This window comes from Bradyrhizobium sp. B025 (assembly GCF_042257955.1).
In the GTDB taxonomy this organism is placed as follows: Bacteria; Pseudomonadota; Alphaproteobacteria; order Rhizobiales; family Xanthobacteraceae; genus Bradyrhizobium; species Bradyrhizobium diazoefficiens.
The window spans coordinates 5,776,662-5,888,679 of sequence record NZ_CP170150.1; the positions used below are offsets into that span (position 1 = coordinate 5,776,662).

Genomic DNA, 112,018 nt, shown 5'->3' on the forward strand with positions numbered 1-112,018 from the left:
TAGAGCAACGTGTTGTCGAGCCCAACATGCTCCAGGGTCGATATGCTTACGATGGTATCGAAAGCGCCGTCCTTGAACTCGGTTCCGCGAAAGTCGCCGAACACGTAGGAGTAGCCGCGGTACCAATAGCATTTCTTCTCGGGCGCCAACGTCATCAACGTCAGTTTCGCGTCCCGCACCGGCGCGCGATCCAGGACATAGTCGTGGTTCAACGTAGAACCCGCATCGAGCATCCGTCCCAGCGAACTCATGCGGTTCAGACGATCGAACACCCACGGGAATTCGACGGCCCGTTCGTCGACGCCGACCCCGAAACCATCGGGAAGAGGCCGCCGCGCCTGAACCGCTTTGCCATCGATCGCGTCGGTGATGACTCGCCTCTTCGTTGTATAATACCCGGCTGACCACGGCGGCCGGCCACGCAGCAGATAGAGCGGGACGGCGCAAGCATCCAGCACCTCCTTCATCCTGAAGATCAGTCCATCGACGTGCATGCATGGTCCTCAAATCGATTCCACCAGCTCGTTGAAGAGCAACCACTGGCGCCTCTTGCTGTAACGGTCTTCGACTTCCTGGCGTCCCCGGTCTGCCACCGACTTCATGCGCCCCCAGTCGGCGAGAGCTCTTTCGATCGCCTCGACGCACTCGCCGGGAGTTGCGTAGGTCAGAATGCTTTTATTCGGATCCATCCCCTCGGGATAGTTCCCGCTATCCGAAAGTAATAACGCACCACATCCCATGGCTTCGAAGCAACGCATATTTCCCCTGTCTTGGCCCGCCATGTCGATGGCGCCGTTCAGCGCGATCTTGGCCGACCCCAACAGTTCGTAGAGTTCGAGACCGAACGCAGGGCCATGGGCAATCTGCGCGATCGTCCTCGGGCGTCGGTGCTTGCCGAGCGGCAGCCATGTTCCGACCGTGCTTTCTGCAAGTCGCGTCAGCCGGGATGCGTCCAGCCGGAAGACGACGCGAACCTTGCCCGCCAGCTTCGCGACTTCCTCCAGGACCCTGGCTCGCGCCCGGTGGTGGCGAGAGTACCCGCCGACGAACAGCACGTCGATCTGCCGGTCTCCATGACCGTACTCGGCCATCAGGGGATCGACCGCGGGAAAGAACAGTTCAGCGCGACAGCCAGCCTTGCGCCAGGCTTCCAGAATGGACGGAAAGTTCCCAAGTACGGCACCATAGGCGCCGAAATCGGCTCCGCCCGACGGAGCGGCTCTCCAGCACAACGTCTTCTTGACGGAGCCGGGAAGCCTGCGAACGAACGCGCTGGGATAGCGCACGGGATCCATATTGTAGAAGACATCTGCTCGATGATGCTCGATCTGTGCGAGCAGGATGTCTTCCAGACTCGTGTTCGCGGGCAGCCCGCTTTGACGCGCCCATTGCCGCTGCAAGACTTCATCGTCGCCGTTGGTGAAGAACGCGTCGGGATCGCCCGTCAAGACCGGTTCGAGAAAATGGAGCGCGCCGAACCGGTCGGCGAGGAAGACGCTGCGGCGGGCTGCGAACTCGTCCTTTCCCCGCGCCAGTTGATCGAGGCGCGCAACATAGGATGGGTAAAGCCCGCTGTTCTGAAACAAGCGCATTTAATGTTCCGCAATCTCACAAAGTCCGCTCGCATCCCTTGCGAACCGACTTGACGGCATGAGGGTTAGTGGCATCTCACGACACTGACAAGCAGCCGGTCTGCGGCCCCAGCCGGCCTCACCGTAACGCCGCTTGCCGGCTCGTGCCACCGTCACTGCGCGGCCGCGTCAAATGCAGGCTGGCGGCACGGATCACGGCCACCAGGATCGGCAGGCCCATCCCACCGGTGACCAGGGACGTCGGAAGTGCGGAGATCATCAGATTGTAGATGCCCAGAAATGAAGCCGCAAGGATCGCGAGCGCGAGCGCAGTCTTTCCCTCTTTCAGGAAGGTCAAGTCGATCCATCTGCAAAGCACACCCACCACCAGGGCGTAGGCACCCACGCCGTAATACGAGAAGTCGGTCCATGCATCCGCGATGAACATTGCGGTGGTGTGCGTGCCGGCGCCGGTCGACCGCCAGAGATCCGAAACGAGGTCGTAGGACGGCTGCCACTTCCAGCCGACGATCGCCGCGAGCACGCGCAAATTGCCTCCCCACATGTGATCCAGCCGCCAAGGGATCGCGCCCCAGTACTCCATCAATGCGGCATTCGAGAAATCGAAAGCGCGGTAGTAGAAGAATTCGAACGCTTCGCTCGGCTGCATGCCCGGAATTGCGATCATGAAGATCGGGATGAAGATCAGGAATGCGGCGCCGACCCCGAGAAGGCATACGCGCCAATCGAGATTGTTGCGGAACAGAAGATAACCGACCAACAGCAATTGCAGGATGAACAGCACGATCGGCGCCTTGTTGAGCGTCTCGAGCTTGCCCAGTATCGTCGCGGCCAGAAGCAGCGCGGTGACCGCGCCCAGCATCCACGAGCGCCGCCCCCAGGCGACCAGGCCAGCCCAAACGATGATCATGGGCGCGACGGTGCCCGTCACCAGATTGAACAGGTAGACCCGGCTTCCGCCATTCTGCTGACGATAGACGATCTTGGCAAACTCGTCGCCCGGCACCGAGAGGTAGCCGAGCAGGATCTGCAGGTGATGCTCCCGGTATGAGACCCAGAGCATGAAAGCCGCCAGCAGGAAACCGATGGCCAGGAGCCACATTTCCCCCGAAGGAGCCCTGGCCAAGGGCTGATGGCTCCAGTTCTTCAGTCCATCGCGCGTGCTCTTGACTGCAGCCGGCATGAGCCGATTGACCAGCTCGATCCCGGCAGTCACCGCGACAAACATCAAAGCGATCGAGAGATTCAAGGCGACCGTGATTTCCGGAAAATGCACGGACTGCGAGATCTGCTTGTCCACCGCCGAGATCGGCAGGTGGAACAGCATGTAGAGCAGATAGGCGGGGCCATAGACAAGGAGCAGGAAGCTGATCAGCATCGTCGATGCCGAGACGAATCTGTCGCACCGGAAGATCAGGTAGGCCGCCGCACCGATCATCGCCAGCGCCGCAAGCGCATAGCTCGCAACAACCATCATCGCCTCCCTGCCCGCAGTTTTTTGAGAGAATGATTCAGCCGATACAGCAAGGCGTTGTTTGCAAAGCTCTCGTGCAGAACCGGCGGCAAGGCGACGAGCCTTTCCAGCTCGCTCACCGTTATTCCCAGCTTCTTGGCGACAAAGCGCTTGTCGCGAGCAGCCTGCTCCTTCGTGACCAGGGGCTGCTCCAGCTGCGCCAGCGCCTCGTCGCGCGTCATCTGCCCGGCCACGATCAGCGCGGAATAGTGAAGCCGCCGCTTGTCGAAGGAATAGCGGGTCGGCAGGTAGATCTCCTGGTAGAATTTCGTGAAGCGGCTCTCCTGATGCTTGCTGCCGTAGTCGACAAAGCCGTATTCATCCATCAGCAGACGCTTTGCCGCTTCCTTGTCATAGGGAAGGTAGTTCAGGGGCTTGAGGATCTGAACCTGCCCGCGGGCGCGCACCAGCCACAGATATTGGAGCGTTCCCATGAGAGGAAACGTCCGTAGCGGGGCCGTTCCATGCGCCTTATGAATGGCCCGAACGTTGCGTCCGTCCATGGCGGGGTACCCGCCATCAGGGACGTGGATGCTCTCGCTGCTGAAGTTGACGCCGTTCATGAAGTAGCGCTGACCGTACCGGTGAGCGAGCCTGTAGAGGGTGGAAAAGAATGCGTGGTCTTGCGGCGTGTCCTGATTGAGCACGGAGGCGCGCAGATACGCCAGTTGCAGATCGCGCATTTCCTCCCATTCAACTACATAGGTGTAGAGATCGATGTCGAGTTGCCTAACAATTTTCTCGATGTTGCGGACGGCCGCTTCCGTATTCCAGCCGCCGTCGACATGAACGGCGAGCATCCGCAGATTGAGCTCACGCTTGAGAAAATGGGCGAGATAGGCGCTGTCCACGCCGCCGCTCAGCCCGATCAAGACATCGTAGGGCTTGCCTGCCATCTCCTGCTTGATGCTTTCGACCGCTTTCTCGAACCTGGCGCGCCCCTCCTTGGTCGGCCACCACTCATGCGGCTTGCGTGCGATGGCATCCCGACAGCAGACGCATTGGCCCGTTTCATCGAACGTCACGCCGGGATTGTTGTTGTCCATCACGCAGATCGAACAGACCTGATATTGTTGGTTACTCTGCAGCATCAGCCCCCTCTCGCAGGTTCGCCCGCATCTGCTCGATATCGTCCGCAGAAGGATACGTGATGAGGACCGCCCTCAGGCGTCCATAAAAGACGAAAGCGCTGCCGGAGGCCACCGCCGACGCGCCAGCGCCGAGTCCCTCGGCCAAATGCCGCAGCTCGCCCGCACCTCCCAACGCCATCAGGGGGAGTTCGACGGCGCTGGACACATCCGAGATGAGCGCAAGATCATAGCCGCTGCGCTCGCCATCGCGATCGATGTTTTGCAGGAGGATTTCGCCGGCGCCGGCGGCTTCAGCCATCTGCGCCAGCTTGATCGGGTCGAGATCGGTCACAACACGACCTCGGTCGATCGCGGTCCGCCATCCTTCCTGCGTGCGCTTGCAATCGACACAAACCGTCACGGCCTGGGATCCGAATTCGTCGGCAATTGCCCGGATCACGCGCGTCTCCGTACCGGCGCGACCAAGCACCACCTTCTCGACTCCGGCCGCGAAAATTGGGGACACATCCGAAACCGACGTCACGCCGCCGCCGTAGCTCAACGGCATGAAACACTCGCTCGCAAGCTCGCGGATGAATCCCACATCCGGCCGCCTTTGCTCGACCGTGGCGTTGATGTCGAGCACGCAGATCTCGTCGACCTCCTTTTCGTTGAAGATGCGAATGACGTTGAAGGGATCGCCGACATAGACCGGCTCGCCGAAACGGCGCGTCTTGACGAGGCGGCGGCGGCTATCGAGCAGCAGAACCGGAACGACTCGGGGTCTCATCCTGCGGCTCTCTCGACGAAATTGCGGAGCAGTGCCATGCCGAACCGATGACTCTTTTCGGGATGGAATTGCACACCGTAGATATTGTCGTGTTGCACCGAGCAGACGACCGGTTGATCGAACTGGTAGGTCGCAGCCACGTCACCGGCATGCTCACATTCCATGCGATAGCTGTGGGTGAAGTAGAAGCGGAATTGGCCGTCACCGGCAAACAGCTTGGCGTTCGGCACAGCCTCGATGTCCGCCCACCCCATGAACGGCACCTTGAGCTTGAGAGCGGAATCCGGCCGCATCCGAACCGAGGCCGCCGGAATCCAGCCCAGTCCTGCCGAGGTGCCCTCCTCACTGCCGCGGCCCAGCAGTTGCATCCCAAGGCAGACACCCAGCAACGGAGTCTTTTTGACAAGGGCCGCGGTCTCCAGCGCGGGAATGAGATTGGAATCGCGCAGCCTCTGCATGGCGGCGTCGAATGCGCCGACTCCGGGCAGCAACAGGTGACTGGCTTCGAGGATGACCGAGGACTGATCGGTAATGCGCGCCTCGTAACCGATGAACTCGAACATGTTCACGAGGGCGCCGGGATTCCCCACTCCGTAATCAACGATGGTAATCATCGCAATTCCCTCCTTGCCATCAATAGCGCGAAGGCACTTATCATACCAGCCAACAGGACGCCCAACGCAATCACCGCAACTGGTTCGAGAAAGCGCGCAAGCACGGCAAGGACGGCAAAGACCGCCGCGCCGAGGACGGCGGCGACAGCAAAGGATTTCACCAGTCCCGCGGTGGGCCAATCCGCCGCGCCATAGCAAATCCAGAGGACCGCAAGATAGCCAAGAGTCAACGCAACGCTTTGCAGGGCCACGGCCTCCGGCAGCGAGCGCCCGGAAGCAAGCACGGCCCAAAGACAACCGACCGAACTGATCGCGGCGACGGCTTCGAGCTTGAGGTTGAGGTCTTGGCGACCGATCGAATCGAGAAGCCGGTCCATCCAGTTCGTCATCATGAAAAGCGATGCAGGCAACACGAGGATTGCCGAGAGCCCGCCGACACCCTGCCATCGGGGCCCGAGCACAATCGCGAATAGCGTTTCGCCGCCGAACACCAGGAGGGCCATCCACGGACTACTGACAACGAGCAGCCACCGCATGATCCGGTCGATTGCCGGTCCTTGCGCGGCAAGCCCTTCGGTCGCTGCGCGATGAAAGAACACCGGCCTCAAGGCCGCGCTCGTGAATGCGGACGGAAGGTGCGTCAATCTCCAGGCCTGGCTGTAAAGGCCGACCTGTGCGGCCGTCCCGAATGCGCCCGCGACGAAGATCGGCGCGCGCTCGCGCAGCAAGGAGAGCACCGTGAAAGGCAACGAGAACTGCAGGAAGCGACTGTTCGACGCCAGGGCGGCGATCATTGCGCGCATATTCGCCGGCCGCAGGGGCGCCCCGGCCGAGCGCCGCACGCTGCGAGCATAGAAAAGCGTCGCGGCCGCTTGTCCGACGACGCTCCCGATCACCAGCCAGACCCCGTCGCCACTCAGAGCGCCGCCGAGCTGGACGAGATTGGCGACGATCGCGTTCACCACGGCCCCCGTCGAGATCTGGGCAAACGCGCCTTCGCGCATCAACCAGGCCTGGCATGCGACCCCGAGCCCGACCAGAGCAAGCCAGCCCCACCCCAGTGCCGCAGGCAGCGGCCCGACGCCGAACTGCCGGAGAGACCCCAAGGAGAAGACGAGGAGGAAACCAAGCACCAGTGCCGCCGCGCAAACGACGCATATGATCGCAAAAAAGAGATTGCTTGCGGCCGCGGAGTCGCGCTCGATCACCAGGCCGAGGTCAAAGCGAAAGGAAAGCAGCGAGCCCGCGGTGACCGCCGCCGCCTGGATAGCCGCCCAAATGCCGAAATCGGCGGGCGCGTAGAGGCGGAACAGCACTGGTAGAAGCGCGATCGCAAACGCCTGCGACGCGAGGGGACCGAATCCCGCCGCGATCAAGGATCGGCCGAGGCGATTGGACGATCTAGGACTGGCCAAACTTCGCAACCAGATCAATGACAGCGGTTTGCTGTTCGGGTGTGATCTCGGCGAACATTGGCAGCGAGAGAATGCGGCTTTGATGACGATGCGCGTTCGGGAACTGCTCCGGCCGCAAGTGCAGGCGTTCGTAGCTCTGAAGAAACGGCAGAGCAGTCGGATAATTGACCGCGGTCTGGACCCCGTTCGCGTTCAGGTGCCGGGCCAGTTCATCGCGGCGGGGATGCTGGATCGTATACAGGTGATAGACGTGCTCTCGCGCGGCCGCGACATAGGGAACGATTAGGTCCTCGATCTGGTTCAGACCGGCATCATAGATCGCGGCGGCCGCCCTGCGCGCCTTGGTCCAGTCCGAGAGGTGCCGCAGCTTCGCCGACAAGATCGCGGCCTGCAGGCCGTCCAGCCGGCTGTTGATTCCCTCGATCTCATGCCGATGCTTCGTGAGTCCGCCGTGCCGCGCGATCTTGGCCATGCGGCCCGCAAGTGCGGCATCGTTGGTCACGATGGCGCCGGCGTCCCCCATCGCGCCAAGATTCTTGCCGGGATAGAATGAGAACGTCGCGACGTCACCGAAAGTGCCGACCTGCTGCCCCCCGTATCGTGCCAAATGGGCTTGCGCGCAGTCCTCCAGAACCCAAAGCTTATGCTTGCGGGCGATGGCCATGATGGCGTCCATATCCGCGGGCTGCCCGTAGAGGTGAACCGGAATAATACCGACGGTCCGCGCCGTGATCGCGCTTTCGATCGCAGCCGGATCAATCGTGAAAGTGCGCGCGTCGGTATCGCAGAAAACCACGTCGGCGCCGCTATGGGTGATCATGGCCGACGTGCTGATCCACGAATGCGCGGTGGTGATGACTTCGGCTCCGGCCGTGACGCCGAGAGCCCGCATCGCGATGTAGAGAGCGTCGGTTCCGTTTGCGCAGGAAACACAGTGGCTTACACCGATCGCTTCCGCGAACTCCTGCTCGAAGGCATCCACATAGGGCCCACGGATGAATGCGCTGTCGCGGATGACCGAAGCGATCGCCTGGTCGATCTCGTCCTTGATGGTCTGATATTGAAGATTGAGATCCGCAAACGGTACGTTCATAGCGCCCCCTCGGCACACCTATCTGTTCTATTTCCGGACGAGCCTTCGGGCGGGGTTTCCCACATAAAAGCCGGGCTCAGTGATATCGCGGGTCACGACGGCGCCGGCTCCAACGACCACGTCGTCGCAAATCCGGACGGGAAGGATCGTGGCGTTCGAACCGATCGAAACGCGATCGCCGACAACCGTCGTGCGCCAAAGCTCCTTGTCGCCTCGGGCGGGCCCGCCGGTCGAGAACGTGTCGTTGATGAAAACGGCTCCATGCCCGATGAAGCAGTCTTCGCCGATGGTCACCAGTTCGCAGACAAAGGCGTGCGACTGCACGCGCGTCCTGGCCCCGACCCTGGCCGTCTTCTGGATTTCCGTGAACGGCCCAATGAAGCAATCATCCCCGATGTCGCAGCCATAGAGATTGCACGGCTGGACGATCTTGACCCGCAATCCGAACGTCACGTCACGGACGTCGACCTCGTTGATGGTTGGCAAGTTCATGGTCTCTCGCCCAGCCGGCACCGCTTCGGATTGAAGTGGAGCTCGACTTCCTTGCCGGTCTCGATCGATTCGTAGAGAGCCGAGATGAGCTCGAGGCTCTTGCGCCCTTCGAGCCCATCGACCAGTGCCGGGCTGTGGTTGCGCAAGCAATCGACGACATGCTCGTAATAGGCCTGATGCCCGAATCCGTACACGTTGGGAGGATTAACCGAAAAGTTTTCGATCACATCCGCGTCGGAAGGCAGTGCGTCACGAAATTGCCAATGCCGGATCTTGTTGACCGCGAAGCCGGCAATTTCCACTGTGCCCTTTTCGCCCAGGATAGAGAGCGAACCTTCCAGATCCTTTGGCCGCACGGCCGTCGTAGCCTCGATGATTCCCAGCGCGCCGTTGCGAAATCTCAAAGTCGCGACGGAGGTATCCTCCGCCTCGATGTTCACGAGCGCCGTGGCGGCTCGGGCATGCACGCTCACGACGTCGCCGAAGAACCATTCGAGCATATCGACGTGATGGCTGGCCTGATTGGCAAGGACTCCGCCGTCGTAAGCCCAGGTTCCACGCCATTTGTCCTGATCGTAATAGGACTGGTCCCGACACCATCGCACACGTACGGTGCCGAGGATCAACTTGCCGAACCGGCCGGTCAGCAACGCCTCGCGGGCCTTCACCACCGGGACGTTGAAGCGGTTCTGCTTCACCACGAACAGCTTCACGCCGGCGGCATCGCAGGCCTGGATCATCCCGTCGGCGTCCGCAAGCCGCAGGGCCATCGGCTTTTCGACGATGACATGCTTTCCCGCCTTCGCAGTGTCCATCGCATGCACCGCATGCAATCCGCTCGGCGTCAGAACGGAAACAACATCCACGTCCGCCCGAGCGAGGAAATCCGCGATGTTGTGAAACCCGGGAACCGCATACCCGCTGGCGAATTGATTTGCACGCTCGGGGAGTTCGTCACAAACGGCAGCCAGCACCGCACCCTCGATGTGCCCACCGCCCAGCAAATCGGCGTGACGCTTGGCTATGCGCCCACAGCCAAGCAGGCCAACTCTAATCATGCCTGCAAGATCCCCGGTCAATTGACGGAAGCTGACCTCGATTGGACGCCCACGCCCGATCGATGCGCTTTTATTATCAGCATCTTGTCCGCGAGCGCAAGGGAACTGACCGATTCCCTCTGACGAATTTTTCTCAACTTGGTCAGGCACTTAAGATGCATGTACACGCAGCAACTCGCCACAACGAGAGCACTGGCCCGCGGCTTGACGCGCTTTAGCGAAGGGCGCATTAGCCTGAGAATCGGCTCCCACGACACGCCTCAAGCTTTTCGATCGTGGCATATCCTGCTCGGACGCATCTCCTTGCTCAAAGACCCTAGCTCTCAAAGCGCTCTTGCGCGGTCGGATATCCGCATTGCCGAGATCGACGGCCTCAGAGGCATCGCCGTTCTCCTTGTCTTAGTCTGGCATTTCATCGGAGCCGTGCTTCCACCGACGACTGGCCTTTCGAAGATCATAGGCGCATTGTTCATCTTCGGCCGCACCGGCGTCGATCTGTTTTTTGTCTTGTCCGGATTTCTGATCATCGGAATACTGGCGGACCAGAAGGACTCCCCCAACTACTTCCGCGTCTTTTTCGCGCGGCGCGCTCTGAGGATCCTGCCTCCCTACGCGATGTTGCTCATTGCTTTTTGGGCACTGTCCGCACTCTTGGGCGAAACCTACTATTTCGGCAGCCAGATCCCGTGGTGGAGCTATGCGACTTTCACGCAAAACTGGTACATCATCAAATTGAACGGTTGGGGCCCGGGTGCGGCCTCTGTGACATGGTCGGTCGCGATTGAAGAGCAATTCTATATTGTCTTTCCTATCATCGTCTATCTGATCCCTCGGCAATATCTGTTTCCGCTGCTGATTTGTGTCGGGACTAGTTCGATTTCGGCCAGAGCGGCTTGCTTCATACTCTATCCGCAAAATGCCTTTGCACCTTACGTCGCGACCTGCCTGCGGCTGGACGGTCTTTGCGCCGGAGGTATGCTGGCCATAGCTTTTCGGGACGACCGTCTCCGGCAGAAATTGATTGCCTCTCGACCATTCTTGAGAAAGGCAAATATCGGTTTCGCGGCATTCATCCCATTCTTCCTGCTTGCCCTGCATTGGCGCCCCTGGGCCACGATGTACTACTGGGGTCACACGTATCTAACGGTTCTGTATTCACTGACTCTTGCGACGATATTGCTGGTTCCCAGCTCGAAATTCTGTGACCTGCTACGTGCCGGATCTTTGCGGGCGCTCGGCACGATATCGTACACGGTCTATTTGTTTCATCCGCTGTTCATCGGGTTGGCTTTCTCGGCGGTGGGAAAGAGAGAGGAACTGAGTTCGGTCTCCGATGCGATTCTGCTGGCGCTGGCGATGATGGTTACGCTCATATTTTCGAAGACATCCTACGTGTTCATCGAAAGCAAGCTGGTGGCATTCGGTCATCGGCTCAAGTATTCACGCGCGCTGGAACATCCCGTACGGCTGTCATCCGAGATTGCAAAGTCAAGAAAATCAGCATCGTAACCCCCTTGCTTCAACGAAGAGCTCAATGTCAGGAACTGCTACGAGTCGGTCGGTGGGTCTTCGACGAGAAGCTCCGGGCTATCGGCGCGAGCACAGCTATTGCGACGATGCCTTCGAGGACCGCACGGCGGAGATCTTGCGCGGCATTGCCGCCGATCCATAGGTGCGCATTATCATCAATGCTCGCAATTTCGTCCCCCGCTTGCGCAACACGATCTGCGGGGACGTTACAGGCCTTGCCGCAATCGAGCACGACTACACGAAGTCGAAATGTGACATCATTCAGAACATGAAGCCCATTTGATCGACATTCGGCTTCACCGAAAATCATCAGCGAATGATGAATTCAAGTTGATGGCCATCGGTGAGGTGAATGCCGTGCGGATCGAACGTAGCGTGCGTGACGTTTGCCTCATGCGTAATCGTGAACAGCTCGTCCAAAAGGGCGGACTGTTCATGCAATAAACGACCCGCCAGCTCTCGTAGAGTTTCAATCTCACCGGAATCTGGAGATGGCGAGCTTGGCGTTTCGGTAAAGGAGAAGTTTTCGGCAGCAGACGTTTGATCTGCAGAAGCCGCTGGAAGCCCTAAGACGCCATCTCCGTTCAGGTCCTGGTGAAAGCTCGTCTCCAGAGACTCCAGAGCCGTGCTGCTCCCGAGCACAATGCCGGTCGGATTGCCCACGTAATTGCCGGAATTGTCGGCATTCCAAACCGTGAAGTAACTGGTGCCCGGCTGCTTGAAGGCAATCTCATAGCCCGTCGCAGTCTGCTCGGCACCGATCAGCGTCCAAGGGTTGAACTGGCCAGAAACAACGGCCGAACCACCATATTTCAGCTGGAGGCCCGTGCCCCCGCCGACCGGATCGAGGAAATAGTTGTTACCGACCTGGACCAAACTGGTTGAGCCAAAAGCCTCGCTGACGGTGCCGGCCTGAGCTGGGATACCTGTGACGCCATCTCCATTCAGATCCTGATGAAAGCTCGTCTCGAGATTCTCCAGGGCCGTGTTGCTACCGAGCACGATCCCGGTCGGGTTGCCCAGATAATTTCCAGAGCTATCGGTATTCCAGACCGTGAAGTAGTTCGTGCCTGGCTGCTTGAAGGCGACTTCGTAGCCTGCCGCAGTCTGCTCGGCTCCAATAAGCGTCCAAGGATTAAATTGACCAGTAACGACGGCCGAACCACCATATTTCAATTGGGGGCCCGCGCCCCCGCCGACCGGATCGAGGAAATAGTTGTTACCGACCTGGACCAAACTGGTTGAGCCAAAAGCCTCGATGATAGTGCCGGCCTGAGCTGGGATACCTGTGACGCCATCTCCATTCAGATCCTGATGAAAGCTCGTCTCGAGATTCTCCAGGGCCGTGTCGCTACCGAGCACGATCCCGGTCGGGTTGCCCAGATAATTTCCAGAGCTATCGGTATTCCAGACCGTGAAGTAGTTCGTGCCTGGCTGCTTGAAGGCGACTTCGTAGCCTGCCGCAGTCTGCTCGGCTCCAATAAGCGTCCAAGGATTAAATTGACTAGTAACGACGGCCGAACCACCATATTTCAACTGGGGGCCCGTGCCCCCGCCGACCGGATCGAGGAAATAGTTGCCTCCTTGCATCACCAGGCTTGTCGTGCCAATTGCCTCGATCACGTCAGGTGCTATCAGGCTGATGAGCGCGGAGTCCGAAAGGGGACCATCGGCGAACTGGAAATTCTCGATGCCCGTCACCGTGTCTATGCCGTCGGGGGTACCGGAACGCTGATCAACCAGCGTAAAGGTCTGCGTCGCCGCATTGTATGAAATTGAGTAGTTGGCCCGGCTGCCCGAATACACCGCCGTGTCGGTGCCGGCTCCGCCGACGATGGTGTCGTTACCGCCGCCGCCGGTGATCGTGTCGTTGCCGGTGCCGCCGTTCAGCGTGTTGGCTATGGCGTTGCCGACGATGGTGTCGTTGCCGGACCCGCCGATGGCGTTGTCGATGTAGGAGCGCGCGTCATTGTTGTAGAGGTAGGCGTTGTAGACGTTGCCCGACGCGTAATGGCCGTTGCCGAGATTGGCGAGCTGCGTCGCAGAGAACAGCGATGACGCGCCAGGATTGAGGTTGATGCTCAGGTTGGTCGTGTAGTTCGACAGGTCGTAGGTATCGACGCCGCCACCGTCCCACACCGTTTCGTAGATGCGGTTGGCCGAGCCGCCGGCGCCGCCTCCCGGCGCCAGCTGCCCGACGCCGTTGATGAACTCCTGCCCAGTCGTCGGATTCCAAGTGTAGACCGTGCTGCCGCTCTGGGTCGTGTAGTTCGCGCCGTACATCGTCTGCAGCGCGAGGATATCGTTGGCCATATAGGTCTGCGGATATCCATACGACTCATTGGTGTAGCCGCTGGTCGTCGACGCACCGACATAGCTGCGATAGCTCATGACGGTGTATTCGCTGTCGTCATGCGCGCTCGGCACCGCGACGTTGGCGGGGCCACCCGTCTCCTGGCTGTGCTTGAGGCCGAGGGCATGGCCGAGCTCGTGCAGCGCCGTCGTGAAATAGTAGTTGCCGAGCTTGGCCAGCGAGTAGTTGTATTGGGTCCCGAACCAGATGTCGCCGCCGGACGCATAGTTGCCGGGGTAGTAGGCGTAGGAGGTCGGATTGGCCGCCGGGGACTGCGCGATCATGATGTCGGCGCTTCCAGTCCCGTTGTACTGGATCGTGGCGTTGGTGTAGCCGAGGATCAGCCCGATCGCGTAGTTGATCGCCGCCTGCATCTGAGTGGGCGCCGAGGCGAAACCCGACGAGGTCGGTTCGCTGCTGCCGCCGCTGTAAGGATTGGAGTAATCGCTAGGCGAATCCGGAAAGCTGTAACTGATCGTGCCGGTCCATTTATAGCCCGACAGCAGGCCGTCGATCTCGGCGTTGTTGGTGGCACTGATGGAAACCGAGGTAGCCAATGAACTCTCCGAAGCAATGCATCGCGCGATTCGCCGCGCAGGGGCATGATTCTAGCTAGAGAGTCATACGTTTGGTTTAATTTGGGCGTCGGGCCCTCAGTCGGGCCGTAACGCCGTGTTAGCCATCAACGTCCGTAATGATACGGAGCAGCGACGGCATTCAGTACCGCGCCTAGCGTGTTCCGTAAAGGAAACTATGAAACTGAGCCCATTTTCGGCCGGCCTGATTGGAGCCTTAATTGGAGCCTTGGCCATGCTCGCCGGGCCGGGCCGTCAGCCCATCGGAGAACAGCCAATCATGGCTTCGAAAGCCAATGCGGACGAAAGCAGCAAGGGGAACACCAAAGGGGGACGCGCCCCCTCCATGCCAATGGCCCGCGATCCTTCCGCCGCGGTGGCCGAGGAATTCGAGGCCGCCCGTCGGACGGGAACGCGGCAGGCGTTCGAGCTGTTCATAGCGCGCCACGGCGATGACCCGCTGGCCGAGCAGGCGCGTGCGGAGCTGAAACGCCTGTCGCGCTGATCCTTGCGCGGCGCGACCCGCTGCGTCAGGCCAGTCCCGGCCAGTCCTTGCATTTCGACAGGCGGCATCGGCGTCGCGGCCGTCTTGCCGCCTGACGTTTCGGCACTATGGTGGCTCCGCAATCTGTCCCGGAGCCTTTCAAGATGCCTTTTCCGCATGCCTCGGAAGCCCTGTCGCGCTTCACCGTGCTCGATCTGACGCGTGTCCGGTCCGGGCCCACCTGCGTGCGTCAGCTCGCGGACTGGGGCGCCAACGTCATCAAGATTGACGCACTGACCGAGGATGCCGGCGGCGAGCAGCCAGGCGGGCCGCGCCGGGGTTCCGACTTCCAGAATTTGCATCGCAACAAGCGGGCCATGACGTTGAACCTGAAGGACGAGCGCGGGCTCGCCGTGTTCAAGCGCCTCGCCGCCAAGGCCGACGTGGTGGTCGAGAATTTCCGTCCCGACGTGAAGAAGAAGCTCGGCATCGACTATGAAAGCCTCGCCGCGATCAATCCGCGGATCGTCTATGGCAGCATCTCCGGCTTCGGCCAGGACGGCCCCTATCACAAGCGGCCGGGCTTCGATCAGATTGCACAAGGCATGGGCGGGCTGATGTCGATCACCGGCGCACCGGGCGAAGGCCCGATGCGGGTCGGCATTCCCGTCGCCGACCTCACCGCGGGCCTGTTCTGCGCCATGGGCATCCTCACTGCGCTGCTCGAGCGCGAGGTCTCGGGCAAGGGCCAATGGGTGCAGACCTCGCTGCTGCAGGCCCAGATCTTCATGCTCGACTTCCAGGCCGCGCGCTGGCTGATGGAGAAGGAGGTCGCCAAGCAAGCCGGCAACAATCACCCGACCAGCATTCCGACCGGCGTGTTCAAGACCTCGGACGGGTACATCAATATCGCCACGACCGGCGGGCGGATCTGGGAGCGCTGTGCGCAGGCGATCGGCGCGCCGGAGCTCTACAATCATCCCGATTATGCGACGGCCCCCGCCCGCTCCAGGAATCGCGACGCGCTCAACGCCGAGATCGAGAAGCGTACCGTGACGAAGTCGACCGAGACCTGGGTCCGTGAGCTCAACGAGGCCGGCGTGCCCTGCGGGCCGATCTACGCCATCGACCAGATGTTCGAGGACGCGCAGGTCAAGCATCTCGGCATCGCGCAGGACGTGCCGAACGACGAGGGCCGGCCTATCCGCCTGGTCGGCCAGCCCGTGACGCTGTCGCGCACGCCGAGCAGGATGGTGGCGCGACCGCCGGAATTCGGCGAGCAGACCGACGAGGTGCTGAAGGAATTCGGCCTCAGTGCGGATGAGATCGCGGACCTGCATCAGCGCAAGGTGGTGTGAAAGAGCGGCAGCTCTCGCAGCCGCCTTTCCGATCCAGCTCGTCACGGCATCATGATCGGCCCGGCGCCGACGGGCTTGCGCAAGCGTCTAGATCTTGCGCAAACCGTCGAACCGCGTGTCGACATAGCGGCCAGCTGCATCGACAACCCGGCAAAGCTCTCCGCCGTCATGGTAGAGCAGAACGACCTTGGCGCCCGCTTCGAATTGCCCGGCCGGCGGCCCGCTCGGTAGACCGCGCGAGGCGTAGAACGGCTGCGATCTCGCCACCTCGTGGGTGAACTGATTGGGTGGCGGCGAGATCAGGCAGTCCGACGGGATCAATGACGACTCCGGCAGCACGATCGCTTCCGGTCGCTTCATGCCCTCCATGTTCCCTCATCCCTGAACTACGCAAGGCCTGGCGGTGCCTTAGCTTAGCAGTGCCCTGGCTTAGGAGTCCTGACTCAAGTGCCGAGGCTGTCCTCAGGCAACGTGATCGGAATCCGCCGGAGCACGATGCCTCTTGTGTTGTCGGCCTGCGCCGCAACTATTCCTGCTTCGGCCATATGGAGGTGATTGGGCAGGTGATACGGCTGAGCGGCGTCCATGTTCACTTGATAGCCGAGATCCTGCAGGCTAGCGATCGTCATCCGGCTCATCGGATTGCCGCCTTCATTGACGAAGCCGGTCATCATCTCCGCACCGAACACAGTGTCGCGCCAATGCGAGTCCACCGTCCCTTCACCGCCCGTGTTTTCGACCGGAACCGGCAATGACGTCGCGGAGCCGCGGAGCTTGCCGTATTCGTGCATAGCGTTGGCGCCGTGGAATGTCGGATTGTGCGTGCGGACCCCCTTCAACAATCTCTTGTTCGTCCAGATCGTTCCGATGCCGATCACGTGCCCCATCTCGTGCGTGATGACGTCGTTCAGGGTGCCGTCGGCTTCCATGGCGGCGAGATCGGCCGTGTCGAATTGCATGTCGCCTGTCGCAGGCAGAAACGCGGCGGCCCCGGCATTCTTCGGGCGCAGGCGGTCCGGCCCCGCCTGGCCGAGAACATTGCCGGGCCCGTCGATGTCGGTGCCTTGCGCCGTGATACGGAGATTGTTGATCCTTTCGCCGCCGACCGTGACGTCAGGCAAGTCTCCGACGATGGCGTGTGTCCACCGGTTCGCCGCAAGCTTGAAAGCGGCCTTTTGCTTATCAGTCAGTCCGCCCAGGAAGTGAACCTCGATCGTGTAGCCTCCGGCGGCTGCGGCCGCGACCGCGTGTGAAATCTCAGCACCTCTGCGAGCTCGATAGCGTTCAATAGCCATGACATTCTCCAAAAAAATGAGATCAATAAATTTCTATCTACGCTTGTATTTTGATCCTGATAAGCGTCGCTGACAAGTGAGAGAAAGCGTCATGGGGCCTGACGGTTTTCACCCAAAAGCACGAAAGCCCGGCGCGACTGCCGGGCTTTCGACTCGCAGGTGCTTCCTGCAAGGGCATCGCTCAGGTGCCGCTGAAGCGGTAGTTCAGGCCGAGGCGCAGGATGTTGTCGGTGACGTGCGAGCGATAGCCGACGACCAGCGGTGCACCGCTGAGTGCGATGACAGGCGTCGCAAGTGAGCCCGACACCGTGCCGAGATCGACATAAAGATACTCAAGCCTGGCGCTCCAATTGTCGGCGAAGGCACCTTCGACGCCGGCGCCCGCGCTCCAGCCGACCTTCATCGTGCTGCTGCCAAAGCTCGCGGCGACCGGCGTGAATGTGCCGCCGTCGGCGCCGGGGAAGCCGCCGACATTGATCGCGCTCACGCTGCCCGAGGTCGAGATGCGGCCATAAGCAAGACCGCCGGTGCCGTAGAGCAGCACGCGTGGCGTCACGGCAACGCCGAGCCGGCCGCGGACCGTGCCGAACCAGTCGAGCTTCTGGGTGAGGTTGAAGGCGACCGGCAGCGCTGGATCGAACGTGTTGTCGCCGCGATGGCCGGGCGTGCAGACGCCATCCTGCAAGCCTGCAGGCGCGCCGGCGCACAGCGCCGCAATGCTGCCCTTCTGGCCGCTGCCCTGGAAATCGGCCTCAAAGCCGACGAAAACCATCTCGCGCTGCCAGTTGTAGCCGATCTGTCCGCCGCCGCTGACGCCATTGCGATCGAACGTGCCGGCGCTCGAGCTGAGCAGCGCGCCGGCTCGGCTGTCGATGAAGTCCGCTGTCGTGGCTGAACGGCCCCATCCGTAGCCAACATTGATGCCGGCATAGAAGCCGCTCCAATTGTAGCCGGGATCGACCGCCATCGGCGGCGCCTTGGCGTAAACGTGCGGCACCGCCAGATCGGCGGCGAACGCGGACGGTGCGAGCAGCATGGCGGTCGCCGCAGCAGCCAGCAAAGTTCGTATCATCAATCTTCCCTCGAGACGTGGCGTTGCCTGTTCGCCTGCTCGAAAGATGCGCGGGCGATTCAGTGCCGCGACACTAGGGAAGAGCGCATCGCTCCGCGTCCTGCATTCGAAAGTCAATCATTCGAAGGACGCAAGTTACGAGGGCGGCGGCGCGAGGCACGCGCGAGCGATCTCGGCGATCTCGATAGCGCAGAAACGACAAAGCCCGGCGCGAGGCCGGGCTTTGCTTATGCTGACGCCTTCGTTGATCTCAGTACTTCGCAACCACCGGACCGCCGAATTTGTAGTTCACTCCGACCCGGAGAATGTTGTCGGTGATCCGCGAGCTGTAGTTGGTCGTCAACACGCCGCCGCCGAGCGCCCCAATCGCGGTGGTGAACGAATGGCTGGTGCGGCCGAGATCCATCCAGAGGTATTCGAGCTTGGCGGTCCAGTTGCCGCTGATGACGCCCTCGACGCCAGCACCGACAGTGTAGCCCACCCTGACGTCGGAGTTGGAGAACACAGCCGCAGCCGCACCGATGGTCTCCGTGGTCTTCACCTCTCCATAGGCCAGACCGCCCGTTCCATAGAACAGCACGGTCGGGGTCGCCAGGATGCCGACGCGACCACGGACGGTCCCGAACCAGCTCAGCTTCTGGTCAAGCGTGACAGGCACGGCCGGACCGGGGAACACGGCGATCACGCCGAACGTAGGCGTACAAACACCGGTGGGACAGGTGAAGACGCGGCTGCCCTTCTGATCGCTGCCCTGGATGTCGGCCTCGATGCCCCAGACCCAATTCTGCGTCTGCCAATTATAGCCGATCTGGCCGCCGCCGATGACGCCGTCCATGTTGGCGCGATCGCTGCTTGCAAACAGCACCGCACCCGCGGGCGTCGTCAAAGTGGAATCGTCTCGGGAGCGGCCCCAGCTGTAGCCGATGTTGCCGCCGATATAGAAGCCCGTCCAGTTGTAGACGGCGGCGACCATCGGCGGCGCCTTGACGTAGGGCTTTGCCGCAAGATCGGCCGCCAGTGCGCCCGTCGCGAACAGCGACATCGCCGCTGCCATTCCAATCACAATCCGCTTCATGGAAATTTCCCCTTCAGCACAATCTTGTGATCAACATATACCCGTCCCCCTGCCCAAAGGCTGTGCCGCGCCAGCAACATGCGGAAACAATCGAGCAGAGGTGGTAACGGTACCTGAACGCCACCACCCCATCTAAGCCATTGATCTGGAAAGAAGTTGGCGCACGGCGCTAACGCGATGTCGCCCTGGTCCGCTGTGTCAGTCCGACGCGGCCCAGCACCCCGTCGATGACAGGCCAGAACAGCAGCACGATCGCCAGCGTCGTGACGGAGCCGACCAGGCCGTTCGACCAGAACACCCCGAGGTTCCCGCCGGAGCCGATCATCGACAGGCGGAAGGCATCCTCGGCGCGGTTGCCGAGCACGAGGGCCAGCGTGAACGGCGCCAGTGGAATGCCGATCTTCTTGAAGACGTAACCGACGACGCCGAAGCCCAGCATCAGCCAGATGTCGAACATCGCGTTCTGGATCGCATAGGCGCCGATCGCGCAGGACACCACGATCATCGGCGCCACCGCCGCGAACGGCACGCGCAGGATCGAGGCGAAGACCGGGACCGTCGTCAGCACCAGTACGAGGCCGACGACATTGCCGAGATACATCGAGGCGATCAGGCCCCAGACGAAGTCCTTGTGCTCGACGAACAGCAGCGGGCCTGGATTGAGGCCCCACACCATCAAGCCGCCGAGCAGGATCGCCGCGGTGCCCGAGCCGGGAATGCCGAGCGCCAGCATCGGCAGCAGCGCCGAGGTGCCGGAGGCATGCGCCGCCGTCTCCGGCGCGAACACGCCCTCGATGCGGCCCTTGCCGAAGCTCTCGGGCTCCTTGGCGAAGCGCTTGGCGAGGTTGTAGCCCATGAAGGAGGCCGCGATCGCGCCGCCCGGCGTGATGCCGAGCCAGCAGCCGATGAAGGAGGAGCGCAGCAGCGTCACCCAGTATTTCGGCAGGTCCTTCCAGACCCCGAGCACGACGCGCAGCGAGATGCTGGCCGCATGTCCGCGCAGGGCGAGGCGCTCCTCCATCGTCAGCAGGATCTCGCTGATGCCGAACAGGCCGATGACAGCGACCAGGAAGTTGATGCCGCGAAGCAGGTCGGCCGAGCCGAAGGTCATGCGCAGATTGCCCGACACCGTGTCCATGCCGACGCCCGCGAGCAGCAGCCCCAGCGACATCGAGATGACAGTCTTGTGCTTGGCTTCGCGCCCGAGGCCGACAAAGGAGCAGAAGGTCAAGAGATAGACCGCGAAGAACTCGGGCGGGCCGAATTTCAGCGCAAAGGACGAGATCATCGGCGCGAGGAAGGTGATCAGGAGCACCGCGACCAGCGAGCCGACGAAGGAGGACGTGAACGCCGCCGTCAGCGCCTCCGCCGCCCTGCCCTGCTGGGCCATCGGATAGCCGTCGAAGGTGGTCGCGACCGACCAGGCTTCGCCAGGGATGTTGAACAGGATCGAGGTGATGGCGCCGCCGAACAGCGCGCCCCAATAGATGCAGGACAGCATCACGATCGCCGAGGTCGGGTCCATCGTGAAGGTGAGCGGCAGCAGGATGGCGACGCCGTTGGGGCCGCCGAGCCCCGGCAGCACGCCGACGAAGATGCCGAGCACCAGCCCGACCATCATCAGCACAAGCGTCTTCCAGGTGAGCAGGACGGCGAAGCCGTGAAGCAGGAGACCGAGAGCTTCCATCGCGATCCGTCCTAGCGCCCGAGGGCCGCTTCGAGCGGCCCTTTCGGCATGATGACGTCGAAGGCGACGTCGAAGGTGACGAACATGATCGCCGTGAACACGAAAGCGGTGAGCAGCGACTTCCACAGCGCGATCTTGCCGACGAGGCGCATGAAGCCCGCGATCAAAAGGAAGCTCGCGACGTAGAGGCCGAGGAACTGCGCGACGAGGCAGAACAGCAGCGTCGGCACGAACACCGCCATCACGCGGCGGGCCTGGGCGCGCGTGACGAAGCTGTCGGACGCCACACGCCGCGCCAGCAGCGCTGCAATCAGCCCGTAGAGACTGGCGCCGCCGAGAATGACGGACAGATAGAACGGGAAATAGCCCGGTTCGGGCCCTGTCGCATCCCAGGACGCGCCGGTGCGCCAATTGTCGTAGCCGAGCGTGACGGCGAGCGCGAGCAGAAGGAGGCAGACGACGATCTCGATCGTGCCGGAGGAGACGACAGAGGGCGAGTCGTCCTCGGGTGCGGTCGGATCGTCGACGACGATTTCGATATCGGTTTGGGACATGAGCGAACAACAAACGCTGCGGCCAATCCCCTCTCCCCGTTTGCGGGGGTGCGACGAGCTTCGCTCGCGCTGTGAGGGTTAGGGTGAATGGAAGTCTCCAAGGGGACGGCGAGAATTGAACTCGCGGAGAGTCCTCCTCACCCGGATCGCATCTTCGATGCCGTCCGACCTCTCCCCGCAAGCGGGGCGAGGTGAAGAAGACCGGCTACTTCGCGACGAATCCCGCTTCCGTCATCAGCGACTTGTTGATGGCATCGTCCTCCTCAAGGAATTGCACCATGTCCTTGCCGGTGAGGAAGATCGGCTTCAACGCCTGCTTCTCCAAATAGTCCTTGTACTCGGCGGTCTGCGTTACCTTGTGGAACAAATCGACGTAGAACGCCTGCTGCTCGGCTGTGACCTTGCCTGGCAGGAACATCGCCCGCAGCATCAGATACTGGACGTCGACGCCCTGCTCCTTGCAGGTCGGGATGTCGGCCCAGGAGTGCGTGTCCGTCACCTTGCTGGTGTAGGAGATGCGCTCCTTGTCGAACACGCAGAGCGGACGCACCTGGCCGGCTCGCCAGACCTCCAGATTCTCGGATGGATTGTTGACGTTGGCTTCGGTGTGGCTGCCGACGAGCTGGGTCGCGGCCTCACCGCCGGACTTGTAGGGCAGATAGGAGAACTTCGCGCCGGTCTTCTGCTCCAGGAACACGGTCAACACGTGATCCTCTCGCTTGGACCCAGTGCCGCCCATCTTGAACGGCGAGTTCGCAGCCTTCGCGGCGTCGATGAATTCCTTCACCGTCTTGGGCCCGGCGCTGTTGTCCCAAAGCACGAACTGGTCGAGCGCGATCACCGAGACCGGGGTCAGCTCGCGCCAGTTGAACGGAATCTTCGCCGACAGCGGCAGCATGTAGATGAGCGAATAGGCGATCAACACCTTGTTCGGATCGCCCTCGCTGGACTTCATGTACATCAGCGCTTCCGCACCCGAGGCGCCGCCCTTGAGCGAGACCACCATGGGCTGCTTCATCAGGTTGTTCTTCTGGATCGCGGCCTGCATCATCCGGGCCATCTGATCGGAGGCACCGCCCGCACCCGCGGCCACCACGATCTCGACGGGTTTGGTCGGCTCCCAGCCCGCAAAAGCTTGCGTGCCCCAAAGCGCGGCCATAAGTGCCATCGCGGTCTTCATTCGATGTTCCAAGAGCGTTTTCCCTAAGTTCTTGTTCAAATTGGTAATTTACGAACGGCCCGGTCGCCATTGTGGGGGTGAACACGGCCAAGTTCAAGCGACTCGGCAGCCCGATGAAGATAACTTTGGAATAAGATTCGAGCCGCTCCCGAGCTACATCTTGAACCACTATGCGCAGGAGGCACGAGACTATTGGGGGGCGTATTGAAGATAGGCACGCCAACTTCGGTGTTAACCTAAAAATCCTCTGCCATCATTGCAGCTGCACTATGGCACAACAGGGCTGGAACTATGCCGCGCCTTCTCTATGTCAACGAAAGATTTGGGCACGACGCTACAATAATTCTGGACAGCGGAGATGCATGTTGGATCTCGGTTGGTAAGAAAGGCGTCTTGATACGCTCTCACAAAAATAGCTTTTGGGGTGGATTGCTAGGAAGTCTGTTTGGTCCGAAGCTCTATGAGGAGCATGATGTCTATCTGGCGCTGCGCGTTGCCCTAGCTCTCAAGGCAACGTTCCGGCCGGTTTCGTTGATTGGATGCAAAGATGTGATGCTTAAAGCATTCTGCACTGCGGTCTGGCATTGCTCGTCGCCCGAGCAAGTTAAGACCGTTCTAAGCAATCCGGCGCTGCTCGAAGAGTAATATTGCTTGCCCTCAACCTGCTTCACAAGATTACATTTCTTCGCGCCCACCGAAGACGCTCAAGCGAAGCACTGCCGGTCGGCGATATGCGTCTAAGCAGCTCCCTGCTTGCGATTTTCGGTGCAACAATCGGCTGAGATATGCGTTTGAAAGCCCATTCGAACAACGATTACGAGCAGAGAAAGATGCGATGGAGAGCACGGTCGGGTGTGCCAGCCCGTGCCGCAGGCGGAATAGCGAGGGCGGCCGCGCTATCAGATAATGAGCGAAAAGAGATCGCCAAAAAGGCCGCGAAAGCGCGTTGGACGAAACGCGTGCCGCAGGCGACACACCAAGGCATTGTCCGATTTGGGGAGATCGAGATCGAGATCACAATTCTCGAAAGTGGACAGCAGGCAATCACTCAGAGGAGTTTTATGGTCGCGCTGGGCCGATCTCGAACAGCTCAGCGACGTCACGATCACAGAAGCCAAGCCAATCTACCCGCTTTTTTGACGGAGCAGAACCTTAAGCCGTTCATCGGAGAGCGGTTAGCCGTCGTAGCCAGGCAGATTGAATTCCGCACCCGACAAGGTGTGAGAGTTATCGGCTACGCAGCAGATTTCCTCTTCGAGGCCTGTAATGTCCTTGCACGTGCGCAAGGCGCCGGCGTACTCAAAGCAACTCAGCGCGATATTGCTGAGCGCGCTCGAATTATTGCAAAGGGACTGCAGCGTCATGACATGACGCGCCTCATTGGCCAAGCTACGGGTTATGAGGTCACTAGCATCTCATACGAGGTTGTAGCGGGAGAGAGCACCACGTTCAGTGGGAAGCGGTCGTACTAGACGATGACATTGGTTTACGATTTGCACGGACATGCGGGCAAGCCAGGACCAGCAGAAGGTGTTGCGTCAGCCCAGCACCTTCCGGACTAGCTTGGGTAACCAGTTGTGCAAGAGCGGGGGCGTGTGGCCAACGCCGAAGAGCCTTCTTTGCATTTCCTATTGAAGAAGCTGCGTCTTTCCCGACAAGCGAGCCGCCTCGACCGCGAGTTTTCAGAGCCTATCCGGCTCGCCGTTCTTAGGTGTCGAACGAGGCAAGAAGGAGGGAAACGACGGGTCGGCCGGACTGGGCATCGACAACGCATCCGTGGGTGCACTCGCAGGGGCCGAGCCGCGTCGCTGAAGCGCCAGAACCTCGCTGCGCGGCCCCTGTTTGAACGTCACCTCACGCGGCTGAACCTTCGTTAGGAACCAGCCGCCGAAGGATTCGCCCTGCCGGAGACGCACGACCTTCTGGTCGATGCGGTCGACCAGAATCGCGATGGCATCCCCCTCGCCCACCACGGCCCCCACGAGCAGCAGCGGTGGCAGAGCCTCGACCGGCTTGGGTGGCGACGGTGCCTGCACTTCTTCGACCGGAGCCGCAGCGACGGTGCGTGGCAACGGTCGACGCATCGCCGAGAAGATCGGGCGCTCATGGGTTGCAGTCAGCGTCGAAAGCGGCACCGACCACAGCGGATTGCCCCGAGGAAAGGGTTGGCTCGCAGCCCGCTGCGCAGGCCGCACGATCGGTCTGACCGCTCCGACATCGACAATTTCGGCGGAGGTTCCCACCAAGTCGTCGGCGAGGACATCAATGCGCGACGAGGTGGCAGCCATGGTCCCAAGCGTACCAAGAACCACGCATACCACGCTCAACCCTGTCGACCTCAGCCACCTGGACATCGCGGTTCCTCTGCGACCGGCCTCCGCAAACGGCGGCGGCAAGGCCATCGCTCAAAATTAGGCAGGTTATGCCCTGTCATCAACCCTGGTCAGACGCGCCGTGCGGATTCTCGGCTCGCCGACACCTTCGATGGCGAGTTCTCCGGCACCATCACCAGCTATCCAGGCAAGGGCGGGTTCAAATACAGCTGGTGAACTCAGGTATCTATCTCCCAAACGAAAACCATTCTCTCAGGTGTCCATAACTGTACCCTATAGGATACCTATCCTTGATGTGTAGAAGACTGACGAATTCGATCAATGGCTGGCCGCGCTCAGAGACATACATCGAACGGTCGCGAAGATCGCCATCCATGGGCAATGCAAACGACGTGAAGGCCGCGGGCGCGGGAGTCAGTGGGCTGCGCGTCGACTGTAGGCCGGGTTACCGCGTGTATTACAACCAAGTCGGTAACAGGATTGTGTTGATCCTTTGCGGCGGAGACAAGTCGACCCAGGACCGGGACATCAGACATGCCAAAGCGATTGCAGCCCAGCTCTAAGCAGAGCTTGAAGGTAAGAGTAACTAAGTTTGATGCAGGGGATTATCTGAAGACACCGATGGCGATTGCCGCATATCTCACTGAAGCCTTCGAGACAAATGACCACGCTTATATCTGTAACGCACTCGACACCGCAGCTCGCGCGAAGGGGATGGGTGACATCTCGAAAGCGACCGGCCTCTCTCGTAAGAGTCTCTACAAAACGTTCAAAGAGACCGCAAAACCTGAATTCGAGACCGTCCGCAAGGTAATGAACTCGCTCGGCGTCAAATTGGTAGCCGAGCCCATCGATGATCAGCAGAAAGTGGCTTGATCGCTCGCCCTACTTCCCCGCCTGCCACTGGCCGGAGACGCCCAGGATCACCCTGACACGGCCGCTGGGCGCATCGCCGAGCGCGGTGGTCTGCGGCACCTGGACGTCGAGCAGGTCGACGAACAGGAACGGCATGCCGGCCTCGAGATCGTAGAGCAGCTTCTGCAGCGCGGGCTGCTCTAGCTCGCAGCTCACAACGAGGCCGACGAAGCCGTCCTTCACCTGCGCGCCGGTGACGTCGACCTGCGAGGACTGCACCGAGCCGCCGACATTGCCGACGGCGGCGGCCACCCGCTGCAACAGATTGGCGCCCGCGACCGTCACGGTCGGCCCTTCCAGGAACGGCGTGCCGGGATGCTCGGCCGGCGACGTCGCGGCGTTCTTGGCGCCGTTCTTGCGGCCGCGCAGCTGATCGAGCAGGTCGGAGCTCTCTGCCAGCGCGTGGCGGTGAGCGATGACGTCGGCGATCGAGAGGCCGGCCATCAGCAACAGCCCGCCGGCGATGGCGATGTAGAGCGAGACCGCAACCAGCGGCGAGCCCGCAAGCGCCCGCGCCACGGCGTTTCCGCTCGCAACCTTGCTGCCCATGACACTGTTCATGGCGCGTTCCTCGGTTCGATCTGCGCCTCGATGTGGAAGCGCTCGCCGGGATCGGAGGGGCTGCGGGTCGTCGGGGCGTAGAAGGTCGCGCGGGTAAAATGCTGGGACTGCTCGATCAGCGGGATCAGCGACGGCGCATCGCGGGTAATGCCGCCGATCTGAATCTTGTTGCCGGCAACATGCAGCTCGGTGACATAGGTGTGATCGGGCAGCAGCCGGCTCAGCGACTCCAGCACGATCACGCTCGCCGCCGTCTCGTATTTGCGCCGCTCGAGCAGGGCGAGCGGCGAGCGCTCGCCGCCGTCACTGCCGCGCAGCGCGGCGCGGCGCTGGGTGATCTGCCGTTCGAGCTCGCTCTGCTGCGTGCTGAGGCTGCCGGCCAGATAGCTTGCCGCGACCGAGCCGGTCACCGCGGCGACCGCGGCAAGCGCCAGAACGGCTTGCAGCGTGCGGCTCAGCCGCACGGGATCGACGGCGCCGCGCGATTTCTGCTCGAACACCTTGATGCGCGGGCCATCGGCCGCCTCCGTCACGATCGCGATCGCCGAGGGATGGAAGCCCATGAGCGCCTCGACATAGCCCATCGCCAGCCGGCGCGGCGCCGCGGCGATCTCGGTGGTGATGCTCTCGCTGCCATGCGCCACCGGCGGACTGCACCCGAACACCGCCTCGGTGGCGCTCCACGGCGTCAGCCGGTCGATCTGGGCCCGCACGATGCCGTCGAGGAAATCGGCCGCGCGGGCCGGCAGCTCCAGCGGGCGAAACAGGAAGCGCGTCGGCTGCAGCACGATCTCGATGCGGCTGCCGCGGACGATCTGGGCGAGGTTGGCGCCCGCGAACTTGCCGTCCTCGAAGGTGAGCTCCTTAGGGGCGTTCTCCGACTTCGAGGCCTCCAGCGCGAACGCGCCGGTCCCGGTCTCGACCAGCCGCACCAGGCGCGGCGCCACCACCCGCTCCAGGGCGGCAACCATCGTGCCGGCCACGGTGCCGGTCCAGGCGTCGAGAATGCCGCGAAGGGAATTGAGCGAGCTCATCTCACAGAGGCTTTCCGGCAGAGCCGTCGAAGGCGTTGTGCCATGACAATACACGATAGGGCTCATCGCCGCTTTCGAGAAGCAGGATGACGATTTCGGCCGAGCTGCGGCGATGCGACGGCGCCTCGACGGCGACCGTCATCCGGTACGCCTTCGAGCCCTCGATCGTCGCATTGGCGCTGCCGGCGAGCCCGACCAGGGAGCGCGGGTCGACCTTGGGATCGGCGCGGTCGCGCAGCACCTGCTGCAGCGTCTCCGGCGTCATGCCGGGGAGCGCCGCTACCACCTGCGGCGCGGCATCGAGCACGTTCACGGTGCGCATGTTGCTGAACACGGTGACGAACGGCATCACGCGCTCCACCACGGCGGACGGAATGCCGCGCACCAGCCAGAGCTCGTCGCAGTGCGGAAACGGCGCGTGACGCGGCAAGTACGGTGCGCCTAGCGTGCGATAGTAGGAATCCTCCGGATTGTCCTGTCCGGACTCCGTCGACGAGCGCCAGGCCAGGATCCGGTCGGCATAGACGGGCGCATCGCTCGCGGAGACGCCGAGCGCGCTCATCAGGCCGGCGAGCATCGGCTTCGGCGCCATGTTGAGGTCGACGCGCGCAGCCTCCGAGCGGAACGTCACGCTCACCCGGCCGGCGCCGACCCGGGCATTGAAGGTGCCGCTGGTCGGACGCGCCGCTTCGTTCTGTGCCGTCAGCCGGTAGGCGGCGAGCTCGAGCCCGGCATTCACCAGCGCGTCGGCCTGCAGCCGGTCGGCGTTGACGGCGACCGTCACCGCGGTGTTGGTGACATAGGTCAGATAGATCAGCGCCAGCGCGGCCAGCGCCGCCAGCATCCAGAGCACCGCGACGACGATGAAGCCGCGGCCATCATCCAGCGTCGCATGGTCGGGCCTCGCGCCGCTCACAGCTGCTGCTCCTCTTTCGGCGGTTGTTGCGGCCGGGTTCCCGCCGCCACACAGGTCACCGGATTCTTGGCCCGCGCGCATTCGGCCGGTGCCGTGATGTGCGGGATCGCCGCGCCCGACACCGCCAGCACCTGCCCGCTGGCGCCGTCACGCACGGTGATGCGGATGCGGGCCGGCAGTTGCGGCTGGCCGCGCCAGGTCGGCTGCCACTGACCGTCCTGCCCGGCATAGGCGAAGCTGACGCGGAACGGTGCCCGAATCAGCACGACCTGGTCGACGAAGCGGATCTGTCCGTCCGTCGGCATCGGCTGGAACGGTGCGCGCTCACGCACCAGCGCGAGCCCCTGCGCGTCGGCCTTCTCGATCAAGCGGATGAATTCGAGCCCGGGACGCGCGCTCGGGCCGAGCGCGGTGCGCAGGAACGTCGCCGACAATTCGGCGCCCTCGAACAGCGGCGCCTTGGCATCGCCGTTGACCGTCATCTGCTCGGCGACCGACAGGTCGGCGATGATTCGGTCGAGCCCGGTCGCGAGCCGCTCGGCGCGCTGCACGCGGGCGATGCCGCGGTTCCAGTTCGGCAGCCATTGCGCCGTCACTGTCGCGAGTGTCGCCAGGATGACGGTCATCAGCAGCGTCGCGAGCAACACTTCGAGCAGGGTGAAGCCCGCCTCATCGGCGAGTGCGCGGCGCAGGCGCTTCATGGCCAGGCCTTCAATAGAGCCTTTGATAGAAAAGGCCTTCACTGCGACGCCCTCGGCACCAGCTTCACCGTCGTCACCTGGATCGCAGCGCCGTCGGCGCGCTGGAGGCGCAGATTGACGGCCATCGGCACGAAGCGATCGGTCTCGGGATTGCCGCCCGTCACGCTCATCGGCGCAACATCGACGCGCCAGCGGCTGCCGGCGAGTTCGCCACTCTGCCGCCCCGGTTTCAGCAAGGACCGCGCCGGCAGGTTCGTAAGCAGGGTCTCGGCCGTGCCGGCGAGCACGAGACGCTGGTCGATCGCACGCGTGCCCTTCACGGTCGTGGCGATGACCGAGCCGATCGTCCCGAGCACGACGGCGATGATCGCGAGTGCGACCAGCGCCTCGATCAGCGTGAAGCCGGCGGCATCAGAGCAGCTTCTGCGGGACAATCTCGACGCCTCCGGTCAGCCAGTTGACGCGCACCTCATAGCCCATGCCAGGCCGAGCCAACGCTATCGTTCCCCCGCACGACATGCCCGACGGAAAGAAGTCGATCGACCGCCCCGCTGCGCGATCGGCGCAACGCGAGGCCAGCATCGCCTGCATGACCACGTCGCCCGGCAGGCGGATGGTCCGCCCGGTGACGCCGGAACGGATCGCGCGCGCCTCCGCGTCGACCTGCGTCGTCACCCTGACCTGCCGACGCAGCGCCGCGCTGCGGTCGGCCTTCAGCAGCGCCGCGGTCTCGACCGCGTAGCTTTCCAGCCTCGCCCGGGTCGTCGAGCGCGGGATCGCCGGCAGGATGATCGCCGCGAGCAGGCCGATGATCGCGAGCACGCACAGTATCTCGATCAGCGCGAAGCCGCGCGCATCGCGGAGGGCTTCAGCGCGTGCCGCTGACAATGTCGGCTGCCGTTCCACTGCCGCCTTCCTGGCCGTCCGATCCGAGCGAAATGATCTCGTAGGGTGCGCTCGCGCCCGGCGAACGATAGACGTAGATGTGGCCCCACGGATCGCTCGGCACCACGCCGCCGCGCAAATAGGGCCCGTTCCAGCCAGACTGGTTGGTGTTGCGGGTCAGCGCAGCGAGGCCCTCATTGGACGTCGGATAGCGGCCTAGATCGAGAAAATAGAGATCGAGCGCGCTGGAAAAACTCTCGATCTGGATCTTCGCCGCCTTCGCCTTGGACTCGCTGAGATAGTTCAGCACGCGCGGGCCGACCAGCGCCATGATCATCCCGATGATGGTGATGACGACCAGCATCTCGACCAGGGTGAAGCCTGCTTCCCCTCGGCCGGCGCGCCGCCGACCGCGGCTTGCTGATGGATGTTTGGTCACTTCAAGCTTCTCCCGTTCCCTGCCTATCCGACAATCTGGCTCACCGACATCAGCGCCGTCATCACCGAGGTGATCAGGCCACCGACGACCAGCGAGATGGCGATGATCGCCGCCGGTCCCGCCATGCCGACGGCGCGGTCCAGCGTACGCTGCAACTTGGCCTCGTAGAATTCGGCGACCCGCCCGGACAGCATCGGCAATTGCCCGGTCTCGTCGCCGAGCCGGAGCATGCGCACCGCCATCGCCGGCAACGCCGCGGTCTCGGCCAGCGCATCGGAAAGTTTCGAGCCGTGGCGGACGCGGTCGGCGGCCTCGCTCCAGACCGTGGACGGGCCGGTCGTGGCCATCATGTCGATGAGGATGCGCAGCGTGGTGGTGAGAATGACGCCGCTGCCGAGCAGCAGGCCGAGATTACGGCAAAACAGCGCCGTGCGATACGCGCTCATGATGTTGCGGATCGCCGGCAGCCGCGTGATCGCATTGGTGATGCCGCGGCGGATACGCTCCTGCCGCAGCAGAAGCCATGTCGCGGCGATGACGGTCGCAAGGCCGGCCAGCACCACATCGGAATTGCCGCGCAGGAAGGTCGAGATGTTGAGGAAGACACCGACGACCGGATCGACCTTGGCACCGAAATCCTGCAACACGGATGCGAACTGCGGCAGCACGAAGGTGAGAAAGAACAGCAGCACGCAGCCGGCCGCGCCGAGCACGAACAAGGGATAGCGGATCGCATCCGACAGCCGGCGCCGCAAGGCCTCGCTGCGCGCGCGTTCCCCGGCCAGCACCTCCAGAACCTGATCGAGGGACCCCGAGGCCTCGCCGACCCGCACCAGCGCGATGTACATCGGCGGAAACAGCCCCTCATGCCGCGCCAGCGCCTCGGCAAAGCTCTCGCCCGAGACGACGCGGGAACAGATGTCGGCAACGACCGGCCGCAGCCGGCCGAAATCGGGATCGGCCGCGAGCAGCTCCAATCCGTCATTGATGCGGGCGCCGGCCCGCAACAGCAGCGCGAGGTCGCGGGTGAAGATGGTGACGTCTTCCGGCTTCGGCCTGTTGAACAGGCTGGTCACGCGGCCGGCCGCGCCGCCCTCCTCCGGCGTGACGTTGTCGACGAGGACGAGACCGAGCCGCTCGATCCGCTGCGCGACGTCGCTCGCCGCGGGCGCGGCGATGGCGCCGGAGACCAGTTCGCCGTTGGCGTTGAGCGCGCGGTAACGATAGTTCGGCATGGGCGTCAGCGCACCGTCGTGACGCGGAAGACCTCGGGCACGGTGGTGAGCCCGGCCCGGCATTTGGCCACCGCGTCCTCCAGCATCGTGGTCATGCCGCCCCGCATCGCGGCGGCGTCGATCGAATGGGAATCGGTCTGCGGTCCAACCAGCGCGCGCACCTCGTGGGACATTTCGAGGATCTCGAACACGCCGTTGCGGCCGCGATAGCCGGTGCCGCCGCAGCGCTCGCAGCCGCCGGCCTCATGCACCACCTCGCCGCATCTGAAGCCGATCACCGCAAGGCGCGGGTCCTTGGCAAGATCGGCCTCGGTCAATGCATGCGGCACCTTGCACCGGTCGCAAAGCATGCGCACCAGGCGCTGCGCCACCACCGCGCGCAGCGTCGACTTCAGCAGGAAGCCCTCGATGCCGAGATCGATCAGGCGCGGGACGGCGGCTGCCGCGGTCTCGGTGTGCAGCGTGGTCAGCACGAGATGACCGGTCAGCGCGGCATGGATCGCAATATGGGCGGTCTCGGCGTCGCGGACCTCGCCGACCATGATCACGTCGGGGTCCTGGCGCACGAAAGCGCGCATCGCCGAGGCGAAGGTCAGGCCGATCGACGGCTTGACCTGGGACTGATTGATGCCGGGAATCTCGTATTCGACGGGATCCTCGATGGTGAGAATCTTTCGCGTCGGCTCGTTCAGGATCGACAGCATGGTCGCAAGCGTCGTGGTCTTGCCGCTGCCGGTCGGGCCCGTCACGACGATCATGCCGTGCGGCATCGCTAGGAGCCGAGTCATCACGCTCTCGTCGCGTGCGGCGAGGCCAAGCTTGCTCATCTCCAGGAGGCCGCGGTCGCGTGGCAAGAGGCGGATGACGGCGCTCTCGCCGTGCTGCGTCGGCATGGTCGCGACGCGGACGTCGATCTCGCTGCGCCCGACGCGCACGCGCGCGGCGCCGTCCTGCGGCAGCCGCCGCTCTGCGATGTTGAGGCTGGCGAGAATCTTGATACGCGAGATCAACGCCTGCGGCGGAATGCCGTGTGGCGATGGCAGTGCGCGCAAGAGGCCGTCGACGCGCATGCGCACCGCAAGTCCGGCGCGGAACGGCTCGACATGGATGTCGCTCGCGCGCAAGTCCACCGCGCGCTCCAGGAGATCGTTGAGCGCGCGCACCACCGGCGCACCGCTGGCGAGATCGCGCAGGCTTTCGATGTCGTCGTCGGACTGCTGCTGCAATCGGACGCCTTCGTCCGCATTTGCTTCGGCGGCGCCGGTTCTTTGGTCGAGAGCTGTCGTAATATCTTCATATGACGCGACGACAATGCCGACCCGCGTGCCGAAGACAATCTCGGCGGCGCGGATGGCGGCGGCATCCAAAGGATCGGCAATCGCTATTCCATAAGTTCCGCTCGAAGAGCGGAATGGAAATATGGTCGATTCCCGCAGGAATCTATGTGAGAAGCCGTCGAGGCAAGGCGTGATTGACAGTAACTGCGGAAGACCCAGCCGCGGAAGTCGAAAATATTCCGAGACCTCGTCAGCAAATTCGGCTGACGAGAGGTCCATCTTCTCCCACAGCTCGCGGAGCGACCGACCAGATCCGGCATCTGTCGGACCAGCGAGGCGCGCAAGCGCGCGTGACGGTAGCGAGTGCTTTGCGAGAAGATGCTGTTTGAAGGTGTCGACCGCGACGTCTTGCATGACCTTCACCGCACCACGCTTGTTAGTAACACATCCATCCGGCCCGCTCACGACCATGGAGTCCACGATAGGTTTACTAGCAAGAAATGGCAGCGACGCAAATTTTGGCGCATACGATCCATGATGGATCAGACACATTTTTCGGCCACTCGAAGCGGCAGTCGTCATATTTTGTTCAAATTACTCCAGCCGCTCTTGCGCCTCCGCTCAGCGTTGCCTGGAGCGCTCATCCTGTTGTCGTCCGGTTTCTTGCTCGGTGCGTGCATCGTCACCGCCGATCAATCGATCGAAGCGGATCCAAAGGATCCGCGTGCCCAGGACATCGCCGACAAGATCCGCTCCCTCGATCTGCAGCCGCGGCAAGCTACGGACACGGGCGCGAGCGGCATTGCCCAGACGAAATCGTCCAAGCCCGCGATATACCTCAGCGATGGCACAACGCCGCAAGGCGGCACGCTGGCCGAGCGCGATGATGGCGGCGGCAGCGGCTATGACCTCAATTTCGAGAATGCGCCGGTCGCCACCGTGGCTAAGGTCGTTCTTGGCGATGTATTGAACGTCGGCTACACGATCGACCCGCGCGTGCAGGGGACCGTGACGCTGGCCTCTGTGCGCCCTGTCCCGAAGGCAGATGCGCTCTACGTGCTGGAGAACGCGCTACGCATGTCCGGCGTCGCGCTGGTCCGTGACCGCACCGGCTATCGGCTGCTCCCGGCGCCGGAAGCCGGCCCGGGCGGTGTCGATCGTTCGGTGAACGCCGCGGCAGGCCAGGGCGTCACGGTGGTGCCGCTGCGCTATGTCTCGGCGCAGAACATCTTCAAACTGCTCGACGCCTTCGGCGTGAAGGCTTCGACCATGCGTCCCGACAACGCCCGCAACACGCTGATCGTCAGCGGCAGCGGTAGCGATCGTGCGACCGCGGTCGACACCATCCTCTCCTTCGACGCCGACTGGATGCGCGGACAATCCGTCGGCATCTTCCCGGTGCGCAATTCCTCGCCGGAGCCGGTCATCATTGAGATCGAGAAGATCATGGATTCCGGTGAAGGCGGCATGAGCCAGAGCGTGATCAAGTTCCAACCGATCTCGCGGCTCAACTCGATCCTAGTGGTGAGCCAGAAGCCCGAATATCTTAAGCGCGCCCAGACGTGGATCGCGCGGCTCGATCGCTCCGACACCGACGGGGTGAACCTGAAGTCCTATCCGCTGCGCTACGGCAATTCCAAGCTGATCGTGGCGCTGCTGAATGAGATGCTGCTCAACCAGGGCTCGGCGAGCAGTTCGACGCTCGACAACGCGTCGAGCCAGATAGCGCCTGGCGCCGGGATGTCGACGACGTCCTCCAGCAATCCCGTGGCGTCGCTGAGCGCACTGCCGACTGCTGCCGCGGGTGCGGCAACGCCGGTCACCACGCCTGCGGGATCATCCTTCAGCGCCCGTCCCACGCCGGCCGCCGCCGCGACACCTGCGCAAGACAATGGCCTCGGCGGACCCGCGGGCGGCGGGGCCAAGCCCGGCCTCAACGGCATCCTCCAGAACGTGCGGATCACCGCCGACGTCACCAACAATGCCGTGCTCGTCTACGCCAACCAAGAGGCACAGCGCATCGTCGAGCAGACCATCCGGCAGATCGACCGGCCGCAGCGCCAGATCGCCATCGAGGCGACGATCGCCGAGGTGACGCTGAACGACCAGCTGAATTATGGCGTGCAATTCTTCCTGGCGAGCAAGCAGGGCTCGATCTCCAACACCATAACGGGCATCAGCAACAGCGCCACGATCGGCAGCAACACCGAGCCGGCCAGCAACCCGGTCAATGCCGCCGCCGGCGCCCTGCTCGGCCGCGCGCTGCCGGGCTTCAACTTCCTGATCGGCTCCGAAAACTCGCCGCGCGTCGTGCTCGACGCATTGCACGGCATCACCAACGTCAAGGTGCTGTCGAACCCGTCGCTGGTTGTGCTGGACAACCAGACCGCGACCTTGCAGGTCGGCGACCAGGTGCCGTTCTCGACGGGCACGGCGACCGTGCTGACCGCCAACAACACCGTGGTCAACACCATCGACTACAAGAACACCGGCATCATCCTGCGGGTGCTGCCGCGCGCCAACGCCAACGGCAACGTCGTGCTCGACATCGAGCAAGAGATATCGAGCGTGGCCGCCGGCAGTGCCAATTCGTTGACGCCGACGATCTCGCAGCGCCGGGTCAAGAGTTCGATCGCGGTGACGAGCGGGCAGACCGTGCTGCTCGCCGGCCTGATCAGCGAGACCGAGAACAGGCAGCGCCAGGGCCTGCCGATCCTGGATTCCATTCCCGGCATGGGCGATGCTTTCTCGCATCAGACCAACGCGCGCAACCGCACCGAGTTGATCCTGTTCATCCGCCCGACCGTGATCAAGGATGGCGTCGATGCGCACGTCATCGCCGAGGAGATGCGCAGCAAGATGAACGGCCGTATCGTCGGGACCAGCAATCCCGTGGTCACCGTGAGCCCGCCCGGGGCGGCGCGCTAGAGCATGATCCGGACCCGAAGGGCCGCGTTAGCGCAAAGTGCGCAGCGGTTTTACGGAAAGATCATGCCCAGAAAGCAACAACCGTGACAGACCGGATTGTGAACAACGGCACCGGCGCTCCGCTCGGACTCGGCATCGCCCTGCTGCTGGGGGTGTTCGCGAGCCTCGTCACCGCGCCGGGGGCGGAAGGGCTGTACGCTGCGTTTCTAGCTGCCCTGATGCTGGCGATCGCCGCGCACGATGCCCGCCACTATCTCATTCCGAACGAGCTGACGGGCACCGCTTTCGCGCTCGCCCTGCTCCGCGCCGGGGCGCCCGCGCCCGACATCGGCTTGGAGGCGCTGCTTTGGCCGCTCGGCCGTGCCGCCGCCGTGGCGCTGCCGCTGCTGCTGCTGATGGCGCTCTACCGCCGCTGGCGCGGCCGTGACGGGCTAGGGCTTGGCGACGTCAAGCTCGCCGCGGTGTGCGGTGCCTGGCTCGATCTTGTGACCGTGACCGCCGTCATCGAGCTTGCGGCGCTGCTCGCGATCACCGCCTATGTCGCCAATGCAGCATTGCGAAAGAAACCGCTGCGCGCCACCGCTTTTCTGCCGTTCGGATTGTTCCTGGCCCCGGCGATCTGGCTCGGTTGGCTGGGCGAAAGCTGGTACGCGAACTGGCTCGGCGGCTGGCCCGCCTAAGGCGCGGTTATCGCGGAAGGCCTCGTCATTCCGGCGCACGCCGTCTACTATGTATGGGGTTGTTTTCGCACTTTTTTGTATGGGGCACCGTTCGGGAGCGCGGACGGCCGGGCCTGCCTAGGCAGGCCGTCAGTGCTCGCGGCTCGGCGCCCATTCCAGCGCCCGCAGACGGGCCTCGGCGATCTCTCCGCGCGTCATCTTGGTAGTGACGGCATCGCGGATCCGGGCCCGCGCCTCGCGCGCGGGCGGAGGCGCTGCCGCCGTCGACAGGTTGAGCCATTTGGAGGCCTCGACGATGTCCTGCGGCACGCCAAAACCACGGTCGTAGAGCAGGCCCAGGGAATATTGGGCACGGCTGTCGCCCTGCTCAGCCGCGCGGCGGTACCACATCGCAGCTTCCGTATAGTTCTGCGGCACGCCACGCCCGGTCTCGAACAGGAAACCGAGATAGGTCTGCGCCGCCGCGTTCCCGCGCTCGGCGATCGGAATGAAGATGCGGGAGGCCGCAGCATAGTCCTGGCGCTGGAACGCGGAGACGCCCTGGCGAAGCGATTGGGCCTCGGCACCGGTAGCGCTCCCGAGAATCCAGCCAGCAAGAACGAGCAACGCTAGCGCGCGGCGAGGCGGCCGACCCCGGAGGTTCGCTGCCTGATCGGGCCCAACCTTCCTTATCATCCTGCCCTCCTGTCGACTACGGCAGCAGCTTAAGCCAGGGGCGTGACGGAATCCTAACGCCTTGGCATGCAACTGCCGTATCTCGCTTGTCACACACGCTTGCTGATCTTGACGGCGCCGGCTGGCGCGGCATGTCCACCGGCTCAGAGGACCTGGCGCGCGCTACCTGCCCTTCCAGACAGGCGCACGCTTGTTGAGGAAGGCGTCCATGCCTTCACGGAAATCCTCGCTCATATAGGCCTTGAGGATCAGGTCCTCGCCCTCTTCGCGCGACAGCGTGCGGCGGATGCGGCGCACCGCTTCCTTGGTTGCTTCGAGCGTGAGCGGCGCATGGCTGGCGACGAGCTTTGCGGTCTCGTCCGCGCGGCGCTGCAGCGTCTCGACGTCGGGCACGATCTCGTTGAGCAGGCCGAGCGCCAGCGCCTCCGGCGCCTCGACCAGGCGCGCCTTGAAGATCATATCCTTGGTGCGGGCGGGACCGACCAGCGCGACGACGCGGCTGATGTTCGACATCGACAGGCAATTGCCGAGCGTGCGCGCGATCGGGAATCCCATCCGCGTCGTCTCAGTGCCGATGCGGAGGTCGCAGCAGGCCGCAATGCCGGCGCCGCCGCCGGTGCAGGCGCCGGCGATCGCCGCGATCACGGGCACGCGGCACTGCTCCAGCGTGCCGAGCACGCGGTCGATCCGCGCCTCGTAGTCGAGCGCGTCCTGCGCGGTCTTGAACGCACGGAACTGCGAAATATCGGTGCCGGAGGCGAACGCCTTGTCGCCCGCGCCGGTCAGGATCAGCGCCTTGATCGAGCGGTCGGCGTTGATCTCCTGGCAGATCTCCGCCATGCGGTCATACATGGCGAAGGTCATGGCGTTGCGCGCCTGGGGGCGGTTGAAGGTGATCCGCGCGATGCCGTCCGTGACGGAGTAGAGCAGGTCTTCGTTGGTCGTCGCCGGTGCGTTCATCACGCGCTCACTTTCTAGGTTAGTTCAGGCCACCTGAGCCTTGGTCATCGGCACCACGTCGCGCCCCTTCAGGACGTCCATGGCCGCCAGCACGCCGCCGCTCCGGTGCGGGATCTTTGCAAGATCCAGGCCCATCTCGACGCCGGCGAGCGTACCCATCAGCATCAGGTCGTTGAAATGACCGATATGGCCGATGCGGAACACCTTACCCTTGACCTTGCTCAGGCCGGTGCCCAGCGACATGTCGAAGTTTTCCAGCACGACCTTGCGGAAGGCGTCGGCATCAAAGCCGTCGGGCACGCGCACGCCGGTCAGCGCCGGCGAATGCGCGGCGGGATCGACGCATTGCGTCTCGAGGCCCCAGACCTTGACGGCCGCGCGCGTCGCCGCGCTGTGGCGCTTGTGGCGGGTCCAGACGTTCTCCAGCCCCTCCTCCTCCAGCATCTTCACGGCTTCACGCAGGCCGTAGAGCAGATTGGTCGCCGGCGTATAGGGGAAGGTGCCGAGCTTGTTGAAGCTGATGACCTCCTGCCAATCCCAATAGGAACGCATGCCCGGATTGGCCTTGGCAATCGCGAGCGCCTTCTCCGAGACGGCGTTGAAGCCGAGGCCGGGCGGCAGCATCAGGCCCTTCTGCGAGCCGGCGACCGAGACGTCGATGCCCCAGGCATCGTGCTCGTATTCCATCGAGCCGAGGCCCGAGATCGTGTCGACCATCAGCAGCGCCGGATGCTTGACGCGGTCGAGCAGCTTGCGCACCTCCAGCGGCGGGGTCACGCAGCCGGTCGAGGTCTCGTTGTGGACGACACAGACCGCCTTGATGGTGTGCTGCTTGTCGGCGGCAAGGCGCGTCTCGATCTCGGCTAGATCGGCGCCATGGCGCCAGTCGCTCGGAATGAAGTCGACGTCGAGCTTGAACTTGTCGGCGATGCCGCGCCACAGCACGGCGAACTGGCCGGTCTCGCACATCAAAACCTTGTCGCCGGGCGAGAATACGTTGACCATGGCCGCTTCCCAGGCGCCGGTACCGGACGAGGGAAAGATGATCACGGGCTGCTTGGTGCGGAACACGCGCTGCATCGCGGCAAGCACGGCGAAGCCGAGCTCGGCGAACTCCGGACCGCGATGGTCCAGCGTCGGCATGTCCATCGCCCGCAGCACGCGGTCGGGCACGTTGGTCGGTCCTGGAATCTGTAAGAAATGCCTTCCAGTATGCACGGTCATAGGCGTCCTTCCCGGTCTAGCCTTATTTTGAAGGCCGCCGAATAGCACCATTTGACCGGCTTGTCCCCTCTCCAAAGGGCGACTCCCATGCATAAGCGTCGGGCCTCCGCCGGCCCTATTCCGCAGCCACCATCTTTCCGGCCGGCCCCCTGCCCTCGACCTCCGCGAATGGATGCTCCGGGTGCATCAGGAAGGCGGAAAAGCCGCCGAGCAGCAGCAGGCCCATCGACATCAGGAACGGCAGGTACCAGTTGCCGGTCGCGTCGATCACGAAGCCCGCGACCAGCGGCGAGACGATGGCGGCGAAGGCCGAGCCAGTGTTCATGATTCCCGACGCAGTGCCCGAATATTTCGGGGCGATGTCCATCGGGATCGACCACATCGGGCCGATCACCAGCTCGGCACAGAAGAAGCCGGCCGACAGGCACAGCGCCACCACGGTGATGTCGTGGACGAACAGGATCGGCAGCAGCGAGAGCAGCGCCCCCGCAAACCCTGTTACGGTGACGCTGAGCCGCGCCAGGCGGACATTGCCGGTGCGGTCGAGGATCTTGTCCGAGATCACGCCGCCGACGCTGTCGCCGACCACGCCGGCGAAGAAGACGCCGGAAGCGAACAGCGCCGAGTTCTTGATATCGAGATTGTAGTTGTTCTTGAAGAACAGCGGCAGCCAGTTGAGGTACAGCCACAGGCACCAGCCGTAGCAGAAGTAGGTGAGCGTCACCGGCCACATCCGCCCGAGCAGCGGGCCCCACGGCACGCGCGGCCGCTCGCCGGTCGGGCGCGGCGGCAGCGCCGCGAGCTCGGCCTCGGTGATGGAGGCGTGCTCCTTCGGCTCGTTGCGGAAGTACCAGACCCAGATCACGCCCCAGATGAGGCTGACGAAGCCGAGCACGACGAAGGCGCCGCGCCAGGTCAGCCAGAGGATCAGCAGCGCCACCACCGGCGGCGTCACGGCATTGCCGAGCCGGGCGAAGGAATGGGTCAGGCCTTGCGCAAAGCCGCGGCGGTTGGCCGGTGTCCAATATTGCATCGCGCGCGTTGCGGTGGGGAACGTCGCGCCCTCGCCGAAACCGAGCGCGAACCGCGCGACGAACAGCGCGGCGAGACCGGTGACGAAGCCGGTCATGATGGTGGCGACTGCCCAGATCATGCCGCACCAGAACAGCGTCTTGCGCGGCCCGAAATGATCGCCGACCCAGCCGCCGATAACCTGGAACAGCAGGTAAGGATAGGCGAAGGCCGAGAAGACGAGGCCGAGCTGGGTGTTCGACAGGCCCAGCTCCTTCTGGATCTCGCTCGCGGCCGTGCCGATGTTCACCCGGTCGACATAGGTGATGAAATACATCGCACAGAGCATCGCCAGCACGACATGCGTGGCCTTGAACCGAACCCCCATCTCACCCCTCCCGTATCGCTGTTGTTATGATTGCTGCCCGCCTGTCCCGCGCGACCTAAGTGCCGACCACTTTCAGATGCGGCGAGGCGTTGCCTTGCGGACGCTGCTCCAAGAGCTTCATCGCGACATCGACGCCACCGGAGCGATGCGGCACGCCGGCAACCGACAGGCCCATCTCGACGCCGGTGAGCGCGCCGAGCAGCGTCAGCGCATTGCATTCGCCGAGATGGCCGATGCGGAAGACTTTTCCGGCGACCTTCGACAGCCCGGAGCCGAGCGACATGTTGTAATTGTCGAGCACGACCTTTCGGAATTGATCGGCATCATGCCCCGGGGGCATCAGCACGGCCGTCAGCACCGGCGAGAATTCGGCCGGCTCCTGGCAGAGCACTTCGAGGCCCCAATGATTGACGGCGGCGCGCGTCGCGGCGGCAAGCCGCTGATGCCTGGCGAAGACGTTGGGAAGCCCCTCCTCGAGCAGCATCGCGATCGCCTCGCGCAGGCCGTAGAGCAGATTGGTGGCCGGCGTGTAGGGGAAGAAGCCCTTGGCATTGGGCTTGAGCATCTCCTCCCAGTCGAAATAGGAGCGCGGCATCTTGTTGGTCTTGGACGCCGCCAGCGCCTTCTCCGAGATCGCGTTGAAGCCGAGGCCGGGCGGCAGCATGAAACCCTTCTGCGAGCAGCTGACGCTGACATCGACCTTCCACTCGTCGTGGCGGTAGTCGACCGAACCGAGCGAGGAGATGGTGTCGACCATCAGCAGTGCGGGATGGCCCGTGCGGTCGATCGCGGCGCGGATCTCGGCGATGCGGCTGGTCGCGCCGGTTGAGGTCTCGTTGTGCACGACCATCACGGCCTTGATCGTGCGCGCCTTGTCCTCGGTGAGCTTGGCCTCGATCACCGCAGGATCGGCGCCGCGGCGCCAGTCGCCCGGCACGAAATCGACCTCGATGCCGAAGCGGCCGGCCATCTGCCGCCACAGGGTGGCGAAATGGCCGGTCTCGACCATTAGCACCTTGTCGCCCGGCGACAGCGTGTTGACGATCGCAGCCTCCCAGGCCCCGGTCCCCGACGAGGGGAAGATCACCACTGGACCCTTGGTCTGGAAAATCTTCTGGCTGCCTTCGAGCACGGTGCGGCCGAGCTCGCCGAACTCCGCGCTGCGGTGGTCGATCACGGGCATGTCCATGGCGCGCAGGACCCGCTCGGGGACCGGGCTCGGGCCCGGAATCTGAAGGAAATGGCGTCCCTGATGCATGAAAACCTCCCTATCAGCGGGTTATGGCCGGCTCTGCCGGCTATTTTGCATTCATTTTTTGTCCTTTCAATCGAAATTTGGTATTCGATTGTGGACGTCGACGCGACCAAACGGGCAAACTACTGTGCTGCAAATGAAATCCACGATTCCCGACACCGGGGTTCCGATCACCCCGCCCGCCGGCAACGGCAGCGACCGCCAAGAGGACCGCCAGGAGGCCTCGCTTCACGGCGAGATCCTGCTGCGGCTGCGCGACTACGTGGTCGAAGGCAACATTCCGGAAGGCGCGCGCGTTCCTGAGCGCCAGCTCTGCGAGATGCTCGGCATCTCCCGCACGCCGCTGCGCGAGGCCCTGAAGGTGCTCGCCGCGGAGGGCCTGATCGAGCTATTGCCCAACCGCGGCGCACGCGTGCGCCAGCTCAGCCAGCGCGACCTCGAAGAACTGTTTGACCTCATGGCGGGGCTGGAGAGCCTGGCCGGACGCCTCGCCTGCGAGGCCATTACGGATGCGGAGATCACCGCGATCGAGCAGCTGCATTACGAGATGTACGGCCACTATCTGCACCGCGACATGCACGGCTATTTTCAGACCAACCAGCGTATCCACGAAAGCATCGTCGCGGCCGCGCGCAACGAGACACTGAAGACCGCCTACGCCAATTTCGCCGGCCGCATTCGCCGCGTCCGCTACTCCGCCAATTTCGCCCGCAAGCGGCAGCGCTGGGCTGAAGCGATGCGCGAGCATGAGGCCATCCTCGACGCGCTGCGCCGGAGAGCCGCCAGCGAGCTCAGCGACATCCTGTTCCAGCACCTGCGCAACAAGCGGACGGCCGCGATCGAGCACCTGACCGAGCCCCAAGAGGGCGCACCGGCGGCGCCTTGAGGGCGGCCGGCTTGCTCATTTTGCATTCATAATATAATCGGTCTGGAACCATAATGAATAACTCAGCAAGGCCTAGGCCTCGCTGAGGCAGTCCGGGATCAGGGATGACAAACGCCTCCTCGCTCGAACGGCGCCTGCGGTCGGAATTGACCGGCGACATCCTGTTCGACGGCTTCAGCCGCGGCCGCTACGCCACTGACGCCTCGTTCTACCAGATCATGCCGGCCGGCGTGGTGGTCCCGAAGACCATGGACGAGGCGCTGCGGGCCTTGTCGATCGCCCGCGACGAAGGCCTGAAGGTCACCCCGCGCGGCGGCGGCACCTCGCAATGCGGCCAGACCGTCAATGACGGCCTGGTGGTCGATCTCTCCAAGCACCTGAACCGCATCCTCTCGCTCGACGTCGAGGGCCGCACCTGCGTGGTCGAGCCCGGCATCGTGCTCGACGACCTCAACCGGCAGCTCAAAAAGCACGGCCTGTGGTTTCCGGTCGACGTCTCCACGGCGTCCCGCGCCACCATCGGCGGCATGGCCGGCAACAATTCCTGCGGCGGCCGCTCGCTTCGTTACGGCACCATGCGCGACAACACGCTGTCGATGGAGGCGTCGCTCGCCGACGGCACGCTGAGCCGTTTCGGCGAGGTCTCGCGCGATCTCTCCGACGTCGAGGCCAGCGACAGCACCCGCGCGCTGTTTCGCGACATGCTCGATCTCGGCACGCGCGAGGCCGACGAGATCGCGGCACGCTTCCCAAAGGTGCAGCGCCGCGTCGGCGGTTACAATCTCGACGCCCTGGTGCCGCGCAACGCGCCGAACAACATGGCGCATCTCTTGGTCGGCTCGGAAGGCACCCTCGCCTTCACCACCAGGGTCGAGCTGAAGCTCTGGCCCGTGATCCGCAACAAGGCGCTCGGCGTCTGCCATTTCGGCAGTTTCTACGAAGCGATGGACGCGGCCCAGCACCTCGTCAAGCTCAAGCCGATCGCGGTCGAGCTGGTCGACCGCACCATGATCGCGCTCGGCCGCGACATCGCGATGTTCCGCCCGATCATCTCCGCCGCGATCAAGGGCGATCCGGATGCCGTACTGGTGGTCGAGTTCGCCGAAGAAGACCAGGCCGACAATCTGATGCGCCTCAAGCAGCTCAACGAGCTGATGGGCGATCTCGGCTTCGGCTGGAATAACGAGCCGCGCAAATGGGGCGGCGTGGTCGAGATCACCGAGCCGGCGCTGCAGAGCGGCATCGCCGATTTCCGTGCGGCCGGTCTCAACGTCATGATGTCGATGAAGCAGGAGGGCAAGCCGGTTTCCTTCGTCGAGGACTGCGCGGTACCGCTGCCGCATCTCGCCGACTACACGGCGCGGCTGAACGAGGTGTTTGCCAAGCACGGCACCAGCGGCACGATGTACGCGCACGCCTCCGAAGGCTGCCTGCATGTGCGCCCGGTCCTGAACCTGAAGCTGGAGAAGGACGTCAGGGCGATGCGCACCATCGCCGAAGAGGCCTTCGCGCTGGTGCGCGAGTACAAGGGCTCGCATTCCGGCGAGCATGGCGACGGCCTGGTGCGCTCCGAATTCCACGAGACCATGTTCGGCGAGCGTCTCGTCGCCGACTTCAGGGAGGTGAAGCAGCGCTTCGATCCCGCCGGTGTTCTCAATCCCGGCAAGATCGTCGATGCGCCCAAGATGGACGACCGCTCGCTGTTCCGCTTCAAGCCGGACTATCGCGTTGGCGAGCTGAAAACAAAGCTCGACTGGTCCGCTTATCCCGGCGCCGGCGGCGGCTTCCAGGGCGCGATCGAGATGTGCAACAACAACGGCGCCTGCCGCAAGCTCGAGGGCGGCGTGATGTGCCCGTCCTATCGTGCGACGCGCAACGAGAAGGACGTCACCCGCGGCCGCGCCAACACGCTGCGCCTTGCGATCTCCGGCCAGCTTGGCCCCGATGCGCTGTCCTCCGACGAGATGATGGAGACGCTGAAACTCTGCGTCTCCTGCAAGGCCTGCCGCCACGAATGCCCGACCGGCGTCGACATGGCCAAGATGAAGATCGAGGTGCTCGCCGCGCGCGCCACCAGCCACGGCCTGAGCTTGCGCGACCGCCTGGTCGGCTACCTCCCGCGCTATGCCGGCCTTGCGTCGCGCTTCGCGCCAATCGCGAATTTGCGCAACCGCAGTACGCTGCTGCGAAAGCTGTTCGAACGCTTTGCCGGCATCAGCGCGCGCCGGGCGCTGCCCGCCTTCCGCAGCGATGTGTTCGTGCCGCCGGCTGATAGCATCGGTCCTGAAGCCGGCCGCGAAGTCGTGCTGTTCGCCGATACTTTTAATCGCATCTATGAGCGCGAGAACCTCGATGCCGCGCTGCGCGTGCTCGCGGCCGGCGGTTATCGCGTGCATATGCCGAAGCCTGCGACCGGCAGCCGGCCGCAGTGCTGCGGCCGCACCTTCCTCTCGGCCGGCCTCGTCGACGAAGCCAAGGCCGAGCTTGACCGGCTGGTCTCCGCCTTCGCGCCTTTCGCCGCGCGCGGTGTGCCTATTGTCGGTCTGGAGCCGAGCTGCCTCCTGACGCTGCGCGACGAGCTCTCTTCGCTCCGCAAGGACAACGACGCCAAGGCCGTCGGCGCCCACGCCCTCACCTTCGAGGAGTTCCTGGTGCGTGAGGCCGAGGCTGGCCGGCTGCAACTGCCGCTCGGCAACGTTGCCGACAAGGCCATGGTGCACGGCCATTGCCATCAAAAATCCTTCGGCGCCTTCAAGCCGGTCGAGCAGGTGCTGCGCCTCGTCCCCGGCCTCAAGGTCGAGACCATCGAGTCCAGTTGCTGCGGCATGGCCGGCGCCTTCGGCTATGGCGCGGACACATACGATGCTTCGATCGTGATGGCCGAGCTGTCGCTGCTGCCCGCCGTGCGGCGCGCGGATCAAAATACGCTGGTCGTCGCCGACGGCACCTCGTGCCGCCACCAGATCCACGACGGCACGAAGCGCGAGGCGCTTCACGTCGCGCGCGTGCTGGCCATGAGCCTCGATCGCGCCCCCCCTTCAAACGCCACTCCCGCTACAAAGGAACCAAGCCATGGCTGAACTGACCCTCGACGTCGCCCGCAAGATTCTCGACGCCGCTTTCGCGAAGTCCACCGAGCTGAAGCTGAAGCCGCTGGTCGTCACCATCCTGGACGCCCGTGGCGTGCTTAAGCTCGCGGCGGCGCAGGACGGCACCAGCCTGATGCGCGCCGAGATCGCCCACGGCAAGGCCTATGGCGCGCTCGCGATGGGCATGGGCTCGCGCGCCCTGTTCCAGCGCGCGCAGGAGCAGGCCTATTTCATCGACGCCGTGAACACGATCGCCAAAGGCGCGCTGGTACCGGTCCCCGGCGGCGTGCTGATCCAGGACGGCACGACGCTGCTCGGCGCCGTCGGCGTGTCGGGCGACACCTCCGACAATGACGAAGCCTGCGCCATCGCCGGCATCCAGGCCGCAGGGCTGAAGGCCAACGCTGGATAGCGCTCGACCGCGACGAAGCGAAGCACAAGCGTACGTCGGTGCCACGGCGGGTGATGTCACCCGTTTGAAGCACGGAATGAGTAACAAGTTACCGCTCAGTTACAGGGCGACCCGGCCGCCTTCTACGCGCGCCAGTAAAGGCCGACCCTCTCCCAGAAATTCCACTCCTCGTGCGGGCCCACAATGTTGTTGTGGAGGTTTAGTCGCGCAACGAAGTCCTCGCCGCCATCTATACGGGATTTCGTGACCACCAAGTGCACGTCGCGATCCTCCGTCTTCACAGAGAGCTTGAAGCCATCCTCCTCCAGCTCTTTGACGACGTCGTACAGCCTCACTTTCATGGCAGGTTTCCTCGCGTTCGAGCGAACGTCGGCGACAGGGCTGAAAGGCTCAACAGGTTTTGGATTCACGCTGTCGTGAATCGCGCCAGCTGCACTTGAAATGTTCCCGCACGGTAACTTTTCGTCGCTGTCGGCTGCCAGCGCGGCTACCCAACGGGAGTGGCAGCTCGAATAACCCGGCCCATGCGTCGGCCAAGCATGCTCCCGGATCAGGAGCTGCGCGCTTCTTCACTCGTCCCACCCCATCGCCTCCGTGTTTAGGACCCTCGCACGATTTCGAAGTTGTCGTTCATCAGATTGACGAGACGCTTTTCACCTACGTCGGTGACCACTTCTTCAAAAATGTGCTTACCGTTGGCGCGGAACCTCTTGTCCATCGCGAATGGATGGTCGACGCCGTGGCGCTCCCGCAGCTTCCAGGCGACCTTCCGGATGGTCTGAGGGTTAAAGCCCGCTTCTCGGAAATGTCGAATGAAGGCGCTCTCGATGAGGTCGAGGAAGCCGAGAACCGTCTTTCCTCCGACGCGAGGGAGCTGGCGGAGTAGGATCGGGCTGGCGTCGCTGTTCCCATACCCCCTCAACCCGTAAACAAAATCGCTTGGCAAATGGTTAGCCGAGAGGCCATCTTCCATAGGCGTTTGGAGACGTAGCATGTACTTTCTTCAAGTGGTCCTGGTTGTTTTTCTGCTAGCCAGCGCTGGTACAGCCGTGTTCGCCAAGAGCGCGCCGCAGGACCCGACACCTAAATCGCAGTGCCTCGTTAATGCGTCTGAACTGCCGTCGGGAACGCCGCCGGTGATGTGTCCAACTCGCAGCTCGCCAGGAGGCTTTTGCGCCTGTCCCAAATTCTCGAAGGACGGCAACGTAGAAGGATACTACGCTGGTACGGCAAGATAGCCCCGCGACCTGAGCGAGAGCACAAGGGGGGCTTCAGTTGTTCGGCCTCCAGCCGTGTTCCTAACGTGGAATCGTCGCTGCGCTGGCGACGCTCGTCTACAATGCTATGCACGCGAGCGCCGCCGTTCGAAGTCGACGCGTCTTAGCGAGAGGGCGTCGTGTCTGTGTGACTGGTTTTAGCGGGGAGTTCTGCTAGCTGCGCCTGGATCTGCTGAATTAGCAGCTCCACATGATTCAGTCTGGCCGTGATTTCCGGCAGCACCGATCGCTGTTCTTGCGCGACGGTTTGAGACGACCGAGCGTTCCCTTGGATGTCCACTAATTGCGTGGTCGCACGTTCGAGATCAGTTTGAATCTTTTGCACTCGCGCTAGAGTCTCACTGGGGGCATCGCTGGAGGCTGCAATCGCCTGCGCGAGCCCTTCCAACTTAGATATTTTGCTACCTATTTGATCGTTGAATCGTTCGATTTTCTCGTCGAGTTGCTTTGTATAGATGGCCTGCGCGCTATAGAGCGATTTCATCAGCGCTCGTCTTTGAATCTCGGCGGCTCCGATGCTCACCAGATTGACGGCAACCAGCAAGAACAAGATTAGTCGAGAAGTCATCCAGCGCATGAACGTCCACCGAGTGCTGTTTTCACACTGCCAGGATGTACCAGAGCGCGCGGCGACACGATAGACGCGTGATGCGCATTGCTTGCTTAGCTTCTCTTTGCATACTTTAGAATCCAATTATGCCGAGTCGTTTCCGGGCGGGAGGAGCGATGTCGAAACGAGATCTGAAGGAGTTCCGGCGGCTGGAACGCATTTGTATGGCCGAGGCGGAATTCGCCAACATGGAACCTGAACGCCTTGGGCTGCTGAAGGTCGCGGATGATTGTCGGCGGGCGGCGGGCGAATTGGAATGTCGAGGATTGGACGCTCAAACTCTGAATCGCCAGTGCTGTCCGCTGGCACCCGGCCGTGAGAAGCCGGCAATCCAGAGAACCACTCATGACCATCGAAAGACCCATGTTTCCGTCCCGAGCGGAGTCCGTGGATTCGTTTTCGTCCCAACCCGCTATCGGACAGCGGGAAACGGAGAAACGCACCAGCGAGTCCCGCAAGCCCGCTGAGGGCCTACCGTCCAACATCATAGACTTCCGGAGCGCATCTGCGCGCCGTATCCCCGTGCCCACCGATCCCGCTGAGCCTCGAGTGACAGCCCATCAGCTCGCCGGCCGCAAGCGCAACCCGCTACGGCACTACTACAGTCGAATTGCTGGCGCCGTGACGATCGCCGGGAAGCTGCATCGGGGTGAAGCGCTCCGGTCCGAGGGCTGGATTGACGAGCTTAAGTGGCTCCGCGAAGGCGCCAAGGCCGCCCGGATCTTGGCCGACGAGCTCGACGTCATCGTCAGGCGAACGGAAGCTCCCGAGGCGGTGGAGAGTTTGCGATGGCCTACGAGCAGTACCCGCCAGAGCTCAAGAGCCTTGTATGTGAAGTGCTGGCACGTCTGGGGCCGCAGCAATGAAGCGCCGTCGCCGATCGCACCGAACCCGCAACCGGCAGCGGCTGGCCGCGCATGCCCGCAGACTGAGGCGATGAACACGAGGCCCGCCGGTTCACGCTGGCGGGCCGTGGGCTCGATTCAGCCCATGGCGGACTCAATCAAGCGCAATCTGTTCCGTGACTTCCGCTGATTGGCGCGCTACGCCGCCATGGAGTTTGACCTCCTTGATCGTCAAACTAACGATCACGGCTCCCAGAAGAATAAGCACCGGTTTAAGCTCGTCTCGGAGAAGCATGTAGATCAACGCCCCCCTAGCTTTCGCGTTCCGCCTCCTCGGCGAGACAGGAACCGGGACTCTTAGTTGGAACCCACGGCCTTTGCGACTATTCACGCTAGCGGGCCTTCTTACAGCGATCCCAAGAACCGCCAGATCAACAGCAGCACCACGATTACCAACATGGCGTAGATAGTCCTGCGGCCGATCCGGTTCATTCGAGAACCTCATATTCGAACGCCACGCCTTCGGGGTCGTTCTCCTTGAACCATTTTTCGGCCGCGTCCTGGTTGGCGAACACCTTGATGTGCTCTTTGTCGCCGACCTGTTTGCTCGTGTTGACGTAGACAAAGACCGTCCTCGGTGACCTCGTCTAACGGACACGGGATCGCGCGCCTGGCGACGAACAGACCGATCACGCGGGCGTGCGGCGCGCGCTCCAATATCATCTGCTTGACCGCCTTAAAATGCGAGCCGGTCGTGAGGACGTCGTCGAAAATGCCGACGATGCCGCGCAGGTTTGGCAGCTGATTTTCAGCGATTCTGTAGTTCTGCCGCAGCTCGGCCGGCGACTTCCTGTGTCCACCTTTGAAGGTGTCGGTCGAAGCGATCTGTTCGATGAGCTCACGGACGTCTGTCGGCGCCGGCGCGCGAATGCCTCGGCAGACCTGCACCATTCGGTCGTCGTAATTGGGATCGGTCTTGACCTTCGACGGCGGAATCGGCACCAGCGTTGCTTGCGTCAGCCATTCGGCATTCAAGACCTCAGATAGGTCGCGAGCACATCTGGCGATGGCCGGTGCCTTGTAGTGGTACAGCTATGAGCGCACCGCGTACCGGAAGCAGGGAGAGGACACCTACTCCCTCCTCTCGGACCCAGGCCCATGGTCGATGGCGATAAGCTTCCTTCTGCGGCTCGGCGAGCGGCTGCCAGCGAACACGCAGTCGCGGCAGGGGCACCATGCCGCCAACGTCCACATAGAGCGCCGGCCGCCTGAGCCGGAGCCGGCCCAGCCGCCGCGGCAGCCAGATCCGCCGCCTCGGAAACCCATCACGACATCTCACGGCTTCACCGTCGGAGAGCACGTCGTCTATCCGAGGCACCGCGTCGGCAAGCTGCTGGCGATCGAGCAACAGGAGATCGCCGGCGACAAGGTTGACCTGTTCGTCATCCACTTCAAGAATGACAACATGACCCTGCGTGTGCCGACCGACAAGATCGGGAACGTAGGCCTTCGGCGGCTTGCCGACGAACTCTAGGACGGCTCGCCCTGCGGGAATCGCACCGCAGAAGCATTCTTGGTGCCGCCCTTGATCAGCTCAAAAATGATGCCACCGATCATGGTCTCGACAATGCGACCGTCGTTGATACGGGCTACGATCTCGTCGCGCAGCCCGCTAATGTTTCCAACCGGTATCACCACATCATCGCCGATCAGCGCCACAGCCATCTCGGCGGCGATGTATGGAATCGCAAGCCGCGGGATCCGGACGACTATGTCGCCGTCTTCGATCGTCGCCATCAATGCTTCGTCTCCGCGCCCCCTCAAGCTGCCATCTCCGGTTCCATCGGCTTCAACAACTGCCAGGCCTAGAGCAGCGCGATCGCCTGCGCGAGCCCATTCGCCACCGCGCAGATCGCGCCGGCGTTCACCAGCCGGGCCATCATGACCCGCTGATCCTTCGAAACCCTGCCGCCCTTTGGCTTCTTCATCTCCAGGAAGAACACCTGCCGCGCATGGATGACGAAGATGTCCGGCACGCCCGCAGTGACGCCCTCCTCCTTCATCTCCGTGGCGACCTTCGGATGCCGCTTGCCGCCATTGCCGATCGCAAACGCGACCGCGCCGTCGACAAGGCGTGGCCAGATGTGATCCCGAAACAGCTCGACCTGAGCATCGTGCTCCTCGGTCTTCCTCTCACGCACGGGGCCGCTGGCCAGCAGGGCACGCAGCCCTGCCGACGGCTTCCAGCGTTTGGGGATCCTGCGGAGGCGAATGGTCACGGCTCCAGCTCAACTCCGCTTTCGATTTCGTCGCGTGCTTCCGGATCATTCATCAGCGGCAGTGTGGCGAGATACGACTTGATCGTGTTGAGCCGCACCGGCGCGAAACCGAGCACGTCAACACCAATGTCGCACGACTGGATATTGCCAGCCAGGCGTCCGTGGCTGTGGCCGTACAACATCAAGGCTCCCTTGCGGATGCGAGGCCAGGTGCGCATCGCATAGTGGCAAAGAACGACGTTCTGGGAATCAATCGACGCATAAGCGATGTCTCGCACGCTCTCCCATGGCAACGCGAGCGTCGCCGCGTCATCATGATTGCCTTTGATGAGATGCTTGCGGCCGTTCAGGCTCGCAAACAGCTGCGATAACTTGTCGGCCGGGTAGCGGTGCGCGAAATCGCCCAGATGGATGACGGTGTCGGTCGTCCGCACAGTGGCGTTCCACCTCTCAATCATCGTCCCGTCCATCTCGCGGACGCTAGCGAAGGGCCGGCGGCACATCTCAATGATGGCGCGGTGTCCAAAATGGGTGTCAGCGATCAGGAATGTAGACATACCACTAACTCTATAAGGACACAGAAACCTCAGATCAGCAGCGACATCTGGACCAAGGGATCGTCGAGGTGGCGCAGCTTGGACGGCTCTTCGTAGGTGACATCCGCCACACGGATCCAGCTCGTTCCGCAGACGCGCCGGCGCGCCACTAGGACGGGTTCGCCGACAGCAAGAACCTGGTGAACCACGATCTCAGCGTACGGGAAGTTCTTCTTGAAGGCGTCGTGCGCGGCGCTCTTTGCCGCGTTGAGCGTGCCTTCGACCTCGATGACACGGTGATCCGGATTGGTTGGATGATTATTGCGAGTGGTAGCCGTGAATTTCATGTTGCCTCTCTGAATCGAGCCTGGATTGAGCTCCTATCACCTTAAGCCCGGTAGCCGATTGGCGCCGGGCGTAAGGCTCTGCAGCTGCCGGATTCCGCGTCAGGCCAACCTCCTCCGCATCACTGCCGGCGCCTTCGGCTTCGGGAACTGCAGCGCGGCCTGCCGCGGCAGCCGCTGCACCTTACGCACGCCGGCGATCGGGTCTTTCTCGAAAATGTGGGCATAGATGCGACAGTCGTTGCTGCCAGCAAGCGCCATCACCTCGCGCGCGACCAATCCGAGCGCCCACGACTTGATCTCTGATGGTATCGCTTCCGTCGGTAGCGGCCGCTGCTCGTCGAAGGTCACGCAATCGCGTGCCCAGGTCCACACGACCGCGGCAATCCGCGCGCGGTCGGCCTCTCGCTCACGCAGATCGTCCTGCCATTTCTTTTGCCGGCGCTCGAGCAGATCGAAGTAAGCCTGCTGGTCGATAATAGTTGTCGTCGGCTTCACCGGCTTCGGCCCAAACCATCGGTTGAAGATTGCCAGCATCTCGTTCTCCTCACATTCCAAACGCCGGCCTCGGCCGCGGCTCCACATCAATCACGAGCGTTGGGTTGAATTCCGGGTTCTCACTCTTGTTGGGACCATCGGAGTAGCCACGCGGATTGCTCACCACTCTGGTCTCGCCGATCTGATAATCGCGATTCAGGTGCACGTGACCGTGCAGCCAGAGCTGTGGCGCCAGGTCGCCGTGCATCAGGTGCTCCATGTCAGCGCAATATAGCCATTGATGCATGACTTGTGCGGGATCCAGACTCCGCTTCGAGGGCGCGTGATGTGTCAGGCACACGGTGTCGCCATCGAATTCCTTCGCCAGCTCGGCCTCGAAAAACTGACGGGCCTCGCGATGCAACGACATCATCACACGCGGTGTGAGCCGATCGCGGCTCGTTCCGCCGCCGTAGCGAATTTCGCGGAAATCGTTGTGATAGTCGCGCTGCATGCGACCGAAGTTCTCGGTCCAGCCTTTCTGCGACAGCTCCATTGCGTTCTTGAGCGTCCATCCAGCCGGGAGCGCTGAAAAGTCAGCCCACAAGGTGCCACCGACGAAGCGCGCACCTTCGATCTCGACGGCCTCGTTCTGCAGCAAGATGATGCCGTGCTTCGCCGCAATCTCCCGCGCGCGATCAATCTGATCGGCGTAATGCGTGTGTTCTTCTCCGCTTCCCTGCAGACCCTTGTAAAAACAGTGATTGCCGGGCACGTAGATAAGCGGCCGCGGGAACGACCGCGCGACCCAATCGAGACCACTTGTCATCGGGTTGGTCACATCACCGAGCACAACAGTGACGTCGCACGCGACCTCAGGGACGTCATCCCAACGGTTATGCGGGTGGCCGATGTGCACGTCGGACAGGAGGCGAATGCGCATTACGCCACCACGCTCTGGCTGCCCGCCACGGCGAGATCCGGCTTGCCGGCGATCTGGCCGCCCATCCCGACGATGTCGGCATCAAGAGCGGCGCGGCCGCGCAACCGGAAGGTCACCGCCCGCAGTCGCCGCACGTCGTTCTGCGTGTCGGCAGCGATCTGCCCCCAGCGCTCTTCCTGCAGCGCCAGCATCAGCTCGAGCGGCTCGTCGAACGCTGGCAACTTCAGCGCGGCAGCGAGTGCTTCAATGCTGCCGCCGCGAGCCGGCCCGGACCAAAATGCCATCGTGTCCAGCACTCGGGTCGGGTCAAACGGCCGACTTCCGACGGGCCACCAAGCGGGCAGCTTCACGGAGTTGATGATGCAGCGCTGCCAGATGAACCTTACGAGCGAGCCATCCTGCACCACCAGTGCTGGCATCGCCTTTTCATCCGGATACAGCTTGAAGAGATCATCGGCGAACCCGGCCAGCACGTCCCGCTCACAGAACGTAGCGCCATTCTGACCGAGAACGCTGACCGTCGCGCAGTAGCCTGCCGACCACGCGATCGCCGCGAGCTGACCGATGCACGGATCGGTCGCCGACTTCACGTACGCTTCGATCCGCCGCACGTCCTGCTTGCGATTGAACTCGCGCATCTCGTGCACGGCGTCCTGGTGGCGGGCCTTTTTGGCAGCCTCGATCTTTTCATCGTCCTTCAGGTTCTTTGGGATATCGCGCACCTTTAACTCGACCTGATGGGGGTAGCGCGCCTTTTGCGCCCGCATGAAATCGTCCTTTGCCGCGGCCAAAGGCGGCGTCTGTTTCGCGGCCAAGAAGAGCAACATTCCAACGTCCTCCATCTGAATCTCTAGCGCGTTTAGGTTCTGTTAACACGCATTAATGTACACCGTCAATTCGCAAACCACAGGAGACACAGTGAGCGACTTCTCAACCAATCCTTACGCCTACGGCAACGCGACAGCAGCCATCGCGACCCTTGGTGCGACCGCCGCCTTTGCCGCGACACACGATGCGGTCAATCGCGCCATCATGATCGCGAGATTGAACAGCACGCGTCGGCAAGTCGCAAATCGAATTCGTCGCGATCGAGCTGAACGTCGCCAACTCGCACTCGATCTCGCTATCGCAAAGTGCGACGCCGCCCTCGCGCGATATCACCTTAAACGGCTCGCAGAGCAACTACGGCAAAGCCGCCGGCGCTGAAGCAAGGGTCCCAAGAATTCGGCTCCGAGCGACCGCCCCGCTCGGAGACTTTGGGGACACCATCGATAATCATATCGAAGTGCAGGTGCCCGTAAACCGCTTGTTTTCCGGCCTGAACGAGGCGATCAAGCTCCTCGATCGAGAGTAAAGCGAGCCAAGCGCGGATGCCAAGCTTAACATCCGGGAGCGGCAGCTCGGCGCCAGAAAACATCGCATCGGCGACCCAGGCCATGACCAAATTTGCTTCGGTCTCTTTCGCTGCCGCTGCTTCCTCGCTGCGTTCAAAGGGATCGAAGGGCAGTAAACCGAAATTTGCTGCCACGTCGTTCTCCACGAAATCCGGCAGCGGCTCGTAGATCGCCGGAAAGAATTGCATCAAGATCGCGTGCACGGGCACTAAGGCGATCTCCACCGTTTTATTTGCAGCCCAGAATACTGCGCGGCCGACAGCCGCCATGAGGTTTTTAAGCATTCTACGAATCCTTGCGGCTTGACACTTGTTACCAACTCGGCAACGATTAGTGTTGCATCATCAATCGTAATCAGTATCGCTGCATGTCGCAAACTCTGAAAGTCCCAGATTCTCTCGCCGGCCGGCTCGAGCTGGTGGGCCGCGCATTGCACGGCACGCGCTGGCAGCGACCGCTCGCTGCGGCGCTCGGGGTGAGCCACGTCGCGCTTTCCAGGTGGGTCCGCGGCGGCGGTACCAACATCGACGTGGACGCGGCGTTGTTCAAATTGTTGCGAGCCCGGGCGCGCGAGATCGATGCCGCCCTGCTCGCATTGCTCGATTTCTACAAGAAGCGTTGAAAGAGGCTCGGAACATGGCACGTTCAGATGCGTGGTCGCAGTTCGAACTGGATAAGGCGAAGGCGATGCACGCGCTCGGTACCTCGCCGGGTGAGATTGGCGCTGCGATCGGTCGCAGCAGGGGCGCAGTAGAGACGATGCTCCACCGTAAACTTCGCTTGCCCCGCGCGCCTTCCCAGCGCGCGCCTACCACGCGGACGATGACATGGGACCCCAACGCGATCCGCCGTCTCGGTGAGCTGGTGAACGCGGGGAAGCAGCTGGACGAGATTGCGGCCGCTTTCAACGCCACGCCCAGCGGTATCTCCACAGCTATCTCTAGGTTCGGGGTTAAGCCGGGTTCGACCCTGCGATCGTGCATGTGCTGCGGGAAGGCCTTCTTTTCGGCCGGGCGGCACAACCGGCTCTGCTCCACCTGCGGCACCGGCGAACTGGCCTGCGTGGCGTAGCCAGACAACGGAGAAAACAAATGGCCTCAGTTCAAGCCGTCCTAGACCTCTGGCAAGCCTGCGACCAGCACCGGATCTCGTTCCGCGAGATCGCGGATCTGTTCAGCAAGCACTTCTCTGCCGGAAACCTCGTCTCCGCCGATGATGCGACCGTCGCTAAGATGATCGGTCACATGGAACAGGTCGAGAGGGTGCGACGCGAGCTGCTCGCGGTAAAGCCGGCTGCGTCTGCCCAGCAGCGGCCGATGCGACAGCCGGTGGCTGACGAGACGATGGAGGTCGAGTCCGATCGTGGCGATGACGATGACAACGACCAGATCGATCTGTCCACGGACGCGGACCGCTATCCGCGGCCAAAGGGCGACGAAGCTGACGACTTCGACATCCACGACAACACCATTGGCTATGACCGCCCCGACGAGGACGTGGAGGAGGAAAACTTCCCCGAGCCGGACGATATCGCGCCGGTCGAGCCTGCCCCTGTGCGCGCACAGCCTCTCGCGGCGCCCCCAGCCGAGACAAGGCGGGCGGAGCCGATCGCCCCGGTAACACCGCCGGCCAGTGCGCCGGTCCAACCGCCTGCGGCCCCTCGGGCACCAGTGGTGCGACCCACGACTCCGCGGCCAGGGCTCGCGGCGCAGCCGCCGGCTGAGCGGAGGCCAGCGCCGCAATCCGTCGCGCCGGCGCGGCCGCCATCGGCACGGCTTCCGCGACGACGGCCGCCAGCAACTTCGGCGGCGCCAGCGAAGACGGATCAGCCGCCAGCGCATTCGCAGCAGTTGCCGCGCGAGCCCGCCGCAGAGATCTCGCCCAGCAGCGCGGGCAAAGGATTGAAGCCGCGCACCGACATGGGCTTCTTTCCGACGCTCATCGGGGAGTACGACCTCAGCCCGGAAGCAATCAAGAACGCCACCTGGGACAAGCCGGTTCCGATGCGCATTTCTTCGGAGACCATGAGCATGCCCGGACGAGAAGCGGCTGGGCCATCGCCGAGCGCGGCTCGTACGGCGAGCCCGCCTGCAGCTTCGGCGGAGGCTCCTCCGGCGAAACCTCATCTCAAGCCGATCCGCCGGCCGGCTTGGCTAGGGGTCATCGCGGAAGAAGATCCGCCAGACCACTTGTGAAGCCGGCCAGACGGAACTGCGCACGATCCGATGTCCGTCGTGGCTGCCGCCAAGACGAAGATTTTTCCACTCCTAACGCAAGGCAGAAATCGATGAAGCCGACGCCATTCGACCAGATCGATCAGCCTCTGCGCGGAGGTCCTGACCTTGCCGTTGTCAGAGACCCTTCGCGCGGGTCTTGCGCTCCGCGACGCCGGGTACGATGTCCCCAAGGTATCCGCGGATATCCACGCCTACGTCTTAAACTGGCTTTTGGCTCTCGTAGCTGAGCACGGCGCTACGTGGCGGGAGGTCGCTACCGGCGAGCTGGTCCGGGCCATCGACAAGGGTCGCGAGTTGGGAAACCACGATCACCTCGCGATCAAAACCCGCAAGATCCGGGCGCTAACCGCGATGAAGCTCGTCGCCGCAGACGAAGCTCGCTTGTCGACTATCGAGGAGCCCTGGGCCAGGGTACTCGAAGCGGCCGACTGGCGGGACCTGACCGACTACGTCGCAGGCACCTTCGTCTACGTCGCGGGCTACGCATATCAGTCGCCCGTCCTCTCAGTCGCCGTCGCGCGGCGCGTCGCCACGAGCTTTCGTACTGGTACAAGCCCCCCCCGGACGGACCGCTGTCGATGACCGTGGTGGGTTGGAAGCCAATCCCAGAAGATGGGATTTCCGTCTACGAGCGCGAGCGGTGGCTCTATAGCATGACTGATGCCGCCTATGTGCGGCCGCCTGAACCCGTCTACGAAGCAGGCGGCGCTGAGGTTCGGCTGTCGCCCGTGCCTCGCGAACTCCTGAGTGCGATGGCTGGCGGCGCCGTTCTACGTGAGAGATCATTCAGATGGACGGAATGGTCGCTTCAGCGGCCCGGATCGGCGCCCGCGCGGATCGGCGAGCGTGGTGTCAACGCCTTGCGCAAAGTCGCTTTCATCTGGCCGACTAACACGCTGCCATGAGTTTGAGTTTGACTGGACCATCACTGGCGCTGGCCTCGCTTGGCTGGAAGCCAACGGAGCCGCCAGGTTGTCGCGGTCCGCCTAACCGGTCGGTACACGTGCGCCGTACATGTGCGCATCTAAAATTTGCGCCCGGCATTACTGCGTATAAAAAGGAACATCTACCCGGCGTTTGGGAACACCTACTCGGGAAAAGCATTTTGAGACCGCCCTGCCCGCATTTAAGGGATTTGAGACGCGCGTAAGGATTTTGAGACGCCACACGTCTGTTTCTGCGATTTTGGTACGTCCGCCACGTTTTTGGTACGGCTCGAGAATTCGCAATCGCACAGTATTTCACTAGCACGATCGGAGATCAGATGGTCCTGTCCTTGGGTCTCGGCGGCTGATGCGCGGCCGCCGGCGCGATCTTCGGCGTCACCATCATCATGAACAGCTGACTGTAATGGTCGCTTCCAGCTTCATGCTCCTGAGGACGGCGCCGGTCGAAAAGCCGACCGACACCATGAAGGTCGCCAAGATGCAGGCCAAGGTCTTCGTCGTCGCTCCGTCCCCCTGCCTTTAATCCATACGCAGTGGCGTTCCGTGCGGCCATCCGGTGGCCAAATAGACCGGCCAAGCGATTGCGCGGGGGGCTAGCCCATGGGTGTCATTCGGCCTGCAATATTGCCCCCCTGAGCCGGGGGATCGGCGTCCAAAATTGGCTATGACGCAGTTTTGGTGCAGCTTTATTCTGCGCCGATTAGTCTGGCTTGAAGCAGATCGATTTTGCCACGGCCGTACATTTGGCGTCTGACGAGCTTGAGGCGCGTGATCTGCCCCTCAGTCTGTCCGTTGGATCAGGGCGAGGTGATCGCCGCGCGCCACGAGGATCCGTGAAACAAAATGCTGAGACAGAATATCGTGATCACTTCAGACGGACGATCACTTCCTACGATGAAAGAGCACTGGCAACGGTCATGATCGCGAAAGACCCGAGACTGATTGAAGCAAGCTTGTACGAATGCCGCCGAACTCTGAGCGGCATCAAGGAACCCAGAAGAACCCAGCCCATACCTGCGAATATCGACATGACCGCATAGGTGGCAATCCAAAGATAGGCTTGGATTGCAGCGTCAGCCGGTATCAGAACGACTCCGACTAACATCGCCTTTGGATTGACGATTGTCGTTATGAGAATTCTTAGGAATGACTCGACCGGAGTTTTATACTGAAGCTCAAATAGTGTTCTCCACAACCGCACAGCGGTATACATCAGCCAAAGAGAGGCAATTGCTTTAACCAGGAAAAACATAGCAGGATTAGCGCGTACATTTTGGGCGAAGACAACAAAGAACGAAATAGCAATCACGTAACCTATCGCCTCAGCAAAAGGCATAGAGATACTTCGGCGAACCCCCATGGCTGCGCCACATGTAGCGAGAACCGTGTTAGTCGGCCCAGGCGTCAATAGTATGATCAACGATGTGGCAACGAAAGCAAGAGTGACCATGGGAAATCGATGGAGATTTCATGTCAAAGGGATTTTGCATCGTGACGCTCGCCGCCTCCAGTTCTCCAAAGATTCGCTCTACTACCAGAAAGGAGGGCAAGATGCCCGAGTCCAAGTGCAACGACGCCGTGATCGGCGCACCTAACCCGCTTCAGCTCCAGTTTCCGCGACCGGACTGCCAAGTGCGTCGGCTCGCTTTCGCATCGCATGCATGACGGCGAGCAATCCCTGGACCAGAAATCGACTCTCAGACAATCCCGCTTCTGTGATCCCTCCTGGTGTCGCAATGCGATCTACTCCTCCGGAGTGGCCTATCGGGAAGTCGTGACCGGAAAGGGACAGGGCCGTAACGCTCTCCGCAACCCGCTGCCACTTCGGATTTTCCTGGCGGCTATCGAGAAACACGGCGATCGCGGTCCTAAGGGCAGTGCGGATTACGGTTGCGAAGGGTGAAGTAAGGATCGTCAGTTCGTTGTACTGTCGGTCATCCTGCACGGTGATTACCGAGCCGAGGGCGTTGAGAAAAGCAAGACCGTTACTCAGTGCTTGATTTGCGCCGCCGGGTTCGTAGGCAAAGAAAACGAACTCTGATCGGCCCGGAAGAATAATCGGCACGATCCGCACAAGCGTGCCATAGGGCAAGAGTGCAGCGAGCGCCTTGGGTGGCGTATCCGCGCCGGCCAACAAGACTACGCCGGAAAAGCTCTGGAAGGGCTTAGAGTGCACGCGGGCGATATCGGTCAGTGCCCAATTCGGGATGGCACAGAGCAAGATATCTTGATTCATCACCCGCGGGAGCGGTGCGCTGCTCAGCCCGGGATAATTGATGTCAACTGCGCATCCGTCCGCTTCCTCTCCAACTGCTTCAGTCCAAGCGAAGCGGCGGCTCCACACCGGGAGATGACGGCCCCAGATGTCTTCAACGCTGCGACCGATAGCTTGTCCGAGTCGGCCGGCACCAATTAGCCCGACTTGAAGATCGTGGACCATCCGAACCGCGCACACTTACCGCTTCAGAGAGACGCTGACAGACTCATCTGCACACGAGCCCGCCCCTCACCAACTGCAAACACAGGCTGACGATGACGTCAGTTTTGGAGCGCAAGGCCACTCACATGATCTTCGAGGAAGTGATAGCCATGACCTTCGTGGAAGTGTCCGACCACGGCATTACCCTTCTCGGAACCTATTCGTCCGCCGCGTCGCGAGGACTTCGCGGATCAAACAGCGTTCGGTCAGTACTTGACCGAGAACGCTTATAAACGCATCGAAGAAGAACATCTCGATCGATAACGATGCACGTTCCGAGATTCAGCAGGCGATCGGACGCTCCGCTGAGGCAGCCTTTCGGCCGCAGAAGGGCGAAATACGGAAAGGCGAAACCTTCGATGCACTTCCGATCGATCGTTCGCCGCGTCGTAGTGCTCCGAAACTTCAACACCTTCGTCGGCGTCCTGATCGTCGTCGCGTTAACGAGGGCAAACGGCTCACAAGGGAAGCCGTTGACCGGGTCCAAGGGTTCCTTTGCCCGCTCTACCCCCATCTGCACCGAGTGATGCTGCGGATTAGGGGGGCTCGTACATAGATCGTTTGCGGCGTTTGGACGCTCATGACATTGACCGGCACGCTTGAGGGATAGCCGCACCCGGCAAGACGTTTATGCCTTTTGCCGACTCCATGTCGTGTTCGGCTGGCGCATGCGTTGGAGCGGCAGGCACCCGGCACTGGCGCCGCAGTGGTAACGCCAGGCAATTCGGCGCCGCCAACCGTACCTGTCGAACCAGCCGCAGCGGCCTCGGCGGCCGCTCCGCAAGGACCGCCCGCTCCCTAGCGTTGGTGGCCGCAATTTAGATTAGATCCCGGCGGGCCGCAATTGACTGGCCTTAAGGCCGTTTCACCCATCGAGTTCCATTGGGTGTAGAGTTACAATGGGGACTTCGCGCCCGCGAATGTAGGCGTGATCGGTACGAACAATCGCCGCGTTCGGGCGACGGGAATACTTGGGAGCGGCCAGCCGCGCGTTCGATCATCGACCGCAGGACCGCCATGCAGCCTCGGTGGCTCACTTCTGGATCGGACATGAGAAGATTGATGACCGCCGGGGACCAGATCATCCAGCGCGACTGTCTCGACGTTCGTGGCACGGTTGAGGACCACCGTTCGCAGTGCCCGATCAACCGCCGCCACGCTCGGTTCGCCGCGCTCGAGCCGACGGGCTCGGGATTCGCGAGACCGCTCGGCTGTCGTGAGAGGCTGACGTTTGGCTGACGCGTCCATCCAATCGCTTTATCGGACGCGACAACGATGAGACTGGGCCGATCGTGGCATGTCACGCGGGGCTACCAACGATTACGTTAAAGCGTAACGGGCCGGTCTCTTTACGCTATATCGTAATCGCTACGCGCCGGCCGACCCGCCGGACTCGGAGTGAACCCGCCGGCGGAGGCGTCGGCACACGGCCAGAACCTCGCGCAGCGAATAGCCCTGATCGTGCAGGTCGACGAGCGCCGCGCCTATCACACCGCGCTCTTCAGGGGAAAGTTCCGACAGACGTGCGGAGGCGACCGCTCGCAACAGCGACATCGCGACGGTGACAGCCTCCGGCCGGCGCGCCTCGTCATTCTTCGCGCGCCATCTCGCGGTCCGGCGGCGGCTCTTGGCTCGGACCAACGCCTCTGGCTGTCGAACGCCTTTCCGGCGGCCGAGCACACCGGACCTGAACCAGGTCTCGGCGGTCTCCTGGTCGATCGATTCCACGCTCTGTGTGATAAGTGCTTTGCTCATGCCGCTACGGCTACCACCGCTGTCCGCAAGACCGAAGTGACGATGTTCGTATGCGTGTCGAGAACCGGTCGTCAATCACTCGGACAAAAGCCCGTGCTACAGCGCGAAGCTTCGGGCCACCAATCAATCATCATCGTCCGGGCCGTAGATGAACCCGTCGTCCATAACACCGGAGAACTCGCGTTCACGGCGCTCGTTGTACCGCTCCATCTGAGCGCTGGAGCGTTCCCATGCGTCCCACAGGTCCTCGTGGACATCGAAGTCATCTGCCTCATCGGCACTGACGGTGCGGGGAACATGCGAAACGATCCTGTCTTTCAGGCGCTCCTCGGTGCGCAGGCCTTCCCATGCTGTCGTATCACCATTGTACGATGCCAGCTTGTCGAGTAGCCGCTGCGCGGTCATCCGAGGCTTTCGGATCTTCCTTCTGTCGGTTGCCAACTCGTCGAGGGTCGGCTTCCAGGCTTTTCCACGCGCTCGGATCGCCATCGTAGGAAGCCAGCTTGTCGAGTGTCGGCTGTCCTGACACCCAAGGCTTCGGATCTCCGGTTTGTGTTCCGGCTCCCTCTCGTCGGTTGCCATCTCGTCGACGGTCGGCTTCCAGGCTTTTCCACGCGCTCGGATCGCCATCGTAGGAAGCCAGCTTGTCGAGCGTCGGCTGTCCTGACACCCAAGGCTTTCGGATCTCCGGTTTGTGTTCCGGCTCCCTCTCGTCGGTTGCCATCCCTCCGAGCGTCGGCTTCCAGCCGTTCGACATGGCTGGCCCATCTGCGTTGGGTTGGTTGTCCTGAAGGTGTTCTGGTTCGTTCCAGATATCCTGTTCCCCCTTCCCTACACCCAATTGTGGGTTCGTCGGCGCAGTGGTGGTGGGGGCGTGTTTGACGTCCGAAAGGATAGGTTCGATCCCCAAGGGTTCGTTCTCCGGTGTCGTGCGCGGAGCCTGTTCGGCGGCTCCCAACAACATGATAAATTGGCTCGACAGCTCGTGCTGTGCCTGCTGACGGCATTCGCGGGCATAGCGTGCAACCGTGTTTACGTGCCTGCCTGATGCGTTCGCGATGGCAACGTGGGTGGTCGGCAGCCCGTTCGCCAAAGCGTGCCTGTACGCCCCCAGGATTAGCTCACGCGAGGCGTCGACGCGAACCTCGCAGGTCCGCAGCTGCGAGATCTGCTGGCGCTCACGCACGTTGGCGGTCGGCGGGATGATCTCGGCGCAGGCTCCGCGGTCGATACCGGGGTCGTCGATCTTGTTGGGATCGAAATTCCAGGCAACGAACCGGGCGCGCGTGGTGATCGCCTTGAGGCAGCTTGTTTCCTCAGTGGAATTGCGCGCCTTGATGTCATCTGGAACCAGGCTGGCGGAGATGCGAGCGATCTCTTCTTCGAAGGTGTCGACATCAAAGACGTGCGACCGCGGGTCGTAGGCCGCGTTGCCACCAAGATAGAGCTCGCGCGCGACCTCGAAGACCGCCTTGTAGGCCCACGTCCAGAAGCGCTGGCTGTTCTGGCTGCTCAGTCCCGCGTTGGTCATCGCCTTGATCGACAGCAGGCGAGCCATGGACTCGCGGTCGAGCGTGCAGGACAAGCTCTCGCTCATCTCGCCCAGGTCTGGGAAGTGCGTGCCATTGGCGATCACGTAGTGGCAGTGCGGCGAGACCGGGTTCTTGAAATCACTGGGGTTGGCCATGCCGCCGAAGTCGGCGCCGAGGCCCTCGTGCTCGCCATGCTCGTTGAGGAACACCTCGTCGAGGCAGGCCACGGTCAGGCCGGTGACCACGCGATCGTACAGTATTTTCTGTTTCATACCGCCATCGGCAGCCCAGACGCACTTATCGGCCGGCAGGAGCCAGAGCAAATGCGGATTCAGCACCCAGCCCGGGAAGCGGTCGTCGAAGATCCAGACGACGAAGTGCGGCATGCACGGCAGCTTGCCCTCGTCGACGAGGAACTGGAGCTTGGCGAGCAGGATGTTGATGCTCTGGAAAGGCTTGTCAATGTCGACACGGATGAGCTGCAGCAGGTTCGAGGTGCTGGCATACACGCAGTCGTTGGCCGAGCGCTTGTTCGGGTAGACCCGGCGGTCATCCTTGCGGGGGCCGGTGAGCATGCGGGCACGCGTCTGGGCATTCTTGCGCCGGCGGCCATTCTCGGCCGGGATCGCCTGAATGATGCGCATCAGTAGCGGTTCGGCTTCCTCGTAGGTCTCGCCTTCGTCAGTGATCGTCGTGGCGCCACCAGTCTTATACCCCCTCTGGACGAAGCGGTTCTGGAAGTATTTGCCGCCGATCAGGCCGGCGGTCGCACTACCGGTCCTGAGGGCGATCTCGGCCGAGCCTTCAAACACGTAGCCTTCTTTAACGCGGGACTCTCCAGACTGGGTGGCGTTGTACGATCGCGGGCTCCACGGACAATCCCGGTATAGCGCAGTCTGATGCGCGATGTGGTCGTCCTTGTTGACCAAGTAGACCTGGCGCGGCGTCTTGCTCACCGGCAGATGGTCAATCATGCGCTGCAGGGCCTTCGAGCTCAGCGTACCCGCCTTGGTGCGGGCATCGATCTCGGCGGTCTGTTCCGGGGTGAGCTGGGCGAAGCGCTCTGCGAATGCGCTGCCGCAGGCGGCATAGGCCGCATCAAGCTCGGCGTCGCGCTCGGCCTTCGAGCGGGGCTTTGCCTTCTTGCGACGCTTTAGGCGAGCAGCGTTGCGCGCGGCCGAAACGGCACTTGCCTCAGCGAGATTGCGCTTCTCAGAATCCGGTAGAGCCGATCGACGCGCCGACGCGAGGTCATGCGCTTCAGACAGCGACGTGGCGTCAGCCACGTCAAGATCAATACATTCTGCCCTAGATTTCGCCGCCATTCGAGTCCTTGGTGCGCGGGGTTTTTCGCGCGTGGACTCGAATTAAGGTCGCCTACCTCGGCAAGCCGGAAGCTAAAACTTCAATGATGGCAGCTTGGCGCAGCTTTTCTCCGGAGGCGTCGCTCCGGACGTATGCCCTGTTTTAGCGGGTTTTCTCCGGTGTTGACGGTCCGGGAAACGAAGCTGTGGACAACGCGATCATCGCCCCGTCGGCTTCGCTTTCTTCCGGGGTCTCGTCGGCGCGTACCGACGCCTGGCGGCATCGAGTTCCTCGGGGCTGTCAATTCCGAGCGCGCTCAATTCCAACTCCTCGTTGAACTCCTCATGTTGTCCGCGTTGTTGCCATTCTTTCTCTACTCTTAGGCCTACCTCGAGCGGCTGGGACGGATGCGGAAGCTGATCGAGACGCCTCACCATGCTTCGTGTCCACTTTGCGTTAGGCACCCATCTACCGACCACATCGAGTTGCGCTTGCTCGTGAGTGTTCAAGTAGTCGACCAGGATGCGTTCGACGAACTGGCTCCTGGCCAAGCCGTACTCGCGGCTGCGCTGATCGAGAACACTCATCAGATCCGGGTGCACCCGCTGCGCGAGCCGAGACGTTCGAACATCGGCAGGATCTCCGAATGGCCGACCGAGTTTCTTTTTGATCTCTGCTTCCGTGCCTGCCACGACCGCCCGGCGAAGGTCGCCAAGCACGCCCTTTTGCTTCTTCTTAACCACGGCTGCACCCTCTCATTTCTTCAGCCATATTAATGGTGTACATTAATATCATGTCTAATGACCCAAAAATGAAGGATTGGCTTCGCCTCATTGAGGAAGACCGAGCCGAATGTACACCGCCAAATGGCAAGGATTCGCTTAACAAGTCAACGCCGCCAGCGCTGCTCCCGACCGACGTTTTGGTTCAGAAGGGCTGGCCTCAGGCTGCGGCCTGGGTCTGGAACCGTCTTCAGGGGATCGCGGGCCTCCAGCGTGATGACCTGGCGGCCGACTATTGGAGCGGCGAGAAAGGACGATGCAAGGCCGCGTGCAGCCAGCTCGCCGCGCGCCTCTTCAAGCTTGGCGAGGGAGAGGCGGCGATCTGCGCGCAAATGCTCGCCGTCGACGCTGGCGTTCCGCTTACCTTCGATGCTGTGCTGCCCCAGTTAGCCTATTGCGCTGAGAATATCTGGCCGGCCGCCACTGAGTCCGAGGAGAAGATGATCAAGGCTAAGCTGGCGACTTGGTGGTCTGCCGCAGACGGCGCTTTCGAGGATGACGGTCGCAGCATTTTCCTAATCGCTCACAATGAGTGGGTGGTTGCGGAAATGGAGCGCACTGCGCGCGATCGCATTAGTACGGTGGTCCCGCGCGCAGAACCGGCGGTCGCCAAGGACACGCCTTCGGACGAGCCAGGCCTCGTGGTGATGCCGAAGGCAAAAAGCTCGAAGTTGGCCTCAGCGGTCAAGGAGTACGAGGAGCTTATCGACGCTCGCCTTCCCCTAATCGTGGCCCGCGACCTTCAGCGCGTCCGAAAAGTGCTGCTGAGCGAATATCCGCACGCCACGTCCGCGATCGACCTCGTGTTGCGCGACCTGCGCGAAGGTCAGGCCGTGCACTGGAGGCCAATTCTTCTATCGGGCCCTGCGGGAACGGGTAAAACGCGCCTAGTTCGCCGCATATCCGATCTGTGCGGGCTATCCGTTTACAGGATCGATGGTTCGAGCTCGACCGACGCCGTCGGCTACGCTGGTACCCCAAAGGCTTGGTCGAACACCGTGCCATGCGCGCCAGCGCGAGCGATCTACCAGGCGCGGATTGGCAATCCGCTACTTCTGGTTGAAGAGGCCGACAAGGCCGGGACGTCCCAGCACAACGGACGCCTGGCGAACGCCATTTTGCCGTTCCTCGAGAAGGAGACATCGTCTCGCTACCGCGACGCCTCGCTCGATGCTGAACTCGATCTGAGCTGGGTCAACCATATCGCGACCTCTAATTCGGTGGAGGACCTGCCTGCGCCGCTCAAGGATCGGTTCCGCATTATCAAGGTGCCCTCGCCTCGCCTGATGGACCTTCCGATCCTGGCCGCCAACCTAGTGCGTGAGATCGCATCGGAGGCCGGCGAAGACGCTTTCACCCAGGCGCTCGCAACGGACGAACTCGACGTCATCGCGCGCGCATGGTCGCGAGCCGGCTTCTCTTTAAGAAAGTTGCAAGCGATCGTGTCCGCGACGCTCGAGGCCCGTGATCAGATGGCAGTGAGACACTGATGCTGAGCAATGAAGCGAGAGCGTCGAGCCTAAAATACGATGTCGTGCGCTATCTGCACGGCAAGATGCCGGAAGTGATCGAGCTGAAACAAGCGCCCTTGATCGACGAGTGGCTTGTCCACATCGACGACCGATCGGCAGGGATTGTTGGTCTCGTTGAGGGGAAACGGCATCGGACCACCAAGCTGATTTGGTTGGACCACAACTACAGGTGGGCCCTGACCGAGGACGCGTTCTACTGTCTTGGTAGGCCGAAAAGCAAAATTTCTGAGGACCTGTGATGTTCTTGCGCGAGACCTTTCCGATGATCTCTAATCCTGTTCCGCCCGAAGTCCTGGATCGATTGAGCGAGCGGCTCCAATCTGGCTGGCAACCTCGGCGCGATGAAATCGATATGCGGCTGCCGCAGTTCGAGTTCGCCCGCTGGGCCTTCCTGCCGGACCCAACCGGCCGAACCCTGCGACTGTCTGGCCGCTTGGTGGGGTCCGATCTCGAAGGTTGGACAACGCTGCTCGTGCGATGGATCGATCCTGATCTTCGGTGGGCGCTGTGCTCCGATGCGTTTTATTGGCTCTGAGCCCGCTTTGCTGCTCAACAAACAGGGCTTGGCGGCAGCCGCTTGTCGCAACCTGCCAACATCAGTTCGGTCAGCAGTCCTAAAACATGAGTCTCATCAACTACATACACTTCGAATGTTGGCAGGCTGCGACAGGATGTTCATTGCTCGAAAAGGGACGTCTATTGCTCGCACTACTGCTCAGCCCATGAGCAGTAGACGTTGCTTTAGTCGTCAGAAGTTGAGCTCCAAAAATTTTTCGAGATCAGTCTTTCGCCTTGCAGATCGAGATGCGCATCCTTGCGATTGCCAGTGCCGGTGGCGAACAGGGATAGCTGTCGGCCAGAGTTAGCCGTTCCTCTGTGGGTTACTGGTCCCTCATTTTTTGGATCCGCTGATGCCTGAGGTCCACCGCAAGCTGCAGGTGACGTTCTCGACGATTGAGATCAAGGCGATCCTGGTCGAGAAAGCCAGGGCCCTCGTTCTGTCGCGTCGTGAGCACAAGCACATCGAGCTCGAGATGGTCGAGCACGTCGAAGGCGAGGCAATCGTAACGTTGCTAGTCGGGGACAAGCCTAAGTGAAATCCGGCCAACACCCGTCCTCCTCGTGACGGCCAGTTCGATGCTGGCAGCCATCGGCCAGCAGGTGCGACGCGACCTCTTTCCAGAGCGAGCCCCCGTCGTAGCGCCGCAGCGCCTCCTCGCGCGCGATTTCGACGACGCGAAAACATTTCAGGCATTCGACGCGCAACACCGAGGCTTTGATCTCGGCGAGGGTCCTGCGGGCAAGCGGGAGACGGGTCTCGGCGCGCGGATCCGATAGCACCGCCGCCCACCACGCTTCCTCATCATCGACTTGCACGCGCTGCCGCTGCGCCTCTGCCAACCTTCTAGCGGTCTCTTCAGCCTTAACCTGTTTGGCTGTCGGAAACCTCCACTCCGCACATCGTCGCCCGGCCATGACCACTCCACGGTTGACGATAGAACAAATAGAGAACAGAATGGCTCGACGTCAACGGGGGTTGAGATGTTAGAGAGTGCGAAAGAAGACGAACAACCTCCGGACACTGCCGCGGAGTTGGACGCTGCTGTTGAGCACGCGATCGAGGCTTGTGGCGGCGACTTGCTGGCGACAATAAGGGCGCTGATCGTGGCCACCAGCATGCTCGAGGAGGAGTTGGCGGACGTTTATGCGCGAGCCTCGCACGCTACCTGAGAGGTCGACGCGCGAAGACGTCGAAGCCCACGAAGGGCAGCAAAGCTTGAAAAGCTTCCCATCACTGAGCACGATCGCACGGCTCTTTGAGGAGCAAAAATCGCGCTTCAGGGATTCCTTCCCCCTGCCTTCCCCCAGCGGATTTCTTCGCCTACGGGTCGATTGCTAAGTGCTTGAAAAAACTGGTCGGGGCAGCTGGATTCGAACCAACGACCTGCAGTACCCAAAACTGCAGGCAATCCTATCCACGATGCTCCATGGCCGCGATCGGATGGCCATGACGCAACTGACCCTGGAAGATCGCGCGCCAAGGCAGCAGCGTGCTGCGTGATGTTGTCCTTCAGGTGATCAAGGCCGTAAGGCTCGAGGATAACGGAGCCCTTCGGCTGGGGGCTGCTGCGCAGCAGCCCCGCAACTTGCTAAATTTGCTTCGAACTCGGCAGGGGACCGGTGGGCCAACGCCGAGCGTAGCCGTTGACCATTGTACAACTCCTCGACGAAAGCGCCGATCGCATTTTGGCATACTGCGCGTCTCGGCAGGTCTGGCCGTTCACCTCCTCTTGCTTGAGGGTCTTCATGAGGCTCTCCGCCTTCGCATTGTCGTAGGGGTTGCCGACCCGGCTCATGCTGGGCGCAATGTCGTGCTGCTGGGGGAGTTCGGTGCAGTCGCCGCAGGCATATTGGATGCCGCGATCAGAATGGTGGATCAGGCTGCCGGGCCTCGGCTGGCGCGCCGCCAGCGCCATGGAGAGCGGCGCGACCGCCAGACGCGCCACCAGATGCGTGTCCAAAGCCCGGCCGACCACGCGGCGGCTGAAGGCATCGAGCACGATGGCCAGATAGTGAACTCCTCCTGCAGGCGGATGTAGGTCCGGCGCCCCAGAGCTGGTCGAGGCCGTCAGGCACCATGCCGCGGGCCAGGTTCAGCACCACGCGCCAGGGGTGGCGCGCTAACAGGCTCGAATGGCCGCTGCCGCAAACACAGCAGATTATCCCTACTGCATCAAGCGGAGCACGCGTTTGTGGTTCGCCACAAAGCTCTCGCGGCGCAACTGTGCAATGATCCGCCGATAGCCGCAATGCCTATGGCAAGCGCCAGCCGCTGGATCGCGTCCCACGCGCCAGTCTCTTCCGCACGTCGGGCGGAAGCCGCCCAATGTCGGTAATAACGGCGCGGCTGACGCCGGCCAGTTGGCACATCCGTTCGACCGTCAGTTCACCTTGCCGCCGGGCCACCGTCATCGCCTGGATGACCGCGCAGACCCCGTTACGCCAGGCCCGGTGCTCGGCCGGCGTGCTTCCTTGATCCGCCACAAGGCTTGCCGGAAAAATCCACTTCAACCTGCGGCTGGCCGTCTTGCACTCGCGTTCGGCAATGCACTCCGGCGCACCAATCGGCAGACGCAACACCGCGCGCCCGCTCCTTCAGGTTCGGAGCAACGGCATCGCTTTTGCTTGGCCGATCGGCCGCAGCGCCCCGGCGACGCGCAAGAGATCGCCCATGCGTGGAGGTCCTTACGCAGCACATTCAGCTCCTGCGACAGAGCCCTTATGCATTCACTCGGCAGAATACGACGGACCGCATAAAGCTTGAATTCTCAGCTGAAAGCACGGGGAGATTTCTTGGGCATACGTTCTCCTCTAGAGAACTGTCTCAAATTTCCCGCGTCTCACGTTTGGGTACACTCCACAGGGCTCCAGGCCGCCGTCCCCGTTTTCAACAGCTGGGCACCGGAGGCCTCCGGACGAGCCAGACAGTCCGCGGTTGATGTTGTGCGAGACGGCATTCAAATTTGGAGCGCTAAGCAGATGTTACCGGCAATCGCCGGACATCATCGGAGAGTCGAGAGTCTTTTCCAGACAGCTCGACCGGCCCCAACATAGTGGAAATGAAGATGAAGATCAAAGTTGGTAAACAAGAGACGAAAGCAGAGCTCACTCGCGCGCTGGAAGCGGTGAACGGCCGAGCAATCAGCTTTACGATCACCAGTGAAACGGACGTTGCAGCCGCGGCGGTTCGTGCCGAGAAATATCTGGAAAAGTACGACATCCCCAGCCGTGACCGCCCTGGCGCGAAGCTTATTTTTCGGCCGGCAGGGCCGGCGGTAAACGCCTATCGCTTCCGGGCAATTTCGACCGAGATTGAGCTCACTCGTGGTGGCTCAGGCTGGTACTTGACTGGTGCTAAGCGCACCTCAGTATATCCGCGTGCAGGCGAGCGTTTCCTGGTTGCGATCACCGATAAGGCTTTGCGCAACGTCATCAAGCGTGTCCTGCTGGCATTCGGCAGCCATACTTTACCGCCTGCTGGCCCCGCGGGGGCGGCTAAGCTGCTCGAACTGAAAGATCACCTCTGAGGTCGAATCAGTGGGCGAGCCACGCAATCCGCTTCGTCTTATCTTCTACAGCTCGATCGGACTCGGGTTGGAAAGCTACTTCCCTGTCCAAGCAGGCTTGCGCTTTTCGGCGAACGCTTTCAACCCCTCCTTGGCGTCCTCGGTCATCGCGAGCAGCGCGATCTGGCTTTCGGTGTAGGCGATGCTCTCGTCGAACGACATCGCGGCGATGGCGCGCATGGCGTATTTGCCGCGGCGGATCGCGGTCGGGGACTTGTCGACGATGCGGCCGATCAGCCAGTCGACCTTGGCGTCGAGCTCGGCCGTGGGCACCACATAATTGAGGAGTCCCGCAGCCTGCGCGGCCTTCGCATCGAACGGTTCGCCCGTAAGCGCCCATTCGTTGACGAGCCGCCGCGGCGCGATCCTCTGCAACAGGCTCAGCACCTGCATCGGGAACACGCCGACCTTCACCTCGGGCAAGCCGAAGATGACGTGATCGGCCGCAATCGCCATGTCGGTCATGCAGAGCAGGCCCATGCCGCCGGCAATGCAGACGCCACTGAGGCGCGCAATCGCCGGCTTGGTCGCGTTCTGCGACAGGCGCAGCAGATCGGCATAGTCGACATTTGGCTTGGAATGATCCATCGCGAACGCCGCGCCGGAATTCTGCAAGTCCGCGCCCGCGCAGAACGCTTTGTCGCCCGCGCCCGTCAGCACGATGACGCGGACGTCCTTGTCCTCATGCGCGTCGCGATAGCCTTTGCTGATGCCGGCGATCACGTCGCCGTTCAGCGCGTTGCGCTTCTCCGGCCGGTTGATGGTGATCCAGAACGCCTGCCCGCGCTTCTCGGTGATGACGGCTGTGGTGTCGGTCATGGCACGCTCGCTTCCTTGCTCCCGTTTGCCGCCATTTGCGGCAGCTCGGGCGAGAGGTGCAAGCGCAAACTGCGGCGCGGCGCCGCTTTAGCGCCTCGACGCAATTTGCAGGGCGATCGAAGCGCGAGGCGCGCCTCAGGCCGCGGTCGCTTTCCTGATCCAGACCTTGTTGTCGTGGAAGGCAGCCCCGCCGATCGGCGCGATCGTATCCGCGCCGGTCAGCATGTTGATGCCGCGGCCACCGATATGGTTCTTGTTGGGATGAACGGACTCCGCGATCAGCACGCCGCGTCGCACGCCCTCGAACAGCGTCGCAGTCAGCGTGGTTTCCCCGCGAGCATTGCCGAGCGTGACGGCATCGCCATCGGCGATATCGAGCGCGGCGGCATCGAGCGGATGGATCATCACGCTCGCCTTGCCTTCGCGGGCCTGCGAGGACGGCGTCTCGTTGAAGGTCGTGTTGAGGAAGCTGCGTGAGGGGCTGGTGGCAAGCCGGAACGGATGGGCCTGGTCGGCATGCTCGATCACCGCCCAATGGTCCGGCAGATCAGGCATCTTGTCGAAATCGCCCATCGTCACGCCGAACGGCGGGTGCGCCCAATCCGCCCTGAAGTGGAATTTCTTGTCGGCATGGGCAAAGCCGTCGAGATAATGCGAGGTGCGGAAGTCCGGTTGCAGGTCGCGCCAGACATCCGCTTCGAGAGCACCGATGTCGCCGTGGTTGCTCAGCTTCAGCGTCGCGTCGATCAATTCGCGCGGCGCCATCTCGAAGCCCCGATGTTTTGCGCCAAGCCGCGGCGCCAGCGCCTGCAAGACCTCATGATTGGAGCGGCATTCGCCGGGCGGATCGATCAGCTTCGGCCCGACCGAGATGTGCTGGTGGCCGCCGCCGTAATAGAGATCGTCGTGCTCCATGAACATGGTCGCCGGCAGCACGATGTCGGCCATCTCAGCCGTCTCGGTCATGAACTGCTCGTGGACCGCGACGAACAGATCCTCGCGCGCAAAGCCCTGCCGAACCAGCGCCTGCTCCGGCGCCACCGTCATCGGATTGGTGTTCTGGATCAGCATCGCCTTGACCGGTCCCTTGCCGCGCAGGGCCTCGGCGTCACCGGTGAGGATGCGGCCGATCTTGGACTGGTCGAGCGCGCGAACGCTGTGGTCGACCGCATCGTGGGCTTCGATGATGGATTCGTTGAAGTGCCACAGCGCGTAATTGTTGAAGAAGGCGCCGCCGCCTTCATATTGCCAGGCGCCGGTCACCGCGGGAATGCAATTCGCCGCGTGCATCTGCACGGCGCCGTTGCGGCTGCGCGTAAAGCCGTAGCCATAGCGGAAGAACGTCCGCTTGGTCTCGCCGACCGCTTTCGCAAAAGCCTCGATCTCCGCAACCGGCACGCCGCAAATCGCGGACGCCCATTCCGGTGTGCGCGTCTTCAGATGCGCCTCGAGCTCGGCCGGGCAATCGGTGTACTTGTCCATGTAGGCGCGGTCGGCATAGCCGTCGCGGAACAGGACATGCATGACGCCGCAGGCGAAGGCGCCGTCGGTGCCCGGACGCAGGATGATCTTGATATCAGCCTGCTTCATGGTCTCGTTGTCGTAGATGTCGACCGCCGCAATCTTCGCGCCGCGCTCCTTGCGGGCACGCGAGGCGTGCGTCATCACGTTGACCTGGGTGTTGACGGGATTGGTGCCCCAGATCACCACAAGGTCGGACAGCGCCATCTCGCGCGGGTCGACACCGGCGATCTTGCCCGTGCCGATCGCAAATCCGATGCGTCCGACATTGGCGCAGATGGTCTGGTAGAAGCGCGAATATTTCTTCACATGCGTCAGGCGGTTGAGCCCGTCGCGCATCACAAGGCCCATCGTGCCGGCATAGTAATAGGGCCAGACCGATTCCGCGCCGAACTCGCGCTCCACCTGATTGAACCGATGCCCGATCTCGTCGAGCGCCTCGTCCCACGAGATCCGCGCAAACTGACCCGAGCCCTTCGCGCCCGTTCGACGCAGCGGATACATCAGCCGTTCGGGGTGATGGATGCGCTCGGCATAGCGGGCGACCTTGGCGCAGACGACGCCGGCCGTATAGGTCTGCTTTTTCGAACCGCGGACGCGGCCGATACTGCGGCCCTCGACCACCTCGACGTCGAGGGCACAGGCCGAGGGGCAATCATGTGGACAGGTCGAATGGCGGATTTCGATCTTGGCGTGCTGGTTCATGTCCCAGTTCGTAACACCAAAATACCTGTCAGCCGAGGGCATTTATCCGGCAGTGCCCATGCGATTTGCTCAAACCGCGCGCGCCGGCGGTTCCTGCCGCAAGCGCGAAATGCGGCCCAGTTACGCCGAAAAACGCCCGATATTCCCGGTCAGATCGGCCTTGTGAGGCGTCGACAGTCTGCCTTCCCTGCCGCTACAGTGCCGACCAACAAAAACGATATCAGGGAGGTGGGCATGACAGCCCGAAGCTTCATGCTTGCGCTGGCCGCCGGCCTGCTCGGCGCATTCGCCGCATCCTCCTCATCGGCACAGGACTATCCCACGCACGCGGTGCGGATCATCGTCCCCTTCGGCGCCGGCGGGCCGGCCGATGTGGCGGCCCGGCTGATCGGCAACGTCTTCCAGGAGAGCTTTAGCCAGCCCTTCGTGATCGAGAACCGCACCGGCGCGGGCGGCGTCATCGGCACGGTCGAAGCGGCAAAGTCGCCGGCCGACGGCTACACGCTGCTGATGATGTCCAACACCCAGACGGCGAATGAATCGCTTCTGACGGCGGACAAGCGCAAATACGAGCTGATGCGCGACCTCGCGCCGATCGCGCCGGTCAACTATTCCGACCTGGTGATCGTGGTGAATCCGCAAGTCCTGGTGAAGACGCTTGCCGAGTTCATCGCGCTCGCCAAATCGCAGCCGGGAAAGCTGAACTACGCCTCCTCCGGCCAGGGCACGCCGTATCACATGGCCGGCGAGCTGTTCAAAGCGATGGCCGGCATCGATGTCGTCCATGTCCCCTACCGCAACAGCGGCGAAGCGCGCAGCGGCGTGATCGGCGGGCAGGTGCAGATGATGATCGACGCGGTGCCGGCCATGGCACCGAACATCGCCGAAAACCAGGTTCGCCCGCTCGCCACCACAGGCAAGCAGCGCTCCGCGGTGCTGCCGAACGTGCCGGCCACGATGGAAGCCGGCGTTCCCGGCTATGAGGCGACGATCTGGCTCGGGCTGATGGCGCCGGCCGGCACGCCGAAGCCTGTCATCGACAAGCTCAACGCCGCCGTAAACGCAATGGTGAAGAGGCCGGACATCATAAAACTCTGGACCGAGCAAGGCGCCGTACCCATGTCCATGACACCGCTGGAATTCGAACAATTCCTGCGCGGCGACATCGAGAAATGGGCCGATGTCGTCAAGAAGTTCGACAAGTCCTGAGGCTGCACTGCTCATGCCCACCATTCAATTCCGGCTCAACGGCGCAGCGATCGCCGTGGACGCCGATCCGGACCAGATGCTGCTCGACGTGCTGCGTAGCCGGGTCGGCATCACCGGTCCACATTTCGGCTGTGGAGCCGGTGAGTGCGGCGCCTGTCATGTCATGGTCGACGACCGCGCGATGGCGTCCTGCGACATGCCGATGTGGTCGGTCGCGGATAAAGACGTGGTCACGCTGGAAGGCCTCGGCACGGCAGAGCGACCGCACCCGCTGCAACGCGCCTTTATCTCCGAACAGGCGATGCAATGCGGCTATTGCGTCTCGGGAATCCTGATCAGCGCAGCGGCGCTGCTGAAGCGAAATCCGTCGCCGACGGAGGCTGAGGTGAGAGCGGCGCTCGATCGCAATCTGTGCCGGTGCGGATCGCATAACCGCATGGTGCGTGCGGTATTGCGCGCAGCTTCGGAGATGGCCGCGTCATGAGCTCCCCTGCCCCGAAACTGCCGGTCAGCCTGGTGGCCAATCCAAGGCTGTCGTCGTGGGTGAGGTTCTCCGGCGAAGGCCGCATGGCGATCTCGCCCGGCAAGGTCGAGATCGGCCAGGGCATCGTCACGGCACTGGCGCAGATCGCCGCGGACGAGCTCGACGTCGATATCTCCAGGATCGAGATGATCCGCGCCTCGACGGCCACCAGCCCGAACGAAGGCGTCACCTCAGGCAGCCTGTCGATCCAGCAATCGGGCCGTGCGCTGCGCCACGTCTGTGCCGAGGTGCGCGAGCGTTTCCTGTTTGCGGCGTCTGAGCGTCTCGGTGTCGATGCAGCGTTGCTCGATGTCGATGATGGCACGATCTCGGGTCCCGGCAATGTCAGGACCAGCTATTGGGAGCTCGCGGGCGACGTCTCGCTCGACCACGATGCCACCGCGGGCGCGGCGGCGAAGAGCGCCGCCAAGCGCGCCATCGCCGGACATTCTGTGCAGCGTGTGGACATTCCAGACAAGGTGTTCGCCCAGCCGCGCTTCATTCACGACCAAGCGTTGCCTGGACTACTGCACGGACGCGTGCTGCGGCCGTGCATCTCGGGCGCCAAGCTGATTGCGCTGGACGAAGCAGCCGCACGCGCCGTCCCGGGCCTGGTCGCGATCGCCCGCGATGGCGGCTTTGCCGGCGTGGTCGCTGACGGGGAAGCGGCGGCGGAAGCCGCGCTGAAGGCCCTGCGCAAAGGCGCGACATGGTCGGCCGGCGAGCCGCTGCCCGATGAAGACGATCTCGCAGGCTTCCTGAAAAGCCAGCCGGTCGAAACCACAGTCATCGACACCCGGACGGCGACAACGCGCGTGCACGCCCGTACCCTCCGCCGGCAATACACCCGTCCCTACATCGCACATGCCTCGATCGCCCCCTCCTGCGCCATGGCGCGATGGGACGGTGATCGCGTCTACGTCTGGACGCACAGCCAGGGCGTCTACCTGCTGCGCGCCGATCTCGCCATCGTGCTCAAGCTGCCGGCCGAGAACATCGTGGTCGAGCACATGGAGGGCGCCGGCTGCTACGGACACAACGCCGCCGATGACGTCGCGCTCGATGCCGTGCTGCTGGCGAAAGCGGCCGGCGGCCGACCGGTCCGGGTCCAGTGGTCGCGCCACGACGAGATGTCCCATGCGCCGTTCGGTGCGGCGATGGCCATCGAGATCGAGGCCGATCTCGATGCGGACCATGAGATCGTCGACTGGCGCCATGCGATCTGGAGCAACGGCCACGCCGCGCGGCCGGGGCGTGCAGCGCAGCCCGCACTGCTCGCGGCAACCGAGATCGCGAACCCCTACCCGCGCATGATCTCGACCAATCCGCCGGCAACCAACGGCGGCGGCGGCGACCGCAACTCCGTTCCACTCTATGACCTGCCGGCCTGGACGATCACGAGCCATCGGCTGCTGACGATGCCGGTGCGCACCTCGGCGCTGCGGACGCTGGGCGGACAAGGCAATGTATTCGCCATCGAGTCCCTGCTCGACGAGATCGCCACCCTGCGCGGCGAGGACCCGATCGCATTCCGCCTGCGTCACCTCCGCGACGAACGGGCGCGCGATGTCATCCGCGCCGCGGCGCGGCGTGCCGCATGGAAGCCACAGAAGCAGGCCGGTATCGGTCACGGCGTCGGCTTTGCGCGCTACAAGAACACGGGTGCCTATTGCGCCGCGATTGCAGAGATCGAAGGTGCCGACGACATCCGCGTCAAGCGGTTGACGCTTTCGGTCGATGTCGGCGAGGCCATCAATCCGGACGGCGTCATCAACCAGATCGAGGGCGGCGCCATCCAGGCGACGAGCTGGGTATTAAAGGAGCGTGTTCGCTTCGACCGGTCACGCATCACCACGACTTCGTGGACGGATTATCCGATCCTGACTTTCAGCGAGGTGCCGGCGGTGGATGTCGAGATCATCCAGCGGCCGGAGATCGAGCCGGTCGGCGCCGGCGAAGCCGCCCACGGTCCGGTGACGGCGGCGATCGCGAATGCCGTGTTCGATTGCCTCGGCGTGCGCGTGCGCGACCTGCCGATCACGCGCGACAGGATCATCGCAGCCATGGAGCTTGCATCGTGACGACAGTGAACATCTTGAGCGGCGGCGCGGCGCAAGGCCTGGTGCGCGGCCTCACTGAGGCCTTCAAGGCGCAGACCGGCCTCGGTATCGATGGTGAATTCGGCGCGGTCGGCATCATGGCCGACAAGCTGCGTGCGGGCACGCCGGCTGATCTCGTCATCCTGACGGAGGCGCTGCTTGCGAAGCTCGCCGAAGAGAAACTCGCTGTCCCCTCCTCGATCGCGGATGTCGGCCGGGTCGAGACCGCACTGGCAGTTCGCGGCCGTGATCCCAGGGTGACGGCGAAGACCGAAGCCGATTTGCGCGATGTGTTGCGTTCCGCGGACGCCATCTACGTCCCTGATATCAAGGCGTCCACGGCGGGACAACACGTCGCAAAAGTGCTGGATCAGCTCGGCATCGCTTACGAGGTCGCCTCGCGCCTGAAGATCTATCCGAATGGCGCGACGGCGATGCGGGAGCTTGCGGCCTCCACCGCGACGCGACCGATCGGATGCACCCAGGCCACCGAGATCATCGCCACCGACGGCATCGCGCTGTCGGGATCATTGCCGCCGGGATGCGAGCTGGTGACGATGTACACGGCCGGCGTGGCTGCGCGGGCCACACATCCCAAAGAGGCCGCTGCGCTGATTGCGTTGCTGACCGGCGCAGATCACAGGGAGCTGCGCCAGCGCGCGGGCTTTGCCGGCTAGATGCGATCCCTATTTGTGCAGCTGAGTGAGGCCGGTCGGCGGGCCGTCGACGGCGGTCCAGCCGCCATCGACGAACAGCGTGCTGCCGCTGACATAGCTCGCGGCGTCCGAGGCGAGATAGGCCACGGCAGTGGCGACCTCGTCGGCACTGCTCCAGCGGTTGAACACGGTATGGCCGGCATAGAGATTATAGATGTCGGGGCGCTGCTTGAACGGGCCCGTCAGTGCGGTCTCCGCAATGCTCGGCGCGATCGCGTTGACGCGCACGCCGGCATGGCCGACCTCGGAGGCAAAGCCCTTTACCAGGAGGCCGATCGCCGCCTTGGTCGAGCCGTAGACGCCAAGGCCCGGCTCGATGGTCACCGCACGCACCGAAGAGCAGGCAATGATGCTGCCGCTCTTCTGCGCGACCATGATGCGGCCGAAGGCCTGGAAGAACCAGACCGTACCCTTGACGTTGAGGTTGAGGACGCGGTCGAGATCCTCCTCGGTGTAGTCGAGGATGGTCTTGCGGATGTTGAGCCCGGGGGTCGTCACGGCGATGTCGAGCCGCGGGAATTTCTGCATCACGGTTTTGGCGAGCGCGTTGACGTCCGCAGCACTTGCAGCGTCGCAGCTAGCTGCTTCGGCCCAACCACCCTTGTCGCGGATGCCGGCGGCGGTCGCGTCCGCCGCGTCAAGCGCGCGATCGGCGCAGACGACGCGGGCCCCTAACCCGGCCAGCGCCTCGGCCGACGATTTGCCGATCCCTGAGGCGGCGCCGAGCACTACGGCCGTCTTGCCGGTGAGATCGAAGAGCTTGCGATAGTCGGTCACGGACAGATTCTCCCTGTTGTCGTGACGCAAACTACGCAAGGCCAGTGCGCCGGCCAAGTGCCGGCGCATGCACGGCAGCTATCCCTTGTATCCCATCAAAAGACGCGGCAGCCACAGCGAGAAGGCGGGAACGTAGGTGACGAACATCAGCGCCGCGATCAGCGCGGCATAGAACGGCAGGATGGTGCGCATCACCGCGCCCACCGAGATGCCGCCGATGGCGCAGCCGACGAACTGCGTCGTTCCGACCGGCGGGGTGTTCAGCCCGAGCGCGCAGTTGATCAGCATCAGCATGCCGAACTGCACCGGATCCATGCCCGCCTTCATCGCGATCGGCAGGAAGATCGGCGTGCAGATCAGGATGGTCGCCGCCATGTCCATGAACGTGCCGAGCACGAACAGGATGACGTTGATGAGCAGGAAGATCATCCAGGGCTGCGTGGACACCTTGCTCATGAGGTCGCCGGCGAAATCGGCCACTTCGTAGAGACCCATCAGATACTGGAACATGGTGGAGACGCCGATCAGCAGCAGCACCACGCCCGTCGTCTTCACGGCCTTCGCAGCGGCTCGCAGAAAGTTCGGCAAGGTCATGCTGCGGTAGATGAAGAACGTCAGCAGGATCGTGTAGGTAACCGCGACGGCCGCGGATTCAGTTGCCGTGAAGACGCCCGACAGGATGCCGGCCAGGATGATGCCGACGATCAGCAGGCCGGGCAGCGCGGCGGCGAGCGAACGAAGCACTTCGGCCCAGCCCGGGAACTTGCCTGCGGGATAACCGCGCTTCACCGCGACCGCGTAGGCGGCGACCAGCATGCACACCATCAGCACCAGCGCCGGCAGGAGGCCCGCGGCGATCAGCGCGCCGATCGAGACCTTTCCGCCGGCGGCCAGCGCATAGATGATCATGTTGTGGCTGGTCGGCATCAAGGCTCCAACCAGCGAGGCGTGGGTGGTGACGTTGACGGCGTAGTCGGTGTCGAACCCTTCCTTTTTCATCATCGGGATCATCACCGCGCCCATCGCCGACACGTCGGCCACGGGCGAGCCGGAGACGCCGCCGAACAGCGTGCAGGCGACCACGTTCGACATGCCGAGGCCGCCGCGGATGTGCCCGACGAGATTCTTGGCGAGCTTCACGATCTTGTCGGCGACGCCGCCATGCAGCATCAGCTCACCGCTGAAGACGAAGAACGGGATGGCCAGGAAGGAGAAGATGTTCATCCCCGACATCATCTGCTGGAAGATGACGGCCACCGGCAGGCCTTCGTAGAGGATGGTGCAGATTGCGGAGAGGCCGATCGCGAAGGCGACCGGGACACCGAGGATCAGGAAGCCGAAGAACGTGGCGCCGAGGATGATCAGTTCCATGAGGGGACGACCTCTTCGCCGCGCAGGAGAGCAATGATGTGCTCGATGGAAAAGGAGACGATCAGGATGCCGGAGGCGATCAGCGGCACGTAGCGGATCACCTCAGGCAGACCGAGATTGGGGATTTTCACGGTCCCGACCGATGCCCCGAGGATCCAGCCGTTATAGGCCATGGCGATGCCGAACACGGCCACCAGGACGTGGATCACGATCTCGATTTCTTCCCGGACGTGATCCGGAAGCATGACCAGCAGACTGTCCATGCCGATGTGGCCCGCATCGCGCACGCCGACGGCGGCACCGATCAGTGTGACGTACAGAATGAGGACCAACGCAAGATTCTCGGTCCAGGTCGGGCTGGAATTGAGCACGTAACGTCCGAACACTTGGTAGAATACGATGGTGACGATGACGAGCAGGCCGGTCACGGACAGATACATGCCCACGCGCGCGACGGGAGCATTGATCCGCGACAGCAGGCCTGTGGATGGGCGAGCCGGGGCCTCCTGCTCGTGGCTTGCGACATGTGGGTCTGTCATCCCGCGTCTCCCTGCGCAGGTCCGGTGTCACCTGACGGCGACGCCGGACCTTGTCCCGCCCTGTTTTTACTTCGTGTCCTGGATACGCTTGACGAGGCCCTGGAGCTTCTCGTCACCGGCGAACTTCTGGTACACCGGCTTCATCGCGTCGACGAATTCCGCCTTGTTGGCGATGGTTACGACCTGAACGCCGGCCGCCTCGACGGTCTTGCGGGAGGCCTGCTCGCGCTCGTCCCAGAGCTTGCGCATGACCGGCACCGATTCCTTGGCCGCCTTGCGGACCATCGCCTGATCCTCCTTGCTCAACGTGTCCCAGACCTTTTTCGACATCACAAGAACTTCGGGCGCCAGCGAGTGCTCGGTGACGTTGTAGTACTTGGCGGCCTCGAAATGGCGCGAGGACTCGTAGGAGGGCCAGTTGTTTTCGGCGGCGTCCACGAGGCCGGTCTTGAGGGCGGTGTAGACCTCGCCATAGGGCATCGGGGTCGGGTTGGCCCCGAGGCTCTGGATCATGCCGACCCAGAGGTCGGATTGCTGGACGCGGATCTTCAGGCCCTTGAGGTCGGCGAGCGACTTGACCGGTGCCTTGACGGTGTAGATGGATCGGGCGCCGCTGTCGTAATAGGCAAGGCCGACCAGACCGGCGGGCTCCATGGCCGCCAGGATCTCGTCGCCGATCGGCCCGTCAAGCACGGTGCGCATGTGCTGCGTGTCGCGGAAGACGAAGGGAAGGCACAGGGCGATGGTCTCGGGCACGAAGTTGTTGAGCGGCGATGCGTTGATGCGCATCATGTCGAGCGCGCCGATCTTGAGCTGCTCGATGGTGTCCTTCTCGGAGCCGAGGGCGCCGTTCGGAAACACCTTCACGCCGAGCTTGCCGCCGCTCGCCGTCGCGAGCTGCTTGCCCATGAACTTGACGGCCTCGACGGTCGGATAGTCGGCGGGATGGATGTCGGCGGAGCGGAAATCGCGCGCAGTCGCCAGCGGCGCTGAGATCGCCAGCACAGCGGCTGCGATGATACCGGTGAGTGTCTTCATCTGGGCTTCCTCCTGAGGTGATTATGTCGTTGTGGGCAGGCTGCAGGCCGTCTTGGGTCGCTCCACTTCAGGTGGGAAGTCAAGCGCCAATGTCGTCCCTAGGGCGGGCGGCATTCTCTGTCCAAGCCAAATCCAGCATCGATCAATGCAAGAGTTGCATCGATCAATTTCTGGCGCAATTCGCACTATGGTGGGTATGGCGGGCTGGATCGACGTCGCCGGAGCGTGACTTGACGCCTCCAATGGAGGCCCCTCAAGATATCCCAAACACTGGACTGTCTTGAGGGAATGCCCATGCCGCGGACGCTCGTCGATATTTCCGTGCCGCTCAGAAACGACGTGACGTCCGATCCGCCCGGTAATCACCCGACCATCACCTATATCGACCACCAGCAGGGCCTGCCGCGCATGCTGCAGTTCTTCGACGGCCTCAAGGCGGAAGACCTGCCGGATGGCCAGGGCTGGGCCGTGGAGCAGGTGTCGCTGTCGACCCACAACGGCACGCATCTCGATGCACCGTGGCACTTCCATCCGACGATGAATCGCGGCGAGCGGTCATGGACCATCGATGAGGTGCCGCTGGAGTGGTGCTTTCAGCCCGGCGTGAAGCTCGACTTCCGGCATCTGCCCGACGGTTATGTCGTTACCGCCGGCGACGTCGAGACGGAGCTCAAGCGCATCGGGCACACGCTGTCGCCGCTCGAGATCGTCGTCGTCAACACCAGCGCCGGCGCCAAATTCGGCGAGGCCAGCTACGTCAACTCCGGCTGCGGCATGGGCTATGAGGCCACCATGTACCTGCTCGAACGCGGCGTGCGGCTGACCGGCACCGATGGCTGGAGCTGGGATGCGCCGTTCGTCTACACCGCGAAGAAGTATGCCGAAACAAAAGACGCCGGCCTGATCTGGGAAGGCCACAAGGCGGGCCGGCATATTGGCTATTGCCATCTCGAGAAGCTGCACAATCTCGATCAATTGCCCTCGACCGGATTCACGGTCTCATGCTTCCCGGTGAAGATCGAACGCGCCTCCGCGGGCTGGACCCGCGCCGTCGCCATCATCGACAACTAGACGCGACGCATCACTCGCCGTCGAGGCCGCTCTCGGCGAGTTCGCGCAACGCATCGATGTCGAGCACCACGATGGCACCATGCTCGAGACGAACCCAGTTGCGTCCGGCCCAGGCGCGCAATTGCTTGTTGATGCTCTCGCGCGTCATGCCCACCATCTCGCTGATCTCCTGCTGCGTGATGGCGAGCGTGCCGCTGCCGGAGTCGAGCTTGCGCTCCTCGGTGAGGCCGAGCAGCGCGCTTGCCAGCCGTCCCGGCAGATTTTGCAGGATCACCTGCTCGACCTGCTGGCTGGTCCAGCGCAGGCGCGCGCAGAGCAGTTCGATGAACTTCATCGCAAGCGCCGGCTGACTCTTCACGAACGGCAGGAAGTCGCGGCGGTCGATGATGTAGAGCTCGCAATTGGTGTTGGCTGTCGCATCCGCCGAACGCGGCGCACCGTCGAGAACCGCGATCTCGCCAAAGATTTCTCCAGGACCGATGAGATTGAGAATGGCATTCCGCCCGTCGGGCGAAGAGGAGGATATCTTCACTGTTCCGGCGATCACCGCGAACAAATTGTTGCCGGGATCGCCCTTGGCGGCGATCGTCGCGCCGCGCTTCACCGTGGTGTGCTTGGCGTAGCGGCAAAGCTGATCGAGCGCCTCCGGCTCCAGATCCGCGAAGATCGGGTGCTTGCGCAGGACCGATAATTTGTTGCCCGCCGATTGCCGGGGGTCGCCGGTCTTGTCCTGAGGCACGCCGCTGGGCTCCTAAGACTGCGAGGCACTGGAGTTCCTGCGTAGTCAGTGTTGCCCGGCTTTTCAACCGGAAAGCATGCCCGCGGTTTTAGGCAAATGCGGCGAAATTACCTCGGCCCCGCCTCCGAGTCGGCATCCAAAGGATGCGCCAATGCACTCCGGTCGATGCAGAGTTGCAAGCACCGCAAGTCGCGATTGCGTCAAGGCGCTACCGAACGCCCCAACGCCCGCTGGGCGAGAGCCGACAGCCAGCGCATCAAACGGAATCTACAATCCGGAGCATCAACGCTTGGAATCGGGATCAATCCTGCCTGTGCTGGTTTGCCGGTCCGCCCACGCCAGAGCTGCGGCGAACGTGACGAAGATCGCCACGACGACAATAGTCATCAGCAACGCGTCAGTGGGCATCATGCTCCTCCCGGATCGTTTGAGCGCATTATTTGCGGCGGATGCCGGGCGTCATTGATCGGGATCAAAAAACCGAGATCGTTGTGGAAAGCCCTGTCAGGCTGCGGCCAAAGCCTCGACGCGCGCCGGGTCGAGCAGGCTGATTCCGCCGTGAATGATCTCGATCGCGCCGTGGCGTTCGAGCTTGGTGAAGGTGCGGCTGACGGTTTCGATGGTCAGGCCGAGATAGTCGGCGATGTCCTGGCGGCTCATCGGAAGCGGAACCGTGTCGGACGGCCCCTTGAGCGCCAACAGCCGTTCGCGCCAGCCCAGCAAGAAAGCGGCGACCTTCTCGTCCGCCGAGCGGCGGCCGAGCAGAACCATATGGTCGCGTGCCTGGCTCAACTCGCGAATGGCCAGCTCGTTGATCCGCCTGAGCAGCTGCGGACGATCCTCGATGAAACGGCCGAAGGGCGCCTTTGCGAACTGGCAGACGATCACCGCGCCGATCGCATCGGCCGAAAAATTGTGGCGGCCGGAAAGATTCATCCCCAGGAAATCGCCGGGCAACGCGAAACCCACGATCTGCCGCCGGCCGTCGGGCAGCAGCTTGTACAGCCGCATGACGCCCTCGAGGACGTTGTAGAACGAGGTCGTGATGTCCTCCTCGGAGAACACGGTCTCGCCCGAGGAAAAATGGACACGGCGTCCGAGATGTTCGAACTCCCTGAGCTCGGCCGCATCCAGCGACGAGCAAACCGCCGATGCGCGGACGCCGCAATCGCTGCAGAAATGCCCGTTCGTCTCAATCGTGACCACGGAAGGCTTCATCCACCGCTCCTAGCGTCGGTCCAGCTCCGCCCCCCGGCCGAGTCCGCCACGCGGGCTGCATTTTACTGCGCCGCCACAAATGCGATTGACCCAGATCAATTTTGGTCTCCCTCCCCCCTCTATTCTGTGCCGAGAGTTCGACGGGACCCCTCCTTCCATGCTTCAGCACGCGCTCCGCCAGGGCCTGATTGGCCTATTTCTGATCACGCCTGCGCTGGCGGCCCCTACTGCCGAACAACGCGGCAAGGCCTTTGCACGGACCAATTGCGCGCGCTGCCACGCGATCGACCGCGTCTCCGAGAGCTCGCTCAAGATCGCGCCCCCGCTACGCACCCTGCACCGGCGCTATCCGATCGAGACCCTTGGCGAGGCGCTGGCGGAGGGCATCTACACCGGCCACGCCGACATGCCCGCCTTCGAGCTCAGTCCGGACCAGATTCACGATCTGCTGTCGTACCTGAAGACGCTCGAATAGCCGGCCTCAGACGGCCTGCACCGTCCAGCCGATCAGCTCCTTGGCGATGCGGGCGAAAGCCGCATCGAACGCTGCAACGGCAGCCGCCGGCTCGACCTTGTCGAGCTTCTCGCTGGCCTCAATGATGCGGGACGCGACCACCTTGCCGTTCTTGTCGACGATCCGCGCCGACAGGGCGATCTCGACCCGCGTCTCGCCCTCCGTGGCGATCCGGAAGCGCCTGATGTCGATCAGAAGCTGGTAGTCCGCCTGTCCGAGATCGCTCGTGCGCAGCGGCGCATGAGCGATGTCGTAGTTCTCGAAACCGTCGATCAGCCGCGCCTGCACCAGTTTCGGGATGCTGTCGGCCCACAGGAAATCGGCAAAGCCCGGGTTGTCACCCACGGGAGAGAACAGCATGCGCTGGGTCTGGAGCATCGCGACTGCGGTCGGCTCGGGAATGGCCAGCGACGCAGAGAACGTCTTGCCGGCCGGACCAAGGTTCTGCGGCGCGCGCAGGTCGTAGGTGATCTTCTGCGCCGGCGCCCCGCCGCCCGTCATCTTCTCGAGGCCTGCCAAAATGCCGTCGATCTTGCCGGTGTTGCGCGCGAGCCCGTCGGAGAATGTCTTGAGATTGGCGATGGTGTCCTTCAGCGGACCGGAATTGTCCTCCAGCACGGTATCGACCCGCCGCAACGCGTCGCGCGCGGCCTGCGTCATGCTCTGGCCTGCGCCGGCCTCGGCGATCAAGGTCAGGGGCTCACCGGATTTGGCGACGATCATGCCGCCCTCCAGCGTCACCACGGGAACGCCGGTCAAGCCCTGGAAATCGAGCCCGACCCTGGTGTCGGCGCGCACCGGCGTCGCCGAAGCAACCGAGATCGTCGCGTTGACGAAGCGCGGATTGTCCGGCGCAAGCCCGAGCTGGGTCACCTCGCCGACGCGGATGCCATTGAAGAGCACGCCGGCGCCGACCAAGAGACCCGGCACCGGTCCCTGGAATTGCACGCGATAGTTCGTGCGCGGCCCGATGCCGCCGGTGTTGTTCAGCCAATAGATGAAGCCGAACACCGCGATAATCGCGGCCAGCACGAAGCTGCCGATCAGCACGTAGGGAGCGCGGGTTTCCATGTCTCATCTCATCTCGTGTTGCAGCATCTGCGAGCGCTTGCCGTGGAAATAGGCGCGCACCCAGGGATGCTCGGATTGCAGCAGTTCGCGCATCGGCCCGATTGCGACGATCTTGCCGTCGGCGAGCGCGGCGACGCGGTCGCAGACCGTGGTGAGGCTGGCAAGATCGTGGGTGACCATGAACACGGTCAGCCCCAGGGTCCTTTGCAGGGTCCCGATCAGCGCGTCGAAATCGCCGGCGGCGATCGGGTCGAGGCCGGATGTCGGCTCGTCCAGGAACAGGATCGGCGGATCGAGCGCGAGCGCGCGCGCCAGCGCCACACGCTTGGTCATGCCGCCGGACAGCTCCGCCGGATATTTGTCGGCATCCTGCGCCCGCAATCCGACCATCTCGAGCTTGGCGATCGCGATCTCGTCCATCAGCTCCTGCGACAGGACGAGATTTTCGCGCAGCGGAAACTGGACGTTCTGGCGGACCGTCAGCGAGGAGAACAGCGCGCCCTGCTGGAAGAGGATGCCCCATGTCGCGGCCGCGCCTTGCGTGCCGCGGTCATGCGTGCCGCCGATCTCGTGCCCCATGACCTCAATGGTACCGCTTCGGCGCGGGATGAGGCCGATGATGGTTCGCATCAAGACCGACTTGCCGCCGCCGGACGCTCCCACCAGCCCGAGAATCTCGCCCTTGCAAACGTCGAGCGAGAGATGGTCGAGCACCGTCTGGCGGCCGAAGCCGACCACGAGGTCGCGGACGCGGATCGCGAACTGTTCCTGCGGTTCGCCCATCGTCACATCCCAATCGAGGCAAAGAAGATTGCGAACAGACCGTCGAGCACGATCACCAGGAAGATCGACTTGACCACCGACGTCGTCGTCTGCCGCCCCAGCGACTCGGCACTGCCCTTGACGCGCAAGCCCTCGCTACAGGCGACAATCCCGATCACCAGCGCCATGAACGGCGCCTTCAGGATGCCCACCTCGAAATGGGTGACGGAAATAGCCTCATGCAGCCGTGCGATGTAGATCGCCGGCCCCATGTCGCCGTAGAACTGCGCGACCAGGCCGCCGCCATAGAGCGCGGCAATCGATCCGATGAAGGCGAGAATCGGCAGCGCGATGACCAGCGCCGCAACACGCGGCAGGATCAGGACGCCGACGGGATCGAGCCCCATGGTCGACAGCGCGTCGATCTCCTCGCGCATCTTCATCGAACCGAGCTCGGCGGTGTAGGCGCTCCCCGACCGGCCGGCGACCATGATGGCGACGATCAGAACGCCGAGCTCGCGCAGCACGAGGATGCCCACCATATCGACGGTATAGGACTCAGCACCGAACCTGCGGAAATGGAAGAATCCCTGCTGGGCGATAATGGCGCCGATCAGGAAGGTGATCAGCGCGACGATGGGAATCGCCTGCCATCCGATGCGGTAGAGCTGGTAGACCAGCGACGTCAGCCGCAGCGACCGCGGCCGGCGCAGCACACCGAAAATGGCCATGAACAATGCGCCGAGCATTTGCAGGAAGATCGTAATGTCTTCCCGCGCGCCGACCGTGGACTTGCCGAGATCGCCGAGCCTGAGCAGAAGCGGATTTGGCGCAGCTGCCGGCGCCGGCGTGTGGCGGTTAACCTCACGCACCTCGTCCATCAGACCGCTGAAATGATCGGCGACGCCGACGAATTCGGCCGATCTGCCTGACGTTGCGGCCCTGCGCGACAGCTTCTCCAGGACCCAGGCGCCGAGCGTATCCAGCGCACTGACGCCCGACATGTCCAGCGTCACGGCCCTGGATCGATCGACATCCGCGCCGACCGAGCGGGACAGAGTTTCGAGCATCGCCACATTCGCCGCGGTCCAGGACCCTTGCGGGCGCAATTTCAGCCCCTCGCCAGACGGCGTTGCCAGCAACAGCGGTTCGGAGTTCACGCTTCCACCTCATCGGGACAATCGGTCCCCATTCAGCCGCCACTTCTAGGCCAGCGTGTGGCGGGCGGTTTGACCTGTCTCAAGGGCAGGCCCCTGCCCACCCCTTGACGCAAATCAAGCGCGGTCACGCCGGCGGGTCTTAGGTTCGCTCCATTCAATGGAGACATCAAATCCATGTTCGACAGCGACAGGATGAGCGAAGAACTGCGGACGTTGAAGGTGGACGTCACCCGCCTGCTGAGCACGGCCGGCGAGGAAATGTTCGAGAGTTCGAAGGACCGCGCCGAGGCTCTGGCCGATCAGATCAAGGCCGCGCTTGCCGAGCTCGGCGAAACCGTCAGCGACGAGCAGGAGCAGCTTCAGGGCCTCATCGCGGAGCGCCCGATGACGTCGCTCGCCTCCGCCTTCGCGCTCGGCGTCGTCGTCGGCTTCATGCTGAGGAGACACTAGGTGAATACCGAGAACGTCGTCAAACATCTGCGCGTGCTGTGGCGGACCGACAGGATCATCGCAGACATCAGGCTGCGCCATCTGCTGGTAGGCCTCGGCCTGCGCGCCTTTGCGGCATTGATCGCGGCATTCGGGCTCCTGATGCTGGAGCTGTCGGCCTATTTCGCGCTGGTCCAGATCTGGAGCGCAATTGCGGCAGCGGCCATCCTCGGCGCCGTCAATTTTGCCATCGCGGCGGTCCTCTTCGTCATCGCCGGGCGGGCTCCGTCCGGCCGCGACATCGAGCTCGCCAATGAAATTCACGGCGCATCCATCGAGGCCCTTCAGCTCGAGGCGCGCGCGCTCCAGACCCAGGTGTCGGGCGCGGTGCATCATCCGCTGAGCACGATCGTGCCGGTGCTGGTGCCGCTGATCGCGATCATCGTCAAGAGCCTGCGGAAAACGACCAAGGAGACTGCCGCTGCAACGTCGGCCGAAGCGCGCTCCTGAAGCGCGATGAGATTGGGATGAATCGTCATCGTGCTTTGGGTTGTTGTTTGAGCATGATCTTTTCGGAAAACCGACACGCACTTTTCCGGATCATGCTTTAGCCGGCGCGCTCAGAGCTTCAGCCGGACGTCGCAGATATCAGGCTCGGTCGGATCCGGCTTGACCTCGAAACCGAGCTGCCGGCACATTTCGAGCATCACGGTGTTCTCCTGAAGCACGTCGCCCGATATGGCCTTCAGCCCTTCGGATCTCGCATAGTCGATGATCAGTTGCATCAGGGCCCATCCAAGCCCCCTGCCCTTGAGATCGGACCGCAGCAGGATCGCGTATTCACCGCTCTCGTAGATCGAGTCCGAATGGAGCCGGACCACGCCGACCATCTCGCCAGTAGCCTCATCGAATGCGATGAAAGCCATCGCGCGCGCGTAGTCGAGCTGGGTCAGGCGCGCGATGAATTCGTGGGTGAACTCCTTCATCGGCGCGAAGAAGCGCAGGCGGAGGTCGTGAGGCGTCACATGACGCAGGAACTCGTGGATGGTCGGCTCGTCGTCAGGGCGCAACGGCCGCGCGAAGATGCGCCAATCGTCCTTGAGCTTGAGGCGGCGCTCCCACTGCGAGGGATAGGCGCGAACGGCGAAATTGGCGGGGCCTGAGCCGGCAAACTTCCGCTGCGACGGCCCCACCGCGACACGGGCGTCGACTGCCGTCACACCGGTCTCGTCCGCGAGCAGCGGGTTGATGTCGAATTCGCGGATCCCAGGGATATCGGCCGCCATCTGGGCGAGCTTGACCAGCACCATGGCGACGGCGTCCTGCTTGACGGCCGGCACGTCCCGGTAGGCGCGCAGCAGCCGCGAGACCCGCGTGCGGTCGATCAGGTCGCGGGCGAGTTGCAGATCGAGCGGCGGCAGCGCCAGCGCCCTGTCATTGATGATCTCCACCGCCGTTCCGCCCCGGCCGAAGACGACGACCGTGCCGAAGGTGGGATCGTCGGCAAGACCGAGGATCAGCTCGCGCGCCTTCGCCTTGACGACCATCGCCTGGACGATGACGCCGCCGATGCGGGCCTCGGGCCGCAGCTTCCTTGCCCGGGCGAGAATATCGGAGGCAGCCGCACGCACCGCCTCCGGCGTCGTCAGATTGAGCACGACGCCGCCGACATCTGATTTGTGCACGATGTCGCGCGACATGATCTTCAGCACGACGGTGGCGCCTTGCGCGAACATCTCGTTCGCGTACGCCACGGCCTGCTCGACGTCGGCGGCGGCATAGGTTGGCACCATCGCGATGTCGTAGGCTTCGAGCAGGTGCTTGATCTCGACAGGCTCGAGCCATTTGCGGTCATCGGCGATGGCTGCGGCTACGATCTGCCTGGCCGCCCGGGCGTCAGGCACGAACGTGTCGGGCATTGCAGGGGGAACCTGGCTCAGTTCCTCGACCACTTCGCGGTGCCGGACCAGATGCATGAAACCGCGCACCGCATCGTCCTCGGTCGGATAGTTCGGAATGCCCCCGCCGGAGAGCGTCTGAATGATCGCTTGATCGGCCCCAACCCAGGCGGCAAGCACCGGCTTTGCCCAACTGCGGTGCTTCTCGCGATATTTGCCGACGAGCTCCGTCACGGTCCTCGCGATGTCGGAAGCCGAGGCGATCGCCGTCTGCACGTTGAGGACGAGAACTGCGTCATTGTCGGGGTCGGCGAGCAGCACCTCGAGCGCCGCCGCGTAGCGCGCTGCATCGGCATCGCCCACGATGTCGACGGGATTTGCGCCGGACCAGGTCGGCGGCAGCGCGTCATCGAGTTTCTTGCGGGCATCCGCCGAGATGGACGCGGGAATTCCGCCAAGCTCGACCAGTCGATCGACGGCGAGGACACCGATGCCGCCGCCATTGGTCAGAATGGCGAGGCGCTTTCCGGTCGGCGATTCGACGCGGCCGAGCGTCTCGGCGCAGTCGAACAGCTCGCGCAGATCGGAGACCCGCAGGATACCCGCGCGGCGGAACGCCGCATCATAGACGGCGTCGGCACCCGCAAGCGCGCCGGTGTGGGTCGCTGCCGCCTTCGCACCCTGCGCCATGCGGCCGGACTTCACCACGACAACCGGCTTCACACGCGCCGCGGCGCGTGCCGCCGACATGAATTTACGCGCGTCCTTGATGGCCTCGATATAGAGCAGGATCGCGCGGGTCTTGTGATCCATCGCGAAATAGTCGAGCAGATCGGCAATATCGACGTCGATCTGGTCGCCGATCGAGACGATGCCGGAGAAGCCGACGCCGCGCTGCGCGGCCCAGTCCACCATGCCGGCGGCGATCGCGCCGGATTGCGAAATCAGCGCGAGATTTCCAGCTCCCGGCATGTGCGCGGCAAAACTGGCATTGAGGCTCACGCCGGGCATCATGATGCCGAGGCAGTTCGGCCCGATCAGCCGCATGCCGTATTTGCGAGCCGCGGCGATCACGGCCTCTTGCAGCGATCCCGGCCCATGGCCGAGTCCGGCCGTGACGATCAGTGCGCCCGCCGAGCCGCGCCGTCCGGCCTGGTCGATGATGCCGGGAACCTCCCGGGCCGGCGCGGTGATGACCACGAGCTCGGGCACGAATGCCAGCCTGTCGAGGCTCACCACTGCGGCAACGCCGCTGATCTCGGCATGACGCGGATTGACGAGGCCGAACTGTCCCGTGAATTCAGCCTTGCGAATGTTCTCCAGAACGGCGCGCCCCACGGAAACCGGACGGGCGCTCGCCCCGACAAGCGCAACCGAACGCGGCGACAGCAGGTTCTTCAGGCGATAGGTGGACATGAAAGCAAATGCGCCCCGTCGGTGGTGGTTCCGATGGTTGAAAGATCAGGCCGGCAAGCTGGCGGCGAGCCTAGTGGGAGATCATAACCCAGCACGGTGGCTGGCCAATGACAGTCTTTGTCACACCACCCCAGACGATCTCGTTCAGGCGCGAATGATGATAGGCGCCCATCACGATCGCATCGATGGCATTGGAATTTGCCCAACTTCCGAGCACCTTGCCGATCGAGCTGCCGCCGCCTTTCGCCGTCTCGAACGAGGCCTGGACACCGTGCTCGCTCAAATGATCGACGAGGGCGGTCCCGGATTGCACGATCGCGTCGGTCTTGTCGTCGGCCACGGTCACCACGCGGACCGAGGCCGCAGCCTGAAGGATCGGCAGCGCGTCACCGACCGCCCGCGCCGCGCGCGCGGAGTGATCCCAAGCGATCATGACTTTCTCGAATTCCGGTCGCAGCACGTCCACATGCTGCTCCGGGCAGAGCAGCAGCGGCCGCCCGGATTCAAACAGGATCGTCTCGATGATGTGCTCCGTTCGGCTGTCGTGCGGCTTCACGGGAACCAGCGTGAGATCGCTGAAACGCGCCTGTTCGGCCAGTATCGACGCAATCTGGTCCGCCGGCACCTTGCCCGACCGGCTTTGGGTCCGAACGTTGGCGCGAGCCGCCGCATCAGTGAAGGCATTCAGAAGATGCTGCACATCGTCCGCTCCAAGGGGCCCCTTTGCCACGGCGGCATCGGGATCATCGGGGAGCAGCACCATCGGCCGCACGAAAACGTCTTCCTCGAGCGCGAGCGCGGTGATCCTGGCGCCGAGGTCGGCGGCGACTGCCACGCATTTCTCGATCGCAGCAACGGCCGGTCCGCGCGGCTGGCCGACAAGCGGCAGAAAAACGTCCTTCAGGGGCATCGGGGTTCTCCTTGCCACCAGAATAGGCCGGCTTTCGTCAACACCATTGATCCTCATCAAGCCTTTTGATCCTCAACAAGCCTTGGGGAACCGTCCAGACGGGCAAAGGCGAGCATTGAGGGAGGTCAAGGACTGGCCCCGCGCTGTCATTCTATGGATAGTTCGATCGGAGCGGTTCGCCCCGGAGAGACTGATGCGTGCGATGGTGTTGGCTGCCCCGCGAGCACGGCTGCGGATGGAGGAGCGCCCCGATCCAATCCCCGGCGAAGGTCAGATCCGGGTGAGAGTCAGCGCCTGCGGCGTCTGCCGGACCGATCTTCACGTCGTCGACGCCGAATTGCCCGGCATCCGCTACCCGATCGTACCTGGCCATGAAATCGTCGGCCGTATCGATCTCGTCGGCCCCGATGTCGCAACGCATGCGCTGGGTGACCGGGTCGGCATTCCCTGGCTCGGGTTCACCTGCGGAAACTGCCGGTTTTGCCGGGAGGGCATGGAGAACCTCTGCGACCGCCCGCTCTTCACCGGTTATACAAGGGACGGCGGCTATGCAACGCACGTGGTCGCCGATGCGCGCTATGCCTTTCCGCTGGGCGAGGCCGGCGACGACGTGGCTCTCGCCCCTCTGCTGTGTGCAGGCCTGATCGGCTGGCGTTCGCTGGTCCTCGCCGGCCAGGCTGAGAGGCTGGGCATCTACGGCTTCGGCGCCGCCGGCCATATCGTCGCGCAAGTCGCGGTCTGGCAGGGGCGCTCTGTCCACGCGTTTACACGGCGCGGCGATCTGGCCGCACAGGACCTCGCCCGCCGGCTCGGCGCCGTCTGGGCGGGCGCCTCGGACGAAATTCCCGACACACCGCTCGACGCCGCCATCATCTACGCCCCCGCCGGCGAGCTCGTGCCGGCCGCGCTGCGCTCCGTTCGCAAGGGTGGCCGCGTGGTCTGCGCCGGCATCTATATGAGCGACATTCCGAGCTTTCCGTACGACCTGCTCTGGCAGGAACGGCAGCTGATCTCCGTTGCCAATCTCACCCGACAGGACGGTCTCGATTTTCTCAGGATCGCTCCGCAGGCGGGCGTGCGCACCGAGACGACCGCATTCCCGCTCGATCAGGCCAACGAAGTTCTGGACATGCTGCGGAATGGACAGATTCTTGGCGCCGCCGTGCTCAGACCCTGACCTTATCTCGGAATACCAGCTTCGATGACAGACGAAACGGCTGCCCAGGAACGGATCTTCACGGCGCTCTGCGCGCATCCGGGCGTGACACGGATCGATACGCATGCCGCGTCGGTGTTTCTCGACGGTAGCCGCGCGCTGAAGATCAAGCGGTCTGTCCGGTTTCCGTTCCTCGACTATTCGACGCTCGAGAAACGCAAGACGGCCTGCGAGGAGGAGATCAGGATCAACCGGCCGCTGGCGCCGCAGATCTATCACCGCGTCGTGGCGATCACCGAGGAGCCGGACGGATCGCTGCAGGTCGACGGCCGCGGCCGGCCGGTCGAGTATGCGGTCGACATGTCCCGCTTCGACGAAACCCGGACGCTGGATCATCTGGCGAAGGCCGGCCCGCTGGATGCGAACCTCGCTTCGGCTGCCGCTGATGCCATCGTGGCGTCGCACGCGATGGCACCTCGCGCCGACGGCACGGCATGGGTTGCCTCCATCCCCGGCCTCGTCGATGGAAACGGCGACGGCTTGCGGAAGGGCAACCATCTCGAAGCCGAAGAGATCGAGCAACTCGGCGAAGCCTCGTACACGATATTGCAGCGCCTGCGGCCGCTGCTCGAAGAACGCGGCCGTCAGGGATACGTGCGCCGCTGCCACGGCGACCTGCATCTTGCGAATATCGTTGCGATCGACGACCAGCCGGTGCTGTTCGACGCGATCGAGTTCGATGCGAGAATCGCAACTGTCGACGTGCTCTACGACCTCGCGTTCACGCTGATGGACCTGCTGCACCATGGTCAACCGCTCGCAGCCAATATCGTCCTGAACCGGTATCTCGCCGCAACGCCGCCCGAAAACCTCGATGCGCTCTCGGTCCTGCCGCTGTTCATGTCCATTCGCGCGGCAATCCGTGCCCAGGTGGCGCTGGCGCGGCTGACGCGGCCCGATGCCGACCGGACAGGAATTCTTCACGAGGCGCGCCGCTACTTCGATCTCGCCCGGGCTCTGATCCACCCGCCCACCCCGCGCCTGATTGCGGTCGGCGGACTATCGGGCACCGGCAAGTCCGCCCTCGCCCGCGCGCTGGCACCCAACGTCGCGCCGCAACCGGGAGCCGTCGTGCTGCGCAGCGACATCATTCGCAAGCAGCTGTTTCAGGTGGAACACACCCACCGGCTGCCGACGTCCACGTACCGGCCCGAGGTCACGGCACGCGTCTACGAGGTCCTGGTGCAGAGCGCCCGACAGGTGCTGGCGCAAGGCCATTCCGCGATCGTCGATGCCGTCTTTGCAAGCGAGTCCGAACGGGAGCAACTGGCCGCCATGGCCCGCCAATGCAACGTGCCGCTGAGCGGACTATTCCTCGTCGCCGACCTCGCGACCCGTCAGGCGCGCATCGGCGGCCGCCACGGCGATGCCTCCGACGCCACGCAAGAGGTTGCTGCGCAGCAAGAGCACTATAATATCGGCCATGTCGATTGGGCGACCATCGATGCATCCGGGACACAAGAGCAGACGCTCCAGCGCTGCCGGGACGCAATCGCAGGGCAAAATAAGGCAATCTGATTGACGCGGGCAAGGATGTCGCAACCCACCACGAGTTCGACCGCGACCGCGCGCGCCAAGCCGGCGACGCGGCGCAATGCCCTGCCCGGCCGCCTCAGCCCCGGCATGGCCTGCGATACGGCGTTCCGGATCATCGCCCGCCGCCACCTCGGTGCGGTCCTTGCCCAGCACGACGGCACTTGCCGCGGCGATCCCGACGCGCTGCACCAGATCCGCATCGCACTGACGCATCTGCGCACCGCCATCCGCTTCTTCTCGCCCATGGTGGACGACACGCTGCGGCCGAACGTCTGGGCCGAGCTGAAATGGCTCAACAGCCAGCTCGGCCTGGTGCGGGATCTCGACGTGGCGATCGAGCGGGTCGTCGCCGAGAGTGGCGACGAGCTCGCCGTGATCGCCGAGCTCCAGCACTGGGACGAGAAGCGCGCCGAGAGCCACCGCCTGCTCGTGCGCGCGCTGCAATCCGCGCGCTACAAGCGCCTGGTCGAGCAGACCTCGGCGTGGATCGAGAGCGGGCCCTGGTCGACCCGGCGCAGCAAGGAAGCCGTCAGGTTGCGCCGTTGCTCGCTCGCCGACCACGCGACGGCGCGGCTGACCGAGTGGGAAGAGACGCTGCTCAGGAAGGCCAGGAAGCTGCGCAAGCTCGATGTCGAGAAACGACACAGGTTGCGGCTTCTCAACAAGCGGCTGACCTATTCGATCGAGTCGCTTACGGACCTGTTCGATGACGATTCCCTGGCGAAGCAGAAGTCCATCCTCAAGCAATTGCGCAAGGCACAGAGGTCCCTCGGGCAATTGAACGACGATGCGCGCGGGCAAGCGCTGGCAGCGTCGTTGAACGGCGCCGGCCCCGAGGCCGGCATTCGCTTCCTCGACCGCAAGCGGGAAAAGAGGCTGCTGCGAACCGCCTCTACGGCCTACCGGAAACTGGACAAGGCCAAGCCCTTCCGCTCGTCAGACCTTGCTCCGAACGCGGAGCCCAAGGATTAGCTGTGGACGTAGTCTCCCGGCGCGTCGGGCAGACCGTCAGCACCCCCGACACCGATCGACGGTGGATCACAGGGCTCACCTGAGCGCGCCGCCAGCCATTGAGCCCATTCCGGCCACCACGATCCCTCAACACGCGGCGCCAGCTTCAGCCACTCGTCCGGGCCGACATACGGCGCATCCGCGGCCTTGGTCATGACCTGATAGGTGTGCCAGGGCTCGTCAGGAGGCGCGACGACGCCGGCATTATGGCCGCCGTTGGTCAACAGGAAGGTTACGTCGGCATCAGCCTGATAGTGGATCTTGTAGACGGATCGCCACGGCGCCACGTGGTCGGCGAGCGTGCCCACCACGAACATCGGCGCGTGAATGTCGGAGAGCGAGACGCTCCTGCCCTCGACGCGATAGCGGCCTTCGGCCAGATCGTTGTCGAGGAACAGCTTGCGCAAGTACTCCGAGTGCATGCGATAAGGCAGCCGCGTGGCATCGGCGTTCCAGGCCATCAGATCGCTCGGCTGCGAACTCTCGCCCATCAGATAGTCACGCGACAGCCGCGACCAGATCAGCTCGTTGGAGCGCAGCAGCTGGAACGCACCGGCCATCTGTGTCGTGTCGAGATAGCCGCGCTGCCACATCATGTCTTCGAGGAAGGCGACCTGGCTCTCGTTGATGAAGAGCGTCAATTCGCCGGCCTCGGTGAAGTCGGTCTGGCCGGCAAGGAGCGTGATGGTGCCGAGACGGCCATCGCCGTCGCGCGCCATGGCCGCCGCGGCGATCGACAGCAACGTGCCGCCCAGACAGTAGCCGAGCGCATGGGTCTTCCGATCGGGCATGATCCGGCCGATCATGTCCAGCGCGGCCATCACTCCCAGCTTGCGATAGTCGTCGAAGGCAACATCCCTGTCCTTCGCATCCGGATTGCGCCAGGAGATCGCGAACACGGTGAAGCCTTGACCGGTCAGATACCGGACCAGGGAATTTTGCGGCGACAGATCGAGGATGTAATACTTCATGATCCAGGCCGGCACGATCAGGATCGGCTCGGGTCGCACTTGCGCGGTCGTGGGATGATACTGGATCAGCTCGATCAGATCGTTGCGGTAGACGACCTTGCCGGGCGTAGCTGCCACCGTCTTGCCGACGACGAACTGCTCGTCACCCGCCGGCTTCGAGACAGAGAGCAGCCGCATCAGATCGCTGCACCAGTTCTGCCAACCGAACACAAAATTCTCGCCGCCGCTCTGGAACGCCTTTTCGAGAACCTGCGGATTGGTGGCCGCGAAATTCGACGGCGCCAGCATGTCGAGCATCTGGCGCACCGAGAACTCGACGACGGCTTCGTTTGCATGCGACACGCCACGCACGCCGGTCGTGGCATCGTGCCACCAGCGCTCCGAGAGCAGGAACGCCTGCGCAAGCAGATTGAACGGCGCGGTCTCCCATTGCGGGTCCTTGAAGCGACGATCGCGTCCCTGCGGCTCAATCACGGACCACGGCTTTTGCGAGGTCGCGTGCGCGACGGCTTGCAGGAGCATACCGGTATCGCGAAGACCGTTACGGAACATCTGCATCCGGCGCTCCGGCGCCGCGGCAAGATGCGTGCTCCAGTCGAGCCAGGCGAGCGACGAGGCCACAGGCGAAATCCCGCCCGTGAACCGCGCCAGCATCGCATGAAACGCGCGGTCGAAAGGGTACGGCTCCGATGCAGGCAGGGAATTGGCGACGGCCGGCTTCTCAGGGATCCTTTCGGGGATCGTCGCAGGGGCTTCGGCAGCCGAATTGGCGGGGAGAGCCTGTGCCGGCGGCTCTTCGGCCCGTGGAAATACCTTCACGACGCTCATGGCTGAATGATCCTGCGGGCTTCTGGTCTATGTCGGCAGCAGGATATGGCGACGCTTCCGATACGTGTTGAGCTGCATCAAATCCGGGCACGGATCACAATTGCTCAACCAGGGAGAAACGGCCTGGATCGCTTGACCTGAGTCAAACCACACCCCGACAGCCGGGCTAGGTTTTGCGCATTGAAATTCGACAAGCCAGCGGAGTTGTCCATGCGCGCCCATCAGATCATGACCCGGTCGGTCATCTCGGTCACCCCCGATACCAGCATCGTCGAGGCGGCCAACATCATGCTGAAGCGGCACGTCAGCGGCCTCACGGTGGTCGACGACACCGGCAAGCTCGTCGGCGTCGTCTCGGAAGGAGACTTCATCCGCCGCAGCGAGATCGGCACCGGGCGCAAGCGGGGGCGCTGGTTGCGGTTCATCCTCGGTCCGGGCAAATCGGCCAGCGACTTCGTCCACGAGCACGGCCGCAAGGTCTCGGAGGTGATGACCGCCTCGCCCGTGACCATCACCGAGGACACGGCACTCGCGGAGATCGTCGACCTCATGGAACGGAACAACGTGAAGCGCCTGCCGGTGGTACGCGGCGACATGGTCGTCGGGATCGTGTCCCGCGCCAACCTGTTGCAGGCTGTCGCAGGGCTCGCCCGCGAGGTGCCCGATCCGACGGCCGATGACGATCATATTCGCAACCGCATCATCGATACCATGGAGAAGAACGATTGGTGCCCGTTCGGACTCAACGTCATCGTTCGCGACGGCATCGTTCACCTCAGCGGCGTCATCACCGAAGAACGCGCACGGCAGGCCGCGGTCGTCGCGGCGGAGAACGTCGAGGGCGTGAAGAAGGTGCACGACCATTTGTGCTGGGTCGACACCATGTCCGGCGTTTATCTAAACTCGCCCGAGGACGACGACCTCGCCAAAGCGAGCTAACAAGGCAAGCTGAGGGAGCAAACGCGGCTCAGCGGGGAATGACGGCGGTGGCCTCGATCTCGACGCGCGCCGCCTTCTCGACCAGCCGTACCACCTGAAGCAGCGCCATTGCCGGATAGTGCGCACCGAAGACGGCACGGTAGACCTTGCCGAGCTCCTTCAGGTTCGCGAGGTATTCGTCCATGTCGACAACGTACCAGGTCAGACGCACGAGATGCTCAGGGCGTGCGCCGGCCTCAGTCAGGATCGCGGCAATGTTGCTCAGGGCCTGCTGGACCTGCGCGACAAAGCCGTCCGCGAGACGCTCTTCGGCATCCCAGCCGATCACGCCGCCGGTGACGACGATCCGCCCGTCGGCGGCCATGCCGTTGGCGTAGCCTTTCGGCACCGGCCAGCCGGCCGGCTGGAGGATCTGCGCCGCCGAAGGCGTGACCTTCTCATCGGCGGTCGACAGCACCGCGAGCTGCGGGCCTTTCGGCGTTGTCACGGACAAATGCTCCGTCCTTCCCTCATTCTGCCGCAACGCCCGACGACGTCGCCGCAGCCTGAGCCAGTTGCCGCAGGGCAAAACGCTTCAACTTGCCGGTCTCGGTCTTCGGCAATTGCGTCACAAACTCGATCGCGCGCGGGTACTTGTAGGGCGCGATCTCGCGTTTGACATATTCCTGCAACTCGGCCGCAAGTTGGGCATCCGGCGTTACGCCGGGCGCGGCGATGATATAAGCCTTCACGATCATTCCGCGTGCCTCGTCCGGTGCGCCAACCACACCGCACTCGGCGACGGAGGGATGCGTCAGCAGCACCGCCTCGACATCAGTGCCTGCGATGTTGTAGCCGGCCGACACGATCATGTCGTCGGAGCGCGACTGGTACCAGAAATAGCCGTCGTCATCCATCAGGTAGGTGTCGCCGGTGATGTTCCAGCCATTCTGGACGTATCTGCGCTGCCGTTCGTCCGCGAGATAGCGGCACCCGGTCGGACCGCGAACCACGAGGCGGCCCATCGTCCCAGTCGGGACGTCATTGCCGGCGTCGTCGACGATCTTCGCCTCATAACCCGGCACTGGCTTGCCGGTTGCGCCCGGACGGATCTCGTCCTCGGTCGCGCTGATGAAGATGTGCAGCATCTCGGTCGAGCCAATGCCGTCCATCAGCTTGATGCCGGTGGCCTTGAACCAGGCATCGAATGTCGGCTTGGGCAGTGTCTCGCCAGCGGAGACGCACTTGCGAAGCGAAGAAATGTCCCGGCCCGGAAGCTTGCCGATCATGGCGCGATACGCGGTCGGCGCGGTGAAACAGACCGTGGTCTTGTACTGCTCGATCGCCGTCAGGATGTCGTCCGGCGTCGTCTTCTCCAGCACGACGAAGGAGGCGCCGATATGCATGGGGAACAGCACGCCGCCGAAGCCGAACGTGAAGGCGAGCGGTGCGGAGCCGACGAAACGATCCTTCTGCTCGGCGCGCAAGATGTTGCGCGCGTAGCCGTCGCAGACGGCCAGCATGTCGCGGTGGAAATGCATGGTGCCCTTGGGATCGCCGGTCGTGCCCGACGTGAAGGCGATCAGGCAGACGTCGTCGGAGGCGGTATCGACGGCCTTGAACTCCGGGCTTGCGTCGGCGATCAGCGCCTCGAGCGAGTCGGCCGCGCCGTTACCCCAATAGACGGCCTGCTTGAGACCGGGCGCCGCGGCTTTCGCCTTCTCCATCTCGTCAGCGAGCTTTCCGTCGCAGAGCGCCAGCGTGATCTCCGCCTTCTGGATCGGATAGGACAGCTCCTTGGCGCGCAGCAGCGGCATCGTCGCGACGCAAATGCCTCCGGCCTTGATCACCGCAAGATAGGTTGCGACCATCATCGGATTGTTGGCAGAGCGCAGCAGCACGCGCCCGCCGGTCACGAGACCAAGCTTGCCGACCAGAACATTGGCGATGCGATTCACGAGTGCTTGCAGCTCGTGATAGCTGTAGCTGACCGCGGGGCTGATAACGCAAGGCGCGTCGCCATGGCCCTCTTCGACCCAGCGATCGAGGAAATAGCCGACGCAGTTCAATCGCGGCGGATATTGCAGCTCCGGCCGCGTGAAGATGAAATCGGGCCAGAGCTCGCGCGGCGGCAGATGTTGCCGTGCGAACGTATCGACATGGGCCGTCGCAGCATTGCCGTCAGACGAGCCCGACATTTGAACCTTGGCGGCGTTGGCCATCGCACGCTCCTTTGCGCATGGAAGCACCCGGCAAGCACTAACTTGGAAACATTTTAGGCTTAAAACAATTTGGTGCAATAGTGGATTTTGGGCATCCCATGCATTTTCCTACGGCAAGGTGGGATTGGCGGGCGCATCGGCCCGCGGGACCTACGCCCGGCGGCGGCCAGCCGACTTCTGCGCCGACGCCTTGGTCTTGGCGAGGAGCCGCATCAGCTCGCGCACATCCTTCGGCGTCAGGTCGGCGAAGAGATCGGCGATCCAGGTCTCGTGTTCCGCCGCCATCCGGCGAAACTCGGCGCGCCCGAGCTTTGTCAGGCGGATCACCTGGACCCGGCGGTCGGTCTCCGACGTGCGCCGGTCGAGATGGCCGGATTCCACCAGACGTTCGACGAGGCCGGTGACGTTGCCGTTGGAGACCATCATGCGCTTGGAGACATCGGACAGCGTCATGCCATCGGGCGCCTTGTCGAGCTGTGCCATCAGATCGAAACGGGGCAGCGTGACGTCGAACCGCTGCCGCAGGCGGCCGCGGACCTCGCCCTCGATCAGGGTCGTGCAGGTAAGCATACGCAGCCACAGCCGAAGCTCTTCGGCGTGGTCCTCCGGCGTCTCGACGGCCTTGGTCTCGGAATCAAGCATCTGATGCAGTCATTGACGGCAGGCATTGGCGCCAGCACGGATTCCCCAACGTTTTGAGCTTCAAATAAATTGAAGCCGGCCGCAAGTCCAAAGCTGCAGCAATCGACCGCACGTCGATTTCTTTAGGCTTCAAGTAATTGGCGCGCCGCTTGCATGCTCGCTGCCTCGCGAGATGGCGGCGTCTTGAGCTTTGCTTGCCGCGGCAGCCGTCATCGGCATAAGCTTGTATTGGAGTACGCGGCTTGCAGCGCAGGCCCTGATGTCACGGGGGACAGACCATGAAGACGCAAACGACCTTGGCCGCAGCCGCCTTGCTGCTCGGCACGGCAATGAGCCCCGCCCTCGCCCAGGAGAAGATCAAGCTCGGTGTGATCGTGACCCTGTCGGGACCCGCCGCCGCGCTCGGCCAGCAGGTTCGCGACGGCTTTGCACTCGCGGTGAAGGATCTCGGCAGCAAGATGGGCGGCCGCGATGTCGAGGTCGTGGTGGTCGACGACGAGCTCAAGCCGGACGCAGCGGTGACCAAGGTCAAGGGCCTTCTGGAACGCGACAAGGTCGACTTCGTGGTCGGGCCGATCTTCTCCAACATTCTCCAGGCGATCCACCGACCCGTGACGGAATCGAAAGTCTTCCTGATCAGCCCCAATGCCGGCCCGTCGACTTTTGCCGGCAAGGACTGCAGCCCGTTCTTCTATGTGACCTCGTACCAGAACGATCAGGTTCACGAGATCCTCGGCAAGGTCGCGCAGGATCGCGGCTACAAGCGCATGTACCTGATGGTGCCGAACTATCAGGCCGGCAAGGACTCGGTCGCCGGCTTCAAGCTCGACTACAAGGGCGAGATCGTCGAGGAATCCTACATGCCGCTGAACACGCTGGACTTCCAGCCGGAGCTTTCCAAGATTTCCTCGCAGAAGCCCGATGCGCTCTTCACGTTCATGCCGGGCGGTCTCGGGGTTAATCTCGTGAAGCAGTACAGGCAGGCCGGCCTTGCCGATAGCATTCCGGTGCTCTCGGCTTTCACGGTGGATGAATCGACCCTGCCGGCGCAGCAGGACGCGGCCGTCGGCATGTTCGGCGGCGCGAACTGGGCGCCCAATCTCGACAATCCCCAGAACAAGAAGTTCGTCGCGGCCTATGAGACCGCCTACAACGGCGTGCCCGGCACCTACGCCTTCCAAGCCTATGACGCCGCCATGCTGATCGACAGCGCCATCAAGGGTGTGAAGGGCGACCTCTCCAACAAGGATGCCGTCGCGGCCGCCCTGAAGAAGGCCGACTTCACCTCGCTGCGCGGCGCCTTCAAGTTCAACACCAACGGCTATCCGATCCAGGATTTCTACCTCACCAAGGTTGCCAAGCGCCCTGACGGCAAGTTCCAGACCGAGATCGTCCAGAGGGTCTTTGAGAACTACGGCGACCGCTATGCCAAGGACTGCAAGGCGGCAAACTAAGCCGCATCGCGTTACGGGAGGACTGCAATGAAGAGCGAAATCACCGGCATCACACGGGCCAATGAGGGCATCCAGGGCATTTCCTGGAACATCCTCGGCCAGACCTATGTGCCGAAGAGCTATGCCGAGAACAGCTTCTCCTGGCACGCAACGCTGCCGCCGGGCACATTCGTGCCGCCGCACATTCATCCCGACCAGGATGAGTATCTCTACATGCTGGAGGGCAAGCTCGATTTCATGCTCGGCAATTCGGAGTCACAGGCAACCGCGGGCGACCTGATCCGCCTCGGCATGGGCGTGCCGCACGGCATCTTCAACAAGTCGGAGCAGACCGCAAAAGTGCTGTTCTGGGTGGCGCCGAGCCGCAAGCTGTTCGACCTGTTCTGGGGCCTTCACAACATGAAGGAGCAGAAGCCTGAGGACGTGGTGGCGATGGCCGCCGAGTTCAACATCCACTTCCTGCCGCCGCCTCCCGGCGGCTAGCGGCATGCCCCCGGAAAAGCGCGAGGCGGTTTTCCGGAAAGGTCTTGCTCAATCAAAAAGCCAAAGGGCGATGACGGTTCATCGCCCCTTTGCGTCTCAGGCGCGCACCGCTGCGAGCCCCGGCACCGCAGCGAAGCCGGCCTTGGTGGCATAGCCGCGCACGATCGCCTCGCGCTGGGAATAGCTCAGGACGTTGTCGACATTGTCGAAGCCATCAGGCGCAAGCTGCTCGACGGCGTCGATGACCCCTTCGGGGCCGCCACGCCGGTTGGAGCGAACGATATCGGCGGTCATCGGCAAGCGCTTCTTCTCATATTCGACCAGCGCCTGACGCGGATGCTCGGCGCGCACCAGCGCGTCGGCAAGGCACCGCGCATCGAGGATCGCCTGCGAGGCGCCGTTCGAGCCGACCGGATACATGGGATGCGCGGCATCGCCGAGTAGCGTGACGCGTCCCGAGGACCAATAGGGCAAGGGATCGCGGTCGCAGGTCGGATATTCGTAGAACTCGGGCGTTGCCGAGATCAGGCTTTTCACATCGATATAGGGCACCGAGAAGCGCGCCACATGCGGCATCAGTTCCTCGCGCCGGCCCGGACGCGACCAGTCCTCTTTCCGCGGCGGCGGGGCGTTGCCCTCGCCGACCTTCACCAGCACCGCCCAGTTTGTGAGACGGCTCGCGGGGCTCGAGCCTTCCGCGATCGGGTAGATCACGACCTTGGCGTTGAGGCCACCGGCCACGATCATGGATTTGCCGGTGAGGAACAGCGGCCAGTCGCGCGCGCCGCGCCACAGCATCAGGCCGTTCCAGCACGGCGGTCCTTCGTTCGGGAACAGCGTGTCGCGCACGCGCGAATGGATGCCATCGGCACCGATCAGGATATCGCCGCGCGCCGTGTGGATGTGTGCGCCTGAGCGATCGAAGAAGTAAGCCGTAACGCCGCCTTCGTCCTGTGTGAACGCACCAAGACGGCAGCCGGTGTGGATTGCCTCCGCCCCGAGCCGCTCCTCGACGGCGCGATGGATGACGCCCTGAAGGCGACCGCGGTGGATCGAGAATTGCGGCACGTCGTGCCCCGCGTCGATGCCGCGGGCTTCGCGCCAGACCTCCTGGCCATGGCGGTTGAGGTAGTAGAGCTGATCGGTGCGGATCGCGACGTCGTCAAGCTTTTGCAACAGGCCAAGGCCGGCAAGCTCTCGCATGGCGTGCGGCAGCGTGTTGATGCCGACACCAAGCTCGCGAATGGTGTCGGCCTGCTCGAAAACCTCGCAAGCGATGCCGCGCGAGCGCAGCATCAATGCCGTGGTGAGACCTCCGATACCGCCACCGACGATAATCGCCTTCATCGCCCTTACTCCACTCGAAATACGCCAGGCAATGGGGTTAACGTCGCATGGGCGGTCACTCCGCCGCAAGCGGCTTTGTCGCCTCCACCTTGAGCTTGGCCGGGGTCTTGGGCTTAGCCTTAATTCTCAGCTCCCAATTTCGCGCAAGTCCCCATTGCTGGCCCCTCCACGGGTAAAAGCAACCGCCTTAGTCGCCCCTGAAGACCGGCTTGACCTTGTTGGCGAAGGCCTGGAAGGCACGCTCGAAATCCGCTGTGGTCATGCACAGGGCCTGAGCAACGGCCTCCGCCTCGATCGCCTCCTCCACCGACATCGCCCATTCCATCGCCAGCATCCGCTTGGTCATGGTGTTGGCGAAGGTCGGCCCTTCGGCGATCTGCTTTGCCAGGAGCTGCGCCTGGGGCAGCACCTGCTCCGGCGTGACGATGCGGCTGAAGAAGCCCCAGCGCTCGCCCTCCTCCGCGGTCATGAACCGGCCGGTATAGAGCAGCTCGGAGGCCCGGGACTGGCCGATGATCCGCGGCAGGATCGCGCAGGCCCCCATGTCGCAGCCGGCGAGGCCCACCTTGTTGAACAGGAACGCGACCTTGGCCCCGCTCGCGGCAAGGCGCATGTCCGACGCCATGGCGACGATCGCACCGGCGCCCGCGCAAATGCCCTCGACCGCGGCCACGATCGGCTGCGGGCACGCCCGCATCGCCTTGACGAGATCTCCCGTCATGCGGGTAAAGGCAGTGAGCCCCTTGGTATCCATCTTCACGAGCGGGCCGATGATCTCGAATACATCGCCGCCGGACGAAAAGTTGCCGCCGGCGCCGCTGACAACGATCGTCTTGACCGCATCGTCGAACGCGCAGGCGCGGAAGAAATCAGTGAGTTCCCGGTAGCTCTCGAAGGTCAGCGGGTTCTTCCGCTCGGGACGATTGAGCGTCACCGTGGCAACGCCGTCGACCACGGCCAGCAGGAAGTGCTGCGGCGAATAGTCCGCGAGCGGCAGGGTCACGGGATTGGCTGGTCTGCTCATACGATCTCCTTAGCTTCCTCGTTCTGGGCCTGCGTCGCGCACGCTAGATCTCACCGCCGGCAACGGCAATCGCCTGCCCCGTGATCGCGCCGGCACCCTCGCCGCACAACCAAAGCACGGCGTCGGCCACCTGCTGAGGCGAGATCAGCCGCCCTTGCGGGTTGTGCTTGGCGAGCTCGGCGATCGCCTGCTCGCGGGTTCGCCCTGTCTTCTTCATGATGTTTTCGATGCTGCCGGCGACCAGATCGGTGTCCGTGAAGCCGGGACACACCGCATTCACGGTCACGTTGCTGCCGGCCATCTCGAGGGCGAGCGAACGCACGAGACCGACCACTGCATGCTTGGCCGCGGTGTACGCGCTGACATAGGCGTAACCCTTCAGCCCCGCCGTCGACGCCACCGCGACGATGCGGCCATAGGGGCGATCCTTCATCCCCGGCAGTACGGCGCGAACGGCATGGACCACACCCATGAAATTGACGTCCATCATGCGCGCAAACAGGGCGCTGTCCGATTTGGAGAACGGTGCGGACTCCGCACTGCCCGCGTTGGCGATCAGAATGTCGATCGGCTTTCGCGCATGCGCCTCCGCGATGGCTGCCTTCAGCGCAGCTTCGTCCGAGACATCGGCGACAGCTGCAAAATGCGCCGCACCCGCGCGGACCGCCTCGTCCAGAACTGCGGCATTCCGGCCGAGCACCGTCACGGTGGCGCCGGCGCCGACGAGGGATGCTGCAATCGCGCGGCCGATTCCACGGCCGCCACCGGTTACCAGTGCGTGCGGCGAGTGCGGCAATCCGGACATGCGCTGGCTCCTTGGGATCTGCTGATCGTGCCTCCGATATATTTTAACCTTCAAACTTTTGCAACGACGGCGCCAGTCGACGTCGCGAAAGCCCACGCGGGAAAGACCGGCCCGAAAATTGCTTTAAGTATAAAATTATCTCTTCCCATCGACGATAGGCCTGTTAGCATCGCCGGGCCCAGCAAGAGGATATCGCGTGCCGCAACCTGCGCCGATGATAACAAAGGACGGACGCTTCGCCTATGAAGCCACCGGCGATCCGGGCGCGATACCCTTGATTTTCCTGCATGGGATTGGCGGCGCGGCGCGCGCCTGGCGGCACCAGCTTGCCACATTCGGCGACCGCTTCCGCGCGATCGCATGGGACATGCCGGGCTATGGCGGATCGGCGCCGCTTGCCCGCGTCAGCATCGCTGCCCTGGCCGATGCGCTCCAGCAATTCATCGAGCAGCTCGGCGTAACAAGGCCCATTCTGGTCGGACATTCGATCGGCGGCATGATCGTCCAGAAATGGCTGGAGCAATCGCCGAAACTGGCGCGCGCGGTCGTGCTGGCGCAGACCAGCCCGGCGTTCGGCAAGGCCGATGGCGACTGGCAGAAATCGTTCATCGCAGCGCGGCTCGGACCGCTCGATCGCGGCGAGACGATGAGGTCGCTGGCGCCCTCGCTGGTGAAGGAGCTTGTGGGGGACACTCCTGATCCGGAAGGGATGGAACTTGCGCGTGCCTGCATGGGAAGCGTGCCCGAAGCGAGCTATCGCGCCATGATGCTGGCCTTGATCGGGTTCGATCAGCGCAGCACGCTCAAGGATATTTCCGTGCCGACGCTGCTGCTGTCCGGCTCCAAGGACAACAACGCACCGGCACCCATGATGGCGAAGACGGCGACCTACATTCCCTCGGCTCAATATGTCGAGCTGGCCGGCGTCGGCCATCTCGCGAACCTTGAACGTCCCGAGGCCTTTGACGAGGCGCTCGGCAAGTTCCTGGACTCAGTCGTTGCAAAACACAGGTGACTGCGCAATGACCATGCAAGTCAGCAAGACGATCGGCGCGAGTGACAAGGTCGTGCTGGATGCACCGATCTTCGATCCCGTCGCGTTCCGCCTGAGCGACGAACAGGCCGGCATCATCGCGCGCGCCCGCGAGATCGGCCAGAGCGTGTTCGCCGGGCGCGCTGCGACCTACGACCGCGAGGCGATCTTTCCGACCGAGAATTATCGCGACCTGCATCGCGTCGGCCTGCTCGGCATCGCCGTCCCCAAGAAGCACGGCGGCCTCGGCGCGAACTACCAGACTTATGCGTTGGCCGCAGCCGAGATTGGCCGCTATTGCGGCGCGACAGCACTGACCTGGAACATGCATGTCTGCTCCACCCTGTGGTCGGGCCCCCTCGCGGACGATCTCGACATGGACGCGGAGACCCGCGCCGAGCACGAGCGGCGGCGCGCCGTCCACTACAAGCGCATCGTAGAGGACGGCGCGATCTATTCGCAGCCCTTCTCCGAAGGCGGTGCGGCGGCCGCCGGCGGCGTCGCCTTCGGAACGCAGGCAAAGCCCGTGAAGGGCGGCTGGATCGTCAACGGCAAGAAGATCTTTGCATCGCTGTCCGGTCACGCCGACTATTACGGCGTGCTCTGCACCGAAATCGAGGAAGGCCATAAGGCCTCGCGCCGCAACACGCTTTACCTCGCAATTCCGGCGAAGTCGCAGGGCGTTTCCGTCGTCGGCGATTGGGATCCGCTCGGCATGCGCGGAACGGTATCGCGAACGCTGCTGTTCGAGGACGTGTTCGTCCCGGAGGATTCCGCGCTGATGCCACGCGGCGTCTATTTCCAGGCCGCGATGCGCTGGCCGCACATGTTCCTGACGCTGTCGCCGACCTATATGGGTCTCGCGCAAGCGGCCTATGATTTCACCGTGCGTTACTTGCGCGGCGAGGTGCCGGGCATGCCGCCGGTCAAGCGACGGATGTACCCGACCAAGCAGATCGCGGTCGCGCAGATGCAGATCAAGCTCGAGCAGATCAAGTCGATCTGGTTCCAGGCCGTCACGGAGGCGCGCGCCAATCCGAGCAAGGAGCAGGTGCTGCGCGCCTACGCCGCGCAATATTCGGTGATGGAGGGGGCCAATGAGCTCGCCGCACTCGCGATCCGCACCTGCGGCGGCCAGGCGATGCTTCGCTCGCTCCCGCTGGAGCGGATCTATCGCGACAGCCGCTGCGGCTCGCTGATGCTGCCCTGGACGGCCGAGCTCTGTCTCGACCGTATCGGGCGCGAGGCGCTGTATGAGGCTGGCGAAACGGACGACTGACGGTGGACCTCTGTAGTCTGATCGACCGCAACGCGGCGTTCGCGCCAGACAAGACGGCTATCGCCTTCGAGGGGGAGCGGCTGAGCTACGCGGCGTTTGCCGCGCGTATCGAGCAGACCGCCACTGCCTTGAAGCAGGAGCTCGGCGTCGGCCGGGGCGATCGCGTCGCGATCCTCAGCCTGAACCGGCCGGACTATCTGGTTCTGCTCTATGCCTGCGCGCGGCTCGGGGCGATGCTGGTGCCCTTGAACTGGCGGCTGGCGATCGCCGAACAGCTCTTCATTCTCACCGATGCGGGCGCCAAGGTCCTGGTGCTCGAGCAGGCATTTGAGGGAGTTCTTTCCGAGCTCGTGCGGGCAGCGCCGGGGACATCCGTTGTCGGCCTCGACTTTGCGCCGCCGCGCGGCACGACTTTCGAAAGCCTGCTGGCGCATAGCGACGGCTCCAGCCGAAATCCGCACACCGACCTCTCTTGCCCGCTCCTCATCGTCTACACATCAGGGACCACCGGCCGGCCGAAGGGCGCGGTGCTGCGTCAGGAAGCGCTGTTCTGGAACGGCGTCATGAGCCAGCACATGCACAGCATGACGTCCGACGATCACGTGCTGACGGTGCTGCCGTTGTTCCACGTCGGAGGTCTCAATATCCAGACCACGCCGGCGCTTCAGCTCGGCGCGACCGTCACGATCCACGCCCGCTTCGCGCCGGATACGGCGCTCGCATCGATCGCGCGCGATCG

118 protein-coding genes and 1 tRNA gene (2 of these 119 only partly in view) are annotated in these 112,018 nt (G+C 63.2%); 40 read left to right on the plus strand and 79 right to left on the minus strand.

What is annotated here, in order from left to right:
• From ACE10W_RS27040 to ACE10W_RS27085, 10 genes are all read right to left on the minus strand, one after another.
• Nucleotides 1-494, minus strand: the 5' portion of a protein-coding gene (locus ACE10W_RS27040) for a methyltransferase domain-containing protein (protein WP_375762105.1). It extends 358 nt beyond the left edge of the window; 494 of the gene's 852 nt are visible here — the first part of the coding sequence; it begins with the start codon at nt 492-494; its stop codon lies off the left edge, out of view.
• A 9-nt stretch (nt 495-503) separates the two neighbouring features.
• Nucleotides 504-1,592 carry a glycosyltransferase gene (locus tag ACE10W_RS27045; protein WP_375762106.1) on the minus strand — a complete coding sequence of 363 codons (1,089 nt, stop codon included), beginning with the start codon at nt 1,590-1,592 and terminating at the stop codon, nt 504-506.
• A 118-nt stretch (nt 1,593-1,710) separates the two neighbouring features.
• Complete coding sequence (locus ACE10W_RS27050; protein ID WP_375762107.1) at nt 1,711-3,066, minus strand: hypothetical protein; 1,356 nt, start codon at nt 3,064-3,066, stop codon at nt 1,711-1,713.
• Nucleotides 3,066-4,196: an N-acetyl sugar amidotransferase gene (locus ACE10W_RS27055; RefSeq protein WP_375762108.1), complete on the minus strand. Its 1,131-nt coding sequence runs from the start codon at nt 4,194-4,196 to the stop codon at nt 3,066-3,068. Before ACE10W_RS27055 ends, ACE10W_RS27050 begins: the two co-directional genes overlap by 1 nt.
• Nucleotides 4,183-4,965: a HisA/HisF-related TIM barrel protein gene (locus tag ACE10W_RS27060; RefSeq protein WP_375762109.1), complete on the minus strand. Its 783-nt coding sequence runs from the start codon at nt 4,963-4,965 to the stop codon at nt 4,183-4,185. The genes ACE10W_RS27055 and ACE10W_RS27060 overlap by 14 nt, the downstream gene beginning before the upstream one ends.
• The gene (gene hisH / locus ACE10W_RS27065; RefSeq protein ID WP_375762110.1) at nt 4,962-5,579 is read right to left on the minus strand and encodes an imidazole glycerol phosphate synthase subunit HisH; all 618 of its coding nucleotides are present in this window, start codon (nt 5,577-5,579) and stop codon (nt 4,962-4,964) included. The genes ACE10W_RS27060 and hisH overlap by 4 nt, the downstream gene beginning before the upstream one ends.
• Nucleotides 5,576-6,955 (minus strand): oligosaccharide flippase family protein, encoded by a 1,380-nt coding sequence (locus tag ACE10W_RS27070; RefSeq protein ID WP_375762111.1) that lies wholly within the window; start codon nt 6,953-6,955, stop codon nt 5,576-5,578. The genes hisH and ACE10W_RS27070 overlap by 4 nt, the downstream gene beginning before the upstream one ends.
• A gap of 25 nt (nt 6,956-6,980) precedes the next feature.
• Complete coding sequence (locus ACE10W_RS27075; RefSeq protein ID WP_375762112.1) at nt 6,981-8,087, minus strand: DegT/DnrJ/EryC1/StrS family aminotransferase; 1,107 nt, start codon at nt 8,085-8,087, stop codon at nt 6,981-6,983.
• A 27-nt stretch (nt 8,088-8,114) separates the two neighbouring features.
• Entirely contained in the window at nt 8,115-8,579 is a 465-nt protein-coding gene (locus ACE10W_RS27080) for an acyltransferase (protein ID WP_375762113.1), read from the minus strand.
• On the minus strand, nt 8,576-9,637 hold the full coding sequence (locus ACE10W_RS27085; RefSeq protein WP_375762114.1) for a Gfo/Idh/MocA family protein: 1,062 nt from the start codon (nt 9,635-9,637) through the stop codon (nt 8,576-8,578). Before ACE10W_RS27085 ends, ACE10W_RS27080 begins: the two co-directional genes overlap by 4 nt.
• A 159-nt stretch (nt 9,638-9,796) precedes the next feature.
• Between ACE10W_RS27085 and ACE10W_RS27090 the strand changes: the two genes are divergently transcribed.
• The gene (locus ACE10W_RS27090) at nt 9,797-11,146 is read left to right on the plus strand and encodes an acyltransferase family protein (protein ID WP_375762115.1); all 1,350 of its coding nucleotides are present in this window, start codon (nt 9,797-9,799) and stop codon (nt 11,144-11,146) included.
• A 330-nt stretch (nt 11,147-11,476) separates the two neighbouring features.
• Here the strand turns inward: ACE10W_RS27090 and ACE10W_RS27095 are convergent, their stop codons facing one another.
• Nucleotides 11,477-14,077, minus strand: coding sequence for a M10 family metallopeptidase C-terminal domain-containing protein (locus ACE10W_RS27095; protein ID WP_375762116.1), 2,601 nt, complete (start codon nt 14,075-14,077; stop codon nt 11,477-11,479).
• A 298-nt stretch (nt 14,078-14,375) separates the two neighbouring features.
• On the opposite strand from ACE10W_RS27095, the gene ACE10W_RS27100 reads away from it, so the two are divergent.
• Nucleotides 14,376-14,600 (plus strand): hypothetical protein, encoded by a 225-nt coding sequence (locus tag ACE10W_RS27100; RefSeq protein WP_244635966.1) that lies wholly within the window; start codon nt 14,376-14,378, stop codon nt 14,598-14,600.
• 143 nt (nt 14,601-14,743) lie between these two features.
• Entirely contained in the window at nt 14,744-15,937 is a 1,194-nt protein-coding gene (locus tag ACE10W_RS27105) for a CaiB/BaiF CoA transferase family protein (RefSeq protein ID WP_375762117.1), read from the plus strand.
• Nucleotides 15,938-16,024: 87 nt separating this feature from the next.
• Here the strand turns inward: ACE10W_RS27105 and ACE10W_RS27110 are convergent, their stop codons facing one another.
• The 7 genes from ACE10W_RS27110 to ACE10W_RS27140 form a co-directional block, all read right to left on the minus strand.
• Complete coding sequence (locus tag ACE10W_RS27110; protein WP_375762118.1) at nt 16,025-16,297, minus strand: hypothetical protein; 273 nt, start codon at nt 16,295-16,297, stop codon at nt 16,025-16,027.
• 83 nt (nt 16,298-16,380) lie between these two features.
• Nucleotides 16,381-17,244: a leishmanolysin-related zinc metalloendopeptidase gene (locus ACE10W_RS27115; protein WP_375762119.1), complete on the minus strand. Its 864-nt coding sequence runs from the start codon at nt 17,242-17,244 to the stop codon at nt 16,381-16,383.
• Nucleotides 17,245-17,413: 169 nt separating this feature from the next.
• A complete protein-coding gene (locus ACE10W_RS27120) occupies nt 17,414-18,304 on the minus strand; it encodes an outer membrane protein (RefSeq protein WP_375762120.1) in 891 nt (296 codons plus the stop codon).
• 250 nt (nt 18,305-18,554) lie between these two features.
• Nucleotides 18,555-19,379: an outer membrane protein gene (locus tag ACE10W_RS27125; protein WP_375762121.1), complete on the minus strand. Its 825-nt coding sequence runs from the start codon at nt 19,377-19,379 to the stop codon at nt 18,555-18,557.
• 169 nt (nt 19,380-19,548) lie between these two features.
• The gene (locus ACE10W_RS27130) at nt 19,549-21,066 is read right to left on the minus strand and encodes a tripartite tricarboxylate transporter permease (RefSeq protein ID WP_375762122.1); all 1,518 of its coding nucleotides are present in this window, start codon (nt 21,064-21,066) and stop codon (nt 19,549-19,551) included.
• Between the two features lie 11 nt (nt 21,067-21,077).
• Entirely contained in the window at nt 21,078-21,620 is a 543-nt protein-coding gene (locus tag ACE10W_RS27135; RefSeq protein ID WP_375762123.1) for a tripartite tricarboxylate transporter TctB family protein, read from the minus strand.
• A 205-nt stretch (nt 21,621-21,825) separates the two neighbouring features.
• Complete coding sequence (locus ACE10W_RS27140; protein ID WP_375762124.1) at nt 21,826-22,800, minus strand: Bug family tripartite tricarboxylate transporter substrate binding protein; 975 nt, start codon at nt 22,798-22,800, stop codon at nt 21,826-21,828.
• 291 nt (nt 22,801-23,091) lie between these two features.
• Between ACE10W_RS27140 and ACE10W_RS27145 the strand changes: the two genes are divergently transcribed.
• Together ACE10W_RS27145 and ACE10W_RS27150 are read left to right on the plus strand one after the other, a co-directional pair.
• Complete coding sequence (locus ACE10W_RS27145) at nt 23,092-23,445, plus strand: hypothetical protein (RefSeq protein WP_375762125.1); 354 nt, start codon at nt 23,092-23,094, stop codon at nt 23,443-23,445.
• A 140-nt stretch (nt 23,446-23,585) separates the two neighbouring features.
• Nucleotides 23,586-24,272, plus strand: a complete 687-nt coding sequence (locus tag ACE10W_RS27150) for a hypothetical protein (protein WP_375762126.1) — start codon at nt 23,586-23,588, stop codon at nt 24,270-24,272.
• 210 nt (nt 24,273-24,482) lie between these two features.
• Here the strand turns inward: ACE10W_RS27150 and ACE10W_RS27155 are convergent, their stop codons facing one another.
• Nucleotides 24,483-25,088: a hypothetical protein gene (locus ACE10W_RS27155; RefSeq protein WP_375762127.1), complete on the minus strand. Its 606-nt coding sequence runs from the start codon at nt 25,086-25,088 to the stop codon at nt 24,483-24,485.
• Nucleotides 25,089-25,507: 419 nt separating this feature from the next.
• Between ACE10W_RS27155 and ACE10W_RS27160 the strand changes: the two genes are divergently transcribed.
• Nucleotides 25,508-25,696, plus strand: a complete 189-nt coding sequence (locus tag ACE10W_RS27160; protein ID WP_375762128.1) for a type II toxin-antitoxin system RelE/ParE family toxin — start codon at nt 25,508-25,510, stop codon at nt 25,694-25,696.
• Nucleotides 25,668-26,009, plus strand: a complete 342-nt coding sequence (locus ACE10W_RS27165) for an addiction module antidote protein (RefSeq protein WP_375762129.1) — start codon at nt 25,668-25,670, stop codon at nt 26,007-26,009. Before ACE10W_RS27160 ends, ACE10W_RS27165 begins: the two co-directional genes overlap by 29 nt.
• Before the next feature lie 9 nt (nt 26,010-26,018).
• Here the strand turns inward: ACE10W_RS27165 and gspM are convergent, their stop codons facing one another.
• Genes gspM through ACE10W_RS27210 form a run of 9 tightly spaced genes read right to left on the minus strand, consistent with a single transcriptional unit; the run spans nt 26,019 to nt 33,510 of the window.
• Nucleotides 26,019-26,609, minus strand: a complete 591-nt coding sequence (gene gspM, locus ACE10W_RS27170; RefSeq protein WP_375762130.1) for a type II secretion system protein GspM — start codon at nt 26,607-26,609, stop codon at nt 26,019-26,021.
• On the minus strand, nt 26,606-27,643 hold the full coding sequence (locus ACE10W_RS27175) for a PilN domain-containing protein (protein ID WP_375762131.1): 1,038 nt from the start codon (nt 27,641-27,643) through the stop codon (nt 26,606-26,608). Before ACE10W_RS27175 ends, gspM begins: the two co-directional genes overlap by 4 nt.
• A 1-nt stretch (nt 27,644) precedes the next feature.
• Nucleotides 27,645-28,559: a general secretion pathway protein GspK gene (locus ACE10W_RS27180; protein WP_375762132.1), complete on the minus strand. Its 915-nt coding sequence runs from the start codon at nt 28,557-28,559 to the stop codon at nt 27,645-27,647.
• Nucleotides 28,556-29,260, minus strand: coding sequence for a hypothetical protein (locus tag ACE10W_RS27185; protein ID WP_375762133.1), 705 nt, complete (start codon nt 29,258-29,260; stop codon nt 28,556-28,558). Before ACE10W_RS27185 ends, ACE10W_RS27180 begins: the two co-directional genes overlap by 4 nt.
• A 38-nt stretch (nt 29,261-29,298) precedes the next feature.
• A complete protein-coding gene (locus ACE10W_RS27190; protein ID WP_375762134.1) occupies nt 29,299-29,694 on the minus strand; it encodes a prepilin-type N-terminal cleavage/methylation domain-containing protein in 396 nt (131 codons plus the stop codon).
• Nucleotides 29,672-30,166 carry a Tfp pilus assembly protein FimT/FimU gene (locus ACE10W_RS27195; protein WP_375762135.1) on the minus strand — a complete coding sequence of 165 codons (495 nt, stop codon included), beginning with the start codon at nt 30,164-30,166 and terminating at the stop codon, nt 29,672-29,674. The genes ACE10W_RS27190 and ACE10W_RS27195 overlap by 23 nt, the downstream gene beginning before the upstream one ends.
• On the minus strand, nt 30,129-30,584 hold the full coding sequence (gene gspG / locus ACE10W_RS27200; RefSeq protein WP_375762136.1) for a type II secretion system major pseudopilin GspG: 456 nt from the start codon (nt 30,582-30,584) through the stop codon (nt 30,129-30,131). Before gspG ends, ACE10W_RS27195 begins: the two co-directional genes overlap by 38 nt.
• Nucleotides 30,585-30,607: 23 nt before the next feature.
• Complete coding sequence (locus ACE10W_RS27205; protein WP_375762137.1) at nt 30,608-31,819, minus strand: type II secretion system F family protein; 1,212 nt, start codon at nt 31,817-31,819, stop codon at nt 30,608-30,610.
• A 5-nt stretch (nt 31,820-31,824) separates the two neighbouring features.
• Complete coding sequence (locus tag ACE10W_RS27210; protein WP_375762138.1) at nt 31,825-33,510, minus strand: GspE/PulE family protein; 1,686 nt, start codon at nt 33,508-33,510, stop codon at nt 31,825-31,827.
• Between the two features lie 123 nt (nt 33,511-33,633).
• On the opposite strand from ACE10W_RS27210, the gene gspD reads away from it, so the two are divergent.
• Nucleotides 33,634-36,024: a type II secretion system secretin GspD gene (gene gspD / locus ACE10W_RS27215; protein ID WP_375762777.1), complete on the plus strand. Its 2,391-nt coding sequence runs from the start codon at nt 33,634-33,636 to the stop codon at nt 36,022-36,024.
• A gap of 83 nt (nt 36,025-36,107) precedes the next feature.
• Nucleotides 36,108-36,704, plus strand: a complete 597-nt coding sequence (locus ACE10W_RS27220; protein ID WP_375762139.1) for a prepilin peptidase — start codon at nt 36,108-36,110, stop codon at nt 36,702-36,704.
• A 129-nt stretch (nt 36,705-36,833) separates the two neighbouring features.
• Here ACE10W_RS27220 and ACE10W_RS27225 read toward each other — a convergent pair whose 3' ends face one another.
• The 5 genes from ACE10W_RS27225 to ACE10W_RS27245 all read right to left on the minus strand — a co-directional run bounded on the left by ACE10W_RS27225 (nt 36,834) and on the right by ACE10W_RS27245 (nt 42,220).
• Nucleotides 36,834-37,310, minus strand: a complete 477-nt coding sequence (locus ACE10W_RS27225) for a tetratricopeptide repeat protein (RefSeq protein WP_375762140.1) — start codon at nt 37,308-37,310, stop codon at nt 36,834-36,836.
• Between the two features lie 231 nt (nt 37,311-37,541).
• Complete coding sequence (locus ACE10W_RS27230; RefSeq protein ID WP_375762141.1) at nt 37,542-38,339, minus strand: enoyl-CoA hydratase/isomerase family protein; 798 nt, start codon at nt 38,337-38,339, stop codon at nt 37,542-37,544.
• Nucleotides 38,340-38,363: 24 nt separating this feature from the next.
• Nucleotides 38,364-39,563 carry a pyridoxal-phosphate-dependent aminotransferase family protein gene (locus ACE10W_RS27235; RefSeq protein WP_375762142.1) on the minus strand — a complete coding sequence of 400 codons (1,200 nt, stop codon included), beginning with the start codon at nt 39,561-39,563 and terminating at the stop codon, nt 38,364-38,366.
• Between the two features lie 115 nt (nt 39,564-39,678).
• Nucleotides 39,679-40,962 (minus strand): MFS transporter, encoded by a 1,284-nt coding sequence (locus ACE10W_RS27240; protein WP_375762143.1) that lies wholly within the window; start codon nt 40,960-40,962, stop codon nt 39,679-39,681.
• Between the two features lie 55 nt (nt 40,963-41,017).
• The gene (locus ACE10W_RS27245; protein WP_375762144.1) at nt 41,018-42,220 is read right to left on the minus strand and encodes a pyridoxal-phosphate-dependent aminotransferase family protein; all 1,203 of its coding nucleotides are present in this window, start codon (nt 42,218-42,220) and stop codon (nt 41,018-41,020) included.
• Nucleotides 42,221-42,353: 133 nt separating this feature from the next.
• On the opposite strand from ACE10W_RS27245, the gene ACE10W_RS27250 reads away from it, so the two are divergent.
• From ACE10W_RS27250 to ACE10W_RS27260, 3 genes are all read left to right on the plus strand, one after another.
• The gene (locus ACE10W_RS27250) at nt 42,354-43,103 is read left to right on the plus strand and encodes a GntR family transcriptional regulator (RefSeq protein ID WP_375762145.1); all 750 of its coding nucleotides are present in this window, start codon (nt 42,354-42,356) and stop codon (nt 43,101-43,103) included.
• Between the two features lie 104 nt (nt 43,104-43,207).
• Nucleotides 43,208-46,183, plus strand: coding sequence for an FAD-binding and (Fe-S)-binding domain-containing protein (locus ACE10W_RS27255; protein ID WP_375762146.1), 2,976 nt, complete (start codon nt 43,208-43,210; stop codon nt 46,181-46,183).
• Entirely contained in the window at nt 46,176-46,604 is a 429-nt protein-coding gene (locus ACE10W_RS27260; RefSeq protein WP_375762147.1) for a heme-binding protein, read from the plus strand. Before ACE10W_RS27255 ends, ACE10W_RS27260 begins: the two co-directional genes overlap by 8 nt.
• A gap of 122 nt (nt 46,605-46,726) precedes the next feature.
• Here ACE10W_RS27260 and ACE10W_RS27265 read toward each other — a convergent pair whose 3' ends face one another.
• The 3 genes from ACE10W_RS27265 to ACE10W_RS27275 all read right to left on the minus strand — a co-directional run bounded on the left by ACE10W_RS27265 (nt 46,727) and on the right by ACE10W_RS27275 (nt 48,458).
• A complete protein-coding gene (locus ACE10W_RS27265) occupies nt 46,727-46,945 on the minus strand; it encodes a hypothetical protein (RefSeq protein ID WP_375762148.1) in 219 nt (72 codons plus the stop codon).
• A 257-nt stretch (nt 46,946-47,202) separates the two neighbouring features.
• Nucleotides 47,203-47,598, minus strand: a complete 396-nt coding sequence (locus tag ACE10W_RS27270; protein WP_375762149.1) for a hypothetical protein — start codon at nt 47,596-47,598, stop codon at nt 47,203-47,205.
• Nucleotides 47,599-47,984: 386 nt separating this feature from the next.
• The gene (locus ACE10W_RS27275; protein WP_375762150.1) at nt 47,985-48,458 is read right to left on the minus strand and encodes a hypothetical protein; all 474 of its coding nucleotides are present in this window, start codon (nt 48,456-48,458) and stop codon (nt 47,985-47,987) included.
• A 582-nt stretch (nt 48,459-49,040) separates the two neighbouring features.
• On the opposite strand from ACE10W_RS27275, the gene ACE10W_RS27280 reads away from it, so the two are divergent.
• Entirely contained in the window at nt 49,041-49,526 is a 486-nt protein-coding gene (locus tag ACE10W_RS27280) for a hypothetical protein (RefSeq protein WP_375762151.1), read from the plus strand.
• A gap of 311 nt (nt 49,527-49,837) precedes the next feature.
• Here ACE10W_RS27280 and ACE10W_RS27285 read toward each other — a convergent pair whose 3' ends face one another.
• Nucleotides 49,838-50,371, minus strand: a complete 534-nt coding sequence (locus ACE10W_RS27285; RefSeq protein ID WP_375762152.1) for a hypothetical protein — start codon at nt 50,369-50,371, stop codon at nt 49,838-49,840.
• Between the two features lie 130 nt (nt 50,372-50,501).
• Here ACE10W_RS27285 and ACE10W_RS27290 point away from each other — a divergent pair, with 130 nt between their 5' ends.
• Nucleotides 50,502-50,870, plus strand: a complete 369-nt coding sequence (locus tag ACE10W_RS27290; RefSeq protein ID WP_375762153.1) for a CarD family transcriptional regulator — start codon at nt 50,502-50,504, stop codon at nt 50,868-50,870.
• On the opposite strand, the gene ACE10W_RS27295 is transcribed toward ACE10W_RS27290, so the two are convergent.
• From ACE10W_RS27295 to ACE10W_RS27325, 7 genes are all read right to left on the minus strand, one after another.
• A complete protein-coding gene (locus ACE10W_RS27295; protein ID WP_375762154.1) occupies nt 50,867-51,133 on the minus strand; it encodes a hypothetical protein in 267 nt (88 codons plus the stop codon). The genes ACE10W_RS27290 and ACE10W_RS27295 overlap by 4 nt on opposite strands.
• 68 nt (nt 51,134-51,201) lie before the next feature.
• Nucleotides 51,202-51,615, minus strand: a complete 414-nt coding sequence (locus ACE10W_RS27300; protein WP_375762155.1) for a VRR-NUC domain-containing protein — start codon at nt 51,613-51,615, stop codon at nt 51,202-51,204.
• Nucleotides 51,612-52,172 (minus strand): metallophosphoesterase family protein, encoded by a 561-nt coding sequence (locus ACE10W_RS27305; RefSeq protein WP_375762156.1) that lies wholly within the window; start codon nt 52,170-52,172, stop codon nt 51,612-51,614. The genes ACE10W_RS27300 and ACE10W_RS27305 overlap by 4 nt, the downstream gene beginning before the upstream one ends.
• A 29-nt stretch (nt 52,173-52,201) precedes the next feature.
• Complete coding sequence (locus ACE10W_RS27310; RefSeq protein ID WP_375762157.1) at nt 52,202-52,498, minus strand: hypothetical protein; 297 nt, start codon at nt 52,496-52,498, stop codon at nt 52,202-52,204.
• 99 nt (nt 52,499-52,597) lie between these two features.
• Nucleotides 52,598-53,032, minus strand: coding sequence for a hypothetical protein (locus ACE10W_RS27315; protein WP_375762158.1), 435 nt, complete (start codon nt 53,030-53,032; stop codon nt 52,598-52,600).
• A 10-nt stretch (nt 53,033-53,042) separates the two neighbouring features.
• Entirely contained in the window at nt 53,043-53,915 is an 873-nt protein-coding gene (locus ACE10W_RS27320; RefSeq protein WP_375762159.1) for a metallophosphoesterase, read from the minus strand.
• Nucleotides 53,915-54,742: a hypothetical protein gene (locus ACE10W_RS27325; RefSeq protein WP_375762160.1), complete on the minus strand. Its 828-nt coding sequence runs from the start codon at nt 54,740-54,742 to the stop codon at nt 53,915-53,917. The genes ACE10W_RS27320 and ACE10W_RS27325 overlap by 1 nt, the downstream gene beginning before the upstream one ends.
• A gap of 91 nt (nt 54,743-54,833) precedes the next feature.
• Between ACE10W_RS27325 and ACE10W_RS27330 the strand changes: the two genes are divergently transcribed.
• On the plus strand, nt 54,834-55,121 hold the full coding sequence (locus ACE10W_RS27330) for a hypothetical protein (RefSeq protein WP_375762161.1): 288 nt from the start codon (nt 54,834-54,836) through the stop codon (nt 55,119-55,121).
• Here the strand turns inward: ACE10W_RS27330 and ACE10W_RS27335 are convergent.
• On the minus strand, nt 55,078-55,593 hold the full coding sequence (locus ACE10W_RS27335; RefSeq protein WP_375762162.1) for a hypothetical protein: 516 nt from the start codon (nt 55,591-55,593) through the stop codon (nt 55,078-55,080). The genes ACE10W_RS27330 and ACE10W_RS27335 overlap by 44 nt on opposite strands.
• Before the next feature lie 83 nt (nt 55,594-55,676).
• On the opposite strand from ACE10W_RS27335, the gene ACE10W_RS27340 reads away from it, so the two are divergent.
• Both ACE10W_RS27340 and ACE10W_RS27345 read left to right on the plus strand, forming a co-directional pair.
• A complete protein-coding gene (locus tag ACE10W_RS27340; protein WP_375762163.1) occupies nt 55,677-55,931 on the plus strand; it encodes a hypothetical protein in 255 nt (84 codons plus the stop codon).
• Between the two features lie 14 nt (nt 55,932-55,945).
• Nucleotides 55,946-56,380: a hypothetical protein gene (locus tag ACE10W_RS27345; RefSeq protein WP_375762164.1), complete on the plus strand. Its 435-nt coding sequence runs from the start codon at nt 55,946-55,948 to the stop codon at nt 56,378-56,380.
• 41 nt (nt 56,381-56,421) lie between these two features.
• Here ACE10W_RS27345 and ACE10W_RS27350 read toward each other — a convergent pair whose 3' ends face one another.
• Both ACE10W_RS27350 and ACE10W_RS27355 read right to left on the minus strand, forming a co-directional pair.
• Nucleotides 56,422-56,769 carry a hypothetical protein gene (locus tag ACE10W_RS27350; RefSeq protein WP_375762165.1) on the minus strand — a complete coding sequence of 116 codons (348 nt, stop codon included), beginning with the start codon at nt 56,767-56,769 and terminating at the stop codon, nt 56,422-56,424.
• 365 nt (nt 56,770-57,134) lie between these two features.
• Nucleotides 57,135-57,335 (minus strand): hypothetical protein, encoded by a 201-nt coding sequence (locus ACE10W_RS27355; protein WP_375762166.1) that lies wholly within the window; start codon nt 57,333-57,335, stop codon nt 57,135-57,137.
• A 322-nt stretch (nt 57,336-57,657) separates the two neighbouring features.
• Between ACE10W_RS27355 and ACE10W_RS27360 the strand changes: the two genes are divergently transcribed.
• The gene (locus ACE10W_RS27360) at nt 57,658-58,128 is read left to right on the plus strand and encodes a hypothetical protein (RefSeq protein ID WP_375762167.1); all 471 of its coding nucleotides are present in this window, start codon (nt 57,658-57,660) and stop codon (nt 58,126-58,128) included.
• Nucleotides 58,129-59,382: 1,254 nt separating this feature from the next.
• Here the strand turns inward: ACE10W_RS27360 and ACE10W_RS27365 are convergent.
• The 6 genes from ACE10W_RS27365 to ACE10W_RS27390 form a co-directional block, all read right to left on the minus strand.
• Nucleotides 59,383-59,829, minus strand: a complete 447-nt coding sequence (locus ACE10W_RS27365) for a hypothetical protein (RefSeq protein ID WP_375762168.1) — start codon at nt 59,827-59,829, stop codon at nt 59,383-59,385.
• A 255-nt stretch (nt 59,830-60,084) separates the two neighbouring features.
• On the minus strand, nt 60,085-60,933 hold the full coding sequence (locus ACE10W_RS27370) for a hypothetical protein (protein WP_375762169.1): 849 nt from the start codon (nt 60,931-60,933) through the stop codon (nt 60,085-60,087).
• Nucleotides 60,934-62,340: 1,407 nt separating this feature from the next.
• On the minus strand, nt 62,341-62,727 hold the full coding sequence (locus tag ACE10W_RS27375; protein WP_375762170.1) for a hypothetical protein: 387 nt from the start codon (nt 62,725-62,727) through the stop codon (nt 62,341-62,343).
• A gap of 123 nt (nt 62,728-62,850) precedes the next feature.
• On the minus strand, nt 62,851-63,132 hold the full coding sequence (locus ACE10W_RS27380; protein ID WP_375762171.1) for a hypothetical protein: 282 nt from the start codon (nt 63,130-63,132) through the stop codon (nt 62,851-62,853).
• Entirely contained in the window at nt 63,086-65,545 is a 2,460-nt protein-coding gene (locus tag ACE10W_RS27385) for a hypothetical protein (RefSeq protein WP_375762172.1), read from the minus strand. The genes ACE10W_RS27380 and ACE10W_RS27385 overlap by 47 nt, the downstream gene beginning before the upstream one ends.
• Before the next feature lie 237 nt (nt 65,546-65,782).
• Nucleotides 65,783-66,307 (minus strand): hypothetical protein, encoded by a 525-nt coding sequence (locus tag ACE10W_RS27390; protein WP_375762173.1) that lies wholly within the window; start codon nt 66,305-66,307, stop codon nt 65,783-65,785.
• 68 nt (nt 66,308-66,375) lie between these two features.
• On the opposite strand from ACE10W_RS27390, the gene ACE10W_RS27395 reads away from it, so the two are divergent.
• The 4 genes from ACE10W_RS27395 (at nt 66,376) to ACE10W_RS27410 (ending at nt 68,975) form a co-directional block, all read left to right on the plus strand.
• Nucleotides 66,376-67,836, plus strand: a complete 1,461-nt coding sequence (locus ACE10W_RS27395; protein ID WP_375762174.1) for an AAA family ATPase — start codon at nt 66,376-66,378, stop codon at nt 67,834-67,836.
• Nucleotides 67,836-68,117 (plus strand): hypothetical protein, encoded by a 282-nt coding sequence (locus tag ACE10W_RS27400; RefSeq protein WP_375762175.1) that lies wholly within the window; start codon nt 67,836-67,838, stop codon nt 68,115-68,117. The genes ACE10W_RS27395 and ACE10W_RS27400 overlap by 1 nt, the downstream gene beginning before the upstream one ends.
• On the plus strand, nt 68,117-68,413 hold the full coding sequence (locus ACE10W_RS27405) for a hypothetical protein (RefSeq protein ID WP_375762176.1): 297 nt from the start codon (nt 68,117-68,119) through the stop codon (nt 68,411-68,413). Before ACE10W_RS27400 ends, ACE10W_RS27405 begins: the two co-directional genes overlap by 1 nt.
• Before the next feature lie 376 nt (nt 68,414-68,789).
• Entirely contained in the window at nt 68,790-68,975 is a 186-nt protein-coding gene (locus tag ACE10W_RS27410; RefSeq protein WP_375762177.1) for a hypothetical protein, read from the plus strand.
• Here the strand turns inward: ACE10W_RS27410 and ACE10W_RS27415 are convergent.
• From ACE10W_RS27415 to ACE10W_RS27435, 5 genes are all read right to left on the minus strand, one after another.
• Nucleotides 68,968-69,279, minus strand: coding sequence for a hypothetical protein (locus ACE10W_RS27415; RefSeq protein WP_375762178.1), 312 nt, complete (start codon nt 69,277-69,279; stop codon nt 68,968-68,970). The two genes, ACE10W_RS27410 and ACE10W_RS27415, sit on opposite strands and share 8 nt — an antisense overlap.
• 513 nt (nt 69,280-69,792) lie before the next feature.
• Nucleotides 69,793-69,867 (minus strand) — tRNA-Pro (locus ACE10W_RS27420).
• A gap of 161 nt (nt 69,868-70,028) precedes the next feature.
• Nucleotides 70,029-70,439: a transposase gene (locus tag ACE10W_RS27425; protein WP_375762179.1), complete on the minus strand. Its 411-nt coding sequence runs from the start codon at nt 70,437-70,439 to the stop codon at nt 70,029-70,031.
• A 165-nt stretch (nt 70,440-70,604) separates the two neighbouring features.
• Entirely contained in the window at nt 70,605-70,727 is a 123-nt protein-coding gene (locus ACE10W_RS27430) for an IS3 family transposase (RefSeq protein ID WP_375762180.1), read from the minus strand.
• Nucleotides 70,693-71,019 (minus strand): hypothetical protein, encoded by a 327-nt coding sequence (locus tag ACE10W_RS27435; protein WP_375762788.1) that lies wholly within the window; start codon nt 71,017-71,019, stop codon nt 70,693-70,695. The genes ACE10W_RS27430 and ACE10W_RS27435 overlap by 35 nt, the downstream gene beginning before the upstream one ends.
• Before the next feature lie 485 nt (nt 71,020-71,504).
• Here ACE10W_RS27435 and ACE10W_RS27440 point away from each other — a divergent pair, with 485 nt between their 5' ends.
• On the plus strand, nt 71,505-71,966 hold the full coding sequence (locus ACE10W_RS27440; RefSeq protein WP_375762181.1) for a hypothetical protein: 462 nt from the start codon (nt 71,505-71,507) through the stop codon (nt 71,964-71,966).
• A gap of 75 nt (nt 71,967-72,041) precedes the next feature.
• Here the strand turns inward: ACE10W_RS27440 and ACE10W_RS27445 are convergent, their stop codons facing one another.
• Nucleotides 72,042-72,824: an enoyl-CoA hydratase/isomerase family protein gene (locus tag ACE10W_RS27445; protein WP_375762182.1), complete on the minus strand. Its 783-nt coding sequence runs from the start codon at nt 72,822-72,824 to the stop codon at nt 72,042-72,044.
• A gap of 135 nt (nt 72,825-72,959) precedes the next feature.
• On the minus strand, nt 72,960-75,050 hold the full coding sequence (locus ACE10W_RS27450) for a molybdopterin oxidoreductase family protein (RefSeq protein ID WP_375762183.1): 2,091 nt from the start codon (nt 75,048-75,050) through the stop codon (nt 72,960-72,962).
• 234 nt (nt 75,051-75,284) lie between these two features.
• Here ACE10W_RS27450 and ACE10W_RS27455 point away from each other — a divergent pair, with 234 nt between their 5' ends.
• The 4 genes from ACE10W_RS27455 to ACE10W_RS27470 are packed head-to-tail and all read left to right on the plus strand — an operon-like array spanning nt 75,285 to nt 79,558.
• Nucleotides 75,285-76,259, plus strand: a complete 975-nt coding sequence (locus ACE10W_RS27455) for a tripartite tricarboxylate transporter substrate binding protein (protein ID WP_375762184.1) — start codon at nt 75,285-75,287, stop codon at nt 76,257-76,259.
• 13 nt (nt 76,260-76,272) lie between these two features.
• Nucleotides 76,273-76,743 (plus strand): (2Fe-2S)-binding protein, encoded by a 471-nt coding sequence (locus tag ACE10W_RS27460; protein WP_375762185.1) that lies wholly within the window; start codon nt 76,273-76,275, stop codon nt 76,741-76,743.
• Complete coding sequence (locus ACE10W_RS27465) at nt 76,740-78,863, plus strand: molybdopterin cofactor-binding domain-containing protein (RefSeq protein WP_375762186.1); 2,124 nt, start codon at nt 76,740-76,742, stop codon at nt 78,861-78,863. The genes ACE10W_RS27460 and ACE10W_RS27465 overlap by 4 nt, the downstream gene beginning before the upstream one ends.
• Complete coding sequence (locus tag ACE10W_RS27470; protein WP_375762187.1) at nt 78,860-79,558, plus strand: molybdate ABC transporter substrate-binding protein; 699 nt, start codon at nt 78,860-78,862, stop codon at nt 79,556-79,558. Before ACE10W_RS27465 ends, ACE10W_RS27470 begins: the two co-directional genes overlap by 4 nt.
• A 9-nt stretch (nt 79,559-79,567) precedes the next feature.
• Here ACE10W_RS27470 and ACE10W_RS27475 read toward each other — a convergent pair whose 3' ends face one another.
• From ACE10W_RS27475 to ACE10W_RS27490, 4 genes are all read right to left on the minus strand, one after another.
• Nucleotides 79,568-80,374, minus strand: a complete 807-nt coding sequence (locus ACE10W_RS27475) for an SDR family NAD(P)-dependent oxidoreductase (protein ID WP_375762188.1) — start codon at nt 80,372-80,374, stop codon at nt 79,568-79,570.
• 78 nt (nt 80,375-80,452) lie between these two features.
• A complete protein-coding gene (locus ACE10W_RS27480; RefSeq protein ID WP_375762189.1) occupies nt 80,453-81,745 on the minus strand; it encodes a TRAP transporter large permease in 1,293 nt (430 codons plus the stop codon).
• Nucleotides 81,736-82,284: a TRAP transporter small permease gene (locus ACE10W_RS27485; RefSeq protein ID WP_375762190.1), complete on the minus strand. Its 549-nt coding sequence runs from the start codon at nt 82,282-82,284 to the stop codon at nt 81,736-81,738. Before ACE10W_RS27485 ends, ACE10W_RS27480 begins: the two co-directional genes overlap by 10 nt.
• A 66-nt stretch (nt 82,285-82,350) precedes the next feature.
• Entirely contained in the window at nt 82,351-83,322 is a 972-nt protein-coding gene (locus ACE10W_RS27490) for a TRAP transporter substrate-binding protein (RefSeq protein WP_375762191.1), read from the minus strand.
• 294 nt (nt 83,323-83,616) lie between these two features.
• Between ACE10W_RS27490 and ACE10W_RS27495 the strand changes: the two genes are divergently transcribed.
• Nucleotides 83,617-84,393 carry a cyclase family protein gene (locus tag ACE10W_RS27495; protein WP_375762192.1) on the plus strand — a complete coding sequence of 259 codons (777 nt, stop codon included), beginning with the start codon at nt 83,617-83,619 and terminating at the stop codon, nt 84,391-84,393.
• 10 nt (nt 84,394-84,403) lie between these two features.
• On the opposite strand, the gene ACE10W_RS27500 is transcribed toward ACE10W_RS27495, so the two are convergent.
• The 3 genes from ACE10W_RS27500 to ACE10W_RS27510 form a co-directional block, all read right to left on the minus strand.
• Nucleotides 84,404-85,132: a Crp/Fnr family transcriptional regulator gene (locus tag ACE10W_RS27500; RefSeq protein WP_375762193.1), complete on the minus strand. Its 729-nt coding sequence runs from the start codon at nt 85,130-85,132 to the stop codon at nt 84,404-84,406.
• A gap of 282 nt (nt 85,133-85,414) precedes the next feature.
• A complete protein-coding gene (locus ACE10W_RS27505) occupies nt 85,415-85,540 on the minus strand; it encodes a hypothetical protein (RefSeq protein ID WP_375762194.1) in 126 nt (41 codons plus the stop codon).
• A 96-nt stretch (nt 85,541-85,636) separates the two neighbouring features.
• Nucleotides 85,637-86,350, minus strand: a complete 714-nt coding sequence (locus ACE10W_RS27510; protein ID WP_375762195.1) for a Crp/Fnr family transcriptional regulator — start codon at nt 86,348-86,350, stop codon at nt 85,637-85,639.
• Between the two features lie 157 nt (nt 86,351-86,507).
• Here ACE10W_RS27510 and ACE10W_RS27515 point away from each other — a divergent pair, with 157 nt between their 5' ends.
• A complete protein-coding gene (locus ACE10W_RS27515) occupies nt 86,508-86,825 on the plus strand; it encodes a c-type cytochrome (RefSeq protein WP_375762196.1) in 318 nt (105 codons plus the stop codon).
• A gap of 6 nt (nt 86,826-86,831) precedes the next feature.
• Here ACE10W_RS27515 and ACE10W_RS27520 read toward each other — a convergent pair whose 3' ends face one another.
• The 3 genes from ACE10W_RS27520 to ACE10W_RS27530 are packed head-to-tail and all read right to left on the minus strand — an operon-like array spanning nt 86,832 to nt 89,857.
• Nucleotides 86,832-87,935 carry an ABC-type transport auxiliary lipoprotein family protein gene (locus ACE10W_RS27520; RefSeq protein ID WP_375762197.1) on the minus strand — a complete coding sequence of 368 codons (1,104 nt, stop codon included), beginning with the start codon at nt 87,933-87,935 and terminating at the stop codon, nt 86,832-86,834.
• Nucleotides 87,936-87,938: 3 nt separating this feature from the next.
• A complete protein-coding gene (locus ACE10W_RS27525; RefSeq protein WP_375762198.1) occupies nt 87,939-88,718 on the minus strand; it encodes an ABC transporter ATP-binding protein in 780 nt (259 codons plus the stop codon).
• Between the two features lie 2 nt (nt 88,719-88,720).
• Nucleotides 88,721-89,857: an ABC transporter permease gene (locus ACE10W_RS27530; protein WP_182869056.1), complete on the minus strand. Its 1,137-nt coding sequence runs from the start codon at nt 89,855-89,857 to the stop codon at nt 88,721-88,723.
• A gap of 174 nt (nt 89,858-90,031) precedes the next feature.
• Here ACE10W_RS27530 and ACE10W_RS27535 point away from each other — a divergent pair, with 174 nt between their 5' ends.
• Together ACE10W_RS27535 and ACE10W_RS27540 are read left to right on the plus strand one after the other, a co-directional pair.
• Complete coding sequence (locus tag ACE10W_RS27535) at nt 90,032-90,307, plus strand: hypothetical protein (RefSeq protein ID WP_011088807.1); 276 nt, start codon at nt 90,032-90,034, stop codon at nt 90,305-90,307.
• On the plus strand, nt 90,308-90,796 hold the full coding sequence (locus ACE10W_RS27540) for a phage holin family protein (protein WP_028174474.1): 489 nt from the start codon (nt 90,308-90,310) through the stop codon (nt 90,794-90,796).
• Between the two features lie 110 nt (nt 90,797-90,906).
• On the opposite strand, the gene ACE10W_RS27545 is transcribed toward ACE10W_RS27540, so the two are convergent.
• Nucleotides 90,907-93,600 carry a bifunctional acetate--CoA ligase family protein/GNAT family N-acetyltransferase gene (locus ACE10W_RS27545; protein WP_375762199.1) on the minus strand — a complete coding sequence of 898 codons (2,694 nt, stop codon included), beginning with the start codon at nt 93,598-93,600 and terminating at the stop codon, nt 90,907-90,909.
• Between the two features lie 70 nt (nt 93,601-93,670).
• Entirely contained in the window at nt 93,671-94,510 is an 840-nt protein-coding gene (locus tag ACE10W_RS27550) for a universal stress protein (RefSeq protein WP_375762200.1), read from the minus strand.
• 193 nt (nt 94,511-94,703) lie between these two features.
• Between ACE10W_RS27550 and ACE10W_RS27555 the strand changes: the two genes are divergently transcribed.
• From ACE10W_RS27555 to ACE10W_RS27565, 3 genes are read left to right on the plus strand one after another with little or no spacing between them, the layout of a single operon-like run.
• The gene (locus tag ACE10W_RS27555) at nt 94,704-95,687 is read left to right on the plus strand and encodes a zinc-dependent alcohol dehydrogenase family protein (protein ID WP_375762201.1); all 984 of its coding nucleotides are present in this window, start codon (nt 94,704-94,706) and stop codon (nt 95,685-95,687) included.
• A gap of 24 nt (nt 95,688-95,711) precedes the next feature.
• Nucleotides 95,712-97,244 carry a bifunctional aminoglycoside phosphotransferase/ATP-binding protein gene (locus ACE10W_RS27560; protein WP_182869064.1) on the plus strand — a complete coding sequence of 511 codons (1,533 nt, stop codon included), beginning with the start codon at nt 95,712-95,714 and terminating at the stop codon, nt 97,242-97,244.
• A 15-nt stretch (nt 97,245-97,259) separates the two neighbouring features.
• Nucleotides 97,260-98,234 (plus strand): CHAD domain-containing protein, encoded by a 975-nt coding sequence (locus ACE10W_RS27565; RefSeq protein ID WP_304564204.1) that lies wholly within the window; start codon nt 97,260-97,262, stop codon nt 98,232-98,234.
• Here the strand turns inward: ACE10W_RS27565 and ACE10W_RS27570 are convergent.
• Nucleotides 98,231-100,072, minus strand: coding sequence for a PHA/PHB synthase family protein (locus ACE10W_RS27570; RefSeq protein WP_375762202.1), 1,842 nt, complete (start codon nt 100,070-100,072; stop codon nt 98,231-98,233). The genes ACE10W_RS27565 and ACE10W_RS27570 overlap by 4 nt on opposite strands.
• A gap of 210 nt (nt 100,073-100,282) precedes the next feature.
• Between ACE10W_RS27570 and ACE10W_RS27575 the strand changes: the two genes are divergently transcribed.
• Nucleotides 100,283-101,011, plus strand: coding sequence for a CBS domain-containing protein (locus ACE10W_RS27575; RefSeq protein ID WP_060912623.1), 729 nt, complete (start codon nt 100,283-100,285; stop codon nt 101,009-101,011).
• A gap of 28 nt (nt 101,012-101,039) precedes the next feature.
• Here the strand turns inward: ACE10W_RS27575 and ACE10W_RS27580 are convergent, their stop codons facing one another.
• The 3 genes from ACE10W_RS27580 to ACE10W_RS27590 all read right to left on the minus strand — a co-directional run bounded on the left by ACE10W_RS27580 (nt 101,040) and on the right by ACE10W_RS27590 (nt 103,854).
• Nucleotides 101,040-101,498 carry a RidA family protein gene (locus ACE10W_RS27580; protein WP_370204556.1) on the minus strand — a complete coding sequence of 153 codons (459 nt, stop codon included), beginning with the start codon at nt 101,496-101,498 and terminating at the stop codon, nt 101,040-101,042.
• A 22-nt stretch (nt 101,499-101,520) separates the two neighbouring features.
• On the minus strand, nt 101,521-103,212 hold the full coding sequence (locus ACE10W_RS27585; RefSeq protein ID WP_182869070.1) for a benzoate-CoA ligase family protein: 1,692 nt from the start codon (nt 103,210-103,212) through the stop codon (nt 101,521-101,523).
• A 150-nt stretch (nt 103,213-103,362) separates the two neighbouring features.
• On the minus strand, nt 103,363-103,854 hold the full coding sequence (locus ACE10W_RS27590; protein WP_011088818.1) for a MarR family winged helix-turn-helix transcriptional regulator: 492 nt from the start codon (nt 103,852-103,854) through the stop codon (nt 103,363-103,365).
• Between the two features lie 278 nt (nt 103,855-104,132).
• Here ACE10W_RS27590 and ACE10W_RS27595 point away from each other — a divergent pair, with 278 nt between their 5' ends.
• Nucleotides 104,133-105,308, plus strand: a complete 1,176-nt coding sequence (locus ACE10W_RS27595; RefSeq protein WP_375762203.1) for an ABC transporter substrate-binding protein — start codon at nt 104,133-104,135, stop codon at nt 105,306-105,308.
• Nucleotides 105,309-105,335: 27 nt separating this feature from the next.
• Complete coding sequence (locus ACE10W_RS27600; RefSeq protein ID WP_011088820.1) at nt 105,336-105,791, plus strand: cupin domain-containing protein; 456 nt, start codon at nt 105,336-105,338, stop codon at nt 105,789-105,791.
• A 96-nt stretch (nt 105,792-105,887) separates the two neighbouring features.
• On the opposite strand, the gene ACE10W_RS27605 is transcribed toward ACE10W_RS27600, so the two are convergent.
• From ACE10W_RS27605 to ACE10W_RS27615, 3 genes are all read right to left on the minus strand, one after another.
• Nucleotides 105,888-107,138, minus strand: a complete 1,251-nt coding sequence (locus ACE10W_RS27605) for a flavin-dependent oxidoreductase (protein ID WP_161534088.1) — start codon at nt 107,136-107,138, stop codon at nt 105,888-105,890.
• Nucleotides 107,139-107,325: 187 nt separating this feature from the next.
• On the minus strand, nt 107,326-108,162 hold the full coding sequence (locus tag ACE10W_RS27610; RefSeq protein WP_011088822.1) for an enoyl-CoA hydratase family protein: 837 nt from the start codon (nt 108,160-108,162) through the stop codon (nt 107,326-107,328).
• 43 nt (nt 108,163-108,205) lie between these two features.
• The gene (locus ACE10W_RS27615) at nt 108,206-108,967 is read right to left on the minus strand and encodes an SDR family NAD(P)-dependent oxidoreductase (RefSeq protein ID WP_110116760.1); all 762 of its coding nucleotides are present in this window, start codon (nt 108,965-108,967) and stop codon (nt 108,206-108,208) included.
• Between the two features lie 196 nt (nt 108,968-109,163).
• Between ACE10W_RS27615 and ACE10W_RS27620 the strand changes: the two genes are divergently transcribed.
• The 3 genes in view from ACE10W_RS27620 to ACE10W_RS27630 are tightly spaced (at most 7 nt apart) and all read left to right on the plus strand, a layout consistent with a single transcriptional unit that may run on beyond the window.
• Nucleotides 109,164-109,982 carry an alpha/beta fold hydrolase gene (locus ACE10W_RS27620; RefSeq protein WP_375762204.1) on the plus strand — a complete coding sequence of 273 codons (819 nt, stop codon included), beginning with the start codon at nt 109,164-109,166 and terminating at the stop codon, nt 109,980-109,982.
• 7 nt (nt 109,983-109,989) lie between these two features.
• Complete coding sequence (locus ACE10W_RS27625; protein WP_110116762.1) at nt 109,990-111,279, plus strand: acyl-CoA dehydrogenase family protein; 1,290 nt, start codon at nt 109,990-109,992, stop codon at nt 111,277-111,279.
• Between the two features lie 2 nt (nt 111,280-111,281).
• Nucleotides 111,282-112,018: the 5' portion of a class I adenylate-forming enzyme family protein gene (locus ACE10W_RS27630; RefSeq protein WP_110116763.1), read on the plus strand. It continues 799 nt past the right edge of the window; only the first 737 of its 1,536 coding nucleotides appear in the window; it begins with the start codon at nt 111,282-111,284; the stop codon falls past the right edge of the window.

Coding starts and splice junctions, on each gene's coding strand:
- ACE10W_RS27625 (WP_110116762.1), top strand. CDS start 109,990: ATGACCATGCAAGTCAGCAAGACGATCGGCGCGAGTGACAAGGTCGTG.
- ACE10W_RS27550 (WP_375762200.1), bottom strand. CDS start 94,510: ATGCCCCTGAAGGACGTTTTTCTGCCGCTTGTCGGCCAGCCGCGCGGA.
- ACE10W_RS27460 (WP_375762185.1), top strand. CDS start 76,273: ATGCCCACCATTCAATTCCGGCTCAACGGCGCAGCGATCGCCGTGGAC.
- ACE10W_RS27380 (WP_375762171.1), bottom strand. CDS start 63,132: ATGACCGCGCAGCGGCTACTCGACAAGCTGGCATCGTACAATGGTGAT.
- ACE10W_RS27335 (WP_375762162.1), bottom strand. CDS start 55,593: ATGCTTAAAAACCTCATGGCGGCTGTCGGCCGCGCAGTATTCTGGGCT.
- ACE10W_RS27510 (WP_375762195.1), bottom strand. CDS start 86,350: ATGAAGCCTTCCGTGGTCACGATTGAGACGAACGGGCATTTCTGCAGC.
- ACE10W_RS27230 (WP_375762141.1), bottom strand. CDS start 38,339: ATGAACGCACCGGCGACGACCAACGAAGACCTGCTCTACTCCGTCACG.
- ACE10W_RS27605 (WP_161534088.1), bottom strand. CDS start 107,138: ATGAAGGCGATTATCGTCGGTGGCGGTATCGGAGGTCTCACCACGGCA.
- ACE10W_RS27320 (WP_375762159.1), bottom strand. CDS start 53,915: ATGCGCATTCGCCTCCTGTCCGACGTGCACATCGGCCACCCGCATAAC.
- ACE10W_RS27100 (WP_244635966.1), top strand. CDS start 14,376: ATGGCTTCGAAAGCCAATGCGGACGAAAGCAGCAAGGGGAACACCAAA.
- ACE10W_RS27535 (WP_011088807.1), top strand. CDS start 90,032: ATGTTCGACAGCGACAGGATGAGCGAAGAACTGCGGACGTTGAAGGTG.
- ACE10W_RS27395 (WP_375762174.1), top strand. CDS start 66,376: ATGAAGGATTGGCTTCGCCTCATTGAGGAAGACCGAGCCGAATGTACA.
- ACE10W_RS27315 (WP_375762158.1), bottom strand. CDS start 53,032: ATGCTGGCAATCTTCAACCGATGGTTTGGGCCGAAGCCGGTGAAGCCG.
- ACE10W_RS27050 (WP_375762107.1), bottom strand. CDS start 3,066: ATGGTTGTTGCGAGCTATGCGCTTGCGGCGCTGGCGATGATCGGTGCG.
- ACE10W_RS27130 (WP_375762122.1), bottom strand. CDS start 21,066: ATGGAAGCTCTCGGTCTCCTGCTTCACGGCTTCGCCGTCCTGCTCACC.
- ACE10W_RS27160 (WP_375762128.1), top strand. CDS start 25,508: ATGGGCAATGCAAACGACGTGAAGGCCGCGGGCGCGGGAGTCAGTGGG.
- ACE10W_RS27560 (WP_182869064.1), top strand. CDS start 95,712: ATGACAGACGAAACGGCTGCCCAGGAACGGATCTTCACGGCGCTCTGC.
- ACE10W_RS27185 (WP_375762133.1), bottom strand. CDS start 29,260: ATGAAGCGCCTGCGCCGCGCACTCGCCGATGAGGCGGGCTTCACCCTG.
- ACE10W_RS27495 (WP_375762192.1), top strand. CDS start 83,617: ATGCCGCGGACGCTCGTCGATATTTCCGTGCCGCTCAGAAACGACGTG.
- ACE10W_RS27055 (WP_375762108.1), bottom strand. CDS start 4,196: ATGCTGCAGAGTAACCAACAATATCAGGTCTGTTCGATCTGCGTGATG.
- ACE10W_RS27455 (WP_375762184.1), top strand. CDS start 75,285: ATGACAGCCCGAAGCTTCATGCTTGCGCTGGCCGCCGGCCTGCTCGGC.
- ACE10W_RS27245 (WP_375762144.1), bottom strand. CDS start 42,220: ATGCATCAGGGACGCCATTTCCTTCAGATTCCGGGCCCGAGCCCGGTC.
- ACE10W_RS27155 (WP_375762127.1), bottom strand. CDS start 25,088: ATGGCTGCCACCTCGTCGCGCATTGATGTCCTCGCCGACGACTTGGTG.
- ACE10W_RS27260 (WP_375762147.1), top strand. CDS start 46,176: ATGGCTGAACTGACCCTCGACGTCGCCCGCAAGATTCTCGACGCCGCT.
- ACE10W_RS27110 (WP_375762118.1), bottom strand. CDS start 16,297: ATGAAGCGACCGGAAGCGATCGTGCTGCCGGAGTCGTCATTGATCCCG.
- ACE10W_RS27565 (WP_304564204.1), top strand. CDS start 97,260: ATGTCGCAACCCACCACGAGTTCGACCGCGACCGCGCGCGCCAAGCCG.
- ACE10W_RS27400 (WP_375762175.1), top strand. CDS start 67,836: ATGCTGAGCAATGAAGCGAGAGCGTCGAGCCTAAAATACGATGTCGTG.
- ACE10W_RS27205 (WP_375762137.1), bottom strand. CDS start 31,819: ATGCCGAACTATCGTTACCGCGCGCTCAACGCCAACGGCGAACTGGTC.
- ACE10W_RS27365 (WP_375762168.1), bottom strand. CDS start 59,829: ATGCCTTTTGCTGAGGCGATAGGTTACGTGATTGCTATTTCGTTCTTT.
- ACE10W_RS27090 (WP_375762115.1), top strand. CDS start 9,797: ATGTACACGCAGCAACTCGCCACAACGAGAGCACTGGCCCGCGGCTTG.
- ACE10W_RS27410 (WP_375762177.1), top strand. CDS start 68,790: ATGCCTGAGGTCCACCGCAAGCTGCAGGTGACGTTCTCGACGATTGAG.
- ACE10W_RS27355 (WP_375762166.1), bottom strand. CDS start 57,335: ATGGTCTCCGAAGAAATGCGCATCGGAACCGGCTTGTCCCAGGTGGCG.
- ACE10W_RS27075 (WP_375762112.1), bottom strand. CDS start 8,087: ATGAACGTACCGTTTGCGGATCTCAATCTTCAATATCAGACCATCAAG.
- ACE10W_RS27570 (WP_375762202.1), bottom strand. CDS start 100,072: ATGAGCGTCGTGAAGGTATTTCCACGGGCCGAAGAGCCGCCGGCACAG.
- ACE10W_RS27265 (WP_375762148.1), bottom strand. CDS start 46,945: ATGAAAGTGAGGCTGTACGACGTCGTCAAAGAGCTGGAGGAGGATGGC.
- ACE10W_RS27045 (WP_375762106.1), bottom strand. CDS start 1,592: ATGCGCTTGTTTCAGAACAGCGGGCTTTACCCATCCTATGTTGCGCGC.
- ACE10W_RS27370 (WP_375762169.1), bottom strand. CDS start 60,933: ATGGTCCACGATCTTCAAGTCGGGCTAATTGGTGCCGGCCGACTCGGA.
- ACE10W_RS27060 (WP_375762109.1), bottom strand. CDS start 4,965: ATGAGACCCCGAGTCGTTCCGGTTCTGCTGCTCGATAGCCGCCGCCGC.
- ACE10W_RS27515 (WP_375762196.1), top strand. CDS start 86,508: ATGCTTCAGCACGCGCTCCGCCAGGGCCTGATTGGCCTATTTCTGATC.
- ACE10W_RS27520 (WP_375762197.1), bottom strand. CDS start 87,935: ATGGAAACCCGCGCTCCCTACGTGCTGATCGGCAGCTTCGTGCTGGCC.
- ACE10W_RS27375 (WP_375762170.1), bottom strand. CDS start 62,727: ATGAGCAAAGCACTTATCACACAGAGCGTGGAATCGATCGACCAGGAG.
- ACE10W_RS27610 (WP_011088822.1), bottom strand. CDS start 108,162: ATGAGCAGACCAGCCAATCCCGTGACCCTGCCGCTCGCGGACTATTCG.
- gspD (WP_375762777.1), top strand. CDS start 33,634: ATGGATCAGACACATTTTTCGGCCACTCGAAGCGGCAGTCGTCATATT.
- ACE10W_RS27555 (WP_375762201.1), top strand. CDS start 94,704: ATGCGTGCGATGGTGTTGGCTGCCCCGCGAGCACGGCTGCGGATGGAG.
- ACE10W_RS27085 (WP_375762114.1), bottom strand. CDS start 9,637: ATGATTAGAGTTGGCCTGCTTGGCTGTGGGCGCATAGCCAAGCGTCAC.
- ACE10W_RS27325 (WP_375762160.1), bottom strand. CDS start 54,742: ATGTTGCTCTTCTTGGCCGCGAAACAGACGCCGCCTTTGGCCGCGGCA.
- ACE10W_RS27505 (WP_375762194.1), bottom strand. CDS start 85,540: ATGCCCACTGACGCGTTGCTGATGACTATTGTCGTCGTGGCGATCTTC.
- ACE10W_RS27290 (WP_375762153.1), top strand. CDS start 50,502: ATGGCGATAAGCTTCCTTCTGCGGCTCGGCGAGCGGCTGCCAGCGAAC.
- ACE10W_RS27345 (WP_375762164.1), top strand. CDS start 55,946: ATGGCACGTTCAGATGCGTGGTCGCAGTTCGAACTGGATAAGGCGAAG.
- ACE10W_RS27165 (WP_375762129.1), top strand. CDS start 25,668: ATGCCAAAGCGATTGCAGCCCAGCTCTAAGCAGAGCTTGAAGGTAAGA.
- ACE10W_RS27105 (WP_375762117.1), top strand. CDS start 14,744: ATGCCTTTTCCGCATGCCTCGGAAGCCCTGTCGCGCTTCACCGTGCTC.
- ACE10W_RS27235 (WP_375762142.1), bottom strand. CDS start 39,563: ATGACCGTGCATACTGGAAGGCATTTCTTACAGATTCCAGGACCGACC.
- ACE10W_RS27310 (WP_375762157.1), bottom strand. CDS start 52,498: ATGAAATTCACGGCTACCACTCGCAATAATCATCCAACCAATCCGGAT.
- ACE10W_RS27465 (WP_375762186.1), top strand. CDS start 76,740: ATGAGCTCCCCTGCCCCGAAACTGCCGGTCAGCCTGGTGGCCAATCCA.
- ACE10W_RS27490 (WP_375762191.1), bottom strand. CDS start 83,322: ATGAAGACACTCACCGGTATCATCGCAGCCGCTGTGCTGGCGATCTCA.
- ACE10W_RS27145 (WP_375762125.1), top strand. CDS start 23,092: ATGCCGCGCCTTCTCTATGTCAACGAAAGATTTGGGCACGACGCTACA.
- ACE10W_RS27600 (WP_011088820.1), top strand. CDS start 105,336: ATGAAGAGCGAAATCACCGGCATCACACGGGCCAATGAGGGCATCCAG.
- gspM (WP_375762130.1), bottom strand. CDS start 26,609: ATGAACAGTGTCATGGGCAGCAAGGTTGCGAGCGGAAACGCCGTGGCG.
- ACE10W_RS27080 (WP_375762113.1), bottom strand. CDS start 8,579: ATGAACTTGCCAACCATCAACGAGGTCGACGTCCGTGACGTGACGTTC.
- ACE10W_RS27255 (WP_375762146.1), top strand. CDS start 43,208: ATGACAAACGCCTCCTCGCTCGAACGGCGCCTGCGGTCGGAATTGACC.
- ACE10W_RS27445 (WP_375762182.1), bottom strand. CDS start 72,824: ATGACCGACACCACAGCCGTCATCACCGAGAAGCGCGGGCAGGCGTTC.
- ACE10W_RS27595 (WP_375762203.1), top strand. CDS start 104,133: ATGAAGACGCAAACGACCTTGGCCGCAGCCGCCTTGCTGCTCGGCACG.
- ACE10W_RS27240 (WP_375762143.1), bottom strand. CDS start 40,962: ATGGGGGTTCGGTTCAAGGCCACGCATGTCGTGCTGGCGATGCTCTGT.
- ACE10W_RS27175 (WP_375762131.1), bottom strand. CDS start 27,643: ATGAGCTCGCTCAATTCCCTTCGCGGCATTCTCGACGCCTGGACCGGC.
- ACE10W_RS27305 (WP_375762156.1), bottom strand. CDS start 52,172: ATGTCTACATTCCTGATCGCTGACACCCATTTTGGACACCGCGCCATC.
- ACE10W_RS27615 (WP_110116760.1), bottom strand. CDS start 108,967: ATGTCCGGATTGCCGCACTCGCCGCACGCACTGGTAACCGGTGGCGGC.
- ACE10W_RS27295 (WP_375762154.1), bottom strand. CDS start 51,133: ATGGCGACGATCGAAGACGGCGACATAGTCGTCCGGATCCCGCGGCTT.
- hisH (WP_375762110.1), bottom strand. CDS start 5,579: ATGATTACCATCGTTGATTACGGAGTGGGGAATCCCGGCGCCCTCGTG.
- ACE10W_RS27270 (WP_375762149.1), bottom strand. CDS start 47,598: ATGCTACGTCTCCAAACGCCTATGGAAGATGGCCTCTCGGCTAACCAT.
- ACE10W_RS27135 (WP_375762123.1), bottom strand. CDS start 21,620: ATGTCCCAAACCGATATCGAAATCGTCGTCGACGATCCGACCGCACCC.
- ACE10W_RS27450 (WP_375762183.1), bottom strand. CDS start 75,050: ATGAACCAGCACGCCAAGATCGAAATCCGCCATTCGACCTGTCCACAT.
- ACE10W_RS27340 (WP_375762163.1), top strand. CDS start 55,677: ATGTCGCAAACTCTGAAAGTCCCAGATTCTCTCGCCGGCCGGCTCGAG.
- ACE10W_RS27585 (WP_182869070.1), bottom strand. CDS start 103,212: ATGGCCAACGCCGCCAAGGTTCAAATGTCGGGCTCGTCTGACGGCAAT.
- ACE10W_RS27545 (WP_375762199.1), bottom strand. CDS start 93,600: ATGTCCACCTATCGCCTGAAGAACCTGCTGTCGCCGCGTTCGGTTGCG.
- ACE10W_RS27525 (WP_375762198.1), bottom strand. CDS start 88,718: ATGGGCGAACCGCAGGAACAGTTCGCGATCCGCGTCCGCGACCTCGTG.
- ACE10W_RS27150 (WP_375762126.1), top strand. CDS start 23,586: ATGCGTTTGAAAGCCCATTCGAACAACGATTACGAGCAGAGAAAGATG.
- ACE10W_RS27210 (WP_375762138.1), bottom strand. CDS start 33,510: ATGCAAGACGTCGCGGTCGACACCTTCAAACAGCATCTTCTCGCAAAG.
- ACE10W_RS27250 (WP_375762145.1), top strand. CDS start 42,354: ATGAAATCCACGATTCCCGACACCGGGGTTCCGATCACCCCGCCCGCC.
- ACE10W_RS27480 (WP_375762189.1), bottom strand. CDS start 81,745: ATGGAACTGATCATCCTCGGCGCCACGTTCTTCGGCTTCCTGATCCTC.
- ACE10W_RS27440 (WP_375762181.1), top strand. CDS start 71,505: ATGAAGATCAAAGTTGGTAAACAAGAGACGAAAGCAGAGCTCACTCGC.
- ACE10W_RS27590 (WP_011088818.1), bottom strand. CDS start 103,854: ATGCTTGATTCCGAGACCAAGGCCGTCGAGACGCCGGAGGACCACGCC.
- ACE10W_RS27275 (WP_375762150.1), bottom strand. CDS start 48,458: ATGCGCTGGATGACTTCTCGACTAATCTTGTTCTTGCTGGTTGCCGTC.
- ACE10W_RS27485 (WP_375762190.1), bottom strand. CDS start 82,284: ATGACAGACCCACATGTCGCAAGCCACGAGCAGGAGGCCCCGGCTCGC.
- ACE10W_RS27405 (WP_375762176.1), top strand. CDS start 68,117: ATGTTCTTGCGCGAGACCTTTCCGATGATCTCTAATCCTGTTCCGCCC.
- ACE10W_RS27120 (WP_375762120.1), bottom strand. CDS start 18,304: ATGATACGAACTTTGCTGGCTGCTGCGGCGACCGCCATGCTGCTCGCA.
- ACE10W_RS27125 (WP_375762121.1), bottom strand. CDS start 19,379: ATGAAGCGGATTGTGATTGGAATGGCAGCGGCGATGTCGCTGTTCGCG.
- ACE10W_RS27140 (WP_375762124.1), bottom strand. CDS start 22,800: ATGAAGACCGCGATGGCACTTATGGCCGCGCTTTGGGGCACGCAAGCT.
- ACE10W_RS27575 (WP_060912623.1), top strand. CDS start 100,283: ATGCGCGCCCATCAGATCATGACCCGGTCGGTCATCTCGGTCACCCCC.